This is a genomic window from Streptomyces sp. NPDC030799 (genome assembly GCF_055572255.1).
This window is the reverse complement of the sequence record NZ_JBVIDS010000012.1, coordinates 24,626-136,783: the sequence shown is the minus strand read 5'-3', so window position 1 is coordinate 136,783 and position 112,158 is coordinate 24,626. Positions and strand designations below refer to the sequence as shown.

The 112,158-nt window shown below is 72.0% G+C and carries 104 protein-coding genes; 64 read left to right on the top strand and 40 right to left on the bottom strand.

Annotation, left to right across the window (positions count from 1 at the left end; translation table 11 throughout):
- The first annotated feature begins 191 nt into the window (after positions 1-191).
- The 11 genes from ACZ41I_RS28510 (at position 192) to ACZ41I_RS28460 (ending at position 13,519) form a co-directional block, all read left to right on the top strand.
- On the top strand, positions 192-437 hold the full coding sequence (locus ACZ41I_RS28510; protein ID WP_363213804.1) for a hypothetical protein: 246 nt from the start codon (positions 192-194) through the stop codon (positions 435-437).
- A gap of 536 nt (positions 438-973) precedes the next feature.
- Complete coding sequence (locus ACZ41I_RS28505; protein ID WP_468515486.1) at positions 974-2,146, top strand: eCIS core domain-containing protein; 1,173 nt, start codon at positions 974-976, stop codon at positions 2,144-2,146.
- Between the two features lie 66 nt (positions 2,147-2,212).
- Entirely contained in the window at positions 2,213-3,007 is a 795-nt protein-coding gene (locus ACZ41I_RS28500; protein ID WP_468515420.1) for a TIGR03084 family metal-binding protein, read from the top strand.
- Positions 3,004-4,680 (top strand): acyclic terpene utilization AtuA family protein, encoded by a 1,677-nt coding sequence (locus tag ACZ41I_RS28495; protein ID WP_468515419.1) that lies wholly within the window; start codon positions 3,004-3,006, stop codon positions 4,678-4,680. Before ACZ41I_RS28500 ends, ACZ41I_RS28495 begins: the two co-directional genes overlap by 4 nt.
- Entirely contained in the window at positions 4,677-6,275 is a 1,599-nt protein-coding gene (locus tag ACZ41I_RS28490) for an acyl-CoA carboxylase subunit beta (protein ID WP_363213807.1), read from the top strand. Before ACZ41I_RS28495 ends, ACZ41I_RS28490 begins: the two co-directional genes overlap by 4 nt.
- Before the next feature lie 8 nt (positions 6,276-6,283).
- Complete coding sequence (locus ACZ41I_RS28485) at positions 6,284-8,128, top strand: acetyl/propionyl/methylcrotonyl-CoA carboxylase subunit alpha (protein WP_468515418.1); 1,845 nt, start codon at positions 6,284-6,286, stop codon at positions 8,126-8,128.
- Positions 8,129-8,135: 7 nt separating this feature from the next.
- Positions 8,136-9,296 carry an acyl-CoA dehydrogenase family protein gene (locus tag ACZ41I_RS28480; RefSeq protein WP_468515417.1) on the top strand — a complete coding sequence of 387 codons (1,161 nt, stop codon included), beginning with the start codon at positions 8,136-8,138 and terminating at the stop codon, positions 9,294-9,296.
- A 24-nt stretch (positions 9,297-9,320) separates the two neighbouring features.
- Positions 9,321-10,892 (top strand): 4-coumarate--CoA ligase family protein, encoded by a 1,572-nt coding sequence (locus ACZ41I_RS28475; protein WP_468515416.1) that lies wholly within the window; start codon positions 9,321-9,323, stop codon positions 10,890-10,892.
- Positions 10,889-11,623 (top strand): enoyl-CoA hydratase family protein, encoded by a 735-nt coding sequence (locus ACZ41I_RS28470; protein ID WP_399776213.1) that lies wholly within the window; start codon positions 10,889-10,891, stop codon positions 11,621-11,623. Before ACZ41I_RS28475 ends, ACZ41I_RS28470 begins: the two co-directional genes overlap by 4 nt.
- A 4-nt stretch (positions 11,624-11,627) precedes the next feature.
- Positions 11,628-12,227: a TetR/AcrR family transcriptional regulator gene (locus ACZ41I_RS28465; protein WP_399776211.1), complete on the top strand. Its 600-nt coding sequence runs from the start codon at positions 11,628-11,630 to the stop codon at positions 12,225-12,227.
- 257 nt (positions 12,228-12,484) lie between these two features.
- On the top strand, positions 12,485-13,519 hold the full coding sequence (locus ACZ41I_RS28460; RefSeq protein WP_468320460.1) for an isopenicillin N synthase family dioxygenase: 1,035 nt from the start codon (positions 12,485-12,487) through the stop codon (positions 13,517-13,519).
- 94 nt (positions 13,520-13,613) lie between these two features.
- Here the strand turns inward: ACZ41I_RS28460 and ACZ41I_RS28455 are convergent, their stop codons facing one another.
- Positions 13,614-14,714, bottom strand: coding sequence for a citrate synthase 2 (locus ACZ41I_RS28455; RefSeq protein WP_399776207.1), 1,101 nt, complete (start codon positions 14,712-14,714; stop codon positions 13,614-13,616).
- Between the two features lie 201 nt (positions 14,715-14,915).
- Between ACZ41I_RS28455 and pdxH the strand changes: the two genes are divergently transcribed.
- A complete protein-coding gene (pdxH, locus tag ACZ41I_RS28450; protein WP_363213815.1) occupies positions 14,916-15,602 on the top strand; it encodes a pyridoxamine 5'-phosphate oxidase in 687 nt (228 codons plus the stop codon).
- Between the two features lie 23 nt (positions 15,603-15,625).
- Here the strand turns inward: pdxH and ACZ41I_RS28445 are convergent, their stop codons facing one another.
- A complete protein-coding gene (locus tag ACZ41I_RS28445) occupies positions 15,626-17,014 on the bottom strand; it encodes a PAS domain-containing protein (protein ID WP_468515415.1) in 1,389 nt (462 codons plus the stop codon).
- Between the two features lie 406 nt (positions 17,015-17,420).
- Positions 17,421-18,176, bottom strand: a complete 756-nt coding sequence (locus tag ACZ41I_RS28440) for an SIS domain-containing protein (protein WP_363213817.1) — start codon at positions 18,174-18,176, stop codon at positions 17,421-17,423.
- Positions 18,177-18,461: 285 nt separating this feature from the next.
- Between ACZ41I_RS28440 and ACZ41I_RS28435 the strand changes: the two genes are divergently transcribed.
- Together ACZ41I_RS28435 and ACZ41I_RS28430 are read left to right on the top strand one after the other, a co-directional pair.
- Positions 18,462-19,154 carry a metal-dependent transcriptional regulator gene (locus ACZ41I_RS28435; protein WP_031169316.1) on the top strand — a complete coding sequence of 231 codons (693 nt, stop codon included), beginning with the start codon at positions 18,462-18,464 and terminating at the stop codon, positions 19,152-19,154.
- 315 nt (positions 19,155-19,469) lie between these two features.
- Positions 19,470-20,357, top strand: coding sequence for an alpha/beta fold hydrolase (locus ACZ41I_RS28430; protein WP_468320453.1), 888 nt, complete (start codon positions 19,470-19,472; stop codon positions 20,355-20,357).
- A 93-nt stretch (positions 20,358-20,450) separates the two neighbouring features.
- Here the strand turns inward: ACZ41I_RS28430 and ACZ41I_RS28425 are convergent, their stop codons facing one another.
- The 3 genes from ACZ41I_RS28425 to ACZ41I_RS28415 are packed head-to-tail and all read right to left on the bottom strand — an operon-like array spanning position 20,451 to position 23,526.
- Positions 20,451-22,037, bottom strand: a complete 1,587-nt coding sequence (locus tag ACZ41I_RS28425) for a transporter (protein ID WP_468515414.1) — start codon at positions 22,035-22,037, stop codon at positions 20,451-20,453.
- Positions 22,034-22,810 (bottom strand): ABC transporter ATP-binding protein, encoded by a 777-nt coding sequence (locus ACZ41I_RS28420; RefSeq protein WP_363213820.1) that lies wholly within the window; start codon positions 22,808-22,810, stop codon positions 22,034-22,036. Before ACZ41I_RS28420 ends, ACZ41I_RS28425 begins: the two co-directional genes overlap by 4 nt.
- Positions 22,811-22,860: 50 nt before the next feature.
- Positions 22,861-23,526: a bifunctional DNA primase/polymerase gene (locus ACZ41I_RS28415; RefSeq protein ID WP_399776196.1), complete on the bottom strand. Its 666-nt coding sequence runs from the start codon at positions 23,524-23,526 to the stop codon at positions 22,861-22,863.
- A 265-nt stretch (positions 23,527-23,791) separates the two neighbouring features.
- On the opposite strand from ACZ41I_RS28415, the gene ACZ41I_RS28410 reads away from it, so the two are divergent.
- Positions 23,792-25,177 carry a transcriptional regulator gene (locus ACZ41I_RS28410; RefSeq protein WP_399776194.1) on the top strand — a complete coding sequence of 462 codons (1,386 nt, stop codon included), beginning with the start codon at positions 23,792-23,794 and terminating at the stop codon, positions 25,175-25,177.
- Positions 25,178-25,388: 211 nt separating this feature from the next.
- A complete protein-coding gene (locus tag ACZ41I_RS28405) occupies positions 25,389-27,041 on the top strand; it encodes a hypothetical protein (RefSeq protein WP_468515413.1) in 1,653 nt (550 codons plus the stop codon).
- Positions 27,042-27,105: 64 nt separating this feature from the next.
- Here the strand turns inward: ACZ41I_RS28405 and ACZ41I_RS28400 are convergent, their stop codons facing one another.
- Positions 27,106-28,431 carry an ABC transporter substrate-binding protein gene (locus ACZ41I_RS28400; RefSeq protein ID WP_468515412.1) on the bottom strand — a complete coding sequence of 442 codons (1,326 nt, stop codon included), beginning with the start codon at positions 28,429-28,431 and terminating at the stop codon, positions 27,106-27,108.
- A gap of 117 nt (positions 28,432-28,548) precedes the next feature.
- Here ACZ41I_RS28400 and ACZ41I_RS28395 point away from each other — a divergent pair, with 117 nt between their 5' ends.
- Entirely contained in the window at positions 28,549-29,049 is a 501-nt protein-coding gene (locus ACZ41I_RS28395) for an SCO4402 family protein (protein WP_399776188.1), read from the top strand.
- Positions 29,050-29,159: 110 nt separating this feature from the next.
- On the top strand, positions 29,160-30,041 hold the full coding sequence (gene purU / locus ACZ41I_RS28390) for a formyltetrahydrofolate deformylase (protein WP_363218007.1): 882 nt from the start codon (positions 29,160-29,162) through the stop codon (positions 30,039-30,041).
- 19 nt (positions 30,042-30,060) lie between these two features.
- On the opposite strand, the gene ACZ41I_RS28385 is transcribed toward purU, so the two are convergent.
- Both ACZ41I_RS28385 and ACZ41I_RS28380 read right to left on the bottom strand, forming a co-directional pair.
- Positions 30,061-31,458, bottom strand: a complete 1,398-nt coding sequence (locus ACZ41I_RS28385; RefSeq protein WP_468515411.1) for a zf-HC2 domain-containing protein — start codon at positions 31,456-31,458, stop codon at positions 30,061-30,063.
- On the bottom strand, positions 31,455-32,024 hold the full coding sequence (locus ACZ41I_RS28380) for a sigma-70 family RNA polymerase sigma factor (protein ID WP_363218005.1): 570 nt from the start codon (positions 32,022-32,024) through the stop codon (positions 31,455-31,457). Before ACZ41I_RS28380 ends, ACZ41I_RS28385 begins: the two co-directional genes overlap by 4 nt.
- A 342-nt stretch (positions 32,025-32,366) precedes the next feature.
- Here ACZ41I_RS28380 and ACZ41I_RS28375 point away from each other — a divergent pair, with 342 nt between their 5' ends.
- From ACZ41I_RS28375 to ACZ41I_RS28365, 3 genes are all read left to right on the top strand, one after another.
- Entirely contained in the window at positions 32,367-32,741 is a 375-nt protein-coding gene (locus ACZ41I_RS28375) for an STAS domain-containing protein (protein WP_399776182.1), read from the top strand.
- A 153-nt stretch (positions 32,742-32,894) separates the two neighbouring features.
- Positions 32,895-33,407, top strand: a complete 513-nt coding sequence (locus tag ACZ41I_RS28370) for an EF-hand domain-containing protein (protein WP_399776180.1) — start codon at positions 32,895-32,897, stop codon at positions 33,405-33,407.
- Between the two features lie 98 nt (positions 33,408-33,505).
- Entirely contained in the window at positions 33,506-34,033 is a 528-nt protein-coding gene (locus ACZ41I_RS28365) for a hypothetical protein (protein ID WP_468515410.1), read from the top strand.
- Here ACZ41I_RS28365 and ACZ41I_RS28360 read toward each other — a convergent pair.
- Entirely contained in the window at positions 33,989-35,524 is a 1,536-nt protein-coding gene (locus tag ACZ41I_RS28360) for a class I adenylate-forming enzyme family protein (RefSeq protein WP_468515409.1), read from the bottom strand. The genes ACZ41I_RS28365 and ACZ41I_RS28360 overlap by 45 nt on opposite strands.
- Positions 35,525-35,615: 91 nt before the next feature.
- Here ACZ41I_RS28360 and ACZ41I_RS28355 point away from each other — a divergent pair, with 91 nt between their 5' ends.
- From ACZ41I_RS28355 to ACZ41I_RS28340, 4 genes are all read left to right on the top strand, one after another.
- Positions 35,616-36,812 (top strand): amidohydrolase family protein, encoded by a 1,197-nt coding sequence (locus ACZ41I_RS28355; protein WP_468515408.1) that lies wholly within the window; start codon positions 35,616-35,618, stop codon positions 36,810-36,812.
- Positions 36,812-37,945, top strand: coding sequence for an acyl-CoA dehydrogenase (locus ACZ41I_RS28350; RefSeq protein WP_468515407.1), 1,134 nt, complete (start codon positions 36,812-36,814; stop codon positions 37,943-37,945). Before ACZ41I_RS28355 ends, ACZ41I_RS28350 begins: the two co-directional genes overlap by 1 nt.
- Before the next feature lie 2 nt (positions 37,946-37,947).
- Entirely contained in the window at positions 37,948-38,838 is an 891-nt protein-coding gene (locus tag ACZ41I_RS28345) for an acyl-CoA dehydrogenase family protein (RefSeq protein ID WP_468515406.1), read from the top strand.
- A 535-nt stretch (positions 38,839-39,373) separates the two neighbouring features.
- Positions 39,374-40,051: an ATP-binding protein gene (locus tag ACZ41I_RS28340; protein WP_468515405.1), complete on the top strand. Its 678-nt coding sequence runs from the start codon at positions 39,374-39,376 to the stop codon at positions 40,049-40,051.
- A 254-nt stretch (positions 40,052-40,305) separates the two neighbouring features.
- Here ACZ41I_RS28340 and ACZ41I_RS28335 read toward each other — a convergent pair whose 3' ends face one another.
- On the bottom strand, positions 40,306-41,232 hold the full coding sequence (locus ACZ41I_RS28335) for a cyclase family protein (protein ID WP_468515404.1): 927 nt from the start codon (positions 41,230-41,232) through the stop codon (positions 40,306-40,308).
- 84 nt (positions 41,233-41,316) lie between these two features.
- Here ACZ41I_RS28335 and ACZ41I_RS28330 point away from each other — a divergent pair, with 84 nt between their 5' ends.
- From ACZ41I_RS28330 to ACZ41I_RS28320, 3 genes are all read left to right on the top strand, one after another.
- Entirely contained in the window at positions 41,317-42,228 is a 912-nt protein-coding gene (locus ACZ41I_RS28330) for an SDR family oxidoreductase (protein ID WP_363217996.1), read from the top strand.
- A gap of 113 nt (positions 42,229-42,341) precedes the next feature.
- Entirely contained in the window at positions 42,342-43,490 is a 1,149-nt protein-coding gene (locus tag ACZ41I_RS28325; protein ID WP_468515403.1) for an acyl-CoA dehydrogenase family protein, read from the top strand.
- On the top strand, positions 43,490-44,539 hold the full coding sequence (locus ACZ41I_RS28320; RefSeq protein ID WP_468515402.1) for a Zn-dependent alcohol dehydrogenase: 1,050 nt from the start codon (positions 43,490-43,492) through the stop codon (positions 44,537-44,539). Before ACZ41I_RS28325 ends, ACZ41I_RS28320 begins: the two co-directional genes overlap by 1 nt.
- Here ACZ41I_RS28320 and ACZ41I_RS28315 read toward each other — a convergent pair.
- Entirely contained in the window at positions 44,529-45,524 is a 996-nt protein-coding gene (locus ACZ41I_RS28315) for a GlxA family transcriptional regulator (RefSeq protein ID WP_468515401.1), read from the bottom strand. The two genes, ACZ41I_RS28320 and ACZ41I_RS28315, sit on opposite strands and share 11 nt — an antisense overlap.
- Positions 45,525-45,595: 71 nt before the next feature.
- On the opposite strand from ACZ41I_RS28315, the gene ACZ41I_RS28310 reads away from it, so the two are divergent.
- Positions 45,596-46,900 (top strand): MFS transporter, encoded by a 1,305-nt coding sequence (locus tag ACZ41I_RS28310; RefSeq protein WP_468515400.1) that lies wholly within the window; start codon positions 45,596-45,598, stop codon positions 46,898-46,900.
- Between the two features lie 102 nt (positions 46,901-47,002).
- Positions 47,003-48,181, top strand: coding sequence for a methyltransferase (locus ACZ41I_RS28305; protein WP_468515399.1), 1,179 nt, complete (start codon positions 47,003-47,005; stop codon positions 48,179-48,181).
- Positions 48,182-48,308: 127 nt separating this feature from the next.
- On the opposite strand, the gene ACZ41I_RS28300 is transcribed toward ACZ41I_RS28305, so the two are convergent.
- The 4 genes from ACZ41I_RS28300 to ACZ41I_RS28285 form a co-directional block, all read right to left on the bottom strand.
- Positions 48,309-48,911, bottom strand: coding sequence for a flavin reductase family protein (locus tag ACZ41I_RS28300; RefSeq protein WP_363217991.1), 603 nt, complete (start codon positions 48,909-48,911; stop codon positions 48,309-48,311).
- An 85-nt stretch (positions 48,912-48,996) separates the two neighbouring features.
- Positions 48,997-49,779 (bottom strand): enoyl-CoA hydratase/isomerase family protein, encoded by a 783-nt coding sequence (locus ACZ41I_RS28295; RefSeq protein WP_468515398.1) that lies wholly within the window; start codon positions 49,777-49,779, stop codon positions 48,997-48,999.
- A complete protein-coding gene (locus ACZ41I_RS28290; protein ID WP_468515397.1) occupies positions 49,776-51,995 on the bottom strand; it encodes an acetate--CoA ligase family protein in 2,220 nt (739 codons plus the stop codon). Before ACZ41I_RS28290 ends, ACZ41I_RS28295 begins: the two co-directional genes overlap by 4 nt.
- 96 nt (positions 51,996-52,091) lie before the next feature.
- Positions 52,092-53,288 (bottom strand): flavin-containing monooxygenase, encoded by a 1,197-nt coding sequence (locus tag ACZ41I_RS28285; protein WP_468515396.1) that lies wholly within the window; start codon positions 53,286-53,288, stop codon positions 52,092-52,094.
- A 186-nt stretch (positions 53,289-53,474) separates the two neighbouring features.
- Here ACZ41I_RS28285 and ACZ41I_RS28280 point away from each other — a divergent pair, with 186 nt between their 5' ends.
- Genes ACZ41I_RS28280 through ACZ41I_RS28265 form a run of 4 tightly spaced genes read left to right on the top strand, consistent with a single transcriptional unit; the run spans position 53,475 to position 56,085 of the window.
- Positions 53,475-53,927, top strand: a complete 453-nt coding sequence (locus tag ACZ41I_RS28280) for a DoxX family membrane protein (protein ID WP_468515395.1) — start codon at positions 53,475-53,477, stop codon at positions 53,925-53,927.
- Positions 53,924-54,319 carry a Zn-ribbon domain-containing OB-fold protein gene (locus ACZ41I_RS28275; RefSeq protein ID WP_363217986.1) on the top strand — a complete coding sequence of 132 codons (396 nt, stop codon included), beginning with the start codon at positions 53,924-53,926 and terminating at the stop codon, positions 54,317-54,319. The genes ACZ41I_RS28280 and ACZ41I_RS28275 overlap by 4 nt, the downstream gene beginning before the upstream one ends.
- A 54-nt stretch (positions 54,320-54,373) precedes the next feature.
- Positions 54,374-55,243: a GNAT family N-acetyltransferase gene (locus tag ACZ41I_RS28270; protein WP_468515394.1), complete on the top strand. Its 870-nt coding sequence runs from the start codon at positions 54,374-54,376 to the stop codon at positions 55,241-55,243.
- Positions 55,240-56,085 (top strand): NAD(P)H-binding protein, encoded by an 846-nt coding sequence (locus ACZ41I_RS28265; RefSeq protein ID WP_468515393.1) that lies wholly within the window; start codon positions 55,240-55,242, stop codon positions 56,083-56,085. The genes ACZ41I_RS28270 and ACZ41I_RS28265 overlap by 4 nt, the downstream gene beginning before the upstream one ends.
- Before the next feature lie 40 nt (positions 56,086-56,125).
- Here the strand turns inward: ACZ41I_RS28265 and ACZ41I_RS28260 are convergent, their stop codons facing one another.
- Both ACZ41I_RS28260 and ACZ41I_RS28255 read right to left on the bottom strand, forming a co-directional pair.
- A complete protein-coding gene (locus ACZ41I_RS28260; RefSeq protein ID WP_399776151.1) occupies positions 56,126-56,794 on the bottom strand; it encodes a pyridoxal 5'-phosphate synthase in 669 nt (222 codons plus the stop codon).
- 25 nt (positions 56,795-56,819) lie between these two features.
- Positions 56,820-57,992 (bottom strand): thiolase C-terminal domain-containing protein, encoded by a 1,173-nt coding sequence (locus ACZ41I_RS28255; protein WP_468320409.1) that lies wholly within the window; start codon positions 57,990-57,992, stop codon positions 56,820-56,822.
- A 76-nt stretch (positions 57,993-58,068) separates the two neighbouring features.
- Here ACZ41I_RS28255 and ACZ41I_RS28250 point away from each other — a divergent pair, with 76 nt between their 5' ends.
- Positions 58,069-59,268, top strand: coding sequence for an acyl-CoA dehydrogenase family protein (locus ACZ41I_RS28250; RefSeq protein WP_468515392.1), 1,200 nt, complete (start codon positions 58,069-58,071; stop codon positions 59,266-59,268).
- Positions 59,268-59,747: a nitroreductase family deazaflavin-dependent oxidoreductase gene (locus ACZ41I_RS28245; protein ID WP_468515391.1), complete on the top strand. Its 480-nt coding sequence runs from the start codon at positions 59,268-59,270 to the stop codon at positions 59,745-59,747. Before ACZ41I_RS28250 ends, ACZ41I_RS28245 begins: the two co-directional genes overlap by 1 nt.
- Before the next feature lie 77 nt (positions 59,748-59,824).
- On the opposite strand, the gene ACZ41I_RS28240 is transcribed toward ACZ41I_RS28245, so the two are convergent.
- Complete coding sequence (locus ACZ41I_RS28240) at positions 59,825-60,442, bottom strand: LysE family translocator (protein ID WP_363215184.1); 618 nt, start codon at positions 60,440-60,442, stop codon at positions 59,825-59,827.
- Between the two features lie 82 nt (positions 60,443-60,524).
- On the opposite strand from ACZ41I_RS28240, the gene ACZ41I_RS28235 reads away from it, so the two are divergent.
- A complete protein-coding gene (locus ACZ41I_RS28235) occupies positions 60,525-60,977 on the top strand; it encodes an Lrp/AsnC family transcriptional regulator (protein WP_363215185.1) in 453 nt (150 codons plus the stop codon).
- An 86-nt stretch (positions 60,978-61,063) separates the two neighbouring features.
- On the opposite strand, the gene ACZ41I_RS28230 is transcribed toward ACZ41I_RS28235, so the two are convergent.
- Positions 61,064-61,711 carry a TetR family transcriptional regulator gene (locus ACZ41I_RS28230; RefSeq protein ID WP_399776144.1) on the bottom strand — a complete coding sequence of 216 codons (648 nt, stop codon included), beginning with the start codon at positions 61,709-61,711 and terminating at the stop codon, positions 61,064-61,066.
- A gap of 122 nt (positions 61,712-61,833) precedes the next feature.
- Here ACZ41I_RS28230 and kbpA point away from each other — a divergent pair, with 122 nt between their 5' ends.
- The 3 genes from kbpA to ACZ41I_RS28215 all read left to right on the top strand — a co-directional run bounded on the left by kbpA (position 61,834) and on the right by ACZ41I_RS28215 (position 65,773).
- Positions 61,834-62,586, top strand: a complete 753-nt coding sequence (kbpA, locus tag ACZ41I_RS28225; RefSeq protein ID WP_363215187.1) for an AfsK-binding protein KbpA — start codon at positions 61,834-61,836, stop codon at positions 62,584-62,586.
- Between the two features lie 188 nt (positions 62,587-62,774).
- A complete protein-coding gene (gene afsK / locus ACZ41I_RS28220; RefSeq protein ID WP_468515390.1) occupies positions 62,775-65,135 on the top strand; it encodes a protein serine/threonine kinase AfsK in 2,361 nt (786 codons plus the stop codon).
- A 122-nt stretch (positions 65,136-65,257) separates the two neighbouring features.
- On the top strand, positions 65,258-65,773 hold the full coding sequence (locus ACZ41I_RS28215; protein WP_468515389.1) for a hypothetical protein: 516 nt from the start codon (positions 65,258-65,260) through the stop codon (positions 65,771-65,773).
- Between the two features lie 4 nt (positions 65,774-65,777).
- On the opposite strand, the gene ACZ41I_RS28210 is transcribed toward ACZ41I_RS28215, so the two are convergent.
- From ACZ41I_RS28210 to ACZ41I_RS28200, 3 genes are read right to left on the bottom strand one after another with little or no spacing between them, the layout of a single operon-like run.
- Positions 65,778-66,554 (bottom strand): enoyl-CoA hydratase/isomerase family protein, encoded by a 777-nt coding sequence (locus ACZ41I_RS28210; RefSeq protein WP_468515388.1) that lies wholly within the window; start codon positions 66,552-66,554, stop codon positions 65,778-65,780.
- Positions 66,551-66,961 carry a Zn-ribbon domain-containing OB-fold protein gene (locus ACZ41I_RS28205; protein WP_399776135.1) on the bottom strand — a complete coding sequence of 137 codons (411 nt, stop codon included), beginning with the start codon at positions 66,959-66,961 and terminating at the stop codon, positions 66,551-66,553. Before ACZ41I_RS28205 ends, ACZ41I_RS28210 begins: the two co-directional genes overlap by 4 nt.
- A 6-nt stretch (positions 66,962-66,967) precedes the next feature.
- Positions 66,968-68,122 carry a lipid-transfer protein gene (locus tag ACZ41I_RS28200; protein ID WP_468515387.1) on the bottom strand — a complete coding sequence of 385 codons (1,155 nt, stop codon included), beginning with the start codon at positions 68,120-68,122 and terminating at the stop codon, positions 66,968-66,970.
- An 84-nt stretch (positions 68,123-68,206) separates the two neighbouring features.
- Here ACZ41I_RS28200 and ACZ41I_RS28195 point away from each other — a divergent pair, with 84 nt between their 5' ends.
- Positions 68,207-69,814, top strand: a complete 1,608-nt coding sequence (locus tag ACZ41I_RS28195) for a FadD3 family acyl-CoA ligase (protein ID WP_468515386.1) — start codon at positions 68,207-68,209, stop codon at positions 69,812-69,814.
- Between the two features lie 172 nt (positions 69,815-69,986).
- On the opposite strand, the gene ACZ41I_RS28190 is transcribed toward ACZ41I_RS28195, so the two are convergent.
- Together ACZ41I_RS28190 and afsR are read right to left on the bottom strand one after the other, a co-directional pair.
- Positions 69,987-70,199, bottom strand: a complete 213-nt coding sequence (locus ACZ41I_RS28190) for a hypothetical protein (RefSeq protein ID WP_363215193.1) — start codon at positions 70,197-70,199, stop codon at positions 69,987-69,989.
- 208 nt (positions 70,200-70,407) lie between these two features.
- The gene (gene afsR, locus ACZ41I_RS28185; protein WP_468515385.1) at positions 70,408-73,383 is read right to left on the bottom strand and encodes an SARP-family global regulator AfsR; all 2,976 of its coding nucleotides are present in this window, start codon (positions 73,381-73,383) and stop codon (positions 70,408-70,410) included.
- A 190-nt stretch (positions 73,384-73,573) separates the two neighbouring features.
- On the opposite strand from afsR, the gene ACZ41I_RS28180 reads away from it, so the two are divergent.
- From ACZ41I_RS28180 to ACZ41I_RS28155, 6 genes are all read left to right on the top strand, one after another.
- Positions 73,574-74,797 (top strand): amidohydrolase family protein, encoded by a 1,224-nt coding sequence (locus ACZ41I_RS28180; protein WP_399776126.1) that lies wholly within the window; start codon positions 73,574-73,576, stop codon positions 74,795-74,797.
- Positions 74,794-75,720 carry an LLM class F420-dependent oxidoreductase gene (locus tag ACZ41I_RS28175; RefSeq protein WP_363215196.1) on the top strand — a complete coding sequence of 309 codons (927 nt, stop codon included), beginning with the start codon at positions 74,794-74,796 and terminating at the stop codon, positions 75,718-75,720. The genes ACZ41I_RS28180 and ACZ41I_RS28175 overlap by 4 nt, the downstream gene beginning before the upstream one ends.
- 10 nt (positions 75,721-75,730) lie before the next feature.
- Complete coding sequence (locus ACZ41I_RS28170; protein ID WP_468320392.1) at positions 75,731-76,501, top strand: SDR family NAD(P)-dependent oxidoreductase; 771 nt, start codon at positions 75,731-75,733, stop codon at positions 76,499-76,501.
- A 98-nt stretch (positions 76,502-76,599) separates the two neighbouring features.
- On the top strand, positions 76,600-77,718 hold the full coding sequence (locus ACZ41I_RS28165; protein WP_363215198.1) for an LLM class flavin-dependent oxidoreductase: 1,119 nt from the start codon (positions 76,600-76,602) through the stop codon (positions 77,716-77,718).
- A 117-nt stretch (positions 77,719-77,835) separates the two neighbouring features.
- A complete protein-coding gene (locus ACZ41I_RS28160; RefSeq protein ID WP_399776119.1) occupies positions 77,836-79,566 on the top strand; it encodes an amidohydrolase family protein in 1,731 nt (576 codons plus the stop codon).
- Complete coding sequence (locus ACZ41I_RS28155) at positions 79,563-81,014, top strand: aldehyde dehydrogenase family protein (protein WP_468515384.1); 1,452 nt, start codon at positions 79,563-79,565, stop codon at positions 81,012-81,014. The genes ACZ41I_RS28160 and ACZ41I_RS28155 overlap by 4 nt, the downstream gene beginning before the upstream one ends.
- A gap of 13 nt (positions 81,015-81,027) precedes the next feature.
- Here the strand turns inward: ACZ41I_RS28155 and ACZ41I_RS28150 are convergent, their stop codons facing one another.
- Positions 81,028-81,915 (bottom strand): YwqG family protein, encoded by an 888-nt coding sequence (locus ACZ41I_RS28150; protein ID WP_468515383.1) that lies wholly within the window; start codon positions 81,913-81,915, stop codon positions 81,028-81,030.
- Positions 81,916-81,934: 19 nt separating this feature from the next.
- Positions 81,935-82,330 carry a nitroreductase/quinone reductase family protein gene (locus ACZ41I_RS28145; RefSeq protein ID WP_399776113.1) on the bottom strand — a complete coding sequence of 132 codons (396 nt, stop codon included), beginning with the start codon at positions 82,328-82,330 and terminating at the stop codon, positions 81,935-81,937.
- Between the two features lie 152 nt (positions 82,331-82,482).
- Here ACZ41I_RS28145 and ACZ41I_RS28140 point away from each other — a divergent pair, with 152 nt between their 5' ends.
- The 4 genes from ACZ41I_RS28140 to ACZ41I_RS28125 are packed head-to-tail and all read left to right on the top strand — an operon-like array spanning position 82,483 to position 85,639.
- Positions 82,483-82,977 (top strand): hypothetical protein, encoded by a 495-nt coding sequence (locus tag ACZ41I_RS28140; protein WP_468515382.1) that lies wholly within the window; start codon positions 82,483-82,485, stop codon positions 82,975-82,977.
- A gap of 10 nt (positions 82,978-82,987) precedes the next feature.
- Positions 82,988-84,622 (top strand): peptidoglycan-binding protein, encoded by a 1,635-nt coding sequence (locus ACZ41I_RS28135; protein WP_468515381.1) that lies wholly within the window; start codon positions 82,988-82,990, stop codon positions 84,620-84,622.
- A gap of 25 nt (positions 84,623-84,647) precedes the next feature.
- Positions 84,648-85,220: a protease inhibitor I42 family protein gene (locus ACZ41I_RS28130; RefSeq protein WP_468515380.1), complete on the top strand. Its 573-nt coding sequence runs from the start codon at positions 84,648-84,650 to the stop codon at positions 85,218-85,220.
- A gap of 23 nt (positions 85,221-85,243) precedes the next feature.
- Positions 85,244-85,639 (top strand): hypothetical protein, encoded by a 396-nt coding sequence (locus ACZ41I_RS28125; RefSeq protein ID WP_468515379.1) that lies wholly within the window; start codon positions 85,244-85,246, stop codon positions 85,637-85,639.
- Here the strand turns inward: ACZ41I_RS28125 and ACZ41I_RS28120 are convergent.
- Together ACZ41I_RS28120 and ACZ41I_RS28115 are read right to left on the bottom strand one after the other, a co-directional pair.
- Positions 85,636-86,943, bottom strand: a complete 1,308-nt coding sequence (locus ACZ41I_RS28120; protein WP_468515378.1) for a carotenoid oxygenase family protein — start codon at positions 86,941-86,943, stop codon at positions 85,636-85,638. The two genes, ACZ41I_RS28125 and ACZ41I_RS28120, sit on opposite strands and share 4 nt — an antisense overlap.
- Positions 86,940-87,509, bottom strand: a complete 570-nt coding sequence (locus ACZ41I_RS28115) for a hypothetical protein (RefSeq protein ID WP_399776103.1) — start codon at positions 87,507-87,509, stop codon at positions 86,940-86,942. The genes ACZ41I_RS28120 and ACZ41I_RS28115 overlap by 4 nt, the downstream gene beginning before the upstream one ends.
- A gap of 94 nt (positions 87,510-87,603) precedes the next feature.
- Here ACZ41I_RS28115 and ACZ41I_RS28110 point away from each other — a divergent pair, with 94 nt between their 5' ends.
- Positions 87,604-88,122: a PadR family transcriptional regulator gene (locus tag ACZ41I_RS28110; RefSeq protein WP_363215209.1), complete on the top strand. Its 519-nt coding sequence runs from the start codon at positions 87,604-87,606 to the stop codon at positions 88,120-88,122.
- Here the strand turns inward: ACZ41I_RS28110 and ACZ41I_RS28105 are convergent.
- On the bottom strand, positions 88,109-89,626 hold the full coding sequence (locus ACZ41I_RS28105; protein WP_468515377.1) for a CehA/McbA family metallohydrolase: 1,518 nt from the start codon (positions 89,624-89,626) through the stop codon (positions 88,109-88,111). The genes ACZ41I_RS28110 and ACZ41I_RS28105 overlap by 14 nt on opposite strands.
- Before the next feature lie 153 nt (positions 89,627-89,779).
- On the opposite strand from ACZ41I_RS28105, the gene ACZ41I_RS28100 reads away from it, so the two are divergent.
- The 3 genes from ACZ41I_RS28100 to ACZ41I_RS28090 all read left to right on the top strand — a co-directional run bounded on the left by ACZ41I_RS28100 (position 89,780) and on the right by ACZ41I_RS28090 (position 93,275).
- Positions 89,780-89,989 carry a hypothetical protein gene (locus ACZ41I_RS28100; RefSeq protein WP_399776099.1) on the top strand — a complete coding sequence of 70 codons (210 nt, stop codon included), beginning with the start codon at positions 89,780-89,782 and terminating at the stop codon, positions 89,987-89,989.
- Positions 89,990-90,066: 77 nt separating this feature from the next.
- Positions 90,067-92,652 (top strand): bifunctional FO biosynthesis protein CofGH, encoded by a 2,586-nt coding sequence (locus ACZ41I_RS28095; RefSeq protein ID WP_468515376.1) that lies wholly within the window; start codon positions 90,067-90,069, stop codon positions 92,650-92,652.
- 59 nt (positions 92,653-92,711) lie between these two features.
- Positions 92,712-93,275 carry a hypothetical protein gene (locus ACZ41I_RS28090; RefSeq protein ID WP_399776095.1) on the top strand — a complete coding sequence of 188 codons (564 nt, stop codon included), beginning with the start codon at positions 92,712-92,714 and terminating at the stop codon, positions 93,273-93,275.
- Here the strand turns inward: ACZ41I_RS28090 and ACZ41I_RS28085 are convergent.
- Entirely contained in the window at positions 93,268-93,777 is a 510-nt protein-coding gene (locus ACZ41I_RS28085; RefSeq protein WP_399776093.1) for a DUF2165 domain-containing protein, read from the bottom strand. The two genes, ACZ41I_RS28090 and ACZ41I_RS28085, sit on opposite strands and share 8 nt — an antisense overlap.
- A gap of 87 nt (positions 93,778-93,864) precedes the next feature.
- On the opposite strand from ACZ41I_RS28085, the gene ACZ41I_RS28080 reads away from it, so the two are divergent.
- Positions 93,865-96,366 carry a tetratricopeptide repeat protein gene (locus ACZ41I_RS28080; RefSeq protein ID WP_468515375.1) on the top strand — a complete coding sequence of 834 codons (2,502 nt, stop codon included), beginning with the start codon at positions 93,865-93,867 and terminating at the stop codon, positions 96,364-96,366.
- Here ACZ41I_RS28080 and ACZ41I_RS28075 read toward each other — a convergent pair.
- Positions 96,350-96,535 (bottom strand): DUF397 domain-containing protein, encoded by a 186-nt coding sequence (locus tag ACZ41I_RS28075; RefSeq protein WP_468320364.1) that lies wholly within the window; start codon positions 96,533-96,535, stop codon positions 96,350-96,352. The genes ACZ41I_RS28080 and ACZ41I_RS28075 overlap by 17 nt on opposite strands.
- Entirely contained in the window at positions 96,532-97,344 is an 813-nt protein-coding gene (locus ACZ41I_RS28070) for a helix-turn-helix domain-containing protein (protein ID WP_468320361.1), read from the bottom strand. The genes ACZ41I_RS28075 and ACZ41I_RS28070 overlap by 4 nt, the downstream gene beginning before the upstream one ends.
- A gap of 104 nt (positions 97,345-97,448) precedes the next feature.
- Between ACZ41I_RS28070 and ACZ41I_RS28065 the strand changes: the two genes are divergently transcribed.
- The 4 genes from ACZ41I_RS28065 (at position 97,449) to ACZ41I_RS28050 (ending at position 99,553) form a co-directional block, all read left to right on the top strand.
- Entirely contained in the window at positions 97,449-97,865 is a 417-nt protein-coding gene (locus ACZ41I_RS28065; protein WP_468320703.1) for an ATP-binding protein, read from the top strand.
- 229 nt (positions 97,866-98,094) lie between these two features.
- Entirely contained in the window at positions 98,095-98,874 is a 780-nt protein-coding gene (locus ACZ41I_RS28060) for a helix-turn-helix domain-containing protein (protein WP_468515374.1), read from the top strand.
- A gap of 74 nt (positions 98,875-98,948) precedes the next feature.
- Complete coding sequence (locus ACZ41I_RS28055) at positions 98,949-99,296, top strand: DUF6247 family protein (protein ID WP_468320356.1); 348 nt, start codon at positions 98,949-98,951, stop codon at positions 99,294-99,296.
- Entirely contained in the window at positions 99,293-99,553 is a 261-nt protein-coding gene (locus tag ACZ41I_RS28050; RefSeq protein ID WP_399776082.1) for a hypothetical protein, read from the top strand. The genes ACZ41I_RS28055 and ACZ41I_RS28050 overlap by 4 nt, the downstream gene beginning before the upstream one ends.
- Before the next feature lie 18 nt (positions 99,554-99,571).
- Here the strand turns inward: ACZ41I_RS28050 and ACZ41I_RS28045 are convergent, their stop codons facing one another.
- The gene (locus ACZ41I_RS28045) at positions 99,572-100,027 is read right to left on the bottom strand and encodes an SgcJ/EcaC family oxidoreductase (RefSeq protein ID WP_468515373.1); all 456 of its coding nucleotides are present in this window, start codon (positions 100,025-100,027) and stop codon (positions 99,572-99,574) included.
- 95 nt (positions 100,028-100,122) lie between these two features.
- Here ACZ41I_RS28045 and ACZ41I_RS28040 point away from each other — a divergent pair, with 95 nt between their 5' ends.
- Positions 100,123-100,623 (top strand): MarR family winged helix-turn-helix transcriptional regulator, encoded by a 501-nt coding sequence (locus tag ACZ41I_RS28040; protein WP_468320353.1) that lies wholly within the window; start codon positions 100,123-100,125, stop codon positions 100,621-100,623.
- A gap of 20 nt (positions 100,624-100,643) precedes the next feature.
- On the opposite strand, the gene ACZ41I_RS28035 is transcribed toward ACZ41I_RS28040, so the two are convergent.
- Positions 100,644-101,666: an alpha/beta fold hydrolase gene (locus ACZ41I_RS28035; protein ID WP_468515372.1), complete on the bottom strand. Its 1,023-nt coding sequence runs from the start codon at positions 101,664-101,666 to the stop codon at positions 100,644-100,646.
- A 108-nt stretch (positions 101,667-101,774) separates the two neighbouring features.
- On the opposite strand from ACZ41I_RS28035, the gene ACZ41I_RS28030 reads away from it, so the two are divergent.
- Positions 101,775-102,512, top strand: coding sequence for a TetR/AcrR family transcriptional regulator (locus tag ACZ41I_RS28030; protein ID WP_399776076.1), 738 nt, complete (start codon positions 101,775-101,777; stop codon positions 102,510-102,512).
- A 95-nt stretch (positions 102,513-102,607) separates the two neighbouring features.
- Positions 102,608-103,723, top strand: coding sequence for an ADP-ribosylglycohydrolase family protein (locus ACZ41I_RS28025; protein ID WP_468515371.1), 1,116 nt, complete (start codon positions 102,608-102,610; stop codon positions 103,721-103,723).
- A gap of 31 nt (positions 103,724-103,754) precedes the next feature.
- Here the strand turns inward: ACZ41I_RS28025 and ACZ41I_RS28020 are convergent, their stop codons facing one another.
- The 3 genes from ACZ41I_RS28020 to ACZ41I_RS28010 form a co-directional block, all read right to left on the bottom strand.
- Positions 103,755-104,369 carry a hypothetical protein gene (locus ACZ41I_RS28020; RefSeq protein WP_399776072.1) on the bottom strand — a complete coding sequence of 205 codons (615 nt, stop codon included), beginning with the start codon at positions 104,367-104,369 and terminating at the stop codon, positions 103,755-103,757.
- Between the two features lie 38 nt (positions 104,370-104,407).
- Positions 104,408-105,979 (bottom strand): sodium:solute symporter family protein, encoded by a 1,572-nt coding sequence (locus ACZ41I_RS28015; RefSeq protein ID WP_468515370.1) that lies wholly within the window; start codon positions 105,977-105,979, stop codon positions 104,408-104,410.
- A gap of 127 nt (positions 105,980-106,106) precedes the next feature.
- Positions 106,107-106,895, bottom strand: coding sequence for an SDR family oxidoreductase (locus ACZ41I_RS28010; protein WP_468515369.1), 789 nt, complete (start codon positions 106,893-106,895; stop codon positions 106,107-106,109).
- Between the two features lie 74 nt (positions 106,896-106,969).
- Here ACZ41I_RS28010 and ACZ41I_RS28005 point away from each other — a divergent pair, with 74 nt between their 5' ends.
- Positions 106,970-107,812 (top strand): hypothetical protein, encoded by an 843-nt coding sequence (locus tag ACZ41I_RS28005; RefSeq protein ID WP_363215228.1) that lies wholly within the window; start codon positions 106,970-106,972, stop codon positions 107,810-107,812.
- A 28-nt stretch (positions 107,813-107,840) separates the two neighbouring features.
- Here ACZ41I_RS28005 and ACZ41I_RS28000 read toward each other — a convergent pair whose 3' ends face one another.
- Both ACZ41I_RS28000 and ACZ41I_RS27995 read right to left on the bottom strand, forming a co-directional pair.
- Complete coding sequence (locus ACZ41I_RS28000; protein WP_399776066.1) at positions 107,841-109,745, bottom strand: MFS transporter; 1,905 nt, start codon at positions 109,743-109,745, stop codon at positions 107,841-107,843.
- A gap of 236 nt (positions 109,746-109,981) precedes the next feature.
- Positions 109,982-112,158, bottom strand: a 2,177-nt coding sequence (locus tag ACZ41I_RS27995; protein WP_468515368.1) for a D-alanyl-D-alanine carboxypeptidase, incomplete at its 5' end; no start/stop codon positions are given.

Sequence of the window (112,158 nt, the reverse complement as noted above, 5' to 3'; positions counted from 1 at the left end):
TCGGGTGCAGGCGAGCCGGCAGACGTGCCCGACGAAAGCCTCAACAACGCCGCTGACCAGGTTTTTTGCGTATCGCGGTCGACCGGGTCCGGGGTGTCCCCGGAAGCGGATTGTGATCCGTGCCCGGGGCCGCTCACCCGCTCGGATGCGCTCGACGGGCAACGGGTTGCGAGGGTGTGCATGGTGAGTTCATGAACACTACACCTCAGCTCAAGAAGGCCGTTTCCCGGATTCCGCGAGTCTTCGCGGTCAGTGCCGCCGTGGGCATCGCCTGTGCGGCGGGGGTGGCAACTGCCACATCCGCCGTGGCCGCGACGCCCGCCACGCACGTCGCCACGAAGGCCGCCCCAGCCTACGGCCACGGCGGCGGCGGCGGAGACGGAGAGCACTTCCAGTGCGGCAACGGCCTCCTCGACCTGCTCAACTTCTGCAACTGACGGACACACGGCGGTAGTTCCTGCCCGCCAACCGCACAACCGCACAACCGCACAACTGCACATGCAAGAAGTCCACCCATCCATCCACCCACCCCCAGGGCGGTCGGGAACAGGGGCAGGATCCCTCTTCCCGATCGCCCTGCCGACCACAACCCCACGCCCGCGCCCACGGTTTCGGCCGGGCGCGTCACCATGCTCAGCCGTCCGTGCGTTCCTGCACGACAAGGGGAACAGCTTTCCCTCATCCCCACCCACTTCGCCAACCCGCAGTCCTTCCGGGCCCGTTCGACGCCGAGTCTCCGGCGTCACCGGCCGATGCCGCCCGCCTGAACGGCTGCGCACGCTGCCCTCGCGCGCAGTGGACTCTGCCCCTGCGGACCTGGCGCCCACGGTGGTGCGGCCGGTAGTCAGGTCACGTCGAATCCTGCGTGGGGAGTAGGTCTGTGCGAGCAAAGGACACATCCAGGGAGCCCAAGCGCGAACGGCGGCGGGCGAAGGGAGGCCGGGCCTCCGAAGAGCCCGTGCTCTCCCCGCTCATGGGTCTGCAGGGCACCATCGGCAACGCGGCCGTGGTGCAGAGGCTCCGCGCGGCGGGGCACCACGCCGAGGAGGACGGGGAGCAGCGGGCCGCCGGCCACGAGCACGGTGAGGCCGGGGACCGATCCGCCGTGCAGCGGTCCGCGGTGCACGACGTCCTGCGCGGGCCGGGGCAGCCGCTCGACAACGCCACCCGCACCGACATGGAGGCCCGCCTCGGCGCCGACTTCTCCGACGTACGCATCCACAGCGGAGCCGCGGCGAGAGCCTCCGCCGCCGAGATCGGGGCCCGCGCCTACACCTCGGGCAGCCATGTGGTCATCGGCGCCGGTGGCGGCGACAAGCACACGCTCGCCCATGAGCTGACCCACGTCATCCAGCAGCGCACCGGCCCGGTCGCAGGCACCGACAACGGCGCCGGACTCAAGGTCTCCGACCCCTCCGACCGGTTCGAACGCGAGGCGGAGGCCAACGCGCGCCGGGCCATGTCCGCCGGTCCGCCCGTGCAGCGCGCCGCGCCGCCCGCCCCCGGGGAGCCGTCGCCCGCCCAGCCCGCGGTCCAGCGCGTGGTCGAGTCGGGAAACCGCCCCGCGATCACCCACCAGGACCCGAACGACGACTGGTTCGCCGACAACACCGCCCCGGCCCGCGCGGACGGCCTCGTCCTGAGCGGTCACGGCGGCTGGGAGAGGGTGGACGGCTACTTCCGGGTGCCCAGGGGGACGAGGGTGCACTTCTACACGGTGCACGGGCAGACCGTCCCGGACGATCTCGGCGGAGACGTGGAGCAGGGCAACAACCAGGGCGGCAGCGTGGAGCAGGGCCAACGGGCCGGCGCCGCACGCACGGTGGTGGGCGGCCGGAGCGTGTCCAACTACCGGATCTCCTATCCCGCCGGGCTCACCATCAGGGGCAATCCGGTGGTGGCCACGCCCGTCGCCGGTGGCTACGACGTCGAACTCGACCCGGGAACCCCGGGGGCCACCGTCATCCACGTGGCCACACTCACCGACCAACGGCTCGCCGGACACTCGATCGTGTTCGACGGCGACGTCCTGCTGAGCGACATCCTCCACGAGGACATGGGCGACGTGCACTTCGCGGCCTGCCGCTTCGTGGAGACCGGCCGCCCGGGCACCAGGAACCAGGGGGACGGTCTCTTCAACCCCTAGCGCCCGGCCCCTTATTTTCATGCAAGCGTGCTTGATTGTTTCTGGGGTCGCTGCCATGCTCCCCCCATGGCCGACCCCACGCCCGTCATCGACGACCTGCGCGCGGAGAGCGAGGTACTCGACCGGCTCATTGCCGAGTCGAGCCCCGAACAGTGGGCGCTCCCCACTCCCGCGCCCGGCTGGACCCTCGCCCACCAGATCGCCCACCTGGCCTGGACCGACCGCTCGGCGCTGCTGGCCGTCACCGACCCGGACGCCTTCCAGACGCTGGTCGAGAAGGCGCTCACCGCCCCCGGCTCGTTCGTGGACCAGGGCGCGGAGGACGGCGCCCGGCTGCCGCCCGCCGAGCTGCTGGCGCAGTGGCGGGCGGGCCGTGACGCGCTCGACCGGGCGCTGCGTGCCGCCCCACCCGGGGCCCGATTCCCCTGGTACGGCCCGCCCATGTCGGCCGCCTCTATGGCCACGGCCCGTCTTATGGAGACCTGGGCCCATGGACTGGACATCGCCGATGCGCTGGGTGTGGTCCGCCCACCCACCGATCGGCTCAGGCATGTGGTCCGACTCGGGGTGCGCACACGCGACTTCGCCCACACCGTCCACGGGCTCACTCCACCCACCGACGAGTTCCGCGTGGAACTCACGGCGCCCTCCGGCGAGGTGTGGGCACACGGCCCCGAAGACGCCCCGCAACGCGTCACCGGTCCCGCACTCGACTTCTGCCTCCTCGTCACCCAGCGTGCCCATCGCGCCGACCTTTCCCTGACCGCCGTCGGCCCGGACGCCGACCGCTGGCTGGACATCGCGCAGGCCTTCGCGGGCCCGCCCGGTACCGGCCGCCCGCCGAAGGGGGCACCGGCGTGACGGTGCTGCGCATCGGCAACTTCTCCGGCTTCTACGGCGATCGCGCAGGCGCCCTGCGCGAGATGCTCACCGGCGGCGAGGTGGACGTCCTCACCGGCGACTACCTCGCCGAACTCACCATGCTGATCCTCGCCCGCGACCGGCTGAAGGACCCCTCCGCCGGGTACGCCCGCACCTTCCTGCGCCAGCTGGAGGACTGTCTCGGCCTCGCCCGGGAACGCGGCGTCCGGATCGTCACCAACGCCGGCGGACTCAACCCGGCCGGACTCGCCGACGCGGTGCGGGAGCTGGCCGGCCGGCTCGGCATCCCGGCCGCCGTCGCGCACGTCGAGGGCGACGACCTCACCGCCCGTCACCCCGGCGCCCTCGCCGCCCACGCCTACCTCGGCGGCTTCGGCATCGCCGAGTGCCTGCGGGCCGGCGCGGACATCGTCGTCACCGGGCGCGTGACCGACGCGGCCCTCGTCACCGGGCCCGCCGCCGCCCACTTCGGCTGGCGGCCCGGCGCGTACGACCGGCTCGCGGGCGCCGTCGTCGCCGGGCACGTGCTGGAGTGCGGGACGCAGGCCACCGGCGGGAACTACGCGTTCTTCCGGGAGGCCGACATGCGGCGGCCCGGCTTCCCGCTCGCCGAGATCCACGCCGACGGCAGCAGTGTGGTCACCAAGCACCCCGGCACCGGAGGCCTGGTCGACGTCGGCACGGTCACCGCCCAGCTGCTGTACGAGACCGGGGGCGGCCGGTACGCCGGGCCCGATGTCACCGCCCGGCTGGACACCGTACGGCTGAGCCAGGACGGCCCGGACCGGGTGCGGATCGAGGGCGTGCGCGGGGAGGCGCCGCCGCCGACGCTCAAGGTCGGCCTCAACCGGCTCGGCGGCTTCCGCAACGAGGTCGTCTTCGTCCTCACCGGACTCGACATCGAGGCCAAGGCGGACCTGGTGCGCGAGCAGCTCACCGACGCGCTCGCCAAGGCGTCCCCGGACGAGCTCCGCTGGGAACTGGTCCGCACCGACCGGGCCGACGCCGACACCGAGGAGACCGCGAGCGCCCTGCTGCGGCTCGTCGTACGGGACGCGGACGAACGGGTCGTCGGGCGGGCGCTGAGCGGGGCCGCCGTGGAGCTGGCGCTCGCCAGCTACCCGGGCTTCCATGTGCTGTCCCCACCCGGAAAGGGCGACCCTTATGGGGTCTTCGAGGATGTGTACGTCCCCCATGGCGCCGTCGACCACAGGGCCGTCCTCCATGACGGCCGCCGTATCCCCGTGCCACCGCCCCAGGAGACGCGGGCCCTGGACGACGTACCCCCTCCGCCCCTGCCCGAGCCGCTGCCGGCCGGTCCGGCCCGGCGTGCGCCGCTCGGGCTGGTCGCCGGCGCCCGCAGCGGGGACAAGGGCGGCAACGCCAACGTCGGCGTGTGGGCCCGTAGCGAGGACGCCTGGCGGTGGCTCGCGCACGAGCTGACCGCCGAAAGGTTCCGGCAGCTGATCCCCGAGAGCCGGGGCCTGCCCGTCACCCGGCATGTGCTGCCCCGTCTGCGCGCCGTCAACTTCGTCGTCGAGGGCATCCTCGGCGCGGGCGTCGCCGCCCGGCACCGCTTCGACCCCCAGGCCAAGGCGCTCGGCGAATGGCTGCGCTCCCGCCACCTGGACATCCCGGAGGCCCTGCTGTGACCACCCTGACCTCGGCCCTGGACCCGGGCAGCCACGACCACCGGGCCAATCGCGAGGCCATGCTCGCCAAGCTCGCCGAACTCGACGCCGAGCACGCCAAGGCGCTCGCGGGCGGCGGCGAGAAGTATGTGCAAAGGCACCGCGAGCGCGGCAAGCTGCCGGCCCGCGAACGCATCGAGCTGCTGCTCGACCCCGACACCCCCTTCCTGGAGCTGTCCCCGCTCGCCGCCTGGGGAAGCGACTACACCGTGGGTGCCTCGCTCGTCACCGGCATCGGCGTGGTCGAGGGCGTGGAGTGCCTGATCACCGCCAACGACCCGACCGTACGCGGTGGCGCGAGCAACCCGTGGAGCCTGAAGAAGGCCCTGCGCGCCAACGACATCGCCCTCGCCAACCGGCTGCCCTGCATCAGCCTGGTGGAGTCGGGCGGTGCGGACCTGCCGTCGCAGAAGGAGATCTTCATCCCCGGCGGCGCGATCTTCCGCGACCTCACCCGGCTGTCGGCGGCCGGGATTCCGACGATCGCGGTCGTCTTCGGAAACTCCACCGCCGGGGGCGCCTACATCCCCGGCATGTCCGACCACGTGATCATGGTCAAGGAGCGGGCGAAGGTCTTCCTCGGCGGCCCTCCCTTGGTGAAGATGGCCACCGGCGAGGAGAGCGACGACGAGTCCCTGGGCGGCGCGGAGATGCACGCGCGCGTGTCCGGCCTCGCCGACTACTTCGCCGCCGACGAGCCGGACGCCCTGCGGCAGGCGCGGCGCGTGGTCGCCCGCCTCAACCACCGCAAGGCGTATCCGGACCCCGGCCCCGCCGAGCCGCCCAAGTACGACCCGGAAGAACTCCTCGGCATCGTCCCCGGCGACCTCAAGATCCCCTTCGATCCGCGCGAGGTCATCGCCCGGATCGTCGACGCCTCCGACTTCGACGAGTTCAAGCCGCTGTACGGGACCAGTCTGGTGACCGGCTGGGCGGCCCTGCACGGCTACCCGGTCGGAATCCTCGCCAACGCGCAGGGCGTCCTGTTCAGCGCGGAGTCCCAGAAGGCCGCCCAGTTCATCCAGCTCGCCAACCAGCGCGACATCCCGCTGCTCTTCCTGCACAACACCACCGGCTACATGGTCGGCAAGGAGTACGAGCAGGGCGGGATCGTCAAGCACGGCGCGATGATGATCAACGCGGTCAGCAACAGCAGGGTCCCGCACCTGTCCGTGCTCATGGGGGCGTCGTACGGCGCCGGGCACTACGGCATGTGCGGACGCGCCTACGACCCCCGTTTCCTGTTCGCCTGGCCCAGCGCCAAGTCCGCCGTCATGGGCCCGCAGCAGCTCGCCGGTGTGCTGTCGATCGTCGCCCGGCAGTCGGCGGCGGCGAAGGGGCGACCGTACGACGAGGACGCGGACGCCGCCCTGCGCGCCATGGTGGAGCAGCAGATCGAGTCCGAGTCGCTGCCGATGTTCCTGTCCGGGCGGCTGTACGACGACGGCGTCATCGACCCGCGCGACACCCGCACCGTCCTCGGCCTGTGCCTGTCCGCCGTCCACACCGCCCCCTACGAGGGCGCGCGCGGCGGCTTCGGCGTCTTCCGGATGTGAGGGACCACGTGATTGCCACTCTGCTCGTCGCCAACCGGGGCGAGATCGCCTGCCGGATCTTCCGCACCTGCCGAGAGCGGGGCATCCGGACGGTCGCCGTGCACTCCGACGCCGACGAGAACGCGCTCCACACGCGCGTGGCCGACACGGCGGTACGGCTGCCGGGCGAGGCGCCCGCCGAGACGTATCTGCGCGGCGACCTGGTCGTGAAGGCGGCCCTGGCCGCCGGCGCGGACGCCGTGCACCCCGGCTACGGCTTCCTCTCCGAGAACCCCGATTTCGCCCGCGCCGTCCTCGACGCCGGTCTGACCTGGATCGGCCCGCCCCCGGAGGCGATCGAGGCGATGGCGTCCAAGACCCGCGCGAAGAAGCTGATGGGGCTCGCGCCCCTGACCGAGGTGGGCGAGTCGGATCTGCCGGTACTGGTGAAGGCGGCCGCCGGCGGCGGGGGGCGCGGGATGCGCGTCGTGCGCCGCCTGGAGGAGCTGGACGCCGCACTGGAGGGCGCGCGCGCCGAGGCCGCGAGCGCCTTCGGTGACGGCGAGGTGTTCGTCGAGCCGTACGTCGAGAACGGCCGGCACGTCGAGGTGCAGGTGCTCGCCGACGCGCACGGCACGGTGTGGGCGCTGGGCACCCGCGACTGCTCCCTGCAGCGACGCCACCAGAAGGTGATCGAGGAGGCGCCGGCGACCGGGCTCTCGGCGGAGCTGGAGGACGAGCTGCGCACGCTGGCCGTACGCGCCGCCCGCGCCGTCGCGTACGTCGGCGCGGGCACGGTGGAGTTCCTGGTGGCCGACGGCAAGGCCCACTTCCTGGAGATGAACACCCGCCTCCAGGTCGAACACCCCGTCACGGAAGCGGTGTTCGGTCTCGACCTGGTCGCCGAACAGATCCGCATCGCGGAGGGCCACCCCCTCGCAGCCGACCCGCCACGCGCGCGTGGCCATGCCGTCGAGGCCCGCCTCTACGCCGAGGACCCGGCGAACGGCTGGGCCCCGCAGACCGGCACCCTGCACCGCCTGACGGTCCCCGGCGTCCGCCTCGACACCGGCTACGGCGACGGAGACGACATCGGCGTCCACTACGACCCCATGCTCGCGAAGGCCGTCGCACACGCCCCCACGCGCGCGGAGGCGATCCGCAGACTCGTGGGCGCACTGGAGCGCGCGGTGATCCACGGCCCGGTCACCAACCGGGACCTGCTGGTGCGCTCGCTGCGCCACCGGGAGTTCACGAGCGGCCGCATGGACACCGGCTTCTACGACCGCCACCTCGCCGGACTCACCGAGCCCGCCCCCGACCCGTACGCCCCGCTGGCCGCCGCCCTCGCCGACGCCCACGGCCGCTCCCGCTTCGGCGGCTGGCGCAACGTGCCCTCACAGCCGCAGGTCAAGCGGTACGCGATGGCGGGGCAGGAGCACGAGGTCCGTTACCGGCACACCAGGCAGGGGCCGGCCGCGGACGGGGTGCGGGTCGTGCACACCGCGGACGACCTGGTCGTCCTCGAAGCCGACGGTGTGCGGCGCCGGTTCCAGGTGTCCGCCTACGGCGACGAGGTGTACGTCGACTCCACCCGCCTGACCGCCCTGCCCCGCTTCCCCGACCCCGCCGCCCAGCTCGCCCCGGGCTCCCTCCTGGCCCCCATGCCGGGCACGGTCGTACGCATCGCCGAGGGCCTGACGGAAGGGGCAACGGTTCAGGCCGGTCAAGGCCTCTTCTGGCTGGAGGCGATGAAGATGCAGCACCAGATCTCGACGCCGGTCACAGGAACGCTGACCGCCCTGCACGCCAAGACCGGCCAGCAGGTGGAACCAGGAATGTTGCTCGCCGTGGTGCAGGAAACCTCTTCTTAGGAGCCCCATGTCTCCCGTCATCGAAACCGAAGAGCACCAAGCCCTCCGCGCGGCGGTGGCCGCCCTCGGCAAACGCTACGGCCGTGACTACCTCGTCCAGACCGTCGCCGCGGGAAAGCCCCTGACCGAACTCTGGGCCGACGCCGGAAAGCTCGGCTACCTCGGCGTCAACCTGCCGGAGGCGTACGGCGGCGGAGGCGGCGGCATAACCGAACTCTCCATCGTCCTCGAAGAGCTGGGCGCCGCTGGCTCACCCCTGCTCATGCTGGTGGTCTCGCCGGCCATCTGCGGCACAGTGATCGCCCGCTTCGGCACAGAGGAACAAAAGCGCACGTGGCTCCCCGGACTGGCCGACGGCACCCGCCTCATGGCCTTCGGCATCACCGAACCCGACGCCGGCTCCAACAGCCACCGCATCACCACCACGGCCCGCCGCGACGGCACCGACTGGCTGCTCACCGGCCGCAAGGTCTTCATCTCCGGTGTCGACATGGCAGACGCCGTCCTCATCGTCGGCCGCACCGAAGACGCCCGCACCGGACACCTCAAACCCTGCCTGTTCATCGTCCCGACGGACACCGAGGGCTTCCAGAAACGCCCGATCGACATGGAACTCGGCGCCGCGGAGAAGCAGTTCGAGCTGATCCTGGACGACGTACGGCTCCCGGCGGACGCGCTCGTCGGCGACCAGGACGCCGGCCTGCTGCAGCTGTTCGCCGGGCTGAACCCCGAGCGCATCATGACGGCCGCCTTCGCGATCGGCATGGGCCGGTACGCGCTCGCCGAAGCCGTCGAGTACGCCCGCGACCGCACCGTCTGGAAGACGCCCATCGGCGCCCACCAGGCCATCGCCCACCCCCTGGCGCAGGCGCACATCGACCTGGAACTGGCCCGGCTGATGATGCAGAAGGCGGCCCACCTCTACGACACCGGCGACGACCTCGGCGCGGGCGAGGCGGCCAACATGGCCAAGTACGCGGCCGGGGAGGCCTGCGTGAAGGCCGTCGACCAGGCCGTGCACACCCTCGGCGGCAACGGGCTCACGCGGGAATTCGGGCTCGCCTCATTGATAACGGCCGCGCGCGTGGCTCGTATTGCTCCGGTGAGCCGGGAGATGATTCTCAACTACGTCTCCCACCAGACCCTGGGCCTGCCCAAGTCGTACTGAGGGGCACCCGTGCGAGGAGGAACCGTGTTCCGCAGCGAGTACGCAGACGTTCCGCCCGTAGCGCTTCCCATCCACGACGCCGTCCTGGGGCACGCCGCCGGCTTCGGCGCACGCCCCGCACTCATCGACGGCACGGACGGCACCACCCTCACGTACGAGCAGGTGGACCGGTTCCACCGGCGCATCGCCGCCGCACTCGCCGACGCGGGTGTGCGCAAGGGCGACGTCCTCGCCCTGCACAGCCCCAACACCATCGTCTTCCCGACCGCCTTCTACGCCGCCACGCGCGCGGGTGCCTCCGTCACCACGGTGCACCCGCTCGCCACGCCCGAGGAGTTCGCCAAACAGCTCGGCGACAGCCGCGCCGGCTGGATCGTCACCGTCTCAGCCCTGCTGGAGACGGCCCGCCGCGCCGCCGAACTCGCGGGCGGCGTACGGGAGATCTTCGTCTGCGACAGCACACCCGGACACCGCTCGCTGATCGACATGCTCGCCACCACCGCCCCCGAACCGCACGTCACCATCGACCCGGACGAGGACATCGCCGCGCTGCCGTACTCCTCCGGCACCACCGGCATCCCCAAGGGCGTGATGCTCACCCACCGGCAGATAGCCACCAACCTCGCCCAGCTGGAGCCCGCCGTCCCGACCGGACCGGACGAGCGCATCCTCGCCGTGCTGCCGTTCTTCCACATCTACGGGCTCACCGCCCTGATGAACGCGCCCCTGCGAAAGGGCGCCACGGTCGTCGTCCTGCCCCGCTTCGACCTCGACACCTTCCTCTCCGCGATCGAGAAGCACCGCATCACCGGCCTGTACGTCGCCCCGCCGATCGTCCTCGCCCTCGCCAAGCACCCCGCGGTCACCCGCTACGACCTCTCCTCACTGAAGTACGTCATGAGCGCCGCCGCCCCGCTGGACGCCGCCCTCGCCCGCGCCTGCTCCGAGCGGCTCGGCCTGCCCCCGATCGGCCAGGCCTACGGCATGACGGAACTGTCCCCCGGCACCCACGTCGTCCCCCTCGAACGGCTGCACGACGCCCCCGCCGGCACCGTCGGCAGGCTCATCGCCGGCACCGAGATGCGCATCGTCTCCCTCGACGACCCCGACAAGGACCTCGGCACCGGCGAGGCCGGCGAGGTCCTCATCCGCGGTCCCCAGGTGATGAAGGGCTACCTCGGCCGCCCCGACGCCACCGCCGCGATGATCGACGCCGACGGCTGGCTGCACACCGGAGACGTCGGCCGGGTGGACGGGGACGGCTGGCTGTTCATCGTCGACCGCGTGAAGGAACTCATCAAGTACAAGGGCTTCCAGGTGGCCCCCGCCGAACTGGAGGCCCTGCTGCTCACCCACCCCGGCATCGCCGACGCCGCCGTCATCGGCTCCTGCAACGACGACGGCAACGAAGTCCCGCACGCCTTCGTCGTCCGCCGGGCGGAGGCCGCCGAGGAGCTGACGGAGAACGAGATCATGCTGTACGTCGCCGAACGCGTGGCACCCTACAAACGCATCCGCCAGGTCACCTTCATCGACACCGTCCCCCGCGCCGCCTCCGGCAAGATCCTGCGCCGGGAACTGAGGGAGCTGCCGTGACACCGATCAGCCGCACCCGCGCGCGTGCCGTCGAAACCCTCAGCCTCGACGCCACCGGCACCCGCAACGCCCTGTCCGCGGCCCTCGTCTCCGAACTCGCCGGCGCCCTCACCGACTGCGGCAAGGACCCCGACGTACGCGCCGTCGTCCTCACCCACACCGGCACCACCTTCTGCGCCGGCGCCGACCTGCGCGACCCGCCCCACCCGGACGCCCTGACCGGCCTCCTGCGCCAGATCCTCGACCTGCGCAAACCCGTCGTCGCCCGGGTCACCGGCCATGTCCGCGCGGGCGGCCTCGGCCTCCTGGCCGCCTGCGACATCGCCGCCGCCTCCACGGCGGCCACCTTCGCCTTCACCGAGGTCCGCATCGGCGTGGCCCCCGCGGTGATCTCCCTGCCGGTGATCCCGCGCGCCGACCCGCGCGCTCTGGCCCGCTACTACCTCACCGGCGAACGCTTCGACGCGCGCGAGGCCGTGCGCGTCGGGCTCGTCACGGTCACCGCCGACGACGTCGACGAAGCCCTCGCCCCGGTCCTCGACGGCATGCGCCGCTCCTCCCCCCAGGGCCTGGCCGAGACGAAATCGCTGCTCACGGCTAGGGTGCTGGAGACGTTCGACCGGGACGCGGCGGAACTGACCGCGCTCTCGGCCCGGCTGTTCTCCTCCGCCCAGGCCCGGGAGGGGATGACGGCCTTCCTGGAAAGACGGGATGCGGCATGGGTGGTGTGAGGACATGAGCACGACGGTCGAACGCGACCGCGTACCCAAGCAGGACCGCAGCCGGGCCACCCGGCAGCGGCTCCTGGAGGCCGCCGTGGCCTGCCTGGCCGAACACGGCTGGGCGGGCTCCACCGTCGCTGTCGTCGCCGAACGCGCCGGCGTCTCCCGCGGCGCCGCCCAGCACCACTTCCCGACCCGCGAGGACCTGTTCACGGCCGCCGTCGAGTACGTCGCCGAGGAACGCTCCACCGCCCTGAGGGCCCTCTTCCCGGCCGGCCCCGCCGACCGCCGTGCCGTGGTCTCCGCCCTGGTCGACCTCTACACCGGCCCCCTCTTCCGCGCCGCCCTGCACCTGTGGGTCGCCGCCTGCGACGAGGACCAGCTGCGCCCGCGGGTCACCGAGCTGGAGGCCCGCGTCGGCCGCGAGACCCACCGCATCGCCGTCGACCTCCTCGGCGCCGACGAGACCCGTCCCGGCGTCCGTGAGACCGTCCAGGGCCTGCTCGACATGGCCCGCGGTCTCGGCCTCGCCAACCTCCTCACCGACGACACCGCCCGCCGGGAACGGGTCGTCGCCCAATGGGCCGACCTGCTGGACCAGGCCCTGGGCTGAGCGGGTGCGCGGTGCCGGAGCCGGTGCCGAGCCCGTGAAGTGGGCCACACCCGTATCCGGCAAGGGGCAGTACCCTTGCCGCATGCTTCCGATGCTCGTTCGCCGTCGCCACGTGGACTACGTGCGCGTCACGAGCATGGGCTGTCGCCGTTCGGCCTGATTCAGCCCCTTTCTTCCCCACTTTTTTACGGCATCCTGGGCGCCGCCCCTACCCTCGGCGGCCTGCCCGTGGCCCACACACCCCTGTGGACGCACTCATGACGACGCACACCGCGACGACGACCTCGTCGTACCACCAGCTCCCCGTGATCGACCTGTCGGCCGCCGACCGCGGCCCCCAGGCGCGCGCACTGCTCCACGCCCAACTGCACAGCGCCGCGCACGACGTCGGCTTCTTCCAGCTCGTCGGACACGGCGTGACCCCGGCCGAGACCGACGCGCTGCACACCGCCATGCGCGCCTTCTTCGCCCTCCCCGAGGCCGACCGCCTCGCCCTCGACAACATCAACTCGCCCCATTTCCGCGGCTACACCCGCACCGGCGACGAACGCACCGCCGGCGCCCGCGACTGGCGCGACCAGCTGGACATCGGCGCCGAACGGCCCGCCCGCGTCCCCGCCCCCGGCGAGCCCCCGTACTGGTGGCTGCAGGGCCCCAACCAGTGGCCCGCCGCCCTCCCCGAACTCCGCACGGCGGCCCTCGCCTGGATCGACAGGCTGAGCGGAGTCGCCCACCGCCTCCTGCACGAGCTCCTGACGGCCATCGGCGCCCCGGCCGACTTCTACGACCCGGTCTTCGGCGACCACGCCCACCCGCACCTCAAGCTCGTCCGCTACCCCGGCAGCGCGGGCGACGGCACCGACCAGGGCGTGGGCGCCCACAAGGACTACGGCTTCCTGACCCTGCTCCTGCAGGACACGGTCGGCGGCCTCCAAGTCCAGCGCGAGGACGGCCACTTCCACGACGTCCCGCCCATCGCCGGCGCCTTCGTCGTCAACCTCGGCGAACTCCTGGAGGTCGCCACCAACGGCTACCTCCTCGCCACCAACCACCGCGTGGTCAGCCCGCCCGGAGCGACGGAACGCTTCTCGGTCCCGTTCTTCTACAACCCCCGCCTGGACGCCAGGGTCGAGCCCCTGCCCTTCCCGCACGCGTCGAAGGCCCCGGGCATCACCACGGACCCGACGAACCCCTTGTACGCCGAGTACGGCTACAACGAACTCAAGGGCAAACTCAGGGCCCACCCGCTGGTGGCGGAGAAGCACCATGCGGAGTTGCTGGCGCCTGCGTGAAAAGCGCGCCGAAGAGGCGCTTTTCAGGGGCGCGGGGAACTGCGCGACCAGCCACAACCGGCCGGCAGTCGCCCACGCGCCCCGACCGTCCTTCTCAGTGGGCGATCGCTCCGTACCCCTCGATGTCCTCGGGCCTGCGCGGCCCCGGCCCCACATACCGAGCAGAAGGCCGCACCAGACGACCGGTCCGCTTCTGCTCCAGAATGTGCGCCGACCACCCGGCGGTCCTCGCACACGTGAACATCGACGTGAACATGTGCGCCGGAACTTCGGCGAAGTCCAGCATGATCGCCGCCCAGAACTCCACGTTGGTGGCCAGCACCCGGTCCGGCCGACGGTTGTGCAGCTCCTCCAGCGCGGCCTTCTCCAACGCCTCAGCGATCTCGAACCGAGGAGCACCCAGCTCCCGCGCCGTACGCCGCAGCACCCGCGCCCGCGGATCCTCCGCCCGGTACACCCGGTGCCCGAACCCCATCAGCCGCTCACCCCGGTCCAGGGCCTGCCTGACGTACGCCTCCGCGTCGCCCGTCCGCTCGATCTCCTCGATCATCCCGAGCACCCGCGACGGCGCACCCCCGTGCAGCGGCCCGGACATCGCCCCCACCGCCCCCGACAGCGCCGCAGCGACATCCGCACCCGTCGACGCGATGACCCGCGCCGTGAACGTCGACGCGTTCATGCCGTGCTCCGCGGCGGACGTCCAGTACGCGTCCACGGCCGCGACATGCTTGGGATCCGGCTCACCCCGCCAGCGGATCATGAACCGCTCCACGACCGACTTCGCCTTGTCGATCTCCCGCTGCGGCACCATCGGCAGCGTCTGTCCCCGCGCGGACTGGGCGACGTACGACAGCGCCATGACGGCGGCCCGCGCCAGGTCCTCCCGTGCCTGCCGCTCGTCGATGTCGAGCAGCGGCTTCAGCCCCCACACCGGCGCCAGCATCGCGAGCGCCGACTGCACGTCCACCCGGATGTCCCCGGAGTGCACCGGGATCGGGAACGGCTCGGCGGGCGGCAGACCGGGGTTGAAGGCGCCGTCGACCAGCAGCCCCCACACGTTCCCGAACGAGACGTGCCCGACCAGGTCCTCGATGTCGACGCCCCGGTAGCGCAGGGCGCCGCCCTCCTTGTCCGGCTCGGCGATCTCCGTCTCGAACGCGACGACTCCCTCGAGTCCGGGTACGAAATCGGACATCAGGCGGCTCCTCGTGATGTGGTCGGCGGCGGTCACCCCGGTGATGCCCCGATCGGCCGGTGGTCACCCAAACCGCAAGGGAACCAGCACGATAACCCCCAGTGTCGCCCTTGGGGAGCCCGTACGACACTCAGTGCCAGCGCCGTCCGGTACCGCCGGACGGGACGCACGGCATGTCGGGACGTACGGCAAGATGACCGCGTGACCGACCGCGAACCCCTCCTGGACCCCCTCCTCGACCCCGCCGCCATGCGCAAGCAGTACCGGGCGGAGGGCCTCGCCGAACAGGATCTCGCCACCCACCCCATGGACCAGTTCGCCCGCTGGTTCGAGGACGCCGCCCGGGCGGCCCTGCACGGCACGGTCTACGAACCCAACGCGATGATCGTCTCCACCGCGGACGCGGCCGGCCGCCCCAGCTCGCGCACGGTCCTCATGAAGCAGTTCGACACCGAGGGCTTCGTCTTCTACACCAACTACGACTCCCGCAAGGCCCGCGACCTCGCCGAGAACCCGCACATCTGCCTGCTCTTCCCCTGGCACCCGCTCGCCCGCCAGGTCATCGTCACCGGCACCGCCCACCGCACCGGCCGCGACGAGACCACCGCCTACTTCCGCAGCCGCCCGCACGGCTCCCAGCTGGGCGCCTGGGCCAGCGCCCAGTCCTCGGTCATCGCCTCCCGCGCCGAACTGGACACCGCCTACGCCGACCTGGAAGCCCGCTACCCCGAGGACGAGCAGGTCCCCGTCCCCCCGCACTGGGGCGGCTACCGCATCACCCCGGAAACCATCGAGTTCTGGCAGGGCCGCGAAAACCGCCTCCACGACCGCCTGCGGTACGTCCTTCAGCCCGACGGCCGCTGGAAGGTGGAACGCCTCAGCCCCTGAACGGCACCGGGCCACCCGGAGGCCTACGTGTCCCGCACCGCCTCCGCCAGATCCAGCGCCGCCGCGATACGGACCGCCACATCCTCCGCGTAGGCCGTGTCGGACCGCTCGAAGCGGCTGCGGCCCGCGCCGCGCAGGAACGTCACCACCCCCAGCGTCCGCCCCCGGCTGCGCAGCACCGCGCACAGCGCGTGCACCGCGTCACCCGGCCACTGCCGGGCCAGCGCCCACTCCCGTGCCCGCTCCGCCGGGACCGACCCCGCGTCCGCACGCACGGCCCCGGCCCGCTCCACGCACTGCAGCGCCGGATGACCCGCCTCGTACCGCACGGGCAGCCCGGCCGCACCCGTCAGCAGGCTCGGCCCCGGCGCTCCGGCGGGCGTCGCGGCGAGCCGCACCAGCCGTACCGCCGCCTCCTCGTCCGCCGAACGCGGGGAAGGCGCCGTACGGTCGATCAACGCGTGATCGGCGAAGCCCGCGAGGGCGAAGTCCAGGTGGACGACGGCCGCCTCGGCCGGATCCTCGCACTCGGCGGCGGCACGTGCGGCCCGGTGCAACTGGTTCGTCCGGAACCGCAGCAGAGCCGCCTCCTGCTCGCCCTGCTTTGCCTCCGTGACGTCCTGGAACAGCCAGCCGACACCCAGCGGCACCGGCTCCTCCGCGAGCGGCGAGGCCAGCCGCACGAACCCGTTCCGCCAGCAGCGCCGCTCCTCGCTCTGCGCACCGCGCACGGTCACCCACATCTCGGCGGGCGCGGGCGGCGCGCCCTCGGCCAGCACATGGGTGAGCGCGGCCTCCAGCTCCTCCACGCCCTGCGCGAGCAGCTCGCCGAGCGGCCTGCCCAGCGCGGACGTACGCCCGATCCCGAGGGCACGGGCCGCGTGCGCGTTGACGACGGCCGGGCGCAGATCGGCGTCGATCAGTACGACCCCCCAGGCCGCGTCCTCGAACAGCGCCTCGCTCAGCGCGATCGACCGCTCCAGATCGATCTGCGCATGCACCTCGCTGAACGCGCAGTACACCCCGGCCGGCTTCCCCTCGGGCCCGCGCACGGCGGCGGACTGCGTCCGTACGAGCACCCGCCCGCCGTCCTTGGTGACCAGCGCGAACTCATGCACCTGCCGCCCGGGCGCGTGCATCGCGGACATCAGCCGGGCCTGCACCTCCTCGGCGTCCGCACTGCGCACCGCCCACCCGGCGAACCCGTGCCGCCCGACCGCCTCGGCGGCCGTCCAGCCGAGGATCCGCTCGGCCTCCCGGTTCCAGTGCGTGACGACCCCGTCCGCGTCGAAGGCACACAGTGCCGCGTCCATGCCGTCGAGCAGCGCGGCGAGCAGATCGGAGCCCCCGGACTCACCGGGCTCGTCCGGCCCCAGCTCATCGGTGGTCCCACTCCGCCGGGAAGCACTCACCTGGACCCCCTGGAGGCTGCGTTACGTCCGGCCTTCATTCAACTGGAACGTGACCCAGCCCACATCCTGTTCCCGCAAGATTGAGGGAGTCAATGCGCACCGGAAAAAGGGGTTGAGCGCCTCCCGTCGGCTTCCTAGGGTGTGGGGTACACGAGAAGGGAGGTGGTTCGGCAGATGTATGAATACCGGACGCGTGAGGTGGCTGCGGGCTAGCGGTCCGCCACCACATCCAGTGCGGTGCCGGACCAGCACGTGACAGGCGTGCAGCCGGCCCAATCCCAAGCAGTCCACCCGACCCGCGAGCTCGCCGGTACGTCCGGCCGGCTTCTCCGCCGAGAGGCGGAGGACCCGAGCTCGCGGGTCGTCTGCGTTTCGGGTCGTCTGCGCTTCAGGGGGCGTCCGCGTCTCAGCGCCGGTAGAAGATCCGGTCGCCGTACTCCCGCAGCACGCGGCTGTTCCACTCGTGGCCGCCGTCGACGTTGCCGGAGCGCAGGAGCGGGGGTTCGATGCCGCGGTCGGCGAGGGTGGCGGCGGTGGTCGCCATGACGGCCTGCATCAGGGCGCTGGTGACGACCGTGGAGGCGGGGGCGAAGGGTGCGGGGATGGTGTCGAGGGTGAGTTCCGCGTCGCCCACCGCGATCTTGGAGTCCAGGACGACGTCGCAGTGGTCCTTGAGGAAGGTGCCGGAGCCGTGCCGGGAGGTGGTCCGTGCGGCGTAGGCGACGGAGGTGACGCCGATGACCTTGACGCCGAGCGCGCGGGCGCGGGCGGCCATCTCCACGGGCAGGGCGTTGCGGCCGGAGAGGGAGATGATCACGAGGGCGTCGCCGGAGCGGAGGGGGGAGGTGTCGAGGACGGCGCTCGCCAGTCCGTCGACGCGTTCGAGGGCGGAGCCGAGGGTGGCCGGGGTGACGTCGACGCCGACGACGCCGGGGACGGCGAGCAGGTTCATCAGGGCGAGGCCGCCCGCCCGGTAGACGACGTCCTGGGCGGCCAGCGAGGAGTGGCCGGCGCCGAAGGCGAACAGGCGTCCTCCGGCGGCGACGGTGTCGGCCAGCAGGGTGGCGGCCTCGGTGATCGGCCCGGCCTCCTCCTCGCGGACCCGTTGCAGCAGGGTGATGGCGGCGTCGAAGAACAGGTCGGCAGGCGTGCCGTCGCTCATGCGGTGCCCCTTCGCGGCGTCTGTGTCGCGGATCACCGTGCGGTCTGGACCAGTGCGGTGTCAATACGGCCCGGGTCGCCGGGCACCGGTGTCACTCCGTTGCCCCTGGGGGCGTGGGAAACTGCGCGAGCAGCCGGCGCGGACCCGCACCCGGCAGTGGACCCATACCCCCGCGGCGGCCCCCCGTTTCCCCGGCGGCCCCCGGATGTCAGTGGGATCCGGCAGAATTGGTGCCAGGGCCAGCGCACGCGCCGGGCTGCCGGCAGAGGTAATCGAGGGGCACGTATGTCCGGACTGATCGACACCACGGAGATGTATCTCCGCACCATCCTCGAACTCGAAGAGGAAGGCGTCGTGCCCATGCGCGCCCGCATCGCGGAGCGGCTCGACCAGAGCGGGCCGACGGTGAGCCAGACGGTCGCGCGGATGGAGCGCGACGGCCTGGTGTCCGTGGCCAGCGACCGGCATCTGGAGCTGACCGACGAGGGCAGGAGGCTCGCCACGCGCGTGATGCGCAAGCACCGGCTGGCCGAGTGTCTCCTCGTCGATGTGATCGGCCTGGAGTGGGAGCAGGTGCACGCGGAGGCCTGCCGCTGGGAGCACGTGATGAGCGAGGCCGTCGAGCGGCGCGTGCTGGAGCTGCTGCGGCACCCGACCGAGTCGCCGTACGGCAACCCGATCCCGGGCCTGGAGGAGCTGGGCGAGAAGGACGGCGCCGATCCGTTCCTGGACGAGAGCATGGTCTCGCTGGCCGACCTGGATCCGGGCACGGACGGCAAGACGGTCGTCGTGCGCCGTATCGGCGAGCCGATCCAGACGGACGCGCAGCTGATGTACACGCTGCGGCGCGCGGGTGTGCAGCCCGGTTCCGTGGTGAGCGTGACGGAGTCGGCCGGCGGTGTGCTGGTGGGCAGCGGTGGCGAGGCGGCCGAGCTGGAGGCGGACGTCGCCTCGCACGTGTTCGTCGCCAAGCGCTGAGCAGGGGCAAGGCCCCGGCGCCTGGTGGCGCCGGGGCCTGTCCTCCCCTGTGCTGACCCGGAGCCCCGAGCTCTCAGGGTCATCCCCCTCGGACCGTTTTTCCCCGAGCGGTCCGCCTCCCGCCAGAAAAGATCCCCTGGGCGGCGGCGATCATTCCTTGAGGGGTGTCACTCGAATGAGGGGTGTTGTCCGCAGGGGCAGATCTTTCGAATGGGCATTCGATAGTCTGCGGCGGCAGTACGACAGCGACAGCAGCGAGTACGAGTACGGCAGTACACCGGTACGAGGCAGGCGGAGCTGGGGGGTGCCAGGCCCATGGCGCGGCGCATGGACGTGAGGGGGGCGGGCGGTGTGCGCCTGGCCGCCTGGGAGTTCGCCGACCCGCCCAAGACGGGACTCGACGGGGCGCACGGCGGGCCGGACCCCGAGCCCGGCGGTCCGGGTGTGCTGTTACTTCACGGCCTGATGGGCCGAGCCTCCCACTGGGCCTCGACCGCCCGCTGGCTCGCCGCTCGCCACCGCGCCGTCGCCCTGGACCAGCGCGGCCACGGCCAGAGCGAGAAGCCCCCGCAGGCCGCCTACACCCGCGAGGCCTACGTCGAGGACGCCGAGGCCGCGATCGAGCAGCTCGGCCTCGCCCCCGCGCTTCTCGTCGGCCACGCCATGGGTGCGCTGACCGCCTGGCAGCTCGCGGCGAAGCGACCCGAACTGGTCCGGGGCCTGATCATCTGCGACATGCGGGCCTCCGCGTTGGGGGCCGCCTCGCAGCGGGAGTGGGCGGACTGGTTCAGGGCCTGGCCCGTGCCCTTCGCCACGCTCGCCGATGTACGCAAGTGGTTCGGTGAGGACGATCCCTGGGTGGAGCGGCCGAGCCCGGCCCGCGGCGCCTTCTACTCCGAGGTCATGCACGAGTCCGCGGATGGCTGGCGCCCGGTGTTCGAGCCGGAGCAGATGCTGCGGACCCGGGAGAGCTGGGTGTACGACGCGCACTGGGAGGAGCTCGCTCAGGTGCGGTGCCCGACGCTGGTGGTGCGGGGTGTGGACGGGGAGCTGGGGCGGGCGGAGGCGCAGGAGATGGTGCGGGTGCTTCCGGCGGGGGAGTACGCGGAGGTTTCCGATGCCGGGCATCTTGCGCACTATGAACTGCCGTCGGCCTGGCGGGGAGCTGTGCAGCCGTTCATTGACCGGGTGCTCGGGGAGTGAGCGCCTTCTCGTCCGCCGAGTGGGTGTCTCGTCGGCGGCTGCGGGTTGTATGCGGTTGTTCGCGCAGTTCCCCGCGCCCCTTGGGTGAGTCCCCTACCCCTTGCTGACAGCCGTCAGGATCTCCGGCAGCCGTGCTGCCGTTCTCGGGGCTGCCAGGTGCAGGCCCGCGAGCGTCAGACCGGTGCCGTACGCGGCCCCCGCCGGGAGCAGCAGCCACCCCCACGCCTCCCCGCCCCGGCTCACGTGGAGCCAGATGGTGAGGGTGAGGACGGGGGAGCAGAGCAGGGCCGCTGCGACCATGCCGCCGAAGATGGAGATCCAGGCGAGGCCCGCCTGACCCGGGGCGACATTCTTGTGGCCCTCCTGGGGGATGGAGTACGGGAAGCGCGCCGAGGTCCAGGCGCCGGTCGCGAGCATCGCCCCGAGCAGCGCGAAGGACAGGCCGAGGACCTCCGGCAGCCGCGCCCAGGCGCCCAGCAGCGCTGTGGTCAGCACGGTGACGAGCGCCGCGTACGGCAGGGTGACCAGCAGCAGGGCCAGGGCACGGCCGCGCAGTTCGGCGTGGGCGTCCCGGGGTGAGGAGATGGTCGCGGCCACCATCCAGAACGCGGAGGTGTCCTGCCCGAACTGGTTGTACATCTGGATGCCGAGCATCCCGGCCGCGAAGCACGCGAAGTAGACCGATCCGGTGCCCTGCACGGCGTTGAACACCGGCACGATCAGCCCGATCGCCAGCGCGGTGACCCAGGCGGCCTTGGTCTTCGGATCCCGCCAGAGGTAGCGCAGGCTGCGTTCCATGACCGTGCCCGTGCGGCCCTGCGGCAGCAGCCGGCCGAGTCCGGCGGCCGAGCGGCTGCGGCCCCCGGTGTCGGCCGGCTGCAGCGTGGACGCGTCGGGCGCGGTCATCAGCCGGGTGAGGCTCCGCGCCCACCCGGCGATCAGCACGGCCAGCCCGGCTGCCGTGACGGCGAGTCGGGCGAGCGCGATGCCGTACGCGCCCTCGCTCGCCGCGCGCACCGCCGCCACCGCCGAAGCGGGCGGCACCCAGGACAGCACCTCCGCGACCGGCTGCAGGGGCCGCAGCCCCGCCGAACCCAGCTGCCGTGCCCCGAAATTGACCAGCTGTGCCCCGACCGCGATCACCAGCCCGCTCAGGACGGCCAGATCGCGGCCCTTCCTGCTGCTCAGCAGCCGTGCGTTGGCCGTGGCGACGGTCCGGGCCAGTGCCACGCAGACCAGCAGGGCGAGCGCGACGGCGACGACGGCGCACAGCCAGCCCGCCGCGCCGTGCGCCAGGGACAGCGCGCAGCCCGCGAGGACCAGCAGGGTGAACAGCGGGCCGGTGCCGACCAGGGAGGCCGCAAGCAGCGCCCGGACCAGCGGCCCCGGGCGCAGCGGAAGCAGCACCAGCCGGGTCGGGTCCAGCGTCTCGTCGCCGGTCGGGAAGACCAGCGGCAGCACCGCCCAGCCCAGCGCCAGTACGGCCGTACCCGGTACGGCGACGGCGTCGGCGTGCGCGTGTCCGCGCAGCGTGAGCAGCCCCAGCAGTTGCAGCAGAGCGAACAGGACCGTGACGACCGCCGAGGCGACGAACGCGGCCCGCCGGCCCCCGGACTGCCGCAGCCCGTTCCGCAGCAGCGACAGTTTCAGCCGCACGAGGGTGGAGGTCAGGCTCGTCATCGGGCCGCCCCGCCGCCCAGCCAGTCCAGATCGGACCCGGTGTCCCGGCCGCCGGCCCCGACCAGTTCCAGGAACGCCCCCTGGAGCGTCGGATGCGCGCCGCGCACCTCGGTCAGCGGGCCGGTCGCGCGGATCCGTCCGGCCGCCAGCACGGCCACCCAGTCGCACAGCGACTCGACGAGCTCCATGACGTGGGAGGAGAAGACGACGGTTGCTCCGGAGGCGGTGTAGCGCTCCAGGACGCCCCGGATGGTCTGCGCGGACACCGGGTCGACGCCCTCGAACGGTTCGTCGAGGAAGAGCACGTCGGGATTGTGCAGCAGGGCTGCGGCGAGCCCGATTTTCTTGCGCATGCCGGTCGAGTAGTCGACGACGAGCTTGTGCTGGGCCCCGGCCAGGTCGAGGACGTCCAGCAGCTGGGTGGCCCGCTTGTCGACCTCGCCCCCCGGCAGCCCGCGCAGCCGCCCCGCGTACCCGAGCAACTCCCGCCCCGACAGCCGCTCGAACAGCCTCAGCCCCTCGGGAAGGACGCCGATCCTCGCCTTGACGGCCACGGGGTCCCGCCACACGTCATGACCGACGACTTCGACGGTGCCGCCGTCGGGTCGCAGCAACCCGGTCACCATGGACAAGGTGGTGGTCTTCCCGGCCCCGTTCGGCCCGACCAGCCCGATGAACTTCCCGGCGGGCAGGTCGAGATCGATCCCGCCGACGGCAACCTGCTGCCCGAACTGCTTCCAGAGCCCTCGGACGCGTACTGCGGCTTCGGTCATGCACGAAGGCTAGCGGCGGGGGCATTCCCTCAGGGGCGCGGGGAACTGCGCTACCGGTCCCGGCCGCAGGCGTAGGCCAGCGGCGAGATCAACTCCTCCGCGTCCGGCAACCACCGATTCGCCGGCGTGGGCCGACAAGCCCACTGCACGGCCCCACGGGACCCGAACCGGGTCGGCGGAGCGGCCACGTACGCCCCCTCGCCCAGGGCGACCAGATCCAGGGACGGAAGCGACCACCCCAACTTCCGTACCAGCTCCGGCACCTTCGCCGACGCCCCCGGCAGTACGAAGAAGTTCATCCGCCGGTCGGGAGACAGAGTCACCGGCCCCAGCGTCAACTCCATCCGCTCCATACGGGCGAGAGCCAGAAACCCCGCACTCTCCGGGACGGACAGCGCGTCGAACGTCCGCCCCGTCGGCAGCAGGATCGACGCCGTCGGCTGCTTCTGCCACATCCGGCGGGCGACGGTCGCGCTGCCGGTCGCCTGCGTCGCCCAGTCGGGGCGCGCGGGGTGCGCACCCGGCGCAGGGCAGGAGGCATCGCTGCACGAGCAGCGCTGCTGGCCGGCGACCGCTTCCAGCCAGGTGCCCGGGAACACGTCCCAGTGCCGTTCCTCGGCGTAGCGTACGGCGGTCTCCAGCAGCGACTCCCTGCGTTGCTGCGGAATCTGACCGGCAATCTGAGTGTTCTGGGCGCCCGCGATCGTCTCTTCCACGTCCCTCTCAACTCCCGCGCCCACCTGGAGTTACGGCTGGACCGCGCGCCGGGGTGGAGCATCGATTCCGCAGTCGGGGCGCATGGGTGCACAGCCGGGGGCGCGCAGGAGGAAGCACGGCGGGAGCTGGGTAGCCAGGGAGGGGGTTGGCAGCTGTCGTTACCCCGGCAAACCGCACATGTCGCGCATTGACGGTATGTCAGCTGGGCAGTGATCTTTCCGGAACGGGTCACACCCAGGGGATCGCAACCGCAGGGGGTAGTGCATGGCCGCAAGGCCTCTCGTGGCGAGGCAGCCCAACGAACGGCTGCAGGCGCTCATCCAGGAAGCGGGGTGCTCGAACGCCGGGCTGGCCCGGCGGGTCAACATGTGCGGCGCCGAGCACGGCCTCGACCTGCGCTACGACAAGACGTCCGTGGCCCGCTGGCTGCGCGGTCAGCAGCCGCGGGGCCGGGCCCCGGCGATCATCGCGGAGGCGCTCGGCCGCAAGCTCGGCCGTACGGTCACGATCGACGAGATCGGCATGGCCAATGGCAAGAACCTCGCCTCGGGGGTCGGTCTCCAGTTCTCGCCGACGGTACTGGGGGCCATCGAGCAGGTCTGCGAGCTGTGGCGCAGCGACGTGGGGCGCCGGGACTTCCTGTCCGGCTCCTCCGTCGCCGCCTCCGCGCTGGTCGAGCCCAGCCGCGACTGGCTGATCTCGGCGCCGGACGCCCAGGTGGCCCGGCAGGCCGGCCCACGGGTGGGGCAGGCCGACGTGGCGGCCGTACGGTCCATGACCCAGGCGCTGACCGATCTCGACCACCAGTACGGCAGCGGCCATGTCCGTCCGGTCGTCGTGCACTACCTCAACAGCGTCGTCTCCGGGCTGCTCGCGGGCTCGTACCGGGAGACGGTCGGGCGGGACCTGTTCGCGGCCGTGTCCCGGCTGACCGAACTGGCGGGCTACATGGCGGTGGACACCGGGCAACCGGGGCTGGCCCAGCGGTACTACATCCAGTCGCTGCGGCTCGCGCAGGCCGCGGGGGACCGCGGGTACGGCGGTTACGTCCTGGCCGCGTCCATGAGCCACCTCGCCGCGCAGCTCGGGAACCCGCGGGAGATCTCCCAGCTGGCGCGGGCGGCGCAGGAGGGGGCGCGGGGGCAGGTGACCCCGCGCGTGGAGGCGATGTTCCACGCGGCCGAGGCGCGCGGGCACGCCCTGCTCGGTGACGTACGCGCGGCGCAGGCGTCCATCGGGCGGGCGGTGACGGCGATGGAGCAGGCCGACGACTCCTCCGACGACGACCCGGTGTGGATCCGGCACTTCGACGAGGCGTACCTGGCCGACGAGCTGGCGCACTGCCACCGCGATCTCGGACAGGCCGAGCAGGCGGCCCGGTGCGCCGAGCAGTCGCTGAACGGGCACCCCGAGACCCGGGTCCGCCGGCGTGCCATCGGTCATGTGCTGCTCGCCACGGCCCAGGTGCAGCAGCGTGAGATCGAACAGGCCTGCAGCACGGGCCTGAAGGCGGTGGAGCTCCTGGAGTCGCTGCGTTCCAACCGGGGCGCGGAGTATCTGGAGGATCTGCAGCAGCGCCTGGAACCCTTCCGGGAGGAGGCGGTGGTACGGGAGTTCGGGGCGCGCCTCGATCTCCAGCAGGCGGCGTGAACACCGGCCCCGCGGTTGCGTGAACGCACGGCGAACGGCACCCGGCGGCGCACGGGGTGCCGCACGGTGCGCCATGCACAGCGCACCGCGGGACGGTTGTGTTACCGCTGTCACAGGGAAGAAGATCGCGTCCTGAGCTGCGTGGCACCCGGCTCGGGGGACCCGGTAGCGTGAGCCCGATTCACAAGGTCCCCCATTGGTAGGAGTCCCGGTGACGCAGAGTGGACGGGGCGAGGAGCCCTCGGCGCAGCACGCGCGCGAAGGCATCGTGCTGCCCTCCGACGGAGGCGAGCCCTTGCTGCCCGGCATGACCGGCGCGCCCGCCCCCGCCGCCCCGACCGGCGGTCAGGCCTGGGGCGGCTCCTGGGGGCCCGGGCAGCAGGCGCCCCAGCAGGGCCAGGGCTGGCCCCCCGCGGCGGCCCAGCAGTGGCACGTCCAGGACGCCCCGAACACCCAGCTCCCGGCCGCGAACCCCGGCCCGCTGCCCCCGGAGGGCGCCCCGGCCCCGTCGTACGGCGGCCGGCCGCCGGCGTACGACCACCCCGGCGCCCAGGGCGGCGGCTACGGCGCCCCCGAGCCGTACCAGCAGCACCAGATCCAGCAGCCGAACCAGCCGCACGCGCATCCGCCGGCCGCCGCCGCGCCGCTCCCGCCGGCCGTGCCGGACGCCCATCCGGCCGCCGGTGCCCCGCTGCCCCCGACGGCCGACGGCGCCACCCAGTACATCCCGCCGGTCCAGGCCGCCCCCGCCGACGAGGGCGCGACGCAGTACATACCTCCCGTACCGGCGGCCCCCGCCGAGGGCGCCACCCAGTACCTGCCGCCGGTGCCGGCCGCGGCGGACGACGGCGCGACCCAGTACATCCCGCCGGTCGCCCCCGGCGCGCTGCCGCCCGAGTCGGCCGGCGAGGAGACGCGGTACCTCGGCCGGACCCCCGCGCACCAGGCGCCGGCGCCCGCGCCGTCCGACTCGGAGGCCACCCAGTACATCCCGCCGTACGCCGCACAGGCGCAGGCGCAGGGCGTCGACCGGCAGCCGCCGGCCGAGTTCGACAACCTCTTCCGCGGCGGCCCGGCGGGCGGTGACGGCCCGGCCGGGTCCACCCAGCAGTTGCCGCGCGTCCAGCGGCCGGACGCCCACTCCGGCCCGGCGCAGCCGTCGTACGGCGCGCAGCAGCCCTCGTACGGCGCCCCCCAGCCGTCGTACGACCCCGACTACGACGACGACCGGCCCCGCGGCCGCTCGCGGGTGCCGCTGATCGCCGCCGTCGGTGTCGGCATCGTCGTCATCGGTGTGGGCGCCGGCGTGCTGCTCAGCGGCGGCGGCAAGGACCAGGGCAGTGACGGCAAGACGGTCGCGGCCGCCTCGCCGGCCCCCGGCCAGGACTCCTCCTCGCCCGCCGCCGACCCGGCCCGCCAGCAGGCGGTCGAGCTGGACAAGCTGCTCGCCGACAGCGGCAGCAGCCGCGCCTCGGTGATCAACGCGGTGGCCGACGTCAAGAACTGCGACAACCTCGACCAGGCCGCCTCCGACCTGCGTGCCGCGGCCGGGCAACGGGGCGGGCTGGTCACCCGGCTCGGCAAGCTGAGCGTCGACAAGCTGCCGGCCAGCGGTGAGCTCACGGCCGCGCTGACCAAGGCCTGGCAGGCGTCCGCGGCGGCCGACAACCACTACGCGGCCTGGGCCGGTCAGGCCAAGGGACACAAGGTCTGCCGCAAGGGCCACGCCCGCGTCACGGACGAGACCCGGGCCGGCAACCGGGAGAGCGGCATCGCCAGCGTGCAGAAGGCGAAGGCGGCGGGGCTGTGGAACACGATCGCGCGGAAGTACGGCCTGACCCAGCGCCAGCCCACCCAGCTGTGACCCGGGCGACCCCGGCCGTTACCCCGGCTGCGACCCGGCCCCGGGGCGCGCCGGGGGGGGGGCGTCACTGCACGTCGGCGTTCTCCAGCGTCCTGGTCATGTCGGTGATCCCGGCCCGGCCGCCGATGCCCTTGCGGGCCGCGACCAGTCTGCCGTCCTGCACCACCTGGAGGCTGACGTCGGCGTTGACCAGCCGCGGGAAGCCGACCGCGGCCAGCTTGCCCTCGTAGGGCCAGCGCAGGGTCGGGGTGAGCCCGCCGGTGGAGACCCGCAGGCCGTCGTTGAGGGTGCGCCGTACGCTGTCGGAACTCATCTCGCCGGCGCCGATCTTCTCCAGTACGGCCTTCAGCACGGTGTAGGCGATCCAGGTGGTCTGCACTCCGGCGTCCGCGGGGTCGATGCGGTTGTCACCGAAGGCCTCCTCGTTGATCACCTTCTTCATCGGGTCCCACCGGGCATCGGATGCTGGCGGATACCAGCCGGTGATGTACGCCCCCTCGTACGGCCCCGACGCGCCGCCCGTGGCGTTGATCACGGTCTGGTCGACGCTGCCGAGCACGGTCCCGAGCCGTACCCCGGAGTAGTTCTCGCGGGCCCGCCGGAAGGAGTCCATGAAGGTGTCGGTACGGTCGCCGAGCGCGGGCACCACACAGCCCTTCTTCAGTACGTCCTTGGTGGCGTACCGCAGCGCCTGATCGGCCTGGTCGCCGTATTCGGTGGCGTCCTCGGCGGCGACGCGGTCGCCCGCGTTCGCGTGTCTGCCCTCCTTCAGGCCGGAGTCGAGCAGCGCGGGCAGCTCGTCGCCGGCGATGCTGTCCGGGCGGACCAGGGCGACGTTGCCGCAGGTGTCGGCGAGGGCTCTGCCGAGACCGGCGAGCAGGGCGGGCTGGCCGCCGTTGACCGGGTACGACATCTGGCCGGTGAACTCGTCGTTGGTGACGCCGTAGCCGCCGATGTAGGGGATGCCGGCGCCCTCCAGCGGGGCCAGGTACGAGTCGCCGAACTGGCTGTAGGAGCCGACGACCGCAACGACGTTCTCGTGGGCCGCGCGCCGGGCGCACTTGGCGGCACCCACGCTGTCGTTGTGGTCGTTGCAGGTCAGGACCTGGAGCCTGCGGCCGTTGATGCCGCCGCGCGCATTGATCCACCGGGCGTAGGCGAGGGCCATCGCGGGCATGCCCGGCTTGTTGGTGGCGTCGGTGTCCTGCGGTGCCCAGGTCATGACCTTGATCGGGTCGTCCCCGGCGCCCCCCGTGACGCCAGGGACGACCCCGCATCCGGCGGTGAGCGACGCACACAGGGCCACGGCGCCGGCGGACAGCGCGGTGGCTCTGCCGGGGCGGAAGGTCGAGTGGAGGAACGTACTAGCGGTGCGTCGCCTGCCGGTCATGCACACGCACGATTCCCTCACACCACTAACCCAGGAGTGACCTTGAGTCAACGAAGGGTGACATCCAGGTGAATTACAGGGGGTGGTGAGGCTGGTGTGACCGGGAACGTACGATCGATGACCGTGCAAGGTTCGGAGAACTCTTCCCGTCGCGGCCGTCGCTCCTCCACCATGGGCGGCATGCCCCTAAGCGACATGCCGTGGTGGCGCTGGCGCAGCAATGTGCGCTCGGCGCTGCACATGCTCTCCGACCCGGTGTTCCAGCGCGACGTCTGGCTGGCCGGCGTGGACGGGTACGGCGACGTCACCGACGCCGTCTACCGGCTGGTGGAGGACACCTGGCTGGACAACTGGTCCGCGGAGAAGTACGTCGGCACGATATTCCGGGACTCGCAGGAGGCGGCGCTCGTCGACACCGCCGTGCTGCGGGTGCTGCGGATCATGCACCAGGTCGGGCCGGACGCGCCGGTCGCCGCCTATCTCGACCACCAGGGGTGGCCGGAGGCGGTGCGGGCGGCGCGGGACGCGCACCTGCGCCTCGCGGCGAGTGACGGGGACGATCCCGACGCGCCGCCGAAGAGTCTGGAAGTGCTGCGGATCCTCACGCGGACCGCGTAGGCGGGCCGGGCCTTCCTGTGGCGGCACCCGGCGCCGCAGGCCGTGCCCACCCGTCCCGCCCTGCGGGACGACTGCCCGCGGCGGGCGGGCGGCGTGAGAACCTGTAGGGCATGAACGAGCAGTCCGCGTCCGTCGCCGCACCGGCCGACCAGTACGTCCTCACCCTTTCCTGCCCGGACAAACAGGGCATCGTGCACGCCGTGTCGAGCTATCTGTTCATGACCGGCTGCAACATCGAGGACAGCCAGCAGTTCGGCGACCACGACACGGGTCTGTTCTTCATGCGTGTCCACTTCTCGGCCGAGGCGCCGGTGACGGTGGAGAAGCTGCGGGCGAGTTTCGCGGCGATCGGTGACTCCTTCCACATGGACTGGCAGATCAACCGGGCCGACGCGAGGATGCGGATCCTGCTGATGGTCAGCAAGTTCGGGCACTGCCTGAACGACCTGCTGTTCCGGGCCCGGATCGGTGCGCTGCCGGTGGAGATCGTGGGCGTGGTCTCCAACCACACCGAATTCGAAGAGCTGGTGGGGTCTTACAACATTCCCTTCCACCACATTCCGGTGACGAAGGACACGAAGGCGGAGGCCGAGGCGAAGCTGCTGGGCATCGTGCGCGAGCAGGGTGTCGAACTGGTCGTCCTCGCCCGCTATATGCAGGTCCTCTCGGACGACCTGTGCAAGCAGCTCAGCGGCCGGATCATCAACATCCACCACTCCTTCCTGCCGAGCTTCAAGGGCGCGAAGCCGTATCACCAGGCGCACGCCAGGGGCGTCAAGCTCATCGGGGCGACCGCGCACTACGTGACCGCCGACCTGGACGAGGGGCCGATCATCGAGCAGGAGGTCGAGCGGGTGGGGCATGACGTCACACCGGATCAGCTGGTGGCGATCGGGCGGGACGTGGAGTGCCAGGCGCTGGCGCGTGCCGTGAAGTGGCATGCGGAGCGGAGGATCCTGCTCAACGGGCGCCGTACGGTGGTGTTCGCGTAGCAGCTCCCGGAACCGGCCCCTACATCCGGCTCAGGCTCGCCGCAGCGAACAGTACATCCCTGATCGCATCCCGGTCCCCGACCTGCCCCGCCGCTGCCTCCTCCGGAGGAATGTGGCCCGCGGCCAGCTGACAGAACTCCGTGCCGTCCAGGGCCACATGCGCCACTTCCAGGTCCGCGGAGCCCCGTGCCGCCGGTGAGTCCAGGGGGATCAGCCACTCGCCGCCGCCCGAGCCCTCGATCTCCAGGCGCAGGCTGCGGCCGGGCTCGCCGGCGAGGCCCAGGTGCCGTCCCCGGGCGGGTGAGGCCAGCCCCCGCTGACGGCGTTCCGCCAGCGCGACGGGCAGCATCCGGGCCGCGAGGTCGATCATCCTGTTCAGGTGGCGCGGTGCGGGCGGCTCGTACGGGTAGTCCACCGCCTCCGCGATGTCCTCGGCGTGGATCCAGCACTCGAAGGCCCGGTCCAGCATCGCGTCGTGCAGCGGCAGTTCGAAGTCGTCGTAGGACACGGCGAGTCCGCCCGCGTGGCCGCCGGTGAAGGACACCGTCCGCACCAGGCTGTGGCGCTGCTCGCGCCAGGGCCCTTGCACCGAGCGGGTGGGCGGGAAGCGGGAGGTCCGCCAGTACGCCTCCGTGCGCCCGGCCGGGCCTCTCGCGTGCTGCTCCGCCGCCCCGGCGGCCCCGGCACCGATGATCTCGGCCAGCGGGTCCTCCAGGCCGAGTGCGACGGCGATCAGCCCGTCGACGGACAGCAGGTGCGCGATCACCCCGGCCACGGTCGTACGCCGGTTCCGCGCGGCGTCGGCCGCGAACCACCGCAGCCGCACCGGGGCATGCCACTCCGCGTCCCCGAAGTCCTGCAGCAGGGCGTCCAGGCGGGCGGTCTCGGCGTCGTACGGCGCCGCCCACTCCGGCACGGGTATGCGCGGCGGGCGGCGCTCCAGGCAGCCCTCCAGGACGCGGGTGCGCAGCCCGGGGTCCAGGTCGAGGCTCTCCGGCTGGTGCAGCAGGCCGACCGCCTCGCGCAGCCGGCGGGCCTCGTCGGCGCAGCTGCCGCACGAGCCCAGGTGGTCCTCGACGGCCGCGGTCTCCGCCGCCGAACAGGCGGCCAGCGCCCAGGCGCCGAGGAGCGATTTCAGGACGTCGTGCGACAGGTCGAGCGGCACGGGCGCGAGGTCGGTGAGGTCGGGCAGCGGCAGGGCGCCGTCCTCGACGGAGGCGCGGGGTGTCGGTATGCGTGCGGGCCGGTCCGGCTCGGGCCCGCCGGTGCCGTCCGGGTCCTGTCCCGAGCCGCCGGCGCCGTGTCCGCCGGGGCCGTCGCCGCCCCGGCCGCCGGCGCCGTCGTACCCCTCGCGGGGCTTCTCCTCCTCCTGCCCGCCGTGCTCGTCGGGCGCCTCGAACCCTCCCGCTCCGCTCACACCGCACCTCCGTGTCCCGGCGGTGTCCCGGCGTCATGGGCGGTGGAGAGCAGTTGCAGGCCGAGGCGGAGCCGGCGGCGGGCCTCGTCCTCGGTGACGCCGAGGTCGGTGGCGGTCTGGCGGTAGTCGCGGCGCTGGAAGTAGGCCAGGTCGAGGGCGCGGCGCAGCGGGGCGGGCATGGAGTGGACGATGTAGTCGGCGCGGGCGGCGACCGAGGCGCGGCGCACCTTGCGCTCCAGCTCGGCCAGGGAGCCGCCGCCCTGCGGCAGCGCCGCGGTCTCGCTGTCGCGCAGCCGCTGCACGGCGAGCCGGTGGGTCACCCCGGCCACCCAGGTGCGCAGCGGACCCTTCCCGGGGTCGTAGGTCTCCGGGTGCTCCCACAGGTGCGCGAAGACCTCGCGGGTGAGGGTGTCGGCGGCCTTCTCGTCGCCGAGGACGCGGTGGGCGAGGCCGTGCACGAGCGAGGCGAACCGGTCGTACATCTCGCCCAGGGCGGCTGCCTCGCCGCGGGCGAGCCGCTGCTGCATCCTGCGGTCCCCGCGGGGCGGTACGTCCTTCGTGGCCATGCGGTCCCCTCCCCTCACCCGTGTCCGGCCCGTTCAGCCTGTCGGCACCGTCTTCCCGAATGTAGTCGGCACCTCTGACAGTGCACGCCCCTTTGTGTCAATGTGCGCCCCTCGAAGCGCCGCTGGTGATAGTGCCCTTTTCACACAACCTTCACACGGACTGTGTGCATGCGCGATCGAACAGGATCGGTAGTGACCGAAATAAGCCCCTTATTGATCACGGCCGGTTTGCTGCTCGACGTTTCAGGGAACGGCCGCTGGGCAGCCGCGCGGAAGCAAGCGTAGGAACTGCTTCCGTTTCCGGGCGGTTCCGGGAGTTCCGGCGAGCGGAGGGGCAGGGACGTGGCATTCAACGTGACCGGCGTCGAACAGGGCGAGTGGGCCGTGCTCCGGGTGTCCGGGGAACTGGACCTGATGACCTCGCCGGTTTTGCGCCAACGGGTGCACGACGTCGTCGCCGACGGGCATCACAGCCTCGTCGTGGACCTCTCCGACGTGTTCTTCTGCGACTCCAGCGGGGTCGGTGTCCTCATCGCGGCCCGCAGGCTCATCCGCTCCTGCCAGGGCAGCCTCCGGCTCATCCTGCCCGACCGGGGCGCCGACGACGGCTCGCACGTCAACCGGGTCCTCGGTGCGCTCGGCGTCCGCCGCCTCTTCGACGTCCGCCCCGATCTCGCGTCCGCGACGACCGACGAGGCGGACCCGCTCTCCGCGTGAGAGCCGCTGGAGTCTTCGCGACAAGGCCACACTGTTGTCGCAGAATTCCCCCGGTCTTGGCACAACCGCCGGATTCCCGCCGTCCGGCGGCCGTCCGCGTCATACGCTCCCTCGCAGATGGACCCCACGCAGACGTAAGGCGGCCCCAGAGACATGGTCAGCACCGAGTACGAGCGCAGGATCGCCGCCCGGTTCGCCACCTTCGACCAGGACGGCAACGGCTGGATCGACCGCGAGGACTTCAGTTCGGCGGCCAAGGCGCTGCTCGCCGAGTTCTCCGTCACCGCCCGCTCCGACAAGGGGCAGGCGCTGTACGCCGGCGCGGAGGCGTTCTGGCAGGGCATGGCCGGGATCGCCGACCGCGACGGCGACCAGCGCATCACCCGCGAGGAGTTCGTCACCGGCGCCGTCAAGCGTCTGCGTGACAACCCCGAGCGCTTCGCCGAGATCGCCCGCCCCTTCCTGCACGCGGCCCTGGCCGTCGCGGACACCGACGGGGACGGCCGGGCCACGGTCGCGGACGCCGTGCGCGTGCTGCGGGTGTTCCACGTGCCGGAGGAGACCGCGCAGGCGACGGCCGCGGCACTGGACACCGACGGCGACGGCCTGGTGGGCGAACCGGAGATCGTCCCGGCGTTCGCGCGCTACTTCACCGTTGCCGAGTAGCGCACGGGGCGGCTGGGCCGCATACACCATGAGAACGGACAGCGGCTGAAATATCCGAAAGTACCGGGACATCAACCTCACGCGTGCCACAGTGAGGTGTGACATGGACGAAGTTCGCGCCGTACTTCGGCGTCCTACTCGGCGGATTTGTGTCGTCGTTGGCCCAGTACTGGTTAGGACGCGCGTCGGAGCGGGCCGAGGTGCGACGGAGCATTCGTGAACGCGCCGAGGAGCGCCGCAAGGAACTCGTCACTCACGTCATCGCCTTCCTGGCCGCGGCACAGGAGGCCGAGCGGGTCGCCGTCGACCGCTATCACCACCTGCTGTCCGACGAGCAGTGGCAGGCCCGGGCCAAACAGGTCGTCGACAAGATGTGGGTGACGCAGAAGACGATCCACATGCTGTGTGGATCCGAGATCAACAAGGCGGCACACGGCCTGGCGACCAAAGTCCAGGACGTGATCAGAAAAGGCCCCGAGGACCCGACGGAACCCCAGGACGAGAAGGTCTGGGCATACATCCGCCCCAGCCGCAACGTGTTCCTCGACGTCGTGAGCCACCACTTGAACCTGACGGAGGCCTCAGCACGGCCGGGATTGCTCTCCCGCCTGAGGCGACAGCCCTGAAAACCGCTCCCTCAGCTTGTACTTGAGCACCTTCCGCAGGGTGTCGTTGCGCGGCAGCGCCTCCACCACCTCCAGCCGTTCCGGCAGCTTGTGCACGGACAGGCCTGCCGAGCGCAGGTACGAGACGGTCTCCGGCAAGGTCAATTCGGCGGCGCCCGGCGGCTGTTCGACGACCGCGCAGACCAGTTCGCCCCGTTCCGTGTCCGGCAGGCCGATCACCGCCGCGTCCGCCACCGCCGGGTGCGCGGCGAGGAGGTCCTCGATCTCCCTGGCCGAGATGTTCTCGCCCTTGCGGATGATCACGTCCTTCAGGCGGCCGGTGAGGACCAGATGGCCCGAATCCGTGACGTGGCCCAGGTCGCCGGTGCGCAGGAAGCCCTCGGAGTCGAAGGCGGCGGCCGTCTGGGCGGGGTCCAGGTAGCCCTGGCAGACGGCCTCGCCGCGGAGTCTTATCTCGCCGTCCACGATCCGGATCTCCATGCCCGCCGGGGGGCGGCCCTCGGTCGTCGCCAGGTTCTCGGCACTGTCCTCCGGATCGCCCATGGTGATCATCGGGACCTCGGTCATGCCGTAGCCGTGCGTGAGCTGGACGTTCATTTCGCGGACCACCGCGTGGTGGACCTCGGGCGGCTTGGGTGCGCCGCCGCCGGCCAGCAGGCGCAGGGAGGGGATCAGCTTCTCACCCGGCTGTTTGCGCTGTTCGGCCAGGAACAGGGAGTAGAAGGCCGTGGAGCCGCCGGCCACGGTCACCCCGTGGCGCCGGTACTCCGTCAGCGCCTCCGGCAGCGCGAAGTGCTCGAACATCACCGCCGGGAGGCCGTAGAGCAGGAGCATCACCAGGTAGTCGAGGCCGCCTATGTGGGCGTACGGGAAGGCGATGGAGCCCACGTCGGCCGCGGTGAGCCTCAGCGCATGCGCCAGGCAGGAGCCGCCGGCGATCAGGGAGCGGTCGCTGTGCAGCACGCCCTTGGGGTCGGAGGTGGTGCCCGAGGTCCAGTAGATCCAGCGGACCGAGGTGCCCTCGGCGGGGGGAGCGGGGAGCGTCGACGGATCGCCCTCCGGAAGCTCGTCGTACGCCTCGAAGATCCCCTTCGCGCCCAGCCTGCGGGCCATCCCCGTGTGGTCGTGGCCCCGCCACACGCCCGGGACCGCGAAGAACTCGGCCTTCGACTCGCGCAGCGCGAAGCCGACCTCACGGTCCCGGTAGAAGGGGATGACGGGGGACTGCACGGCGCCCAGGCGGGCCAGCGCGAAGGACAGCAGGGCGGTCTCGATGCGGGTGGGCAGCTGCCAGGCGACCACCGTGCCGGGGCGCACGCCCATGCCGTACAGACCGGCCGCCACCCGCTCGGCACGCGCGCGCAGCTCGCCGAAGGTGAGGGTGCGGTCCTCCTGGAGCAGCGCCGGGCGGCCGGGGGTGAGCGCGGCGCGGCGGACGACCAGGTCCCACAGTGTGCGGGCGCGACCCAGGGAGTGCGGGGTGTCGCTCATGTCTGCCCCCTGACCGGCTTGGCTGACGTACCGTCAGGTGCCATGCTATCTGACGGGTCATCAGATAAATACCGTCCGGCGGAGGGGAACCATGGCCACCGAACTGCCCCGCATCATCAGCGTCGACGACCACGTGATCGAGCCCGCGCACCTCTTCGAGACCTGGCTGCCGCGGAAGTACCGGGACCGCGGACCGAAGCCCCTCACCGCCGGCATCGGCGAACTCGCCTACATCGGTGGCAAGTACCGGATCACGATGGACCCGGACGGCCAGCCGACCGACTGGTGGATCTACGAGGACCTGAAGTTCCCGTACAAGCGCAACATCGCCGCCGTCGGCTTCGACCGGGACGAGATGACGCTGGAGGGGATCACGAGGGAGCAGATGCGGCGCGGGTGCTGGGACCCCAAGGCCCGCCTCGCGGACATGGACCTCAACCACGTCGAGGCCAGCCTCTGCTTCCCGACCTTCCCCCGGTTCTGCGGACAGACCTTCGCCGAGGCGCACGACAAGGAGGTCGCCCTCGCCTGCGTGCGCGCCTACAACGACTGGATGGTCGAGGAGTGGTGCGGGGACAGCGGCGGCCGGCTCGTCCCGCTGTGCCTGATCCCGCTGTGGGACGTGGAGCTGGCCGTCGCCGAGATCCGGCGCAACGCCGGGCGCGGGGTGCGGGCGGTGACCTTCTCCGAGATCCCCACCCACCTCGGGCTGCCGTCCATCCACTCCGGTTACTGGGACCCGTTCTTCGCCGTCTGCCAGGAGACCGGCACGGTCGTCAACATGCACATCGGCAGCAGTTCCCAGATGCCGGCCGCCTCCCCGGACGCCCCGCCCGCCGTCCAGGCCTCGCTCAGCTTCAACAACGCGATGGCCTCGATGATGGACTACCTCTTCAGCGGGGTCCTGGTGAGATTCCCGTCCCTCAAACTCGCCTACTCCGAAGGACAGATGGGCTGGATCCCGTACGCCCTGGAACGCGCCGACGACGTCTGGGAGGAACACCGCGCCTGGGGCGGGGTCAGGGACCTGATCCCGGAGCCGCCGTCGACGTACTACTACCGGCAGGTCTTCTGCTGCTTCTTCCGCGACAGGCACGGAGTCGCCTCGCTGGATGCGGTGGGGCGGGACAACGCCACCTTCGAGACCGACTACCCGCACGTCGACTCGACCTTCCCGCACACCAAGGAGGTCGCCCTCGACCATGTGAAGGGCCTCGACGAGGAGACGGTCTACAAGCTGATGCGGGGCAACGCCATCCGCATGCTGGACCTCGGCCTGGACCGCTAGTGGACCTCTCCTGCACGCCCGAGGAGGAGGAGTTCCGGGCCCGGCTCAGGGAGTGGCTCGCCAAGGTGCTGCCCACCCTCCCCGCCAAGCCGTCCCCCGGCGACTGGCCCGCGCGCAGGGCCTACGACCTCGGCTGGCAGCGGATGCTGTACGACGCCGGGTACGCCCACGTCCACTGGGACGCCTCGCCGACCACCCGGCTGATCTTCCTGGAGGAGACCGAGAAGGCGGGCGCGCCCTATGTGGGCGCGAACTTCGTCGGACTGCTGCACGCCGGCCCGACGATCGCCGCCGAGGGCACCCCCGAGCAGCGGGCGCGCTGGCTGCCGCCGATCCTGCGCGGCGAGGAGGTGTGGTGCCAGGGGTTCAGCGAACCGGGCGCCGGCTCCGACCTCGCCGCGCTGCGCACGCGCGCGTGGCGCGACGGCGACCACTACGTGGTCACCGGGTCCAAGATCTGGACCTCCCACGCCGAGGTCGCCGACTGGTGCGAACTGCTGGTCCGCACCGATCCGGACGCGCCCAGGCACCGGGGCATCACCTGGCTCGCGATGCCCATGGACGCGCCGGGCATCACCGTACGGCCGCTGCGCACGCTCGCCGGGTCGGCGGAGTTCGCCGAGGTGTTCCTCGACGAGGTCCGGGTGCCCGCGGCGGGCAGGGTGGGCGCCGAGAACGACGGATGGCGCGTGACCATGGTGACCCTGTCCTTCGAACGCGGCACGGCCTTCGTCGGAGAGGTCGTCGCCTGCCGCCGGGAACTGCGCGAACTCGCCCGCGCCGCACGGGAGAACGGCCGCTGGGACGACCCCGTGCTGCGCCGCCGGCTGGGCCGGCTGGAGGCGGAGTTCCGGGCGCTGTGGCGGCTGACCCAGTGGAACGTGAGCGAGGCGGAGGCGAGCGGCGGAGTGCCGGGCGCCGGCGGCTCGGTCTTCAAGCTCCGCTACTCCCACGCCCGCCAGGAGCTGTACGACACCGCAGCCGACGTACTCGGCCCGGACAGCCTCGACCTGGACCGCCCCTGGACCCTCGACCGCCTGTCGTCCCTGTCGTACACGATCGCCGCCGGCACCTCACAGATTCAGCGCAACATCGTGGCGGAACGGATCCTCGGTCTGCCGAAGGGAGGATGAGCGTGCGTTTCCAGCTGAGCGAGGACCAGCGCGCGCTGAAGTCCGGCGTACGGGAGGTGCTGGAGCGGCGGTTCGGGCGGGAGGGGTTGCGTGCGGCCGTCGACGCGCCGGGGCGGCTCGACCGGCAGCTGTGGCGGGCGCTCGGGGACGCGGGGTTCTTCGCCCTGCGGCTGCCGGAGGCGGACGGCGGGGTCGGACTGGGCCTGCCGGAGGCGGTGCTGGTCTTCGAGGAAGCGGGCCGTGCCCTTCTGCCCGGCCCGCTCGTGGCCACCCACCTGGCGGCCGGCACCGTCCCGGGAGCAGCCACCGGCGAGACGGTCGTGACGGCGGTGGACGGGGAACTGGTGGAGTGGCTGGAGACGGCGGACGTGGTGCGGGGCGAGACGGCCGGGGCGACTCCGATCCGCTCGGTGGACCCGCTCACGCCCTTGCACCGCACAGCCGCAGGCACCCGTGCCGCCCCCGCCGCGGGCGGTCGTGCCCTCGGGGTGGCCGGCCTCCTCTCCGCCGCCGAGCAACTGGGAACCGCCGTTCGTGTGACCGAGCTCGCCGTCCAACACGCCCTCACCCGCGAGCAGTTCGGCCGTCCCATCGGCGCCTTCCAAGCCGTCAAGCACCTGTGTGCCGACCTCCTGGTGCGCGCCGAAACCGCCCGTGCCGCCGTCTACGCCGCCGCCGTGACCGCCGACCCGGCGGACATCGCCGCCGCCCGCCTGCTCGCCGACGAGGCCGCCGTGCGCGGCGCCCGGGACTGCCTGCAGGTGCACGGCGGCATGGGGTTCACCTGGGAGGCGGATGTCCATCTGCACCTGAAACGGGCCTGGGTACGGGCCCGCCGTGGCGGCGGGAGCACGGAGAGTGAGGAGTTGCTCGCCGCCGGCCTGGCGGCCTGAAGGGCCCGCGGCGCTCTGGACTGCATCGGCGGCGAAGCCTTGGCCCAAGATGTCGCGGATCGTGGCGCGCCGGTGTCACGGAGCGTCGATACCGGGTTGTGTCCTTCGTGGGACTCGTCACGACCCGGAGTCGGGCGTCCGCTCCGGTACCTTGTGTGGGATGCGAGTGGCTGTGAGCACGGGCCGGGCCGGCGATGCCCCTGGGGCGGTGCCGGGTCGCGCGGTGCGCTTCGCTGCTCGCGGGGCGGTTGCGGCTTCGGTCGTCGCCTGTTCGACTCCCCGGGACGAGCGTCGCACAGTATGCCTTACGCGTACTCCTTCGCGCTGGAATATGCCCGAAGCGCTTGTTGGGGTGACTGTACGTCAACCATGCTGTCGCGTAAGGGACTCACGTTCCGTGACCCTTGCTCTGGCCGTTGTTCTGGCCATGCAGAAAATGGCTACGATCGTGGCCCTCGTGATCGTCGCCGCGGCATCTGCCGTGGCGGCCGGTCGGCGTGGGGTCATGTGTCCGCCGGTTCGGATGGTGTGAGCGGTGCAGGTGCTTCAAGTGCAGCTGGAGATCCGGCCCGATCCCACGGAGGTGGGGCGGGCGCGGAGGTGGGCCCGCTCGCGGCTCGCGGGGCTGGGGATAGCGGCCGACGAGCCGCTCGCCGAGACCCTGATCCTGCTCGTCTCGGAGCTGGTGACCAACGCCGTGGTGCACACCGGACACACGGCCGTCCTGCGGCTCTCCCTGCCCGGCACGACGGCCGGGACGACCGATCCCGCCGCGGAGACCGGTTCTTCCGGCACCGCCGGTCCTGCCGTTGCGGCCGATCCCGCCGCCGCCACTTCTGCGGCCGTGACGCATCCTGCCGTGACCACCGATGCCGTCACCGATGCCGCCGGGGCGACCCATTCCGCCGGGGCGATGCATTCCGCCGGAGCGACGGACGTCGTCGAGCCGCCCGCGGTGGCCACCGTGCGCGTCGAGGTGGCCGACAGTTCCTCCCGCGCCCCCGTGCCACGCTGCGCCGGCAGTGACGCCACCGGCGGCCGCGGCCTGGCCCTCGTGGACTGCCTGGCCGATCGCTGGGGCTGGAGCCCGGAAGGCGCCGGCAAGAGCATCTGGTGCGAACTGGACCGCTGTTCGCAGCCGAGGGAGAGCGCAGCGATGGCGTACGGAGGCGGAGTGTCCGCGTACGAGGGTCTCGCCTTCGAGGCGGTGTAGCACCCGGCGCGGTGTGCGCCGGGGATGCATCCGTGCGCGGGCGCCGTGAACAGGGCTTACGTAACAAATCCCCGTACCGGCGTTGACGACCGGTGACCGTCTGATCACGCTTGGGGGCGACGATTCGCCGCGAGGGGACGGCGAGGGCTTGGGACGGCGGTCCTCGTCGAGCGTGGGTCGCACCGGTGGGCGGCGCGTGCGCGCGACCGTGGGGGAAGCGCGCCGCCGGCCGGTCCAGCAGGGCCGCGGGTTTCTCAGAGGACGGCCACGGGTGCCACCGGCGTCCCCGTCGCGCCGACGAACGGCTCGGGCATCGCCGACAGGAGAAACGCATACCGCCCCGCTTCTCCACAGGCTGTGGACAACTCTTCGAGATTCCAGTTCTGGCCCTGGAGCATCCCCATCTCCACCAGATTCAGGGCGTGCACCGGCAGCCAGAGATTCTCCAACTCGGGCGGAAATATCTCAAAAGTGAGGGTGTCGTTCGCGACCGCGGCCACATCGCGCGCGTGGAACCATTCCGGTGTGCGGAGGGACAGCCCCGGTGACGGATGGCCGTACCCGTGCTTGTCCCCGGCCAGATACAGCTGCATCTGCCCGGTGCGGACGAGCACGATGTCCCCGGCCCGGACGCGCACCCCGCCGAACTCCTGTGCCGCCTCCAGATCCTCCGGCGTGACCGCGTGACCCCCTTCCAGCCGCTGCACGCCCCGCGCGCGTGCCACATCCAGCAGCACCCCGCGCGAGACGATGTGCCGCGCCTTGTCGATCCCGCTGAACCCGGCACCGCCGTGCGCGGTGACCGTGTGTGCCGGGCGGCCGTTGTAGAGCTTCCCCGAGTGCGAGACATGAGTGAGGGCGTCCCAGTGGGTGCCCGCCTGCAGGCCCATGGTCACCGCGTCGTCACTGCACGCCACCGTGCCCGGCCCGAACAGCTCCTGGTTGATCTGCACCATCACGTGCAGCGGATTGACGCGGCCCGGGATCACGCCGGTCTGTACCCCGTCCTGCCGGAGCGGGAGCGCGAGGGGGACGCGGCGGCCGGTGCGGATCTCGGCGGCGGCCTGCCGTACGACCTCGTCCGTGATCAGGTTCAGGGTTCCGGCCTCGTCGTCGGGCCCCCAACGCCCCCAGTTGTTCACGCGCTCGGCGATCTCGTGGAACTGCGCGGGCAGCGACATCGGGCCTCCCCGGGGCTTGTCTCCGGCTGTCGGGCGGGTCATAAAATCTAACGGTCCGTCAGAAACAGCGGGAAGGGGCCGGGCGTGGGGAACTTCTTGGCAGGAAAGGCCGTCGCCGTGACGGGCGCCGGACGCGGGATCGGCCGGGCGGTCGCACTGGCGGCCGCCGCCGAGGGGGCGAAGGTCGTCGTCAACGACTACGGCGTCTCCGTGGACGGAGCCTCGCCCACGAGCGAGGTCGCCGAGGCGGTCGTCAAGGAGATCGAGGCGGCGGGCGGCGAGGCGGTCGCGGTCGCCGACGACATCTCCACGATGGCGGGCGGGCAGCGGGTGGTGGACGTCGCGCTGTCGGCGTACGGCCGGCTGGACGGGGTCGTGTGCGTGGCCGGGATCCTGCGCGAGCGCATGCTGTTCAACATGACCGAGGAGGAGTGGGACCCGGTGGTCGCCACTCATCTGAAGGGGACGTTCACGGTGTTCCGTGCGGCGTCCGCGGTGATGCGGAAGCAGCGTTGCGGCACACTGATCGGCTTCACCAGCGGCAACCATCAGGGGTCGGTGTCCCAGGCCAACTACAGTGCGGCGAAGGGCGGGATCATCTCGCTCGTGCGGAGCGCCGCGCTGGGCCTGCACAAGTACGGGGTGACCGCGAACGCGGTGGCGCCGGTGGCTCGTACGCGCATGTCCGCCGGCGTTCCCATGGAGCTGACGGAGATCGGCGAGCCCGAGGACGTGGCCGCGCTCGTGGTGTACCTGCTCTCCGACGGGGCTGCTGCGCAGGGCATCACCGGGCAGGTGTACACCGTCGCGGGGCCGAAGATCGCGGTGTGGGCGCAGCCGCGTGAACTCCGTTCGGTGTACGGGGAGGGGGCCTGGACGCCGGAGCGGATCGCGGAGGTCCTGCCGGGGTCGGTGGGGGTGGATCCGATGCCGATGCTGTCCAGGCTCTCGGCGATGGAAGCGGCGGCGCGGAGTGGTACTCGGCCGAACGCCTGACCCGCTGGGGAGTTGCAGCCGCCGCCCGCTCGGAACGGGCCGCAGCCCACCGGTAACCGACCCGGCCCCCGGCCGACAGCAGCACCGGACACCCGATCGAGAGGCGGTCCACGATGGACTTCGGGTTCAGCCAAGAGGACGAGGACTTCCGCACCGAGGCCCGTGCGTGGCTTGCGCAGAACGCCGACCCGCGAACGGACCGCCGTACCTGGGAACGCACCCTGGGCCGGGCCGGCTGGATCGGCCTCGGCTGGCCGGAGCCGGGATACGGCAACCGGACCGCCGGCCTCACCCAGCAGGTCGTGTGGGCCGAGGAGTACGCACGTTCCCCCGCACCGTCCCGCTGCGGGCACATCGGTGAGAACCTGCTCGCCCCCACCCTCATCGCACACGGCACCGAGGAGCAGAAGTCCCGCTTCCTGCCCCCGATCGCGGCCGGCGAGGAACTGTGGTGCCAGGGTTACAGCGAGCCCGGTGCCGGGTCGGATCTGGCGGGGGTGCGGACGGCGGCCGTGCGGGAGGGCGACCGCTACCGGATCAGCGGGCAGAAGATCTGGACCTCGCTCGCCCACGAGGCCGACTGGTGCTTCGTACTGGCCCGCACCGACCCGGAGTCCAGGCGCCACCACGGTCTCGGCTTCCTGCTCGTCCCCATGGACCAGCCCGGCCGTATCGAGGTCCGCCCCATCCGGCAGATGACCGGCACCAGCGACTTCAACGAGGTCTTCTTCGACGGGGCGTACGCGCGCGTGGAGCACGGCGTCGGGGAAGAGGGGCGCGGGTGGGAGGTGGCCATGAGTCTGCTCGGTTTCGAGCGGGGGGTCGCCATGCTCGCCCAGCAGATCGGGTTCGCCGAGGAGCTGGGCGCCGTCGTCCGTGCGGCGGCGGAGAGCGGGGCGGTGCGCGACCCCGTCGTACGGGCGCGGCTCGTGCGGCAGTGGGCCGAGCTGCGGACCATGCGCCGGCACGCCCTGCGCACCCTCGGCGGTTCGGCCGGCCCCGGCGCGCCCAGCGTCGCCAAACTGCTGTGGGGCAACTGGCACCAGCGGCTGGGTGAACTCGCCGTACAGGTGCGCGGGGCGCGGGCCGCCGCCGGCCCCGCCGACTGGTCACCCTCGGCGCCGTACGAACTCGGCGCCGACCAGCATCTGTTCCTCTTCTCCCGGGCCGACACGATCTACGGCGGCTCGGACCAGGTCCAGCGCACGATCATCGCCGAGCGGGTGCTCGGTCTGCCCAGAGAGCCCAAGGGGGCCGTGTGATGCGTGGTGTGGTGTTCGACGGCAGCCAGGTGCAGGTGGTCGGTGATCTCGCGGTGCGTGAGCCGGGGCCCGGCGAGGTGCTGGTGGCGGTCGCGGCGGCCGGGCTGTGCCACAGCGATCTGTCCGTGGTGGACGGCACCATTCCGTTCCCGGTGCCGGTGGTGCTGGGGCACGAGGGCGCGGGGGTCGTGGAAGCGGTCGGTGCGGGCGTCACCCATGTCGCACCCGGCGACCATGTGGCGCTGTCCACGCTCGCCAACTGCGGCACGTGCCCGGAGTGCGACCGTGGCCGGCCGACGATGTGCCGGCAGGCGATCGGGCGCCCGGGGAAGCCGTTCACCCGGAGGAACTCGCTTGTCCACCAGTTCGCCGCCAGCTCGGCCTTCGCCGAGCGCACGGTCGTCAAGGCCGTACAGGCGGTGCGGATCCCGAAGGACATCCCCCTTCGCTCCGCCGCGCTGATCGGGTGCGGGGTGCTCACGGGCGTGGGGGCGGTGCTGAACCGGGCGCGGGTGGACCACGGGGACAGCGTCGTCGTCATCGGGACGGGCGGCATCGGGCTGAACGTGCTGCAGGGCGCGCGGCTCGCCGGAGCGCTCAGGATCGTCGCCGTGGACGCCGACCCGGCCAAGGCGGAGGCGGCCCGGCGGTTCGGCGCCACCGACTTCCTGACCTCGGCGGAGGGCGTACGGGACATCCTGCCCACGGGCGCCGACCACGCCTTCGAGTGCGTCGGCCGGGTGGAGCTGATCCGGCAGGCGATCGACCTCCTCGACCGGCACGGGCAGGCGGTCCTGCTGGGGGTGCCCCCGGCGACGGCCGAGGCGTCCTTCCTCGTCTCCTCCCTCTACCTGGACAAGTCCGTCCTCGGCTGCCGCTACGGCTCCTCGCGCCCGCAGCGGGACATCGCCCTCTACGCCGAGCTGTACCGTCAAGGACGCCTGCTGCTCGACGAGTTGGTGACGGCCGTCTATCCGGTGGAGGACTTCGCCAAGGCCCGCGCGGACGCGGAGGCCGGGCGGGTGGCCCGCGCGGTGCTCACGTTCTGACGCCGGCCCGGAACGTCCTGCGATAGGCGGTCGGTGTCACCCCGAGCGCCTGCTGCAGGTGCTGGCGCATCGACTGGGCCGTGCCGAAGCCCGCCTCGCGGGCCACCTGGTCGATGGACAGGCCGGTGGTCTCCAGCAGGTGCCGGGCACGCTCGACGCGCTGCTGGGTGAGCCACTGGCCGGGGCTGACCCCGACCTCCTCACGGAACCGGCGGGTGAAGGTGCGGACCGACATGGCCTCCTGCTCGGCCATGTCCCGCAGCTGGATCGGCTCGTGCAGCCGGCCCAGCGCCCAGGCGCGGGCGGCCGTGGTCGTGGCCAGCTGCGGGTCGGGCACCGGGCGCTCGATGTACTGGGCCTGGCCGCCGTCGCGGTGCGGCGGTACGACCGTGCGCCGGGCGACGTCGTTGGCGACCGCCGTACCGAAGTCGCGGCGCACCATGTGCAGGCACAGGTCGATCCCGGCGGCGACCCCGGCCGAGGTCAGCACGTCACCGTCGTCGATGAACAGCACGTCCGCGTCCACCTCGACCTTCGGGAACATCCGCTGGAAGCGCTCGGCGTCGGCCCAGTGCGTGGTCGCCGGGCGGCCGTCCAGGTGCCCGGCGGCGGCGAGGACGTAGACGCCGGTGCAGATGGAGGCGAGCCGGGTGCCGGGGCGGATGCGGGCGAGTGCGGCGGCCAGCTCGTCGGTGAGCCGGCCCTCCTCGAAGACCGGGCCCAGCTCGTACGACGCCGGGACGATGACCGTGTCGGCCCCGGCGAGCGCCTCCGGCCCGTGGGCGACGTGGATGGCGAAGTCGGCGTCCGTCTCGACCGGGCCGGGCGGCCGTACCGAGCAGGTCACGACCTCGTACAGATGCCGGCCCCGCTCGTCCTTCGGGCGGCCGAAGATGCGGTGCGGGATGCCCAGTTCGAAGGGCAGCAGGCCGTCGAGGGCGAGGACGGCGACCCGGTGCGGACGGAACTCCTCGGAACCACTCATGGCCCGATCCTAGCGAATGCTGTCCTCCGGGCCACTCGATGCGCACGCATGGGGGCGGGACGCTCTATGACGTGACTCAGACAAGCCCCGCCGCAGCCCCCGCCCAGGCCCCGCCCGAAAGGCGCCGCCGTGTGCACCGCGCCTGGTTCGTCGCCGCCGTCACCTTCGTCACGATCATCGGCGCGGCCGCCTTCCGTTCCCTGCCCGGCCTGCTCATCGACCCGCTGCACGAGCAGTTCGGCTGGTCGCACGGCACGATCGGCGCGGCCGTCTCCCTCAACCTCGCGCTCTACGGCCTCACCGCGCCCTTCGCCGCCGCGCTGATGGACCGCTTCGGCATCCGCCGGGTGGTCGCCGTCGCGCTGACCGTGATCGCGGCCGGCTCCGGCCTGACCGTGTGGATGACGGCGGCCTGGCAGCTGTGGCTGTGCTGGGGCCTGCTGGTCGGCCTCGGCAGCGGCTCGATGGCCCTCGCCTTCGCCGCCACGGTCACCAACCGCTGGTTCACCGAGCGGCGCGGCCTGGTCAGCGGCATCCTCACCGCAGCGTCCGCCTCCGGCCAGCTGATCTTCCTGCCGGTGCTGTCCTGGCTGACCGAGCACCACGGCTGGCGCCCTGCCGCGATCACGGTCGCTCTCGCCGCCCTGGCCGTCGTCCCGTTCGTCTGGCTCCTGCTCCACGATCACCCGGCGGATGTGGGCATGTCCCCGTACGGCGCGCAGGAGTTCGTACCGAAGCCGCCCCCGGTGACGGGCGCCGCCCGCCGCACCCTGAAGATCCTTTCCACCTCCGTCCGCACGGGCACCTTCTGGCTGCTCGCCGGCACCTTCGCGATCTGCGGCGCCTCCACCAACGGCCTGATCCAGACCCACTTCGTGCCCGCCGAGCACGACCACGGCATGCCCGTCACGACGGCGGCCTCGCTGCTCGCGGTCATCGGCGTGTTCGACGTGGCCGGCACCATCGCCTCCGGCTGGTTCACCGACCGCTTCGAACCGCGCCGCCTGCTGGCGGTGTACTACGCCCTGCGCGGCATCTCCCTCGTCTTCCTCCCGATGCTGCTGGGCCCCGCCGTCCACCCCCCGATGCTCTTCTTCATCGTCTTCTACGGACTGGACTGGGTGGCCACCGTCCCGCCGACGCTGGCCCTGTGCCGGGAGCAGTACGGCGAGGACAGCGCCATCGTCTTCGGCTGGGTGCTCGCCTCCCACCAGGTCGGCGCGGCCCTCGTCGCCTACCTCGGCGGCTTCGCCCGGGACGTCTTCGGCTCCTACGACCTCGTCTGGTACGCCTCCGGCACGCTGTGCGCGGCGGCGGCCCTGATGTCCCTGGTGATCCGCCGCAGCCCGGCCGGGCTCGCACCGGCGATATCCTGAACCCACCTGTGAAGAAGGGGAAGTTGATGACACTCGGCATGGTCCTCGGTGACGCGTTCCTCGTGCCCGCCCACGTAGGAACACCCTCCCGAGGAGCATGCCGTGTCCCTGGTCCGCTGGACCGAGAACGCCCCCCTGTCCGCCCGCTGGCACTCTGAGAGCGGCTTCCCGCCGCCCCGCCGGCTGATCGTCGCCGACGACCGCCTCCGCGCCGCCACCGCCCATCGCCTGACGGCCGAGGGCACCGCCCTGCTCTGGCGGGGCGACTACCACGGCGCACGCCGGCTGCTGTCCGCACTGTCCCGCCGCATCGACCGCAAGGCTCCACAACCGACCCCCTCGCCGGCCGAGACCTTCCGCCTCCAGCGCCGCTTCCGCGCCCACCGGGCCCGACTGCTGGGCCGCTTCCTGGTCCTCCTCGAACCGGACCACAGCCTCGCCCTGCGCCGCGCCCCGGACGTCCGCCGCGCCTGCACCGAGGCCTACGGCCCACCGTCCGGTCCGACCCTCGTCCCGCTCCGTGAACTCCTGGGCGTCCTCGGTGCCCACCAGTGGCGCGAGAAGGGCGTCCCCGTACCGGCCCTCGGCGACGACGCCCGCATCCACCCGTACTACGGCGTCTTCGCTCCCGTACGGGGCGAGTACGTCGACCTGGTGGCGGAGACCCCGCTGCCCACAGTCGGCCCAGGATGCGGCACCGCCTTCGATCTCGGCACCGGCACCGGTGTGCTGGCCGCCGTGCTCGCCCGGCGCGGGGTGCGCCGCGTCATCGCGACGGACCTCAGCTCCCGGGCCCGCGCCTGCGCCCGGGACAATCTCGCGCGCCTCGGCCTCGCGGACCGGGTCACGGTCACCGGCCCGGAGCTGTACCCGCCCGGCCGGGCCGCGCTGGTCGTCTGCAACCCGCCCTGGCTCCCGGCCCGCCCCGCCTCCACGCTCGACCAGGGCGTGTACGACCCCGGCGGCGCCATGCTGCACGCCTTCCTCACCGGTCTGCCCACGCATCTGGAACCCGGCGGCGAGGGCTGGCTGATCCTCTCCGACCTGGCCGAACACCTGGGCCTGCGCACCCGCGCCGAACTGCTCGGAGCGATCGAGGAGGCGGGCCTGAAGGTACTGGCCCGCACGGACACCCGCCCTCGTCACCCGCGCGCGACGGACCCGGGCGACCCCCTGCACGCGGCCCGCGCGGCCGAGGTGACGTCGCTGTGGCGGCTGGCCGTGCGCCGACCCTCGGGCCGGACCGGCGGTGGGCGAGCCGAGGTGCTGATTCACCCCTGAGCCAGAGGGCGCGGGAGATCACGGCTCTCGATCTGGACGACCGGCTGGTCACCGTCGAGGACTGGCATGCGGCGCTCTGGCTGGACGACGCCGAAACGATCGCTCTCTGAGGACGGGCGCCCACTCCTCACGTCTGGGGGGCAAGCCGGGTGAACCGCCCCCGGTGGAAGAGCAGCGGGTCGCCCGGTTCCTCCGTGGTGCCGAGGGCGTCCACCCGGCCCACGACGATCAGGTGGTCGCCCCCGGTGTGCACGGCGTGGACGGTGCAGTCGATCCAGGCGGCGGCACCGGTCAGGCGCGGGGAGCCGGAGACGGGGGCCGTGTCGTGGGCGACCCCGGCGAACTTGTCCGCGCCGCTCACCGCGAAGGTCCGGCACAGTTCGGTCTGGCCGGCGCTGAGGACGTTGACGCAGAAGGCGCCCGCGCGGGCGATGCGGGGCCAGGTCGTGGACGTACGGCCGACCATGAAGCAGACCAGGGGCGGTTCGAGGGAGAGGGAGGTGAAGGACTGGCAGGCGAAGCCGGCGGGGGAGCCCGAGCCGTCGGCGTCCGGTGCCGTGATCACGGTGACCCCGCTCGCGAAGCTTCCCAGTACCCGGCGGAACTCCACCGGCGGTACCGGCGCCCGCTCGTCCTCCCGTACGCACCGCAACTCGGGCCGCGGCAGGGCGTCCACGGTCCCGGGCCCCAGATACCGGACGGCGAAGGCCGCCGCTCCTGCGTGTCCCATCACCCCGCCATTGAAGCTGACGGATCGTCAGGTAACAAGGTCCGGTGCGTGATCGGTTCGTGGGAGGACCAGAGGGAATCGGTCCTCAGCGCCCCCGGAACTCCGCCCCCCGGCGCTCCGTGAACGCCCGCAGTCCCTCCAGGGCGTCCTCGGTCGCCATGTTGAGCTCCTGGGCCCAGGCCTCCGCCGCGAAGGCGGTGGCGCGGTCCGCCTCCAGGGAGGTGTTCACCAGGTGCTTGGTCAGGGCCAGGGCACGGGTGGGGCCGGAGGCCAGGCGCGCAGCCCACGCGCGGGCCGTCTTCTCCAGGTCGGCGTCGGGGACGACCCGGTTGACCAGGCCCAGGCGTGCCGCGTCCGCCGCCGGCACCGCGTCGCCGAAGAACATCAGCTCCTTCGCCCGGTGCGGGCCCAGCAGGCGGGGGAGCAGGTAGGCGCCGCCCGCGTCCGGGACGAGACCCCGTCGTACGAACACCTCGATGAAACGGGCCGACTCGGCGGCCAGGACCAGATCACAGGCGAACGCCAGGTGCGCGCCGAGGCCCGCCGCCGTGCCGTTCACCGCGGCGATCACCGGCTTCTCGCAGTCCAGGACGGCCGCGATCAGGCGTTGGGCACCCCGGCGCAGGACCCGGGCCACATCACCCGGGAGCCGGTCGCCACCGGCTCCGCCCCGCAGGTCCGCGCCCGCGCAGAAGCCGCGGCCCGTGCCGGTCAGGACCACCGCCCGGACGTCCGGGTCGGCCGAGGCCTCCGCGAGCACGTCGATCAGCCGGTCCCGGAGCGCGGGGGTGAGGGCGTTGAGGGTCTCCGGGCGGTTCAGCGTCACGTACGACACCTGGTCGACGTGCTCGGTGTGCAGCTCGCTCATCGGCACACCACCAGCGCGTCCAGCGCCACCGCGCCCTGCCCCCGGGGCAGCACCATCAGCGGGTTGATGTCCAACTCCGCCAGGTGCTCACCGAGTTCGAGCGCCATGCGCTGCACCCGCAGGATCACCTCCACCAGCGCGTCCCGGTCGGCCGGCGGGCGGCCCCGGACGCCGTCCAGCAGGGCCCGGCCGCGCAGTTCGGTGAGCATGGCGCGGGCCTGGTCCTCGCCGAACGGGGGGACGCGTACGGAGGCGTCGTGCAGGACCTCCACCAGCACCCCGCCCAGTCCGGCCGTCACGGTGGGGCCGAACAGGTCGTCGTGCGTCACCCCGACGACCATCTCCACGCCCTGCTCGACCATCTGGCACACCAGGACCCCGTCCAGCGAGACGCCCTCGTAGCGGGCGATGTCGGTCAGCTCGCGGTAGGCGTCCCGGACCTGGCTGGCGGACGTCAGCCCGATCTTCACCAGGCCCAGTTCCGTCTTGTGGGCGATCTGGGCGCCGGACGCCTTCATCACCACCGGGTAGCCGACCTGGGCCGCGGCGCGTACGGCGGCCGCCGCGCTGGTCACCAGCTGTTCGCGAGGCACCCGGATGCCGTAGGCGCGCAGGAGTTGTTTGGCCGCGTGTTCGCTCAGCTGCTGGCCCGGTCGCATCAGCGCCTCCGCCTTGCGGTAGGACGGCGAGGGGGTGCGCGGGGCCTCGTCGAAGGGCGAGCGGTACTCGCTCACGAAAGCGTGGTGGTCCAGCCAGGCGCGGACCGCGGTGAGGCAGTTGCCCACCGTGCGGAACGTGGCCACCCGCGACGAGCCGAGCAGCACCTCGCGGTACGCCGCCTCCGTGCCGACCGGCGACCCCCACACCACGCACACCAGCTTGTCCGTCTGCTCCGCCGCCTCGACCAGGTCCGTGACGAGTCTGTCGCTCAGCGGTGGGAACGGGCCGGTGATCGGGCAGATCAGCGCCCCGATCGACGGGTCGGCGAGGAGCGCGTCGATGATCTTCCGGCCGCGGTGGTCGCCGACCGGGTGCCCGCCGTTGTCCACCGGGTTGGCCACGTTCAGGTACTCCGGTATCCACTGGTGCAGCTCGGCCTGCTTGGCCTCGGACAGCCGGGGGAGGCGGAGCCCGGCCGCGGTGGCGAGGTCGGCGGCGTGGGCGCCGGTGCCGCCGGAGATCGAGTACACCGCGATCCCGTCCGCCAGCGGGGCCCTGGCCCGCGCCAGCAGGGCGGCGGTGTCCTGGAGTTCGTCGAGTCCGTCGACCCGTACGACCCCGAACTGGCGCATCGCCGCGTCCACCACGTCGTCGGCGCCCGTGAGCTTGCCGGTGTGCGAGGCGGCCGTACGCGCGCCGGTCTCCGTGCGGCCCACCTTCACCGCGACCACCGGTACCCTGCGGCGGGCGGCGCGGTCGGCGGCCAGCAGGAAGGCCCGGCCGTCCTTGAGGCCCTCCACGTAACAGGCGATGGCGCCGACCTCGGGCTGCTCGGCGAACCAGGAGAGGAAATCGGCGGTCTCCAGGTCGGCCTCGTTGCCGGTGGGCGCCCAGTGGGACAGCCGGATGCCGAGCTCCTGCAGGGCGAAGACGGGGCGGCCCTGGTGCCCGGACTGGGTGATGAGTGCGATCGCCGGGCCGGTCAGGTCGTCCCGGAAGCGCTCGAAGGCGTTGAGGTTGGTGTTGGGACCGAGCAGACGCAGGCCCGAGCGGCCCACGGCGTCCGCGAGCCGCTGCTGCGCCTCGGCGCCCGCCTCGCCGGTCTCGGCGAACCCGGAGGCGAAGGCGACCGCGAACTTCACCTTGGCCTCGGCCAGTTCCCCGATCACCGGCAGCGGGTCGGCCACCAGCAGCACCGCCAGGTCGATCTGGCCGGGCAGTTCGGCGACGGAGGCGGCGCAGGGGACGCCGAAGACGGACGGGCGGGTCGGATGCACCGGATACATGCGCGCGCCCACGCGCTCGGCCCAGGCCAGCAGCTGCCGGGTGATCCCGGTGTTCGGCCGTCCCTCCGCGTCCGAGGCGCCGATCACGGCGACCGACTCGGGCCGGAAGAAGCGGGTCAGATCGGGTACGTCCGCGTACAGCGGGCGTCCGCTGACGTCGAGATCGTCGACCCGGTCGTGGACGGCGGGGCCGGGCCGCTGCTCGCCGCACGCGAGGACCCGGGCCCGGCGGGAGTCGGTGGTGAGGGTGCCGTGGGTTGATCCAAGCATCGGTCCGCCCCGCTCCTGTGAGACAGCACAAATAAACTGACGCTCTGTCAGATTACAAAGGTGGTGCTCCGTCAGGAACGGGTCGGACCCGCAAAGTTACCGCCGGTTGCGCAGCTGCCCGGCCACTGCCTTCGCGATCTTCCCGGCGTCCAGCGCCATCTCCCGGAACATGCCGCTGATCGGGTTGGTGAAGCCGGTGAAGTACAGGCCGGGCGCCTGCGCGGGCGTACGGCCACCGTGCACCACCGGCTTCCCCCGGCCGTCCAGCACCCCGAGATGCCCCACCAGCCCCTCCAGCGCCCGGGTGTACCCGGTCGCCGCGATCACGGCGTCCGGCTCGATGCGGCTGCCGTCGGCGAGGACGACCTTTCCGGGGTTCCCGCCCTCGAAGGACTCGACGGCGGCCACGATCTCCACCTTGCCCTTGCGTACGGCGTCGATCAGGCCGACGTCCTGGACCGGAACGGCACCCTGCATGACCCTGCTGTACATCCCGGTGTCCGGGCGCGGCAGCCCGTGGGCCGACAGGTCCGGCACGCCGAGCCGGGCCGCCGGCCTGGCGAGCCGGTCCACCAGCCGTACCGGCAGCCGTCGTACCAGCACGCCCGAGTACTGCGCAGGCCAGCCGAGGGTCGAGCGGCGCACGATGTGCGGGACGGTGCGGACCGCCAGCCGCACCCGCGCCGCCCCGCCCTCCACCAGGTCCACGGCGATCTCGGCGCCGGTGTTGCCGACGCCGACGACCAGGACGTCCCGGCCGGCGTACGGCTCGGCGTTGCGGTAGGCGCCGGCGTGCAGGAACTGCCCGCCGTACTCCGTCAGGCCGGGCCAGTCGGGGATGCGCGGGGTGTGGTTGTAGCCGGTGGCGACGACCACCGCGCTGCCGGTCAGCTCGCGCCCGCCGGAGGCGTGCAGCAGCCAGCCGGTGTCGTCCCCGGTCCGCTCGATGCGGAAGACCTCCACACCGGTGACGATCTCCAGCTCGTGGTGCTCGGCGTACTTCTCCAGGTAGCGCACCACGTTGTCGCGGGACACCCAGCGCCCGAACTTCCGGGGGATCGTCAGGCCCGGCAGGGCGGACAGCCGTCGGGTGGTGTGCAGGCGCAGGCGGTCGTAGTGGCCGCGCCAGGAGGCACCCACCTGGTCGGCCTTCTCCAGGACCACGGCCCGTATGCCCCGGGCCCGCAGTGCGTGGGCGGCGGCCAGACCGCCCGGACCGGCACCTATGACGTAGACCGGGCGGTCGGCGGGGGTGGCGGAGAGTGGTACGGAAACGGAACGGGAGTCGGCCATGCTCGGAGCGTAATCACCCACCTGGTTGATGGGTCTCGGTCAAGACCGGAATTGGTTGCGGATTGATCACGGGTGTAGGAGAAGTGGGTGGGGCCGGTGACGTAGAACACCTGGTTGTGGCTGTACGGCGATCGGTCCTGTTGCACGGGTGGGCTTGACCAGGCATCTGACGTACCGTCAGATGCCATGGACTCGATATGGCTCGACGGCGCTCAGTGGCTGGCGGTGCTGCGGATCGGTCTCGGTCTGTGGTGGCTGGAGAGCTGGCGGCACAAGGACAAGAAGGCCTGGTTCGAGCGGGGCAGCGGCATCGCGTGGGCGGCGGAGATCGCGGAGAAACACCGCTGGGCGCCGGTGCGGTCGGGCTTCGAGACGGTGGTGAAGCCGCATCCGAAGCTGATGGCGTACCTCGTCGCGTACGCCGAACTGTCCCTCGGGCTCGGCCTGATCCTCGGTTTCCTGACCCCGGTGGCCCTGATCGGCGGGCTGCTGCTGAACGCGCTCTACTTCGTCCTGATGATCCACGACTGGGCGGAACAGGGCCAGAACTCGATGATGGCGCTGATCTCCCTGGTCGGCTGGTTCGGCATGTCGTGGGAGGCGTGGTCGCTGGACGCGTGGCTGGGGTGGTGGCGGTGAGTGCGGTGCGCCACGACCTCCCCGAGCCCGACGCCTTCACGCGCCCCTACTGGGAGGCGGCCGGGGAGGGCCGGCTGCTGATCCGCCGCTGCGGGGCCTGCGGCCGGGCCCACCACTACCCCCGCGAGTTCTGCCCGCACTGCTGGAGCGAGGAGGTGACCTGGGAGGAGGCGAGCGGCCGGGCCGCGCTCTACACCTGGTCCACGGTCCACCGCAACGACCTGCCGCCCTTCCGCGACCGCACGCCGTACGTGGCCGCCGTGGTCGATCTGGCGGAGGGCCCGCGGATGATGACGCAGGTGGTTGACTGCGCGGGGCAGGACCTGCGGGCCGGGCTGCCGCTGCGCGTGACGTTCGCGGAGGGGAAGCCGGTGTTCCGCCCCGAGGGCTGAGCTCCAGGGGAAAACCGGTGTCCCGCCCGGAGGTTCGCGCCGATCATGGGCCGTATGCGCCCTGACGACTGGTACCTCACCGAAGACCTGGACGAGTTCCTCGCCCGCGCCGGCGACTTCCTGCGTTCCCGTCCCGCCCTGCACACGGTCCCGCTGACGGTGGCGGACGCGCTGCGCCGCCGCGGGCTGCACCTCTACGGCCCCCAGGCCCCCCTCTTCGGCCTGCTGGAAGCCGACGACGGCACGGTACGGGCCACCCTGGTCCACACCCCGCCGTTCCACGTCCACGTCACCGCGCTCACCCCGCAGGAGGCCGACACCCTGGCGGCCCGGTACACGGAGCTGGACCGCCCGCTCCCCGGAGTGTCCGGGCCGCAGGAGACGGCGGAGGCCTTCGCGGCGGCCTGGCAGCGGCACACCGGTACGGCGGTCGCCGTCGACAAACGGCAACGGCTCTACCGGCTGGACGAGTTGACCGCACCGGAGCCCCGGCCGCAGGGGCGGGCGCGGATCGCCGGGCCGGCCGACCGGGAGCTGCTGGTCCGCTGGTTCAAGGAGTTCCAGGAGATCACCGGCGGCGTCGGCCAGGACGCGGGCAACTGGGCCGACGCCCGTATCTCCTACGGCGGCGTCACCCTCTGGGAGGCGGCCGACGGAACCCCGCTCGCCATGGCCGGCGCCACCCCCGAAACGGCCGGCCAGGTCCGCATCGCCCCCGTCTACACCCCCGCGGACCTGCGTGGCCGCGGCTATGCGGGCGCGGTCACGGCCGAGGTGAGCCGGGCCGCGCGGGAGGCGGGCGTGGCGGAGATCCTCCTCTTCACCGACCTCGACAACCCGACGAGCAACGGGCTGTACCAGCGGATCGGGTACCGGCCGGTGGCGGATTTCACGGTGTGGGGGTTCGGGGGCGCAGAGCGATGATCCTGGTGACCGGCGCGAGCGGCAGGGTCGGAAGGGCTCTCCTCACGTGCCTTCGGGCCCAGGGGGCGGCCGTGCGGGCGGCGTACCGCGATCCGCGGACCACGGCCCGGGCGATCGAGGCGGGCGGTCGGGCGGTGACGCTGGACCTGGGCAGACCCGACACGCTCGGCCCGGCACTCGACGGTGTCGGGACGGTGTTTCTGCTCGGTGCGACGGGCCCCGCCCAGACCACGCACGAACTCAACATGGTCGAAGCCGCCCGTGCGGCGGGTGCCCGGGTGGTCAAGCTGTCCGTCTGGCGGGCCGACGAGGAACTCTCCCCGATCGCCCGGCTGCACCGGCCCGTCGAACAGGCGCTGGCCGCGTCCGGACTGCCCTGGACCATCCTGCGGCCCAACTTCTATCTGCAGAACTTCCTGGGCGAGCCGTCCATCCGTGAGGCCGGGGAGTTCTCGCTGCCGCTGATCACTGCACCCATCAGCTTCGTCGACACCGGCGACGTCGCCCGGGCCGCCGCGCGGGTCCTCACCACAGGGGGCCACGACGGCCGCGTCTACGACCTCACCGGACCGCAGGCCCTGACCTACGCCGAGGCCGCCGAGGAGTTCTCCGCCGTGCTCGGCAGGCCGGTGCGCCATGTGGGTCTGTCCGACGACCGGGCGCGCGCGGCCCTGCTCGGCCGTGGCCTGCCGGAGTTCCACGTCGATGCCCTCATGGGCGTCGCCCGTGCCTACCGTGACGGCGGCGCCGGGACCGTGACGTCGACCGTCGCCGATCTCACCGGCTCGCAAGCCCTCGGGTTCGCCGAGTTCGTCCGCCGAAACCGCCGCTTCTTCGAGTGACGACGGTTCGTCCGGCGGGAGCGCCGTCAGCGGGAGGACCTCACGGCCACAGCAGCGCCCTGCTCCAGCCGAACTCCGTGCTGCGGTACTCCAGGCGTACGTGGCGCCGGTCGGGGTCGCCCTGGAAGAACTCCACCGTCTCGGGGTGCAGCCGGTACAGCGTCCAGGTCGGGGACGGTTCGGCCGGGTTCTCGCGGGCCCGCTCCCAAGCCGTCTGCGACGCCCGCCGCAGCTCCTCCAGCGAGGACAGCTCCTCGCTCTGCCGGCCGGTGAGCGCCGCGGCCAGCGCCCCCGTCGAGCGGGCGTGCAGATCCGCCTGGCTCTCCCGGGCCGGCGCCGCCGTCACCGGCCCGCGCACCCGCACCTGGCGGCCCAGCACCGGCCAGTAGAAGGCCAGCGCCGCGTACGGGTGGGTGCCGAGGGCCCGGCCCTTGCGGCTGGAGCGGTGTGTGGCGAAGGACCAGCCGTCCGGGTCGGCGCCGTGCAGCATCACGATCCGTACGTCCGGCTTCCCCTCCCCGTCCACCGTGGCCAGCGACATCGTGTGCGGCTCCGGCTGCCCCGCCGCCACCGCGTCCGCGAACCAGCTCGTGAACAGCGCCAGCGGGGTCGGCGGGGCGGTGTCCGGGTCGAAGGGGCGCAGCTCGGTCGCCCCGGGGGCCCAGACCCGCAGTGAGCGGAGCAGTGCCTCCAGATCGTGTTGTTCCATGGGGCGAGTATCGCCCGGTGCCCGCTCAGTCCCGGCCCAGCACCACCGTCCCCGACGAGCAGAACCACCCCCCGGTCCCGGAGGCGACCCCGAGCCGCGGCAACGCGCCGTCCGCCGCCCGGACTTGACGCTCCCCGCCCTCGCCGCGCAGCTGCCGTACCGCCTCCACCAGCAGGAACAGCCCGCGCATGCCGGGGTGCTGGGCGGACAGCCCACCCCCGTCGGTGTTGACCGGCAGCTCTCCGCCCCGCACCAGCAGCCGGCCCTTCTCCACGAACGCCCCGCCCTCGCCCTTCGCGCAGAAACCCAGGTCCTCCAGGGTCACCAGGGTCATGTAGGTGAAGGCGTCATAGATCTCCGCGAAGTCGATCTCGGCGGGGCGCACCCCGGCCCGCTCGAAGGCGAGGGGGCCGCTCACCGCCGCCGGGGACACCGTGAAGTCGGGCCACTCGGACATCGCCGCGTGCGAGACGTGCTCGCCGGTGCCGAGGATCCAGACCGGTGCCGTACGGCAGTCCCGCACGTACTCCTCGGCCGCCAGCAGCACTGCCGCGCCGCCGTCCGAGCGCAGGCAGCAGTGCAGCTTGGTGAAGGGGTCGGCGATCATCGGGCCGGAGAGGACGTCGTCGACCGTGATCGGGTCGCGGAACATCGCCTCCGGGTTCAGGGCCGCGTTGGCCCGGGCCTGGACCGCCACCTCGGCCAGCTGCTCGACGGTCGTGCCGTGCTCGATCATGTGGCGGCGGGCGGCCATCGCGTACTTGGCGATCAGGGTGTGGCCGTAGGGAACCTCGAACTGCAGCGGGCCGCGGGCGCCGAAGGAGAGGTCGCCCGTTCTGCGGCCCGCCCTGATGTCCGCCCGTGCCGTCGAGCCGTAGACGAGGAGGACGGCGTTCGCGTGGCCCGCCGCTATCGCGTCCGCCGCGTGCGCCGCCATGACCTCCCAGGTCGAGCCGCCGACCGAGGTGGAGTCCACCCAGGTGGGGCGCAGGCCCAGATACTCGGCCACCTCCACGGGGGCCAGGGTGCCGAGCCCGGCGGAGGCGACTCCGTCCACCACCTCACGGCCGAGGCCCGCGTCGGCCAGGGCGCGCCGGGCCGCCTGCGCGTGCAGTGTGTAGGGGGTGGCGTCGGTCACGCGTCCGCAGTCGGAGAGCGAGACGCCCACCACGGCGACTTTCCGGCTTCCCGGAGTCATCAGAGCCCACCTTCCCCTGTGCTTGTCGATCCCGGACTCCTAATATGACGGCCCGTCAGATCTGGAGGGAAGAGCCATGGACACGCGCCTCACCGCCGAGCAGGACGAGATCCGCCGCACCCTGCGCGAGCTGTTGCACAAGCGGTGCGGCCCGGCGGAGCTGCGGACCGCCGTCGACAGCCCGTCCGGCCACGACCCCCTCCTGTGGTCCGCCCTCGCCGGCCGGCTCGGCCTGCCGGGGCTCGCGCTGCCCGAGCGGTACGGCGGTGTCGGCTGCTCGGTCACCGAACTGGCCCTCGCCTGCGAGGAGACCGGCCGCTCCCTCGCCCCCTCCCCGCTGCTCGCCACCTCCGTCCTCACCGCCCCGCTGATCCTCGCGCTGGGGACACCGGCCCAGCGCGCCGGACTGCTGCCGCGCCTGGCCGCCGGCACCCGCACCGCCGCCCTCGCCGTCCCCGGCCCCGCCCTCACCACGGCCCTCGCCCTGACCGGCGACAACGGCAGCTTCTGCGCCGGCGGCGGACGGGCCGGCGGGGTCCAGGCCCGGCGCGCCGACGGCGACTGGCGGCTGTACGGGCAGGCCGACCAGGTACTGGACGGGCACAGCGCGGGGCTGCTGCTCGTCGCCGCGCACACCGGGGGTTTCGCCCGGTCCCGGACCCTGCTGTTCCTGGTGCCGGGGGACGCGCCCGGTGTCGTACGGACCCGGCAGACCGCGCTCGACGCCACCCGGCCGCAGGGACGTGTGCAACTGCGGGATGTGCGGGCGGAATTGCTCGGCGAGGAGGATGTGGACGTACTGCCCGCCCTCGCCGCGCTCGGGGAGTCGGCCGCGGCCGTGCTCGCCTGCGAGGCCGTCGGGGCGGCCGACCGGGTGCTGGAGCGGACCGTGGAGTACGTCGGACAGCGCGAGCAGTTCGGGCGGCCCGTCGGGTCCTTCCAGGCGGTGAAGCACCGGCTGGCGGATGTGTATGTGGCGGTGCAGGCGGCTCGGTCGGCGGCGTACTGCTCCGCGTGGGATGCCGGGTCGTGGTCCTGCGCTCAGGGGGAACGATCCGGTGGGCTCGCGCTCGCTCAGGCCCTGGAGGCGCTGCATCTTGCGGCCGCCGAGGGGATCCAGCTGCACGGCGGGATCGGGTTCACCTGGGAGCACGACGCGCAGCTGTACTTCAAGCGGGCGGCCGGGGACGAGCTGCTGTTCGGGCCCGTGCACCGGCTGCGGGACCGGGCGGCCGAGGTCGCCGGTCTCTTCGCGGGCGGCGAGGTGGCGGTCTGATGGCCGGGCTCGGCGTGCGGTTCGTACAGCGGATGTCGTCCACCCGGGCCTTCGCGAGGGTCGCCCCGCATGTGGTGCCGGCGCTCGACCGGGCCGTGCACCGGCTCACCCGGGGCCGGATCCTGCTCAGCGCCCAGCTGCTGCCCGGGGTGATCCTCACCTCCACCGGCGCCCGCAGCGGACAGCTCCGCAGGACTCCGCTGGCCTGTATGCCGGAGGAGGACGGCAGGAGCTGGCTGCTCGTCGGCTCCAACTTCGGGCGGCCGGGGCATCCCGCCTGGAGCCACAACCTGCTCGCCCACCCGGAGGCATCGATCAGCTGGAAGGGGCAGGACATTCCCGTCACCGCCCGGCTGCTCACGGGGGAGGAGCGGGCCGCGGCCTGGCAGGCGCTGCTGACGTTCTGGCCGCCGTACGCCACCTACCAGGCCCGGGTGGACCGGGAGATCCGGCTGTTCCGGATCGCTGCGGCTCCCTGAGGGGCGCGGGGAACTGCGCGACCGGCCCCGACGATGCCGCAGCCGCCGGACGGCAGGTCGGGGCACCCCGTGCGGAGCTAAAGCGTCGCCAACCGCTCCACCAGCAAAAACGCCCCGATCCCCAGCATCGCCGCTCCCGACGTCCGCGTCACCGCCCGCGCTGCGGCCGGCCTCGCGGAAAGCAGCGCACGCGCCAACGCGCCGACCGTGAGGTAGACCACCGCGCAGCACGCCATGTGGAGCAGGCCCAGCGCCGCCGTCTGGGCGGCCACGGGCAGGTGGGGGCCGCGGAGGGTGAGGAACTGGGGGAGGACGGAGAGGTAGAGCAGCAGGCCCTTGGGGTTCAGTCCGCTGATCGTGGCGCCCCTGAGGAAGAGCCTGTCCTCGGCCGGTGAGGCGTCGTCCGCGCCCGGTACGGCCGGCCGGCGCAGGACGTCCCAGCCCAGCCACAGCAGATAACCGGCGCCCGCCACCGTCAGGGCCGTCAGCAGTCGGGGCGAGCCCGCCACCAGGACCGCGAGGCCCGCCGTCGCCAGGGCCGTGTGCAGGGCATAGCCGCTGACCAGGCCGGCCACCGCGCGCGACACGGGGCGGCCGCGCAGGGCGGTCGCGATGACGTACGCCCAGTCGGCGCCCGGTACACACACCAGCAGCAGGTCCACGGCGAGGTAGGAGAAGAGCAGTCCCGAGTCCATGGTGGGGACATTAGGCGTGAATGGCTCGAAAGTGTTCCCGAAATTTGCCCGCTGTCTCGTACATTGAGGGAAGATTTGTCCCATGGACGACGTGGACCGGAAAATCCTTGCCGAGCTGCAGCAGGACGGGCGGCTGACCGTGACCGAGCTGGCCGCACGGGTGCGGCTCAGTGTCTCGCCCTGCCATCGGCGACTGCGTGAGCTGGAGCGCTCCGGTGCCATCCAGGGGTACCGGGCGGTGGTGGACGCGGCGGCGCTCGGGCTGACCTTCGAGGCGCTGGTGTTCGTGTCCATGCGGCAGGAGGACCGGGACACGGTCGCCGAGTTCGAGCGGGCGGTCGGCGAACTGGATCACGTGCTGGACGCCCAGCGGCTGTTCGGCGAGCCCGACTACCTGCTCCGGGTCGCCACCGCCGACCTCGCGGCCTTCCAGCGGCTGTACGACGAGCGGCTCGCGACCCTGCCCGGAGTGCAGCGGCTGACCTCGACGCTGGTGATGAAACACGTCGTACGGGACCGGCCGCTGCCCGCATAGCGGAGCAGGCGGTGGCCCACCGCGCGTGATCGCGGGTGAACCACCGCCTGCCAAGACAGGACTTGGGCCCGGAAAGAGACGGTTTCCTACTTGCTCGGCTTCTTTCCTGTCACACCCAGATGGACCAACAGGGCGAGATTCGGCTTGAGTTCGGCCTGCTTCACACCCCAGGACGAGAATCCCTTCTGGTGCGCCGCCACCGCCGCGAGCATCGCGACCAGCGAACCGGCCACCGCCGCCGGGTTCACGTCCTTGTCGACCCTGCCCTTGGACTGCAGCTCGGCGATGGAGTCGGACAGGGAGTTGTTCACCGAGTTCAGGATCTTCATACGGAGCTTGTAGAACCGTTTGTCCCCCTCGGCCGCGCCGAGGTCGACCACGCGCAGGATCGCGTCGTTCTTGCGCCAGAACTCCAGGAAGCCGTCCACGAGTTCCTGCGCGGTCTGCCATCCCGACTTCCCGGCCCAGGACCGGCCTTCGAGCAGTTCGGTCAATCCCGCGCCCTCAGCCGCCATTTGCTCGGCGATCTCCAGGACGGCGCCCTCGACGTCCGGGAAGTACTGATAGAAGGTCGCGGGCGAAGTGCCCGCCTTCCGGGCGACATCGATGACCTTGACGTCCCGGTAGGGGGAGGAGCTGAGCATCTCGCTGAGGCAGTCGAGCAGCTTCTGCCGGGTCGCCTGCCCACGCCGGCCGGCCACGCGGCCGTCGACGGTACGCACTTGTCCTGTCATGCCGTCAGCTTACCGAGGGGTGATCGGAGCGCGATTCGGCCGAGTGCAAATGGGGTGCACGGGTCCTCTGGGGGTGGTGTGCCTGGTCTGCGCGGTGCGCGCGGCCCGGTTACTTTGACGGCATGGCCGAAAACAGGGCATCCGGGAATGAAGCGGCGGAAGAGGCGGGAGAGGTGTACGGGGAGGGCGTTCCCTGCTGGGTGGACGCCCAGCTCGCCGACGTCGAGGCCGGCAAGCGGTTCTACGGTGAGCTCTTCGGGTGGTCCTTCGAGGACGCCTACGGCTCCTCGGTGTGGGCCCGGCTGGAGGGGGAGCCCGTCGCCTCGCTGGCCCCCAAGATCGACGGCCGTATGCCCACCGTCTGGACGGTCTCCTTCGCCACCCCGGACGCCGGGGCCCTCGGCCGGCGGATCACCGAGGCCGGTGGGCAGGTGGTCATGGCCCCGTTCCCGGTGGGCGACCTCGGGGTCGCCGCCCTCGCCGCCGACCCCGAGGGCGCGGTGTTCGGGCTGTGGCAGCCGGGCCGCCACCGCGGCTTCGGCCGGCGGCACGAGCCCGGCACCTTCGTCTGGGCCGAGCTGTACACCCGGGACACCGCCGCCGCCAACGCCTTCTACGGCGGCCTCTTCCACGAGGCCCTCTTCGGTGCGGGTGCCGAGCCCGACTTCGGGCGCGCCCATGTCACCGAGGTCTTCCCGGCCGAGATGCCCCCGCACTTCCTCACCCACTTCCGGGTCGCGGACCTCGACGACGCGCTCGGGGCCGTACAGCGGCTCGGCGGCCGGGTGCAGGCGCCACCCTTCGAGACGTCGTACGGAAGCGTGGCCGTCGTCACCGACAATCAGGGGGCGTCGTTCGCACTGCTGCAGCGCTGATCCGTCCGATTGGTTGGACTTTGGATGGGTTTGCGGGGAGACACCCCTCTTCTCACCGGGTTCGCAACCAGCGGCCCGGCCAGGAAGAATCGGGGTGCGTGCCGCCACGGCGGTGCGGTGGTGAGACGCTGCACTTCGGTCGCGTACATATATGGATGGCGCGGCTCGTACGGGGAGGTGGCAGGCAAGTGGTGGATCAGCTGACGCAGCACGATCCGCGGCGGATCGGGCCGTTCGAGGTGCTGGGCCGGCTGGGCGCCGGCGGCATGGGGCTGGTCTATCTCGCGCGCTCGGCGTCCGGCCGGCGCGTGGCGATCAAGACGGTGCGCACCGAGCTGGCCGAGGACCAGCTGTTCCGGGTCCGCTTCACCCGCGAGGTGGAGGCGGCCCGTGCGGTCTCCGGCTTCTACACGGCCGCCGTGGTCGACGCCGACCCGCGCGCCGCCGTGCCCTGGCTCGCGACCGCGTACGTCCCCGCGCCCTCCCTGGAGGAGATAGTGAACGACTGCGGGCCGCTCCCGGCCCAGGCCGTGCGCTGGCTCGCCGCGGGCGTGGCGGAAGCCCTCCAGTCCATCCACGGCGCGGGGCTCGTCCACCGCGACCTGAAGCCGTCGAACGTGCTCGTGGTCGAGGACGGCCCCCGGGTGATCGACTTCGGTATCGCCTCCGGCGTCTCGAACACGCGCCTGACCATGACGAACGTCGCCGTCGGCACCCCCGCCTACATGTCCCCGGAGCAGGCCAAGGACTCCCGCAGCGTCACCGGCGCCAGCGATGTCTTCTCGCTCGGCTCCACCCTCGTCTTCGCGGCCACCGGCCACCCGCCCTTCCACGGCGCCAACCCGGTCGAGACGGTCTTCATGCTGCTGCGCGAGGGCCCCGACCTCACCGGTCTGCCCGACGAGCTGCGCCCGCTGATCGAGGCCTGTATGCAGATGGAGGCCCCCGCCCGGCCCACCCCGGCCGACCTCCAGGCCCAGCTGGCTCCCCATCTCTTCGGTTCCGGCTCCGACGACAGCGGCACCGCCTCGGCCTGGCTGCCCGACAAGGCGGTCGCCCTCATCGAGGCCCGGGGCCGTGGCGGCCGACCCGCCGTCAAGCCCGCCCCGGCGCCGACCGGCGGCCCCCGGAGCGGCGGCCGCTCGGCCGTGCCCCCGCCGCCCCCGTACGACCCGCCCGTGCCCGCCGTCGCTTCCGCCGTCGTGCCCGACACCGGCCCGGTCCGGCTGGCCGGCGCCCAGGTGCCGATCGGGCCGGGCCCGCGCGTCGCCGACGCCCGCGCCGCGGCCGTCAAGGCGCCCCCGCCGGAGGCCGGGCTGGTCGCCAGCTGGTCCCGCCCGCGCACCGGCGTCGCCGGCACGGACCCTGCCGTAGGCTCCGCCGTACCGCCCGTCCCGCCCCAGCCCCCGGAGACGGCGAGCGGCTGGCGGCCCTGGCGGTTCCGCATGTCCAACGAGGTCTGGGGGACCCCCGCCGTCGACGGCGACCTGGTCTATGTCACCTCCTTCGAGGTGCACGCCCTGGACGTGGGCACCGGCCGCCGCCGCTTCAAGACGAGGGACGTCGCCTGGTCGATGGCGGTGGCGGACGGCCGTATCCACGCCTCCGACGGCCCGACCCTGTTCGCCCTGGACGCCCGCGAGGGCACCGACCTGTGGCGGCTGTCCACGGACGCCTGGGTGTACTCCCTCAAGGCCGACCGCGGCACGGTCGTCACCGGCACCCGGGGCGGCGGTGTCCAGGCCTGGGAGGCCGCGAACGGGCAGAAGCTGTGGGAGATCGCCGGCTGCCAGACCGACTTCGAGTCCCCCGAGGCCGGCCCGCTGGTCCACGACGGCACGGTCTACGTCTGGCAGGACGCCCGGCTGCGCGCCCTGGAGGCCCGCACCGGCGAGGAGCGCTGGTCGTACCCGGTCGGCGACGCCGCCTCCTGCGGCGGCGTACCGGTCCGCCTCGCCCCGGCGCCGGACGGCTACGTCTACGTCTCGGCCGGCACCCGTGTGCTCGCCGTCGAGGCGGCGAGCGGCATGGTCCGCTGGCACTTCGAGGCGCCCGCGGTCTTCCTGTCCCCGCCCGCCTTCACCCCCGGCCCGGCGGTGACCGGCGGCGGCGTGTACCTCGCGGACTACCTCGGCACGGTCTACGCCCTCGACGCCACCGACGGCCGCGACCGCTGGCGCATCGCCACCGAGGCCCGCGCCTCCGTCGAACCGGTGCTCGTGGCGGCCGGCCACGTCCATGTCGGCAGCGGCAAGGGCCTGTACACCCTGGACGCGGTCACCGGCACGCCCAAGTGGCGCTTCCAGGCGGGCGGCGACGTGGTGGGTGCCCCCGCGGTGGCCGAGGGCCGCATCCACTTCGGTTCCACGGATCATCTTCTGTACACGTTGAAGGCCGACGACGGCCGGCTCCGATGGAAGCTCGCCACCGGCGGTGAGATCACCGGCTCCCCGGTGGTCAAGGACGGGGTGGTGTACGCGTGCAGCAAGGACCGGTGCGTGTACGCGCTGGACGCGGAGAAGGGGACGGGAACGGCGCGGACCGCGTGAGTGCGTGACGGCCGTCGCACCGGTTACACGGAAGGGCTCCGGACGGCGGCCGTCTCAGGACTGACGCTACCCCGGGTAAGGGACCCCTGCCACGGTGATCGATCCGCCATTAGGGTGATCGCATGAACTCACGGGGGCGCACACTCAAGTTCACGGCCGTGGTCATGTTCGTGATCCTGGCCCTGACGGGCTTCTCGACAGGGAAGCACCGCAGCAGCCGTCACTACGGGAGCAGCCACAGCAGCAGTGGGGGCGGGTGCAGCAGCTCGCACCAGGACCACGACGACACGTACGACAACTCGGACGACAACTCGGACGACGACAGCCTCGGCAGCGACAACAGCGGCAGCACCAGTGGCGGCGACTACCTCCAGGACGCCACGGTGAAGCTGATCAGCTGCGCGAACAGGAAGAAACCGTACGTGACGGTCGAGGTCACCAACCCGAACGACACCAGCGCCACCTTCTCGGTGACGGTCTTCTACAAGGACAAGCGCTCCAAGTTCATCGACTTCGACGACGTGGACGTCACCGTCCCCGCCAACGGCAAGCAGACCACCAAGATCCCGTTCAACAAGGCCTACTTCGCCCGTCTCGACCACTGCGAGCCCCAGCGGAACGCCACCGTCGAGAGGTGACGGCTCACCGCGTCCGGAACCCGCCCCGCCCCCGCCCCGCGAACAGCTCCGCCTGCCGCTCGGCCGGCAGATTGCCCAGCGCGACGAGATGCGGCGCCTGCGCGTAGGCCTGCGCACGGCCCGCCTCCTTCGCCGCCCACAGGGCCCGCACCGTCCCCTGTACTCCCTCCGACGGATACCCGGCGATGACGGTGGCACAGCGCACGGCCGCCTCCAACGCCCCTCCGGGCTCGGTGAGTTCGGACACGAGCCCGACGGCATGGGCGCGCTCGGCGGAGATCCGCTCGGCCGTCCCCATGAGCATCATCCGCGCGACCTCCCCGTAGGGCATCCGCTGGGCCATGAGCACGGACTCGTACGCGCTGACCATGCCGTACGTCGTGTGCGGATCGAAGAAGGCGGCCGTGGTGTCCGCGACGAGGAACTCGCTCTCGCCCAGCAGATAGAAGGCCCCACCGCAGGCCATCCCCCGCACCGCGGCCACCACCGGCTTCCACAGGTCGTTCGCCTTCGGCCCGACGCCGAGCAGCGGATCGTCCTGCATGTACGGCGACGAGGGCTGCGGCACGACGACGTCCCGGTCGATCCCGGTGCAGAAGGCCCGCTCGCCGGCCCCGGTGAGCACGACGGCCCGCACGGAGTCGTCGAACCGCAAGGCGCGCCAGGTCCCGGCGAGCTCGCGCACCATCTCCATGTCGATGGCATTGAGCTTGTGCGGCCGGTTCAGGGTGACGACGGCGACGCCGGTGTCCTTGTCGGCGTCGACCCGTACGGTGCTCACGCGAGCACCCACTGCGGCAGCCCGCCGTCCCCGAAGACGACGTGCACCCGCGCGCCGACCCTCAGTCCTCGTGGGTCACAGGAATTGAGGGGCGCGCCGGCATGGGTGACGACGTTCCCCACCAGCCGGATGCGCGGGGCGTCCTCCAGCTCCACGACGGCCACGTTGTACGGCGCCTGTTCCGCGTAGTCGGGGAGAAGGGGCGGATGGGGCACGACGTACGACCAGATCCGCCCGCGTCCGCCGGTGAGCCGCCACTCGTGCGAGAAGGACCGGCAGTGCGGGCAGCAAGGACGGGGCGGGAAGCGGGGCTCACCGCAGTCGCCGCAGGCCTGGACGCGCAGTTCGCCGCGGGCCGCGTACTCCCAGAAGGGGGCGCCGTCGGTGTCGGTGACGGGAGTCAGCACGCCGGATCAACTCCTCAGCAGCAGAGCGGAGGTCGGAACGCCTTCCCCCGCGGTGACCAGACAGGTGGCGGCCCCCGGAACCTGCGCGGTACTGGTTCCGCGCAGCTGCTTCACCCCTTCATTGATGAGGTTGAAGCCGTGCACATAGGCCTCGGAGAGCCCGCCCCCGCCGGTGTTGAGGGGCAGCCGCCCCCCGATCTCCAGGGTGCCGCCCTCGGTGAACGCCCCGCCCTCCCCTCTCCCGCAGAAGCCGTACCCCTCCAGGGAGAGCGGGACGAGGGCGGTGAACGCGTCGTAGATCTGCGCCACGTCCACGTCGTCCGGGGTGAAGTCGGCGTACTTCCACAGATGCCGGGCCGCGGTCCAGGCGGGGCCGGTGAGGGGGTCGTCGTTCCAGTAGTTGACCATGCCGTGGTGCTGGGCGGGCAGCCCCTGGGCGGCGGAGTGGACATAGACGGGTGCCTGGCGGCAGTCCCGGGCCCGCTCCCGCCCGACGACCACACACGCGAGGGCCCCGTCCGTCTCCAGGCAGTTGTCGAAGAGGCACAGCGGCTCGCTGATCCACCGGGAGGTCATGTACATCTCGCGGGTCAGCGGCCGTTCGTACATCACGGCGGCCGGGTTCTGATTGGCCCGGTTCCGGCAGGCGAGGGCGATGTTGAAGAGGTGATCGCGGGTGGCGCCGTACTCGTGCATGTAGCGCCGGGTGAGCATGGCTATCTCGTCCGCCGGCCGGAGGAGGCCGAAGGGGCGGGTCCACTGGGCCGGAGTGGGCAGCTGGACCGTGGTGCTGGTCCAGGGCCGGGGTCCGCTGCCGCGCTTGCGCGACCGCCACGCCACGCCGACGGTGGCCTGCCCGGAGGCGATGGCGGCGGCGAGATGCGCGACGGTGGCACAGGACCCGCCACCGCCGTACCCCACCTTGCTGAAGAAGGTCAGGTCCCCGAATCCCACGGCCTTCGCCAGCTCCACCTCGTCGGTCTCCTCCATCGTGTAGGAGGCGAGCGCGTCGACCTCGCCGGGCGTCAGCCCCGCGTCGTCGAGCGCGGCGAGCACGGCCCGGCAGGCGAGCGTCTTCTCGTCCTCGGGAAGGTGCTTGGCGAAGGCGGTCTGCCCGATCCCGACGATGGCGGTGGCGTCCTTCAGGCCTGGTCCTGCCATGGGTGTGGCCCCCTTCCACTGGCTGACAGTCCGTCAGGTTACCGCTAATCTGACGGTCAGTCAGCTAGTCGGGTGGAGGGCGTTATGCGTGACTGGGGCACCATCCCGGAGCTGGTGCGGTGGTCGGCCGAGCGGTACGCGGGCACGGAGGCGGTGGTCGAGGGCCGTACGAGGATCACGTACGCGCAACTGGGCGCCCGGGTGGAGCGGGCGGCGGCGGCCTGCCTGGCGAGCGGGGTGGAGCCGGGCGACCGGGTCGCGGTCTGGGCCCCCAACTCCCTGGACTGGATCACGGCGGCCCTCGGCGCGGTGACGGCGGGCGCGGTCCTGGTACCGCTCAACACCCGCTTCAAGGGCGCGGAGGCCACGGACGTACTGCGCCGCAGCGGGGCGAGGCTGCTGTTCGTCACCGGCACCTTTCTGGGGACGTCGTACGTGGCGAGCCTGCGGAGGGCGGCGGGCGAGGGGGCGCCGGGGGCGGGGCTCGGCGTGGGCCCGCTGCCCGGGCTGCCGGAACTGCAGGAGGTGGTGGTCCTCTCGGAGGACGCGCCACCGGAATTCCGCACGTGGAAGGACTTCCTGGCGGCGGGCGAAGGGGTGGCCGGGGCGGAAGTGGATTCACGACGGCGGCAGTTGGACGGCTCGGCACTGTCGGACATCATCTACACGTCGGGTACGACGGGCCGCCCCAAGGGCGCGATGATCACGCACAACCAGACGCTGCGGGCGTACGAGATCTGGGCGGACCTGGCAGGCCTGCGCGAGGACGACCGCTACCTGATCATCAACCCCTTCTTCCACACCTTCGGCTACAAGGCCGGGGTGATCGCCTGCCTGATGCGCGGGGCGACGATGATCCCGCAGCCGGTGTTCAACGTGGAGACGGCACTGGCGAACATCGCGGCCGAGCGGGTGTCGGTGTTGCCGGGCCCGCCGACTCTCCACCAGTCCTTGCTGGACCACCCGTCCCGGGACGCTCACGACCTGTCGGCGCTGAGGCTGGTGGTGACGGGCGCGGCGGTGGTGCCGCTCCGGCTGGTGGAGCGCCTGCACGGCGAACTGGGCGTCGACACGGTCCTCACCGCGTACGGTCTCTCCGAGGCGAGCGGCATCGTCACGATGTGCCGGCGCGGCGACGACCCGTCGGTGATCGCGTCCACCTCCGGCCGAGCGATCCCCGGCACGGAGGTGCGGCTGGCCGACGCGACCGGCGAGCCGGTACCGCCCGGTGAGGCGGGCGAGGTCCTGGTCCGGGGCTTCAACGTCATGCGGGGCTACTACGGCGACCCGGCGGCCACGGCCGAGGTGATCTCCCCGGACGGCTGGCTGCACACGGGCGACGTGGGCGTCCTGGACGAGCGGGGCAACCTGCGCATCACCGACCGCATCAAGGACATGTTCATCGTCGGCGGCTTCAACGCCTACCCGGCGGAGATAGAGCAGCTTCTGGGCCTCCATCCGGACGTGGCCGACGTGGCGGTGATCGGCGTGCCCGACGCCCGGCTGGGCGAGGTCGCCAAGGCGTACGTGGTGCGCAGACCCGGCTCGACCCTGACCTGCGACGACCTGATCGCCTGGTCCCGCCGCGAGATGGCGAACTACAAGGTGCCGAGGTCGGTGGAGTTCATGGGCGAACTCCCACGGAACGCGAGCGGGAAGGTGGTGAAGGGGGTTTTGCGGGGGAGGGGGTGAGGGGGAGGGGCGTTCGGTGGGCGGGGCGGGGAGGTTGCCGTGGGGCCGCCCACTCGCTTCTCCCCCGTGCCGACGGTTCGCGGCATCGGGCCCAGGCCTGCCCCCGGACACACCTCGGCCGCGACGGCTCCCCCTCGGCGCCGTCGCGGCCGGTCCCCCTGTGGGCGGTGGCTCAGCTGGGGTCGGACGTGATGTGGACGTTGTCCGTGGTCACCGGAGCGTCGGTGATGTGGACGTTGTCCGTCGTGACCGTACCCGTGCCCTTGGCCGGAGCGTCGGTGATGTGGACGTTGTCCGTGCTCACCGTGCCCGTGCCCTTGGCGGGGGCGTCGGTGATGTGGACGTTGTCCGGGGTGACGGTCTCGTCCTTCGTGGTGTCGCTCATGGTGCTTCCTCCCCATTGGCGCTGTACTCGACTGGCGTGCCCGTCCGGCCGTTCCCCCGATGGACGGCCGGACGGGTCTTGGATCGCCCAACCCTAGATCGTTGGCGTAGGCGACCTCACGGTCGGTCCGTCTGCCCCCCGACGCGACGGATCGACAGGACCGAGACTGCCGTGGGGCGATAAACGAACGATGAACGTGCGGTCCGAGTCAGGCCGCGGCGGCCGGCGTGAGCAGCCCACGGACGGTGTCGGCCTCCGGGGACTGCAATGACTCATAGATGGAAAGGGCCTCCTGCCAGCACACGTGGGCCCGCCCGGACTGACCGATGCCGGCGAGTGCCCGGCCGAGGACGGTGAGGACGTTCCCGCGTCGCCATTCCCCACCGATCCCGCGGAGCACGGTCAGAGCGGCTTCGGCGTTGGCCGAGGCCTGGGCGGGCCGGCCGGCCGCGAGATCGAGTTCGGCGAGCCGGAAGAGCGTCATTCCCTCCCACAGCCGCTGACGGCTCTCCCTGAACACCGCGAGTGCCTCGTGCAGCCTCTCGCCGGCCTCGGCGGGCAAGCCGTTCTGTGTGAGAGCCATGCCAAGGGCGTAGCGCCCGTTGGCGCTCTTCACCGCGTGGCCCAGGGTCTCGTACATGTCGACGCCCTGCTGCGCCAGTTCCACGGCGCTCTGCGGACGGCCCGTCACCACGTGGATGCGGGACAGGTTGCACAGCACGCTTGCCTCCCCGGCGCGGTCGCCGCAGTCCCGGAAGTCCGCGAGCGCCTGCTTGAGGTGCTTCTCCGCGTCGGCGTACCGGCGCTGGTAGAAGGCCAGGGCACCCCGGATGTTGGCCGCCCAGCAGCGGGCCAGCGGGTCACTGGAGGACTCGCCCAGGCGCAAGGACTCCCGGGCCGACTCGTCCGCCTCCGCGAAGCGCCCCGAAAGCTGGTGGGCGTTGGCCAGGACCACCGCGGCCCGCACCTCCGCCTGCCGGTCCGCGCAGGTTCGTGCCGCGTCGAGCATGGCGAGGGCGGCGGCGTCGTACTCCCGTGAGTTGGCACCGGACTCGGTCAGGTCGACGGCGACCCACAGCAGGTCGATGGCGCGCAGCAGCGTCCCCGGCCCCGCGAACTGCCGCACACACGCGAGCAGGGACACGGCCTCCGCGTACAGCCAGTCCTGGGCCCGGTGGCGGTCCTCGAACCTCAGCCCCGGATACTCGGTCGGCTGCAGATGGTCCACGACCCGGTCCCCGGGCCGCTCCATCGCATACACCTGTGCCGCCGTAGCCAGATAGAAGTCCAGCAAACGCGACATCGCAGCCTCCCGCTCGCTCGGCGGCTGCTCGTCCCGCTCCGCGCACGCACGCGCGTAGAGCCGGACCAGGTCGTGGAAGCGGTAGCGGCCGGGGGCTGCCGACTCCAGCAGGGAGGTGTCCACCAGGGACTCCAGGAGGTCCTCCGTCTCCTCCACGGGGAGGTCCAGGACCGCCGCCGCGGCGGCCAGGGAGATGTCGGGGCCGTCGGCCAGGCCCAGCAGGCGGAACGCGCGGGCCTGGGCCGGTTCGAGCTGGCCGTAGCCCAGCTCGAAGGTGGCCTTGACCGCCAGGTCGCCGGCCTGGAGTTCGTCCAGGCGGCGGCGTTCGTCCGCGAGCTTCGCCGCCAGGACCGAGACCGTCCAGGTGCGGCGGGCTGCCAGGCGGGAGGCTGCGATGCGGATCGCCAGCGGGAGGAAGCCGCACGCCGCCACCACGTCCAGGGCGGACTCGCGTTCCGCCGCCACCCGCTCCTCGCCCACGATCCTCGTGAACAGGGCCAGTGCCTCGTCCGGGGACATCACGTCCAGGTCGACCAGGTGCGCCCCGGCCAGGTCGAGCATGCGGACCCGGGACGTCACCAGGGCCGCGCAGCCCTCCGTGCCGGGCAGCAGCGGGCGTACCTGTGCCGCGTCCTTCGCGTTGTCCAGCAGGACCAGGACCCGGCGGCCGTCCAGGACGGAGCGGTAGAGGGCCGCGCGTTCCTCCAGGCTGTCCGGGATCGCCGAGTCCGATGTGCCCAGCGCGCGCAGGAAGGAGCCCAGTACCGTCTCCGGTTCGGCGGGACGGGGGCCCGCGCCCTGCAAATCCACGTACAGCTGGCCGTCCGGGAAGGTGCCCCGCGCCCGGTGGGCCACGTGCACCGCCAGGGTCGTCTTGCCGACGCCGCCGATGCCGGCCAGGGCCGAGACCGCCATCACCCGGCCCGTCGTCCCCGATGCCTCCGACGCCGACGACAGCACCTCGCTGAGTTCGTCGACGAAGGCCGCGCGGCCGGTGAAGTCGGGGACGGAGGCGGGAAGCTGGGCGGGGCGGACGGGGACCACCGCGGGTTCTGCCGCGGGGGACGACGGCTCAGCCAGGGCCGGGTCCGCCTGGAGGATGCGCTGCTGCAGTTCCCGCAGGCCGGGGCGCGGGTCCACGCCCAGTTCCTCGGCCAGCAGGCGGCGGGTGTCGGCGTAGACCGCCAGGGCCTCCGCCTGCCGGCCGCTGCGGTACAGGGCCAGCATCAGGAGCTCGCGCAGGCGTTCACGCAGGGGGTGCGCCGCCGTCAGTGCCGTCAGTTCGGAGACCGCCTCCGCGTGGCAGCCCTGCTCCAGGTCCATGTCCAGGCGGGACTCCAGCAGGCCGAGGCGCCATTCCTCCAGGCGGACCCGCTGGGTCTCGGCGTACGGGCCGGGGACGCCGGCCAGGGCCTCGCCGTCCCAGAGGGACAGGGCCCGGTTCAGCAGGTCCCGGGCCCGGCACAGGTCGCCGGCGGCCCGTGCCTTCTCCGCCTCCGCCGCCAGGTCCTGCGCGACCGCCAGGTCGAGGGCGCCCTCGCCCGGCGAACGCACCGCGTATCCGCCGGACTCGCTGACCAGGACTCCGGGGTCCAGGATCTTCCGCAACCTCGACGCGTACGTACGCACCGCCGCAAGCGCCTGCGACGGGGGCTCGGTGCCCCACACCGCGTCGATCAGCTCCGGCGCCGTCGCCGTACGGCCCTCGCGCAGCAGCAGGGCGGCCAGCAGGGCGCGCTGCTGGGGGGAGCCCGTGCTGAGCTGTTCCTCGCCGCGCCAGGCCCGCACCGGACCGAGCACGCCGAACCGCAGCGCCGCCTGCTCCGTGACGGTCACGGAGCCGGGACGCCGCTGTTCAGGCACTCGCGGCCCACCATCCATGCGCTCGTCCCCCTCGACATCTCGAACAACCCCGTCAGTTTGCCTTGTTCGGGGCGGTTCCGTCAGCCGGGGGAGACGCCGTTCGTGGGGTGGCGCGGCTCAGTCCACAAAGCCCTCACACGCTCTTCGCAGTCCCGGGGTGCGGACACAGTAGCTGACGGACCGTCAGATCGGCGCTACGGTGAGGCTCATGGAGACCACACAGTTCCCGCTGATCATCTCCGTCGACGACCACACCGTGGAGCCCGCCGGTGTGTGGCAGGACCGGTTGCCGAGGAAGTACCGGGACGTCGGGCCCCGGATCGTGCGCGCTCCGCTGAAGGAGATGACCTTCCTCGGCGGGCGCTTCAAGCCCGTCATGGGCGAACCCGGCAGCACCGAGGGGCCCCTCGGAGACTGGTGGGTCTATGAAGATCTGCGGCGGCCCCTCACCCGCCTCGACACCGCCGTCGGGTGCGACCGGGACGAGGTCAGACTGGAGGTCATCACGTACGAGCAGATGCGGGCCGGGTCGTACGACGTGCCCGCCCGGCTCGCCGACATGGACGTCAACCACGTCCAGTCCGCCCTCTGCTTCCCCACCTTCCCCCGCTTCTGCGGGCAGACCTTCACGGAAGCGCGGGACAAGGAGCTCGCGCTGCTCTGCGTCCGTGCCTACAACGACTGGATGGTGGAGGAGTGGTGCGGGCCGGACGCGCACGGCCGGCTCCTACCGCTCACCCTCATTCCCCTCTGGGACGCCGGGCTGGCCGCCCAGGAGGTCCGGCGGAACGCGGCGCGGGGGGTGCGGGCCGTCGCGTTCTCCGAGATACCCCCGCACCTCGGCCTGCCGTCCGTCCACACCGACGACTGGGACCCGTTCCTCGCCGCCTGCGACGAGACCGGCACGGTCGTCGCCATGCACATCGGCTCCAGCAGCCGTATGCCCTCCACCTCGGCCGACGCACCGCCCGCCGTGGGCTCCACCATCACCTTCGCCAACTGCTGCTTCTCGATGGTGGACTGGTTGATGAGCGGCAAGTTCGAGCGGTTCCCGCAGCTCAAGGTCATGTACGCCGAGGGGCAGATCGGGTGGATCCCGTACATCCTTGAGCGCGCGGACGTGGTGTGGGAGGAGAACCGGGGGTGGGGCGGCGTCGCCGACAAGGTCCGCCGGCCGCCGTCCGAACTGTTCGCCGGGCATGTCTACGGCTGCTTCTTCGACGACGCCTTCGGGCTCAGGAACCTGGACGCCATCGGAGTCGGCAACGTCCTGTACGAGACCGACTACCCGCACTCCGACTCCACCTGGCCGAAGTCCCGCGAGGTCGGCGAGGCCCAGATGGGGCATCTGGCGGCGGACGTGGTCGAGCGGATCGTACGGGGGAACGCCATCGAGCTGCTGGGCCTCACCCCGCAGGGCCTGTGGCGGTGAGCGCCCCGGCGTACGGCATCCAGCTGCCCGTTCAGGCGCAGAGCACCCTGTTCGCGGAAGGCTGGGAGGCCGGGGCCGGTCCGAAGGACCTGGTGGCCGTCGCGCGGGCGGTGGACAGCGCCGGGTTCGACTACCTCGCCTGCTGCGATCACGTGGGCGTCCCGCGCCGGCTCGCCCCCGCCATGAGCACGGTCTGGTACGACCCCGTCGCCACTCTCGCCCACCTCGCCGCCGTGACCGAGCGCGTCCGGCTGCTCAGCCATGTGGCCGTCGTGGGGCTGCGGCACCCGCTGCTCACCGCCAAGCAGTACGCCACCCTCGACCACCTCTCCGGCGGCCGGCTGATCCTCGGGGTGGGGGCGGGGCATGTGCGGGAGGAGTTCGAGGCGCTCGGGGTGGACTTCGAGCGGCGCGGGGCCGTGCTGGACGAGGTGATCGACGCGCTGCGGGCCGCCCTGGGAGCGGAGGAGTTCCCCGAGCACCACGGGAAGACCTACGACTTCGCCGGGCTCGGCCAGCGGCCCCGGCCCGCGCAGCCATACGTCCCCCTCTGGGTCGGCGGCTCCTCGCCCGCCGCCGTACGCCGGGCCGCGCTGAAGGGGGACGGCTGGCTGCCCCAGGGGGATCCGCGGGAGCGGCTGCCCGCGCAGATCGAGCGGATACGGCAGCTGCGCGCGGACCACGGCATCGAGGGGCCGTTCACCGTCGGCGCCATCGCCGAGCCGCTGTACGTCGGGCGGCCCGGCTGGGAGGTCGGGCGGCGGACCCTCGCCGGGGCGCCGGAGGAGATCGCCGAGTCGCTGCGGGCGTATCCGGCGATGGGCGTGGACCGGATCCAGGTGCGGTTCCGCAGCCGGAGCCGCGCCGAACTCATCGAGCAGATCGGGCTGTTCGGGGCGGAGGTCGCACCCCGGCTCACATGAGGAGGATGCCATGGGCAAGCTGGACGGGCGGGTCGTCATCATCACCGGGGCGGCGCGCGGACAGGGCGAGCAGGAGGCGCGGCTCTTCCGGGCGGAGGGCGCGCGGGTGGTCGTCGCCGATGTGCTGGACGACCGGGGGAAGGCCCTGGCCGAGGAGACAGGCGCGTTGTACGTCCATCTCGACGTGGGCGACGAGGACGGGTGGCGGGAGGCCGTCGGGGTCGTCAAAGAGGCGTACGGGCGGATCGACGGGCTGGTGAACAACGCGGGCATCCTGCGGTTCAACGCCCTGGTGGACACCCCGCTGGACGAGTTCATGCAGGTCGTGCAGGTCAACCAGGTCGGCTGTTTCCTGGGGATGAAGGCGGTGGCGCCGGAGATGGCCGACGGGGGCACGATCGTGAACACCGCGTCGTACACGGCCCTGACCGGTATGGCGGCCGTCGGGACCTACGCCGCCACGAAGCATGCCGTGCTGGGGCTGACCCGGGTGGCCGCGCTGGAGCTGGCGGCCCGGAGGATCCGGGTCAACGCCATCTGTCCGGGCGCCATCGACACCCCGATGTCCAATCCGGCCCGGCTGGACCCGGACGCCGATCCGGCGGAGATGAGCCGGGCGCTGGACGAGCTGTACCGCAAGCTCGTACCGCTCGGGCGGGTCGGGCAGCCGGAGGAGGTGGCGCGGCTGGCGCTCTTCCTCACCTCGGAGGACTCGTCGTACATCACCGGGCAGCCGTTCGTGATCGACGGTGGATGGCTGGCGGGGGTGTCCGTCATCTGACTCACCGTCAGCTATTGACGGCCCTCGCCCTCGGTGCGACAGTCGGCCAACAGGTTCGATCTGACGGAGCGTCAGAAAACTGGGGAAGGTGAACCGCCTTGGAATTCGGGCTCTTTGTACAGGGATACGTGGGCAAGCGCGCCGAGACCGACCCGCTGGCCGAGCACAAGGCGCTGATGGAGGAGACCGAGTACGTCATCCAGGCGGACAAGTCCGGCTTCAAGTACGCGTGGGCCTCCGAGCACCACTTCCTGGAGGAGTACTCGCACCTGTCGGCCAACGACGTGTTCCTGGGGTACCTGGCCCACGCGACCGAGCGGATCCACCTCGGGTCCGGGATCTTCAACCCCCTGGCCCAGGTCAACCACCCCGTGAAGGTCGCCGAGAAGGTCGCCATGCTGGACCACCTCAGCGAGGGGCGCTTCGAGTTCGGCAGCGGGCGGGGCGCCGGCAGCCACGAGATCCTGGGGTTCATACCGGGTGTGACCGATATGAACCACACCAAGGAGATCTGGGAGGAGACCATCGCCGAGTTCCCGAAGATGTGGCTCCAGGACGAGTACCCCGGCTTCCAGGGCAAGCACTGGCAGCTGCCGCCGCGCAAGGTCCTGCCGAAGCCGTACGGGAAGTCCCACCCGGCCATGTGGTACGCGGCCGGATCACCGCCGTCGTACGCCATGGCCGCGAAGAAGGGGCTCGGCGTGCTCGGCTTCAGCATCCAGAAGGTCTCCGACATGGAATGGGTGCTGGAGCAGTACAAGACGGCGATCGTGAACGCGGAACCCGTCGGGGACTTCGTGAACGACAACGTGATGGTGACGACCACCGCGATCTGTGCGCCCACCCACGCCGAGGCGATCGACATCGCCGTGCACGGGGGGCTGCACTATCTGCCCTCGCTGGTGTTCCGGTACCACGACACCTTCCCGAGGCCCGAGGGCTTCCCCGTGTGGCCGGAGACGCTGCCCCCGTACACGCCGGAGTTCGTGGAACTGCTGGTCGAGGAGGAGCTGCTGATCTGCGGGGATCCGGACGAGGTGCTGCGGCAGTGCAAGCGGTGGGAGCAGGCGGGCGCCGATCAGCTGAGCTTCGGGCTGCCGGTGGGGGTGCCGAAGGAGGAGACGCTGCAGACGATCCGGCTGATCGGGGAGCAAGTGATTCCCAAGATCGACACGGATCCCGTGCACCGGACGTCCCGGTTCCGGGCTGCCTCGTGATCGCCGTTGCGGGGTGCGGGTGCGATGTGGCCGGTCGCGCCCACGCGGCGGAGCCGCATATCCGCACAGCCCCGCGCCCCTGGGGCATTGCAGCTACCCAGTGGAAAAGGAGGCCCCATGCTTGATCACGTCATCAAGGGTGCCACCGTGGTGGATGGCACCGGAGCGCCCCGCTACACCGCCGACGTCGGCATCCGGGGCGGCCGTATCGCCGTCATCGGCGATGTCGGCGAAGACGCCCGCACCACCGAGGACGCCTCCGGGCTCGTCCTCACCCCCGGATTCGTCGACCCCCACACCCACTACGACGCCCAGCTCTTCTGGGACCCGTACGCCACGCCCTCCCTCAATCACGGGGTGACGACGGTCGCCGCCGGGAACTGCGGGTTCACCCTCGCGCCGCTCAATCCGTCCCGCCCCGAGGACGCCGACTACACCCGGCGGATGATGTCCAAGGTGGAGGGGATGTCCCTGCTGGCGCTGGAGGAGGGGGCGCCCTGGAGCTGGCATTCCTTCGGGGAGTATCTGGACGCCCTGGAGGGGCGGATCGCCGTCAACGCCGGCTTCATGGTCGGGCACTGTGCCCTGCGGCGGTATGTGATGGGGCCCGAGGCGGTCGGGGGGCAGCCCTCCGAGGAGCAGCTCGGCGCGATGGTGGGGCTGCTGCGCGAGGCCATGGACGCCGGGGCCTGGGGCCTGTCCACCACGCAGTCCAGTACGCACTCCGACGGGGACGGGCAGCCCGTCGCCTCCCGGCATGCGAGGCCCGAGGAGCTGCTGGCGCTCTCCCGCGCCGTCGGTGAGCACGAGGGCACGCAGATCGAGGCGATCGTCGCCGGGTGCCTGGACCAGTTCAGCGACGACGAGATCGATCTGCTCGTGGAGATGAGCGCGGCGGCCGGACGGCCGTTGAACTGGAACGTGCTCACCGTCGACGCGGCCGTACCCGAACGGGTGCCACGGCAGCTCGGCGCCAGTGAGCGGGCCCGGAAGGCCGGCGGGCGGGTGGTGGCGCTCACCATGCCGATCCTCACGCCGATGAACATGTCCCTGGGCACGTTCTGCGCGCTCAACCTGATCCCGGGCTGGGGGCCGGTCCTCGGGCTGCCGGTGCCGGAGCGGATCGCCAGGCTGCGGGACCCCGCCGTCCGGGAGGAGATGCTGCGGCGGGCCCGGTCGAAGGAGGCGGGTGTCTTCCGGCGGCTGGCGGACTTCGGCCGGTACGTCATCGGGGACACCTACAGCGCGGCCAACCGCGGCCTGACCGGCCGGGTCGTCGGGGACATCGCCGAGGAGCGGGGGCTGGACCCCTTCGCCTGCCTGGTGGAGATCTGCGCGCACGACGAGCTGCGTACGGTGCTGTGGCCGATGCCCGCCGACAACGACCCGGCCTCCTGGGCGCTGCGCGCCGAGACCTGGCAGCACGAGGACGTGCTGCTCGGCGGCTCCGACGCGGGGGCGCACCTGGACCGGATGTGCGGGGCGCCGTACACCACCCGGTTCCTCGGGGACTGTCTGCGCGGCCGGAGGCTGGTCGGGCTGGAGCACGCGGTGAAGATGCTGACCGACGACCCGGCGCGGCTGTTCGGGCTGCGCGAGCGGGGGCGGGTCCGGGAGGGCTGGCACGCGGATCTCGTCCTGTTCGATCCCGAGCGGATCGACGCCGGACCGGCCCGGCTGGTGCACGACCTGCCCGGTGACAGTCCCCGCCTGGACTCCACGGCGATCGGGGTGCGGGCCGTGTGGGTCAACGGGGTCGAGGCGATCCGGGACGACGTGGTGACGGGGGCCGTACCGGGGAAGGTGCTGCGGTCGGGGGCCGACACCCGGACGGTGAGTACGCGGTGACCGACGGGCAGCCGTTGTTCGTCGGCGGGGAGTGGGTCGAACCCGACGGCGGGTACTACCCGGTGACCGACCCGGCCACCGAGGAGAGGGTCGGCTGGGCGCCGGAGGCCTCGCCGGAGCAGGCGCGGGCGGCCTGCGCGGCGGCCCGGGAGGCGTTCGGGGCGTGGTCGCGGACCCGGCCGGAGGAACGGGCGAAGGTACTGGCGCGGGCGGCGGGTCTCATCCGGGGCCGGCTGGAGCCGTACGCCGAGCTGGCCCGGGCCGAGACCGGCGCGACCACGGGGACCGCCCGGGCGATGCAGGTCGGGGTGGCCGCCGCCCGCTTCCGCCGGTACGCGAGCGTGGAGCCCGCCGAGTGGGCCATAGCACCGCAGATCAACGACGCCGGTCCGATGGGGAGGGCCGGGGTGACGGGGGCCCTGGCGGTACGGCAGCCCGTCGGGGTCGTCAGCTGCATCACCTCCTACAACAACCCCTGGGCCAACCCGGCCGGCAAGATCGCGCCCGCCCTGGCCATGGGCAACACGGTGGTCGTCAAGCCCGCGCCGCAGGATCCGCTGTCCGTGTACCGGATGGCCGAGGCGCTCCAGGAGGCCGGGGCGCCGCCGGGCGTGGTGAACGTGGTCTCCGGGCGGGAGGTGGCCGTGGGCGAGGCGGCGGTCGGGTCCGACGCCGTCGACATGGTCAGTTTCACCGGGTCCACGGCCGTCGGCCGGCGTATCGCCGAGGTGTGCGGGCGGGACATGAAACGGCAGCTGATGGAGCTGGGCGGCAAGGGAGCGGCGGTCGTGTTCGACGACGCCGACCTCGGCTCGGCCGTCGCCGGCATCGGCACCACCTTCTCCTTCTACAGCGGGCAGATCTGCACGGCACCGACGCGGGTGCTGGCCCAGCGCGGGGTGTACGAGCGGCTGGTCGAGCAACTCGCCGGATACGCACGCCGGTTGAAGGTCGGGGACCCGCGTGGGCCGGACACGGTCGTCGGGCCGGTGATCTCGGCGGAGCACCGGGCGCGGGTCGAGTCGTACGTCGAACTCGGCCGGAAGGAGGGCGCGTCCGTGGTCGCGGGCGGTGAACGGCCTCCGCTCGACCGCGGCTTCTACGTGGCGCCCACTCTGCTCGCCGACTGCACCAACGACATGCGGGTGGCCCGGGAGGAGATCTTCGGGCCGGTCGTCGTGGTCGTGCCCTTCGACGACGAGGACGAAGGTGTGGCCCTGGCCAACGACTCCGACTACGGCCTCATCGACTACGTCTGGTCCGGTGATGTGGCCCGCGCCTTCCGGGTGGCCCGGCAGCTGCGGGCCGGCGGCGTCGGCATCAACACCGTGGGCCGCAACATGGAGGCCCCGTTCGGCGGTTTCAAGAAGAGCGGCGTCGGTCGCGACGTGGGCTCCTACGCCCTGCACGCGTACAGCGAGGTGCAGGCGATCGTGTGGCCGGGGTGAGGGGGCGGCACCCTCACTGGGTGAAGAACGACGCCGGGTGGCGGGGGTCGGCCGAGCACACGAACAGTCCTGCGTGGCTCCCGCGGCCGACGGTCATGCCGACCGGCTCCCGGGATGCGTCACCGGCCTCGTCACCCGTCTTCAGATGGCGTTCCTCCAGCGGCCGGAAGCGGTCCGGTGCGCTGTCCGGGGCCCAGCTGCCGAGGTAGTACTCGTATGTGTCGCACTGCAGGAACAGCTCCAGCGGCGCCCGGCACTCGCCGCACTCCAGGGCGGCCGGCAGGCCGGTCGTGCACCAGTCCAGGAAGCCGCCGAGCTTGTAGCCGGGGACGGTGGTGAGGTCGTCGGTCAGGCCGCGGTCCGCCAGCCAGGCCTCGAAGCGCTCGCCGAGGCCGGCCGGGAGTTCCTCCTCACCGGGGTAGTCCGTGACCCGCTCGGGGTGCAGGACGCATGCGCGCGGGATCATGTCGTCGTACTCCCCGTGTTCCCCGGGATCCGGCTGCTCGGCCGGCGGGTCGGTGACCTCGGCGGCCCGGCGCCAGAAGAGCCGGCAGGCCTGGCCCCAGCCGTCCGGGTGCGGCTGGTCGTGCCAGTCGGGGCACCACAGGAGCTGGACGAGGTCCGTGCCGTCGGGGAAGCGGATCTCCGGGAAGTCGGCCGCGGTGAACTGGGCGACCACGGCCATCGGGAGCGTGTACGCCCTGCCGTTCACGTCCTTGTGGCCGGCGCACTCCGGCCACGGTTCGGCGGCCGGCCACAGCACCGGACCGCCGATGTGGCTGTCACGCGGGCCGGGTGTGCCGCGGCGCGGATGCAGGCGGACGGCCGGGCGGGCGTGCGGCACCAACTCCGGGAAGTCCCGGGCGGGTTCGACGGCGGAGGGGGTGGTGGTGAGCTTCACCCGCGCAGTGTGGCCTCCGTCAGTCCAGCAGGTCCACCCGCACTGTCAGCAGGTCCGTGCCGAAGGCCCGTACCGCCGCGCTGTTGAAGCGGGGCAGGGAGCGCAGGCGGGCCACCGGGTCGTCGTCGGGCAGGAGGTGCGCGGTGCCGTGGTGCCAGCGGCCGGCGATGCGGACGCGCACCCTGGGGTCCGCCTGGATGTTGCGCACGTACTGCGACTTGGGGCCGAACTCGGAGACCAGCCAGAAGGATTCCCCGACCCGGCGCCCGCCGACCGGCGTCTGCCGGGGCAGGCCCGAGGTGCGGCCGGTGGTCTCCAGGAGGGTCTGGAACGGCAGCCGCCGGTTCAGCGGGTTGGCGACGTACCGCTGGAAGCGGGTCACGAGCCGGTGTTTGAGATCGCTGCGGCCTGCCATGTCTCTCGCTCTCCTGCTCCGCCGGGCGCGCAGGGCGCCCCGCGTGGATGCTGTGTCGGCCTCGTGCGCGGCCTGTGATGTGTGGAAGGTCGTACTCCGTACGCGTGTTAGCCTCCCCCGCGGACATGAGCCGGCGCAAACGGGGGAGCGTGATGGGCGCGTCTTCGGACGGTTACACGGTCAGGTCCGGCATCTCCGGCCAGGCGAACGAACTGGACGGCGCCGGCGACGACGCGGGACACATACACAAGGCGATCGTCACCGACGCGTGTTACACGCAGGACGCCCTGGGCGGTGCCGAGTCGGCGGCGGCGTTCAACGCGTTCGCCGCGGCCTGGCTGGAGGACGCGGCCACGCTGGAGTCGGCACTGCACGAACTCGCGGACAAAGTGCGCCTCGCCAAGAGTGCGTACGGCGGCTCCGACCACGCCGTGGCGACGCGCGCCGCGGCCGTGTCCACCGACGGGGCGGGCATCGGGAGCGGAATCACCACCATGCCGACTCCTGTGGGGAACGCGTACGTCACCACCATGCCGACGCCTGCCACCGGCCCGAATCCCGCCACCATGCCGACGCCCGCCGGAGCCGGCGTGGTCACCACGATGCCCGTGCACGCCGACCGCCCGTCGGCCCTGACGACGTACTGAGGCCGGGCCGATGGGACTTTTCGACCTGAACCCGCTGGGCGCCCTGGAGACCCCGGCCGGCCGCCGCTCGTGGCTGGCCGGCCTGTGCACGAGCATCCCCAAGGCCGCGGACAAGAACGACCTGCTGGACCAGATCGACGACGCGCTCCTCGTCTGCGCACCGGTCGGCGACACGGCCACGCTCGAATCGCTCGGCAAGCGCTACCGCGACCAGGTCCACCACGCCGGCGATGTGCACGGCCGGGTGAACAAGGTGGCCCACAAGGGTCTGCCGGAGGTCTGGGTCGGTGACACCAGCGTCCTCGCCTCCGACGGCGTGGCCGCCGCCGCCCGCGCCGCGACCAGGATGTCCGAGGCGTTCCAGGGCGGCGCCAAGGCGCTGCACGCGCTGGCCGACGCGCTCGGCACCGCGAAGAAACAGGACGCCGACGGCCGCGCCAAGTTGCAGCAGGCCAAGCAGAAGCTCGGCCCGCCCGACAGCTTCTTCGACGTCGGCAGGATGATCGAGACCGACGAGGAGAAGGCCGAGAAGAAGGCGGTCCTCGCCGCGGGCCGCACCCTCGCCGCCGACGGGGTCGAGCTGATGCACAGGGCCGCCGTCGCCGCGGACGACGCCGTGCGCGCCGCGGCCCGCGACCTGAACAAGTGGGCGGCCGAGGCGCGCGCCGGGAAGATGCACACCGGCCGGCTGTCCGCGGTGGACCGGCTGATGCTCGCCGACACCAGCGGCAAGGCCGGCGCGGCCGACTACAACGAGATCCTCACCGCGAACGACCTGGAGCGTTCCGGCCGGGCCATGGACCGGCTCTCGCCGGCCGACCGGGCCCGGATGGACCGGCTCCTCGCGGGCGCGAAGTCCCCGCAGGAGAAGGCGTACCTGATGAAGGCCCTCGCCGCGGGTCACGGCGTCGATGACATCCAGACGTTCGACGGCAAGATCCACGGCAAGGACCCGGCCTGGCTGCAGCGGCACCTGTCGCCGATCGTCACCGGGGCGGACAGCCTCAAGGACGAGGGGACGGACCCCGTCAGCGGCGCCAACCTCAACACCGAACTGCAGGGCTTCGACGGCCAGGAGTGGGCCCAGGGCGGCGACGGACAGGAGGGCACCTGTGTCGCCTCCACCACGGTCACCGCGCGCGCCATGGTCGATCCCGTCTACGCCCTCTCGCTCACCGGCGGCCCCGGCGGGCAGGAGGACGACCCGGCGGCCTTCCGGCAGCGCCTCATAGCCGAACAGCACCGGATGCACATGGAGGGCCATGGCGGTGCCAACTGGAACGGCATGGACCTGCAGGGCCAGGAGCAGATCTCCAACAAGGAGATCAGCCCGGAGACCGGAAGCTCCTACGAACTGCACGAGGTACGGGACGCGGACTCCCGCCGCACCCTCCTGCCGGACATCGAGAAGGCGGTGGCGGACGGCAAGCCGGTGCCCTTCGACGCCGAGGGGTACGAAGCGGACGGCACACGGCACGGGCACTCCATGATGATCGTCGGCCAGGAGGGCGACAAGCTGGAGATCTACAACCCGTGGGGGAAGACCACCTGGGTCAGCGAGGACGACTTCGTCAACGGCGGCATGGCGAAGGCCAGCGACAACCGGCTGCCGAACGCGTACGCCGTGCACCTGCCGCAGAACTGAGAGACCGAGGAACCGGACACCGGCCATGACTTCACGCGCACCACTCCTCGGCCCGGCCGTACTCGTCGGCCTGCTCGCCCTCACCGGCTGCGGGAAGGAGAGCGGGACCGGCGGCACCGGCACCGGCACGCCCCACGTGACGGCGACATCCGGCACACCGGCCACGACCGGCACGGCCGACGGTGCCGCGTACGGCATCGATCACCGGACCGTCACCGTGGAGCCGGGCAGACGGTTCTCCCTCACCGTCCCGTCGGCCGCGACCCTGGGCGAGCACTGGTACCTCGCCGGCCCCCATCCGGACGCGGCCGTGCTGAAGTACCGCGGGGTGCGGGAGTCCGGCGACGGCAGCGACCTCGTCGGCAGCACCGGCGGTACCCAGTCCTTCGACTTCACCGCCCGGGCGAAGGGCAGGACCACGGTACGGCTGCTGCACTGCCCCCTGAACACGTGCACCGGCCCCGGCCCCCACGACCGGTCCACCCTGGGCCCCACCCCCGGCGGTACGGCGTCCCCGTCCCCGTACCCCACCCTGACCGCCGTCCCGCACGCCCACGTCGGCGCCGGCTTCTACGTCTTCACGATCACGGTCCGCTGACCCGGACCGGAACCGAGGCCCCCATGCCCCCTGCGCCCGACTCCCGCACCGACGACGAGGTCCTGGCCGCCACCGACGTCGCCCTGCTGCTGCGCTACGGCCTGACCCAGGAGGCCTTCCGCACGACCCTGTTCGGGGACGGTGCCATCGCCGCGGCGGTCACCCTCGACCGCCTCGGCGTGCTGCCGCGCTCGCTGGTGTTCGTCGCCGCGATCGTCCGCTCCGGCGGCCTGGCCTACGCGGCCGCCCTGCCCGAGCCGCTGCCGTCCGCGGAGCCCGCCGGGCTGCTGCGCGAGTGGCTGACCGGCGCCGCGCAGACCGCGACCACCCCGCAGGCCGAGGAGCGGTCCGCCCGCTGGCTGGAGGCGGTGGCCGAGATCATCGCTCTGCGCCGCACCGCCCGCCGGGGCAGCGCCTAAGCGTCCGCCAGCCAGTTGCCGTGGAAGCCGAACGGCACCCGGGCCGGCAGGCCGATCGTGGCGACCGGAGGGGCCGTGAGGTCGTCGGCGTCCAGGACGACCAGGTCGCTGCGGTCGGTGGCGGCGTCGTGGACGTAGGTGACGAGCCGGCCGGGCCCGCCCGGTGTGTCGTCGGCGGGGGCGAAGGCGGCCTCCCCGGGGGTGCGGCCGGGACCGAAGTCGTGTGCCGTCACGGCCCCGGAGGACAGGTCGTAGCGGACCAGTGAGGTGCCGCTCGTCATGTGCCCGTGTCCGGCGGCGAGGCCGGTCAGCCGGTCGTCGACGCGCGGGAACTCGCCCGGCCGGTCGTCGCACTGCTCCTCACGCACCGTGCCGGCCGCCGGGTCGACGGTCCACTTCCACAGCACGGCCTGCTGCGGCCGCGTACCGCCGTCCGGGTCGCGCCGCCACATCTCCGGGTAGCGCATCACGTGCAGCACGACGGTGCCGTCCGGGGCGTCGTGGGCGTTGAGGACGTGGAAGACGTAGCAGGGGTCGACGGGGAACCAGCGGACCTCGCCGTGCGGGTCGGCGCGGCGCAGCAGGCCGAGCCGGGCGCCGTACCCGTCGTCCCAGCGGTACGGCATAGTGCCGCCGCTCAGGGCCAGTTCGACGTCGAAGACGACCGGCAGGTCCATGAAGACGACGTGTCCGGCGGTGAGCGCGAAGTCGTGCAGCATGGTCGGCCCGGGCACCTCGATCGGCCTGCTGAGGGTCAACTCCCCGGTCGCGTCGGCACGGTGGTAGGTGAGGTGGGTGGGCTCCAGCATGCCGTAGCCGAAGAAGTGCAGTTCGCCGGTGGCCGGGCAGGTCTTCGGGTGGGCGGTCATCGCGGTGGTGAGGCGGCCGTCGAAGTCGTACGGGCCCTTGGTGTCCAGGTCGCAGGTCAGCTCGTAGGGCAGGGCGGTCTCGACCAGGGCGAGGGTGCGCCCCGCGTGCCGCACCACATGGGTGTTGGCGGGGCCGGCGGTGAGGTCGCGCCGGCCCTGCTGGTCGTAGGTCCGCGCCCCGTCGGTGAGGCGGCTGGTGCGGACCCAGCGGTTGCGGTAGGAGACGGCCCGTCCGCCCTCCAGGCGCACTCCGTGGATCATGCCGTCGCCGAAGAACCAGTGGCCGGAGGCGGCGTCGGCCGGGTTCGGGCCGTTGCGCAGGTACCAGCCGGTCAGCTCGGGCGGGATGGTGCCGGTCACCGGCAGGTCGTGGGCGGTGAGTTCCTCGGTGACCGGGGCGTAGTTGCCGGAGAGGTGCTTCGGGGCGGTGTTCACCGGGCCACCTGACCGGCGGCCTGGGCCTTCGCCTGGGCGTGGGCGACGTAGCGGACGGTGAAGACCATCGGGACGGCGAAGCCGGCGATCTGGACGAGGGTCGCGGGCGTGGAGTGGGCGTGTCCGGAGTGGTCCAGCAGGGCGAGGACGACCGCGGTCACGGCGAACGCGGCGGTCCAGACGGCGGTGATGACCGTGTTGATCCGGATGAACGGCTTCAGTGTCCACAGCTCGCGCGGCGTGGTGCGCTTGGCGATGCCCAGGGTGAAGGGCCGGCCGGCGGCCAGCGACACCCCGGCGATCACGGCGAGGGTGCCGGAGGAGAGGGCGGCGGAGTAGTCGTGGACGCCCGAGTGCGGGTCGGCGAAGGCGATGGCCGCGAGCGCCGCGAAGAAGACCGCCGAGCCGCATTCGATGACGAGGGCGTCGAAACCGGTGCCTTGCTGCTTCTGCTGGGCGATGAGCGCCACGGACACCAGCAGGGCGGCCAGGGCGCCCCACTGCCAGCTCCCCGAAGGGATGACGGCGAAGACTATCCACGGCAGGAAGGTGCGCAGGTACGACATTGGTTCCCCCGGTACGTTTGGGTTTCGGTCTCGACATGTCAAAAGTAGAAGGTCAGCACTCGACATGTCAACAGTGGAAGGTAAAGTGGGGGACATGAGCCTCAGACACGCACTGCTCGGCCTGCTCTCGGAGCGCTCCGCCAGCGGCTACGACCTGCTGAAGACCTTCGAGACCTCGCTGGCCAACGTCTGGCCGGCGACGCAGAGCCAGATCTACACCGAGCTCACCAGACTGGCGGGGGCCGGGCTGATCACGGTGGCCGCCGAGGGCCCGCGCGGCCGCAAGGAGTACGCGATCACGGACGAGGGCATGGCGGAGCTGCGCCACTGGCTGACGGAGGTCGCACCCCAGCGCAACACCCGCAGCGACATCCTGCTGCGCGTCTTCTTCCTCGGCGTGCTGCGGCCCGAGCAGGCGCGCGCCTATCTGACCGACCTGATCGAGATGTCCCGGGAGGGGCACGAGCGGTTGCGGCAGCTCGTCGACTCCGTCGACTGGGACGACGACAACCTCTCGGTCTACGGCCGCATCGCGCTGGAGTACGGCCTGCGCTTCAACGCGATGCGGCGGGAGTGGGCCGAATGGGCGGCCGGGCAGATCAGGCAACCGTGAGGAAGACCGGGTTGGTGAGGGCGGCCAACGCCCCCGGCAGCGGCCCGAGGGCCGCCTCGTGCCGCAGCTCGGCGCGCACGTACGCCGCGCAGGCGGGGGTCGTACGCCACTCGACCGTGCCCGTGCCCGACACCGGCAGCGGATCGCTGGTGAACAGCACACCCTGGTCGGTGACGAAGCGCACCGAGCAGCGCGGGGCGCCCGCGACCTCCAGCCGGACGGTCACGGGGGTGTCGGCGGCCAGCGCCAGCCGTTCGCCGATGCCCGCCTGCCGCCCGCGCCCGCCCGTCACCGTGAAGGCGAGGGTCACGTTCTTCGACTCGGCCACGTACGAGCGTCCCGCGCGGATCCCTTCCTGGATCGCCTCCCGGGTCAGGTCGTCGGCGAGGACGACCGTCTGGGGCATGCCGACCGTGTCGGGGTCGCGGTGGGCGTCGCTGTTGCCCATCGCCGGCAGCCAGGCCCGCCCGTGCCGCACGGAGGCGACGAGCTGGTTGTCCCAGTCGGCCAGCGTCACCTCGTCGTCCGGGGTGTAGGAGCCGTTCCACACCTCGACGGCGTCCGCCTCGCCGAAGCCGAACTTCCAGCCGCAGCCGACGCAGGTGGCGTGCGGGTGGGCGGGGACGACCAGGCCGCCGGCGCGGCGGATCTCCCGCGCGAAGCGGGCCCAGCGGTTGTCCCGGGCCCGGTAGCGCCAGTCCACGAACGTGCCGGGATCGGTGCCGAGTGCCACCACATGGCCGTTCCGGGTGGTGACCTCCTCGCCGAGCATGACCAGCAGGTCGTCGCCGGCCTGGTCCGCCCAGTGGGCGTGCGAGGAGTTCGTGTTGTGGTCCGAGGAGTTGATGAAGTCCAGGCCCGCCGCGCGCGCGAGAGCCGCGATCTCGGCCGGGGTGCGGCGGCCGTCGGAGTGCCAGGAGTGCAGATGGCAGTCCCCCCGGTACCAGGCCCGGCCCCGCCCCTTCGCCCGGGAGGGCGGATACACCGGCCGCGGGGTCCGGCCCGCCTCGCCGTAGGTCAGCGTGATCGTCAGCTCGTACGTCAGGCCCTGCGGCGCCACCGTGTAGGGGCCCAGCGCGACGTACCAGGTGCCCTCCCGTACCGGGCCGGGGAGGTAGCCCGGTGTCGCGTCGTCGGCGCGGACGTAGAACTCCGTGCGCGCGCCGCCCGACCAGCCCCGGAATCCCCGGCCGCCCAGCTCGGTGCCGCGCTCGTCGAAGAGGCCGATGTCGAGTGCGTTGCCCTGGGTGCCGGCCGGGACCGAGGGCTTGTCGTAGGTGTAGGAGACCTTGACCTCCTGTACACCGGCGGGGACTTCGACCGGTACGTACACGAAGTCGGGGGAGCCGGGTGGCAGGGTGCCGTGCACCGTCCGGGTCTCCTCGCGCTGACCGTCCGCCGCTGCGAAGCTCACGCCTCCCAACGTAAGGGCAGCGGCGGCGCCCGTCACGAACAGTGCGCGTCTGCCGATGCCGTGAGCCTGATCGTGCGTGTCTTCACCCATGGTGGTCACTCTCCCGTCCGAGCGTGAACTCACGTGAAAGAGGAGCCGATTGGCACTCCACAATGTGTCATGTGCGCGACGTTCAGGGCCACGGTGCATCACCCAGGGGGGTGCCGACCGTGGTGAGCGCCCGGCCAGGAAGACTCTGCTGTCATGAGAAGAATCGTCTGGCTCGCGTGGATGGCAGTGCACTTCAACGAATACGGCTACAGCCAGGGGCCGCTGCGCGCCACGGTCGGCACGGTCGTCGTCCTGCTCGCCGCCGTACTGGTCGGCTACGCGCTGAACCGCCACCGGCCCGCCGCCCTGACCGCCGCCGGCCTCACCGTCGCCGCCGGCATCGGATGGCTGGCCTGCCACTGAGAGGCGTTCCCCGGCGAGCGGGAACAGGGCCGGGCGGGTCCTCTCCGGCCTGATCAAGCCGAACGTATGCTCAAAGAATGACGACTTCCGCGACCCCCGGACCCGGCCCGACCGAGAACTCCATGCGTCGCGCCCTCAAACGCGCCCGGGACGGCGTCGCCCTCGACGTCTCCGAGACGGCGGTGCTGCTCCAGGCCCGCGGTGAGGACCTGACCGATCTCGCCGCGTCCGCCGCCCGGGTGCGGGACGCGGGTCTCGAACAGGCGGGACGTCCCGGCGTCATCACGTACTCGAAGAGCGTCTTCATCCCCCTCACCCGGCTGTGCCGGGACAAGTGCCACTACTGCACCTTCGTCACCGTCCCCGGCAAGCTGCGCCGGGCCGGTCACGGGATGTTCATGTCCCCGGACGAGGTGCTGGACGTCGCCCGCAAGGGTGCCGCCCTCGGCTGCAAGGAAGCCCTGATCACCCTGGGCGACAAGCCCGAGGACCGCTGGCCGGAAGCGCGCGAGTGGCTGGACGCGCACGGCTACGACGACACGATCGCCTACGTCCGTGCCGTCTCCATCCGGATCCTGGAGGAGACGGGGCTGCTGCCCCACCTCAACCCGGGCGTCATGACCTGGACGGACTTCCAGCGCCTCAAGCCCGTGGCCCCCTCCATGGGCATGATGCTGGAGACGACCGCGACCCGGCTGTGGTCCGAGCCCGGCGGCCCCCACCACGGCTCTCCGGACAAGGAACCGGCGGTACGGCTGCGGGTGTTGGAGGACGCGGGCCGCTCCTCGGTGCCCTTCACCTCCGGACTCCTCATCGGCATCGGTGAGACGTACGAGGAGAGGGCCGAGTCCCTCTTCGCGCTCCGCAAGGTCTCCCGGGCCTACCACGGCATCCAGGAGCTGATCATCCAGAACTTCCGCGCCAAGCCGGACACGGCGATGCGCGGCATGCCGGATGCCGAACTGGACGACCTGGTCGCCACGGTGGCCGTGGCCCGGCACATCATGGGCCCGTCCGCCTGTCTCCAGGCACCGCCGAACCTGGTCGACTCCGAGTACGAACGCCTGATCGGCGCCGGTATCGACGACTGGGGCGGGGTGTCGCCCCTGACCATCGACCATGTCAACCCCGAGCGCCCCTGGCCGCAGATCGAGGAGCTGGCCGCGAAGTCGGCCGCAGCAGGCTTCGAACTGCGCGAACGCCTCTGCGTCTACCCGGAGTTCGTGCGCCGCGGCGAACCCTGGCTGGACCCGCGGCTGCGCCCGCACGTGAGCGCGCTGGCCGACCCGGAGACGGGCCTCGCCCTCCCGGACGCGCCGGTCCAGGGCCGCCCGTGGCAGGAGCCGGAGGAGTCCTTCGTACCGACCGGCCGAACGGACCTGCACCGCACGATCGACACCGAGGGCCGCACCGCCGACCGGCGTGACGACTTCGACGAGGTGTACGGCGACTGGGAGGCGCTGCGCGAGGCCGCCGCGCCCGGTATGGCGCCGGAGCGCATCGACACGGACGTGCGGCAGGCGCTGCGCACCGCGGCCGGCGACCCGACGAAGCTGACCGACGCCGAGGCGCTGGCCCTGCTGCACGCGGACGGCCCGGCGCTGGACGCGCTGTGCCAGGTGGCCGACGACGTGCGCCGGGCGGCGGTCGGCGACGACGTGACGTACATCGTCACCCGCAACATCAACTTCACCAACGTCTGCTACACGGGGTGCCGCTTCTGTGCCTTCGCGCAGCGCAGGACGGACGCGGACGCGTACAGCCTCTCCCTCGAACAGGTCGCGGACCGCGCCCAGCAGGCCTGGGACGTGGGTGCGGTCGAGGTCTGCATGCAGGGCGGCATCCACCCCGACCTGCCCGGCACGGCGTACTTCGACATCGCGAAGGCGGTGAAGTCCCGCGTCCCCGGGATGCACGTGCACGCCTTCTCGCCGATGGAGGTGGTGAACGGCGCGACCCGCACCGGCCTGTCCGTGCGCGAGTGGCTCACGGCGGCCAAGGAGTCCGGCCTGGACACCATCCCGGGTACGGCGGCGGAGATCCTGGACGACGAGGTCCGCTGGGTGCTGACCAAGGGCAAGCTGCCGACGTCCACCTGGATCGAGGTGATCACGACCGCGCACGAGCTGGGCATCCGCTCCTCCTCGACGATGATGTACGGCCATGTCGACCAGCCGCGCCACTGGCTCGGCCACCTGCGCACGCTGGCCCGCATCCAGCGCGAGACGGGCGGCTTCACCGAGTTCGTGACGCTCCCGTTCATCCACACCAACGCCCCGGTGTACCTGGCGGGTATCGCCAGGCCGGGCCCGACGACGCGGGACAACAGGGCGGTGACGGCGATGGCCCGCCTCCTCCTGCACCCCTGGATCCCCAATATCCAGACGAGTTGGGTCAAATTGGGCACGGAGGGCGCGGCGGAGATGCTCCGCTCCGGCGCGAACGACCTGGGCGGCACCCTCATGGAGGAAACGATCTCCCGCATGGCGGGCTCGTCGTACGGCTCGTACAAGTCGGTCCGCGACCTGGTCGCCGTGGCCGAGGCGGCCGGCCGTCCGGCCAAGCCGCGCACCACGCTCTACGGCGAGGTGCCCCGGGAACGGCAGCGGGCGGCGGAGGCCTCCGACGGCCACCTGCCGGAACTGCTGCCGGTCCTGGACTGAGTACGATGATCCGACCCCCGACCTGACGAGGGGCCCCGTAGCGGAGGAGATGCGTACCCGTGGCTGCCCGACTGCCCTCGTGGGCCTGGGTCACCGGTCTGACGGCAGGCGCGACCGCGGTCGTCGTCGCGCTCGCCGTACAGGCGGACCACGGGCCGCATCCCACGGCCGCCGTGGCCGAGCCGAGCCCGTCCGCGTCGGCGAGCGCGCACGGCTCCGCCGCGCCGCACGCCACGCCCCCGCCCGCGCTGCCGGACGGGTCGGGCGAGGGCCGCCGGATCGTGTACTCGCTCGGCGAGAAGCGGGTGTGGCTGGTCGACGCGACGGGCAAGGCGACCCGGACGTTCACGGTGTGGCCGGGCACGGTGAACCCGCAGCCCGGCCGCTACTCGATCATCAAGCGCACCCAGTCCATCAAGGGCTCGGACGGCGTGGAGATCGAGCACGTCATGTACGTCACGATCGTGTCCGGCGTGAACATAGCCTTCTCCAACGCCCTGGACGGCTCCTCGCCGCCCCCGGCGGACGGCAAGAAGCTGGGCGGGATCCGTATGCACAAGGCGGACGGAGCCGCGCTGTGGTCCTTCGGCGACCAGGGCACCGCGGTGGCGGTCGTCAAATAGCGTCTTCCCGGCGGGCGGGCAGCTGGTTGACGATCAGGGCGACTCCGGCGAGCAGGAAGACGCGGGTCGCCGCGTCCAGCCCGTTCCAGGTCTTGGACTGCCACATCGAGAACCACTCACCGCCGATCGCGATGAACCCGGCGCCGAACAGCAGCAACAGCATCAGCAGCCCGTAGGTGGAGACACGCCGCGCGAGGTCGTCGTCCTTCCGCCGGGCCCAGAGGTACGTGCCCCAGACCAGGACCAGGGCGGCCACCGTCTCCCACACGATGATCAGGACGTACGCGGTGTCCTGAAGGGCTGTGCTGGTGATCGCCCGCCACATCAGGTCCTCGTCCTTGAAGGTCGTGTCCATCGCCAGCACATGCCGGACGAACTGCTGGTTCGTCCCGAAGTCGGTGATGTTCCCGAGGGCGACGAGGGCGATGTAGAGGGCGAGTATGCCGGTGAGCACACCGGCGGCGAGCGTGAGGCCGGTGCGACGCGTGGGGGTGGTGGTCATGGCTGAATTCTCCCCTGCCCAGGGCCCGGATATCGCGTGGGCATTGCGCCAGAATGAAGAGTCCGGCTTCGGGGGAAAGGCGTACGCATGGCGCAGGCACGGCCGTCGATGCAGGAGCTGATCGGACGGCGCAGACGGGCCGGGTTCGTCGGACGCAGTGATGAACGGGCGGCCTTCCGCGCCAACTTGGACGTACCCCCCGAGGACGAACGCCACCGCTTCCTTTTTCATGTGCACGGCAACGCGGGTGTCGGAAAGACGTTCCTGGTCCGGGAGCTGGAACAGATCGCGCGGGAGCGGGGCGCGCTGACGGCGTACGTCGACGAGGGCGCGGGGAGCGTGCCGGAGGCGATGGCGTCGATCAGTCGTGAGTTCCGCCGACAGGGCCGGGAGTTCAAGAAGCTCGAAAAGGCGTTGGTCATGTACCGGGAACGGCGGCACGAGGCCGAGGTGGTGATGGCCGGGCTGGAGCCGGAGCCGGAGAGCCCGTCGGCGGTGACGGCGACGGCGGTACGGGCGGGGCTGGCCGGCCTGAGCATGGTGCCGGGAGCGGGACCCTTCGTGGGCGCGGTCGACCCGGCTCAACTGTCACGGTACGCCGAGAGGTTGCGGCGGGGTCTCAGCGCCCGCTTCGGCAATCAGGACGACGTGCAGCTGGTGCTGTCACCCGAGCGTGAGCTGACACCCGGACTGCTCGACGAGTTGGCCCCGGTGGCGGCCTCGGTGCCGTGGATCGTCCTGTTCTTCGACACGTACGAAAGGATCGGGCCGTTCGTCGACAGCTGGCTGCACGAGCTGATGACGACGGACCGGCACGGGGCGCTGCCCGCCAACGTGGTCGTGGTCACGGCCGGCCAAGGCCCTTTCGACACGGCTCGCTGGGGCGGCTTCGCCGACTTCGTGACGCACGTGCCGCTCGGGCCGTTCACGGAGGCGGAGGCCCGGGGACTGCTGGCCGACCGGGGCGTGCGGGACGAGCAGGTGGTCGCGGAGGTCCTGCGGCTGACGGGCGGGCTGCCGGTGCTCGTCTCCACCCTCGCGGAGGCCAGACCCGCCGATCCCGGCGACGTGGGGGATCCGAGTGCGGACGCCGTGGAGCGGTTCCTGAAGTGGGAGCGGGATCCGGTGCGCCGGGGGGTGGCCCTGGCCTGCGCGGTGCCCCGGCGGCTCGACGCGGACGTGTTCCGGGCCGTGGTGGACTGCGAGGAGGCGGAACTTGACGCGCTGTACGGCTGGTTGAGCGGCCTGCCGTTCGTCGACGGGCGCGGCGGCGGACTCCGGTACCACGACGTCGTACGGGCGCCGATGCTGCGGCTGCAGCGGGCACGGTCGCCCCGGGGATGGGGGGAGCTGCAGCGGCGGCTGGCGGGAGCGTTCGGGCAGTGGCGGGGTCAACTCGAAGGGGCGCGGGACACCGAGGAGCTGTGGGCGGACGAGGAGTGGCGGGAGCTGCGGCTGGCCGAGTGCTATCACCGGCTGTGCGCGGGGGACCGGGAGGCGTTGCCGGGGGCGCTGCGGGAGTTCGTCCATGCCTGCGCCGCCGGTGACGCCACGGCCCAGCGGTGGGCGCGGGCCCTCGCGGACGCGGGCGAGGATGCCGACTCGGGGTCCGTGGCTCGCTGGGGCGGCGAGCTGACGGAGGCCCTGGGGAACGGCGGAGTGGCCGCCGCACTCGGGCTGCTGCTGCACCGGGCGGCGCTCGACGAGCCGGACCGGGCGCTCGCCCATGCGGTACGGGGCGCCGCGCTGCGGCGCGGCGGGGCGTACGACGAGGCCCTGACCGCATTCGCGAGTGCCATCGCTCTGGATTCCGGGCTGGCGCGGGCCTACCGCGGCCGGGCCCTGGCCCACGGCGAGCTGGGGGACTACCGGTCTGCACTCGCGGACATGGAACGGGCCGTGGCGCTCGCACCGGACGACCCGTGGAGTCACGCGGTGCGCGGCGAGTACCACCGCATGCTGCGCGACCACGACGAGGCGATCCGGCACCTGGACGAGGCGATCCGGCTCGACCCGGCCGGCGACTTCGCCTGGGCCTCCCGAGGCGCCACCCGCCTCGCCCGGGGGGAACTCGACAGCGCCCTCGAAGATCTGAACCAGGCCCTGGAACTCAACCCGGACTACGCCTGGGCGCTCGCCCGCCGGGCCCGCGTATGGCGCGCCCGCGCCGAGCCCGCCCGTCAGCTCGCCGACCTCGACCGTGCCCTCGCCCTCCAGCCGGACTGGGCCTGGGGCCGCTGCGAACGAGGTGACGCCCTCCGCGTGGCCGGGCGCGACGAGGAAGCCCTCGCCGACTACGACCGCGCGCTCGCCCTCGACCCCGAGTACGCGTCGGCGTACGCGAGCCGGGGCGTGTCGCTGGCCAACCTCGGCCGCCACCGGGAGGGTCTGGCCGACCTGGACCGCGCGGTCCGGCTGAGGCCGGAGTACCCCTGGGCGGAGTGCCGACGGGGGATCATCCTGCTCGAACTGGGGTCCCCCGATGCGGCGCTGGCCGCCCTGGACAGAGCGAAGTCCTTGTCACCGCACGACGAGTGGATCCTGGAGTGGCACGGCAGGGCGCTGGCCGCCGTCAGCGATCAGCAGTGAAGGCCAGGAACTCCGTCCAGGCGGCGTCCCTGAAGGTGAGTCGGGCGCCTTCCTTGTTCTTGGAGTCGCGGATGTGGATGGTGGCGGGGGTTATGGCTACTTCGACGCAGTCAGGGCCGTCAGCGCTGCTGTAGCTGCTCTTGAACCACGTCAGCGTGGAGGTGGTCATGCTTCGTCTCCCAGCACTTTCTCGATGAACGCCATCGACTCCCGGGGCGGGAGAGCCTGTGCTCGGATCATTCCATAGCGCATGTCGAGGATCTGTACTTCCCGGGGGTCGCTGATCACTCTGCTGTGCAACTGGACTTCCAAGTGTCCCAGTGTCTTGCCGTTCCGGAGTTTCAGCAGTCGGATGGGTCCGCTCAGCCCGGCGTGATCCTGCCGGTCCGTAGGCATCACCTGGATCTCGACATGCGGCAACTTGCCCACGTCCAAGAGGTGTTCCAGCTGCCGACGTAGAACGCCCTTGCCCCCGACGGGCCTTCGCAGGGTCACCTCCTCCTGAACGAACGTGATCAGCGGGCGCGGCACCCTGGCGAAGACTGACTTCCGTGCCATGCGCGCTGCGACGAGCCGCTCGATCTCGTCCTCCGTGTACGACGGACGCCGCAGCGTGTACACCGCCTGGGCGTACTCAGCCGTCTGCAACAAGCCATGGATGTGAGAGCTGACGTAAGCCCCCATCTCGACGGCCTCGTCCTCCAGCTTGGCCAGGTCCCGGACGTTCTTCGGATACCGAGCCTTCTCCACGTCCTCCTTCATCGCGGACAACTTCCCGTCCGCATGCAGTACTTCATCGGCCTTGTCGAGAAAGTCCGGCTTGGGGAGCCGGCGCCCACGCTCCACCGAGGACACCATCTCCTCGCTGTACCCGATCGCGGTCCCCAGCTCGGCCTGCCGCATCCCGACGGACTCCCGCCACACCTTGATCTGCCGCCCGACCGCCTTGAGTACGGCCTCGGCCTCCTCGTCCTCCACCCTCGCCCCTCCTGACGTACGAGCCGTACGGCCACGCCAATGACCCGGACAGTCACGCTGCGTACCGTGGTCGTCGCTGTTCAGAGTAGGGAGGGACGGCCACGCTGGGTGACGTGAATGAGAAAACCTGCCTCAGGATCCAGCTGTCCGCCACTCGAAGGGGTGCCCGTCTCGCCCGTCTCCTCACCGAGCGCCAACTGGACGAGTGGGGCGTGCCGTTCGAGGGGGCGGCGCACATCGTCGCGGAGCTGGCGTCCAACGCCGTACTGCACGGGCGGGTGCGGGGGCGGGACTTCCGGCTGGGGTTGGCGCTCCGTGACGACGGCACCCTCCGTATCGAGGTGACCGACCCCCGGGGCGACCGGGTCCCGTGTCTCCACGACCCGGTGGCCGAGGGGTCGGAGACCGGCCGGGGCCTGCGGATCGTCGCGGCGTACGCCGACCGCTGGGGCGTGGAAGAGGCGCCGGCGAACGCGAAGACCGTATGGGCCGAACTCGTACCGGGTCGCGGCGGTCCATGACCCGGTGGGTCCCGACCCCAAAGACCAAAGAACCGGGGAAAGAACCGAACCCACCCCCACCGCCCCCGTCGCTCACTCGCCGGAGTGAATATGCCCAACGCAAGTGGCGCGGCCGGGCAGTTGTGGTGCAGCGTCAGGGACGACAACACGTCCACACATGCATCGGCCCCCGCCGGGACTGCCATCCCAGTGCGAGGGCCTGATCACCAAGGAAGAAGAGACCTTCCCGATGACTGACAAGCAGCGTAACGCGCCCGCGCGCCCGAAGGCCCGGCATTCGTCCGGAGTCACCCACGTGAACGAACCCCACCACGACAACTTCACCGTGGTCGGCAATCACCTGGCCCAGCACCCCGAGCTGTCCCTGGTGGCCATCGGCCTGGCACTGCACATCCAGTCGTTGCCGGAGGGCACACCGATCGGCATCAAGGCTCTGGCAGCGAAGTTCCCCGAGGGTGAGATCCGGATCGCGGCGGCCCTGCGCGAGCTGGAGGAACACGGATACCTCGCGCGCCCCAGGGAGCGTCTTCAATCGGGGCAAGTGACGACCCGGACGATCTCGTACAACAAGCCGAGGGCCGCGCTGGCAGCCGCGGCCCCGGTTGCCCCCGAGCCCGCCGCCGCTCCGAAGGCTCCCGCACCACCCGGCAGGGCCACCGAACTGCTCGCCGGGCTCCGGGCCCATGACTCCCGCCTGCTCCTGACCGAACGGGACGTCCAGCGCCTGGCGCCGGCCGTCTCCGAGTGGCTGGAGCGAGGAGTGCCACCCACCGCCGTGGTGCGCACCCTGACGACCGGCCTGCCCCAGGACCCGATCAAGCACCCGGCGGCCTTCCTGCAGCACCGCCTCACCGCCCAACTGCCGCCGCACCTCCCGGCCGCGCCACCCCGCCCGGAGCCGCACCGCCCATCTCCGCTCCAGACCTGCGACGGCTGCGAACGGGCCTTCCGCGCCCCTGGGCCGGGCCGGTGCCGCGACTGCCGTATGCCGTCCGCGGCCGTGGCATGAGCGCCACGTCACCGGCGTACCGCCGACTCCACCGGTACCGTACGAGGACCGAGCCACTCGCACCGGAGGTCACCGTGAGCGCCCAGACCGACGGCCCGTACGGACCGCTGATCCCCATGCCCGAGCTGACGCCGGACGCGTTGCGGGCGGCGGTCGCGCGCATCGCACCAAGTCGGATTCCGGCGCTGACGCAGCACCTCTTCGAGGCCACGACCAACGCCCAGCAGACCCAGAGCCTCGCGCCGCTGCGTGCCTTCGTGCATTCCTGGGCCGTGTTCGTCGCCATCGAACGACATCCGGAACGGGCTGCTCGCCTGCGCGAACTGGAGCACATCGTGGATGCCGGGGAGCAGGATCCTGCGGCGGCCATCGCGGAGATCCGCGCGATCCGCGAGACGGCCGAGTCGGAGGCCGGCCTGTGACGGACTGGGCTTGGGACTACAACCCGAGCGCCGACTACGTCACGGGACAGCTGCCGCCGGGAGTCGTCGCGGAGGTGGAGCGGCTCGCGACGGAACTGGCCGCCCTGGGCCACGACGCCGTCAAGGTGGGCCGGCCCTTCGATCGCGAGGGTGGACTGCGCGAGTTCGACATTCTAGGCGGTCGCGGTTTCATCAGCTTCCTCGCCGTACCCCGCCACGAGTGCGTCTACGTCTGCAACGTCACCTGGTACGGCTGAACGTGCTGTGACGTCCGCTCACCTCTCGGCCGCCGGGACCAGCTCCGGGTTGAACCTGTAGGAGATCGATTCCATCAGTGGCTTGCGCTTGGTGTTGTGGAAGGCCGCGATGCGCCATGTGCCGTCGTGCTGCCGGATCAGTGTGTACGTCTGGATCTTGGTGAGCTTGCGCGGTCGTTTGGTCTTGTAGGTGTCGCCACGCCCGTTGACCACCGCCACGTCCGGGCCGTGGAAGCGGATGTCGAGGACCTCGTCGGCGAGCTTGGTGCCCTTGAGGAAGCTCGTGAACAGGGCGCGGTGGCTGTCCACGATGTCCCGGCGGCCCTGGTAGAAGGTGCCGACGTAGGTGATGTAGGTGGCGTCCTCGGTGAACAGCTCGCCGTAGGCGTCGGCGTCCTGGCGCTCCCAGGCGGCGACGAGTTCGTCCAGTACGGCGGTGACGGCGGTGACGTCGGGGGCGGTGGGGTTCGGCATGGTGGAGTTCTCCCCTGCTCGTTAGACTGCGTGCAGATTCTGAACGTAAGCAGTATCTGCATCCGTGCAGATAAATGTAGGAGAGGAGCCGGGTGATGGCAACCCCCTTGGGCGGCGGCGACGAGCATGTGATCTTCCGTCAGTACCTCGATGCCGTAGGCCTCCAGGGGCTGGCCAGTGCCGAAGCCGCCGGCCTGCACACCTCGGAGTGGTACGCGCTCAGCCTGATCGCGGTGGAGGGCGGTCTCACCTCGGGTGAACTGGCCACCAGGACCGGCCTGACCACCGGTGCCACCACGCGCCTGATCGACCGCCTGGAGCGGGCCGGGTACGCGCGTCGCACCTCGGACCCGAGGGACCGCCGGCGGGTGATCGTGGAACCGGTCCCGGACGCGCTCGCCCGGGTCGAGGAGGTCGTGGGCCCCGCCCGCCGTCACATCGCCGAGGTCCTGTCCCGCTACAGCCCCGAGCAGCGGGCGTTGCTCTTCGACTACTTCGAGCACGCCGCACCCGCGTTCCGCGCGGCCACCGAGGAGATCCGCAAGGCGGTCGCGCCGAGGCGCAGAAGGGCGGCCCGGACCCAGGACGGCGGCTGACCCCCGCGCTCCCCGTTGCTTCAGCGCACCGCCTCCCCCGTCACCGCCGGCCGGACCTTGGTCAGCAGGAGGTTCAGGAACTGGCCGGGGTGGCGGAACGACGCGAAGTGGCCGGCCTCGGTGATGAGGGCGAAGTCCTTCACCGGGGCCGTGAGCGCCTCGTAGAAGCGGCGGGCCGGTTCCGGCGGAGTGAGGACGTCGCTGTCGCCCTGGAAGAGGAAGACGGGGAGGCGGAACGCGGTGCCCTCGGTGTACTCGTCGACCGTCGTCGCCTGGGGGCCCAGCGGCTCCGAGAAGGTCTGGGCCTTGAGGTAGGTGCGCAGGTCGCGCAGGGTGTGGAGCGGGGAGAACCAGAGGGAGCGGATCACGACCGTCTTCATCGTGTCGTAGGTGAGCGGGTCGGTCGTCACCATCGTCTTCGCGTACGTGGCCCACGCGTGGGCCGACCAGGCGGAGCGGTCCGGGCCCATCGCCTCGATCGTCGCCCGCTGCTTCTTCTTGCCCGCCTTCTCCAGGCGGCCCAGCAGCGCCTCGTAGGCGGTGGTGTCACGGCCGCCCCCGATGATGTTCTGGTCGGTGCCGACGTACGCCGCGTACAGCTCGGGGTGGTTGCGGGCCAGACGGAGACCGGTCACCGTGCCGAAGCTGTTGGCGAGGAGGATCACCTTCTCCACGCCCAGGCGGGTGCGGATGTGGTGCGTGACCTCCAGGGCGTCCTGGTACAGGCGGTCGAGGGTCAGCTCGCCCTGGCCCTCGGGGCCGCCCGCCGCGAAGGTCCGTCCTGCGCCGCGCATGTCCCAGCGGACGATCGTGAAGTGCCGCTCCCAGGCGCGGGTGCGCGGGACGAAGATCAGGTTGGAGGCGCCGGGGCCGCCGTGGATCTCCAGGATCACGGGGTTCGTCCGGTCCTCGCCGCGGACGGAGATCCACTGGTCGATGCCGCCGATGCGGACGTACGAGGACTCGTCGATGCCGTTCGGCGTGGTGATCGCCAGCTTCTTGGCGAGAGCGCGGCGCCTGAGGGCGCGGTAGGTCAGCAGCATGGTGTTCCACCTAAACTGTTTATGCCATCAGCTGTTCTCTGCGTTTACGGTATATACAGTTGTCTGGCGGAGTCAACAGACTTCGCAGTGGCGATCGGGAGGGACGTCTTGGGCGGGCGGAAGAACGAGCAGGCACAGGACCGCGACCGGCGGACGGCCTTCGCGCTGCTGTGGGGCGAACAGGAACAGCCCACGCGCGGGCCGAAGCCGACGCTGTCCCCGCAGCGCATCGCCGCGGCGGCCGTCGAGCTGGCCGATGCCCAGGGGCTGGACGCGGTCTCGATGAGCAAGGTCGCCGCCGAGTTCGGGGTCTCGGCGATGGCGCTCTACCGGTATGTGCCCGGCAAGGCGGAACTGGTCGACCTCATGATCGAGTCGATGCTCGCCGAGGTCCCCGACCTGTCCGCGGCGGAGGGCGACTGGCGGGCCGGGACACGGCTGTGGGCCCGCCGGTGCCTGGAGGTCTACCGGGCCCATCCCTGGGCGCTCGCCGCCACCGCGATGCGCCGCCAGGTCATGGGCCCCCACCAGCTCGGCTGGCTGGACGCGGCGCACGCGGCCCTGGAGCCCACCGGCCTGCCGGCCGCCCAGCGGCACCAGGTCTTCGTCCTGGTCGTCGGTCTGGTGCGCAGCATTGCCCAGCAGGCGGCCGACTTCGACGCGGACCAGGACCGCGAGTGGAACCGCCTCACCGGCGAGGTCCTCGAACGCCACGCGGACCGGTTCCCGGCACTGACCCGGGCCATCGCCGACGGCGCTTTCGACCCGACCGGCACCGACCCGCTCGATTTCGGACTCGACCGGATCCTCGACGGAGTCGAAGCGCTCGTGGCTGGGCGGGAATGACCCGCGGCGGGTGATTTGCCCCCGTGAACGGACCGTTCCCCGTCGATTACAGTGCCTAGCGTCGTACGGACGGACGGTGCCATGAGGAGGTCTGCGTGGGTGCGACATCCGGCACCGTCTGGGGCCGAGCCGAACAGCAGGACTTCCGCAGTCGGGTGCGCGGCGCCCTGCTCGGGGTCGCCGTGGGCGATGCGCTGGGCGGCCCCGCCGATCCGCTGTCCCTGGAGGAGATCCGGGCCGCCTACGGCCCCGAGGGCCTGCTCGACCTGGTCTTCGGACACGGCCGGCGCGGTACGGTCACCCACCACACCCAGCTCACGCTGTTCACCGTGGACGGCTTGATACGCGCCCAGGTGCGCCGGGACACCGGCGCCTGGCATCCGCCGACCGATCTGCACCGGGCGTACCTCCGCTGGGCGGCCACCCAGCGGGACTGGGGGCCCGACGAGCGGCGCAAGGACGACGGCTGGCTCGCGCGCGAGGAGTGGCTGTACGCCCGGCGGGAGCCGACCCGGGCGCTGCTCATCGGCTTCGGCGACGAGATCATGGGCACGCTGGAGTCACCGAAGAACACCGGTGAGCTGGGTCCGGAGGCGGTGGCACGGTCGGCGCCGTTCGGGCTGCTGGTCGGCTGGGAGCCGCAGCTGGTCGCGCAGCTGGCGGTGGAGTGCGCGGCCCAGAGCCACGGGCATCCCATCGCCTATCTCTCGGCGGGCGCGTACGCCGTGATCGTGCATGCGCTGGCCCGGGGCGAGAGCCTGGACGGTGCCGTGCAGCGGGCCCTGGCCCTGCTTGCCGCCCGACCGGGTCACCAGCCCGTCTCGGACGCGCTGCAGCATGCGCTGGGTGCGGTGCGGCAGGGGATTCCCGGTCCCACGCGGGTGGAGGAACTGGCCGGCGACGGTACGGCGGACGGGCTGCTGGCGGCGTCCGTGTACTGCGCGCTGGTGGGGGAGGACGTGCGGCACGGCCTGTGTCTGGCGGTCAACCAGAGCGGGCCGTCGGCGGCGGCGGGCGCGCTGACCGGCGGTCTGCTCGGCGCCCTGCACGGTGAGACGGCCCTCCCGCCGGGATGGCTGGCGGAGCTGGAGGGCCGTCCCACGATGCTGGAACTCGCCGACGACTTCGCGATGGAGATGACCCAGGGCCCCGCGCTGCACGGGCCCGCGGGGTCGTCGCCGGGGTGGCTGGCCCGGTACCCACGCGCCTGAGCCGGGCCCGGACGCGCGGTCAGGGGTGGTCCTAAGCCCGGGTGCAGGTGTGCTCCGTGGTGCTGCCGTTCTCGTCCACGTGCCTGATGTGCAGGACCTTGTTGGCGTACATCACCTCCAGCCGCTGACCGGAAGCGGCGCTGGACGTCCCGGGCGGCTGCCAGGGGAGGACCTGGTTCACAAAGGTGCCGACCGACGCGGGGACGTTGGAGGCGGCGGCGCTCTGTCCGCCGGAGCTGTCACCGCCCATGTCCTCGGGGACGCTCATCACCAGGCGGCCGCCCTGGAGCGCCCATGTGCCCTTGACCGACTTCCCGCTGCCGTTCATCGACCACGTGCCGTCGGCGATGTTCATGGAGTAGGAGAAGGGGGCCCCGGAGGAGGGCTTCGAGGTGACCTTCCAGGAGCCACGGACGAACGCCGCGAACGCCTTTCCGGTCACCCCGGGCGTCGGTGACGACCCGCCCGTGCCGGCCGTGCCCTTGCCGTCCCCCGTCCTCTGGCTCTTCCCAGGCCGCTTCCCCTTGCCCTCGTCGTTCCCCTTGCACGCCGCCAGCAGCGATGCGCCGACGCCGACGGTGAGACAGCGCAGGGCGGTACGGCGGCCCACCAGCCGGGAGGCGGCCCGCCATGCTTCGATGCTCATCGGTTCCCCGTTCCTGTCGATCAATGTCAACCGGCAGGTTACAGAGGATGGTTGGGTGTACCCACCACGTCGTCCCCGGCACTCGCGGGCACCGGAACCGCGGCCACCGCATCCCCGTCCGCATTCACCTTCTCGATGATCGCCAGGCGTTCCGGTGTGTCCTCCGGTTTCACATGGCCGATCACGATGTACAGGACGAGGGACACCGCCAGCGGCACCGAGACCTGGTACTGCAGCGGCACCCCGCCGGAGACGTTCCAGCTGATGGGGTAGTTCACCAGCCAGAACGCCAGCAGGCCCGCCGCCCAGCTGGTCAGCGCCGCCGTGGGGCCGGAGCGGCGGAACGGGCGGAGCAGGCCGAGCATCATCGGGATCGCGATCGGCCCCATCAGACCGGCCACCCACTTGATGACGACCGTGATGATGTCCTTGAACGCGGGGGAGTTGACCTGCGTCGCCACCGCCATGGACAGGGCCAGGAAGACGACTGTCGTGACACGGGCGGCGATCAGCCCCGACCGCTGTCCCCACGCCCGCGCGCGAGCGGACAGCACCGGTGCCACGTCCCGCGTGAACACCGCCGCGATCGCGTTCGCGTCGGAGGAGCACATGGCCATCGTGTGGGAGAAGAAACCGACGACGACCAGGCCCAACAGCCCGTGCGGAAGGAGCTGTCGGGTCATCAGGCCGTAGGAGTCGGAGCCGTCCGGCTTCTGGGCGTGGACGAGGAGCGGGGACATCCACATGGGGAAGAACAGGACGACCGGCCAGACCAGCCACAGGATCGCCGAGAGGCGGGCTCCGCGCTCGGCCGCGTACGCGCTGCCGGTCGCCATGTAGCGCTGCGCCTGGTTGAGCATGCCGCCGTTGTACTCGAAGAGCTTGATGAACAGGAAGGCGAGGAGGAAGACCGTGCCGTAGGGGCCGACCAGCGGCTTGCCGTGGCCGTGCAGGGCCGGCTGGTTCCAGGCGTCGAGGAAGCCGATGTGCTTGTCGCTCAGCTTCAGGACGACGGCGACGAACATCGAGACGCCGGCCAGCAACTGGATGACGAACTGGCCGAGTTCGGTCAGCGCGTCCGCCCACAGACCGCCGATCGTGCAGTACACGGCCGTGATCGCACCGGTGATGAGGATGCCCTGGTTCAGCGTGACACCCGTGAACACGGACAACAGGGTCGCGATGGCCGCCCACTTCGCGCCCACGTCCACGATCTTCAGCAGCATGCCGGACCAGGCGAGCGCCTGCTGGGTGGGCAGGTTGTAGCTGTTCCTCAGGTACTCCAGCGGGGAGGCCACATGGAGCCGGGAGCGCAGCCGGTTGATGCGCGGTGCGAACAGCTTCGACCCGATGGCGATGCCGAGTGCGATGGGGAAGGACCAGGTGACGAAGGAGGTGACGCCGTAGGTGTAGGCGATACCCGCGTACCCGGTGAACATGACCGCGCTGTAGCCCGACATGTGGTGCGAGATGCCGGACAGCCACCAGGGCATCTTCCCGCCGGCCGTGAAGAAGTCGGAGACGTCGTCCACGCGCTGGTGCGACCAGACGCCGATCGCGACCATCACACCGAAGTAGCCGATGAGTACGGCCCAGTCGAGACTGTTCATGTGCTCGATCGTGGGTGTGGCTGCATGAACGCGACAAGCAAGTATAAGGTCAAGTCACGGCAAAATCGTTCGGCTTGATGACTCATGTTCATGAACATGAACGCTCACGTGTGGCGTGCCGGCTGTCTCAGCGCATCAGCTCTCCCGCGTTGACCAGCAGGGACTGTCCGGTGATGGCCCGCGACCGGTCCGACGACAGGAACACCGCCGCGTCCGCCACGTCCCCGTCCGTCGCCAGGTCCGGCAGGGCCATCCGCTCCGTCAGGCGGCCCAGGACCTCCGCCTCCGGCACTCCTTCCGTCTGTGCGGTGAAGGTGACGTACGCCTGCACCGGCGGTCCCCACATCCAGCCCGGCAGTACGGTGTTGACCCGGATCCGGTGCGGTCCGAGTTCCCGTGCGAGTGAGTACATCGCGCTGGTCAGCGCCCCCTTCGAGGCGGCGTACGCGGCCTGCTGCACCTGGGAGGGAGCGGCGAGTGCCGACTGGGTCCCGATGAAGACCACCGAGCCGCCCCCGCCCGCCTTCAGCGCCGGCAGGCAGGCGCGTGTCATGCGCAGGGTGCCGAGGAGGTTCACGTCGATGACCGACTGCCAGGTCGCGAAGTCCGCGTCCTCCAGTCCGCCGAAGTGGGAATCCATGGCGGCCACGTGCACCACCGCGTCGATGCCGCCGAACCGCGCCCGCGCCAGCTCCGCCAGCGCGGCGCACTGGTCCTCGACGGTGATGTCCGTCGGCCGGTACGCCGTACGCCTGCCGTCCGGGTCGATCCCGGCCGCGCTCTTGGCGAGGTTCGCCTCGGTGCGCGCCCCGAGCACCGCGTTCCCGCCGTCCCGCACGACGGCCGCGGCGACCTGATGGCCGAGCCCGACGCCGACTCCCGAGACGACCACGGTCTTGCCTGCGAGCAGGGACATCGGTGCCTCCCGCGGTATGGCGGTTTATCTGACGGGGCGTCAGAGTATGGCGCACCGCAGGAAAGGGGAAGCGCATGAGCGAGGACACCCGCAGCGAGCTGTACGGCGAGCTGGCCGCCGTCGGCCCGTACGGCGTCCACCCGGGCCACGCCCTGATCACCATGGTCGAACCGCACCCCGGCCACGAATACGCCTACAACCGCTGGTACGAGGACGACCACTACTACGCCGGCGCGATGGCCATGCCCTGGATGTACGCGGGCCGCCGCTGGGTCGCCACCCGGGACCTGCAGCTCCTGCGCCATCCCGAGAAGTCGGCGGTCGCCCGGCCCGTCACCACCGGCTGCTACCTCTCCACCTACTGGATCACCGACGGGCGCTACGACGACCACATGAAGTGGACCGTCGGCATCAACAGGCGCCTCAACCGGGACGCCCGGGTCTACCACGACCGCACCCACGTCTTCACGGCCTTCCAGGACCACGAGACGACGGTGTACCGGGACGGCGCGGCGGGCCCCAGGGACTTCCACGCCCTGGACCACCCCTACGCCGGGCTGGTGCTGGAGGTGATCGACAGCGAGTCGGCCGGGCAGCGGGCCGAGCTGCTGCAGTGGCTGCGCGTCCGGCACCTGCCCGAGCGGCTGTCCGGCTCCCCGGCCGCGATGGTGACCGTGTTCCGGCCCACCCCGCTGCCCGGCGACCGCATGACCTACGTCCGGCAGGTCGAGGGCGTGGACACCCGGCTGACCCTGCTGTGGTTCCTGGAGCAGGACCCGCGGGAGTGCTGGGAGGGCCGCTTCACGGATCTGGACGAGCAGGTGGCCGGGTCGGGGCTGGGGAGGCTGGAGCTGATCGCGCCGTTCATCCCCACGATCCCGGGCACGGACCGCTACGTCACGGAACTGCGCGGCTGACAGTTCCGGACGAGCGGGTGGGGGGAGATCATTTCAGCGCGTCGGGGCACGGAGTACCGCGAGGCAACTGGTACGGCGCCGCCAGCCTGTACGTCCCCGCCCGCGGAGCGAGCAGCACCGTCCACTTGTCGCCCTTGGCGTCCTCCGGCGTCTCCGTCAGACACCCGTTGACGTTGACGTACGTCTTCGCCTTCGTCTCCTGCGGCGCCTTCAGGCTCTTGCCGTGCTCGTCGACGATGCTCAGCCACGGCGAGTACGGGATCCTGATCAGGATCCGCCCGGCCTTGCGCACCTGCAGCGTCATCTCGCCCTGCCCGGCCCGGTCCACCACCGCGTCGGGCTCGGCGAGCGGCGTCGGATCGGTCACCTGGAACAGCTGCCAGTTGGCGTCGCCCCAGACCTGCTTCAGATACGGCATCCCGCGCCGGAGCAGCTCCACCTCACGCTCGCCGCCGTCGCCGTCCGGGTCGTCCTTGGGCAGGACGACGAAGTGGACGGCCCAGCGCTGCAGCCACTCGTGATAGTTCGCCGAGTTCAGTGTGTCGTCGTAGAAGAGCGGGTTGCGCTCCATGTCGGCCTGCCGGTTCCAGCCGCGCGCCAGGTTGACGTACGGCGCGAGCGCGGACGCCTCCCGGTGCGAGCGGGCCGGGACGACCTCGACGCGGCCCTTCTCGGCGCCGGCCTTCTGCAGCTGGTGGACGAGCGGGGCGAGCTCCCGGGCCCAGGACGCGGCCGGGGTCGTGTGCATGATGTCGTCGACCGTCTTGAAGCCGATCCAGCCGAGGAAGCCGAGGAGTGCCAGCACGGTCGTGTACCACCTGCGCGACTTGCGCACCGTGAACGGCAGCGCGGCGATGAGCGTCGCTCCCGCGAACAGCATCGGCAGCCGCGAGATGTTCGAGCCGATCTGCGAGCTGATCAGCCACACCAGGACCACGCCGACGCTGTAGACGGCGGCGGTCAGCCGGACGGTCACCCACTCCTTCGGCACCAGGAACAGACACAGCAGGCCGTAGAGCAGGGGCAGTATCACCGACCAGATGGTCATCGGCTGGGTGCCCGAGAACGGGAAGAGGAAGTAGGAGGCGGCGACCACCGCCGTCGGGGCGAGCCCCAGCGCCCAGGCGCCCGGCCGCCGCTTCTGCAGGAACAGTGCGGCCGCGACCAGGCCCACGAACAGCCCCGAGACGGGCGAGGCCATGGTGGAGAGACCGGCCAGGGGGGCGGCCACCGCCGCCTTCGCCCAGCGTTTGTACCGCCAGCGGTACGGCCAGCAGAAGACGGCCGCCACGGCGCCGAGCGCGAACATCGTGCCGAGCGCGAAGGTCACCCGGCCCGAGATCGCGTTGCACAGCAGCGCGAAGATCCCGGCGAGCGAGGCCCACAGCGGGTTCTTCACCGCCCGGCTGCGGATCATGACCAGGGTCAGCAGGCCCGCCGAGACCGTCCCGGCGATCATCATCGTCGTACGGACGCCCAGGACGGCCATCAGATACGGCGACACCACGCTGTACGACACCGGGTGCATGCCGCCGTACCAGGCGAGGTTGTACGCCGAGTCCGGGTGCCGGCCGACGAACTCCGCCCAGGCGTCCTGGGCCGCGAGATCACCGCCGCTGTTCGCGAAGGTGAAGAACCAGATGATGTGCAGGACACCCGCGAGGGCCGTCATGGACAGCACGGGGTGGCGCAGCATCCGCTGCCGGAGGGGTTCGGCGGCGGCGAGGAGCCCCGCGAGCCGGCTCGGGCGGGCGCCGGGACGATCACGGTCGGCAGGGCCGGCCGAGCGGTCGGTGCGATCGCCGGGCAGGCCGGGGCGACCGTCCGGGAGGTCGGTGCGACGCTCCCGGTCAGCTGTGGACAGGCGTATTCGCGGGCCGGATCCCGAGCCCGGATCGGCGTCGTCGGCGCGTGTCGGCTCCGCTGTGGCCACCTGAAGGCACTCCCCGTGTCCCGTCTTTTGTTCGCGGCCGTGGTCCGTGGTCTTCCGGCCGCTTCTGTTCTCGGCCCGGTCTCCTGGTGTTACCGGCCGCTTTCCGTTCAGTTCGCGGTCGTGTCCCGTGACCGGCGACCTGCCCCGATTCGTGACGCTAGCACGCAGCCCGCCGCGGGGCCCCCGGGTGGGGGCGCCGCAGGCGGGCTGCAGGCGGCGGGCGGGACGCGGTGCGATCAGCCCAGGCGGGTCAGCTTGGCACCGAAACCGGGCTCGGCCAGGTCCTTCTGCAGGGCCACCGGGATCTTGACGGCACCGGCCGAACCGTCACCCACGGTGAGTGCGCCCACCCGGGTGCCGGCCTTCGCGCTGTGCGGCACCTTGCCGGAGGTGAAGGACAGCTTCACCTTCAGGCCCGCCCAGCCGACGGCCGGGACGTCCTTCGTGAGCACGACCGGGGTCTGGCCGCCGAGCTGGTCGTCCACGTAACCGACCACGGCGCCCTTCTTCAGGATCGTCGAGGAGGTCAGCGCGTCCTGGGCCGCGAGCAGCGCGGTCTTGCTGACCGCGTTGACCGTGTCGAGGATCGACGTCCCCCGGTGCTGGCCGAGGATCGCGCCGACGATCGTCACCGTCTGCCCGCCGACCGTCTTGCGGGACGCGAAGAGCAGGTTGCCGCCGGCCGCCGTGGTGCTGCCCGTCTTGATGCCGATCGCACCCATCTGGAACGGCAGCTTGTTCCAGTTGGGCCAGTTGTGCCCGGTGGGGTCGGTCCAGCTGGCCGCGCTGGTGATGGCGACCAGGGCCGGGTTCTTCACGACCAGGCGGCCGAGCTTCACCTGGTCCTCCGCCGTGGAGACGGTGGTCTCCTTCAGACCCGACGGGTCGGTGTACGTCGTGTTGGTCATCCCCAGCTCCTTGGCGGTGGCGTTCATCTTCTTGACGAACGCCGCCTCCGAGCCCGCGTCCCAGCGCGCCAGGAGCCGGGCGATGTTGTTCGCGGAGGGGATCATGACGGCCGACAGGGCCTGCTTCTCGGTGAGGCGGTCACCGGCGTGGAGGGTGTTGACGGTGGACTCGCCGCTCTTGCTGTAGCCGCCCTCCTTCTCCGCCCGGGGGTCCACCGTGATCCTCGGGCCCTCCTGGCCCGGCTTCAGCGGGTGGTCCCGGAGGATGATGTACGAGGTCATGGTCTTGGCGACCGAGCCGATGGCCACGGGGGTCTGCTTGCCGAAGTGCCCCATCGTGCCGATGCCGGCGACGTCGATCCAGCCCTGGCCCTCACCCGGCCAGGGCAGGGTCGTGGTGCCGCCGTCGAAGGTGTAGGTGTCCTTGCCGGTGAGCGCGAGGGTGGGGGACGGCAGCGGGCGGAGGGTCTGTACGACCGCGAAGACGATCGCCAGGAGCAGGACCAGGGGGGTCCAGATCTTGACCCGGCGCACGATCGTGCGGACCGGGGTCTCCGGGGGCGGCGGAGTGTTCGTCAGCTCCGCCAGGAGGTCCAGCGGGGGCTTCGGCGGGAGCGGCTGCTGGGTGGTGCGCTCGGGGCCGACGTGGGGGACGGAGGTGGTGGCGTCCGGCTTGCCGGCGGGCTGGGACGCGGGCTTGGCGGCGGGCTCGGTGGCGGGCTTCGTCGCCGGGGCCATGTCGTTCTTGAGCGCGACGAACTTGCTGGTGCGCTCGGGGTCGGACGCCGGGGTGCCCTTCGGCGCGGTCGGCCTGGCGCCGAGCTTGAGCATGGTCGTCGGCTGGTCGACCTGCGGGGCCGGCCTGGGCGATATCGCCTTGAAGAGGGTGGTGGGCTGGTCGACGGCATGGGTGCCCTCGGCGCCCTCCGCCTCGGCTTCGCCTTCGGCGTCGGTGCCGTTCCCACCCGCACCGCCCGTGCGGGTCTCGTCGTCGGCTGCGGGTGGCCCCTGCGGGGTGTCCTCGCCGTCGGCGTCCTCGGGAGCGTCCTCGGCCCCCTCCGCCTCGGCTTCGCCTTCGGCCTCGGTCTCGGCGTCCTCCGCCTCGGTCTTCCCGTCAGCCTCTGCGCCGCCGTCCGCACCGGCCGTGGAGTCCGGCTTGGCCTTTGCGTCCGCGGCGGGCGCGGGGGTGGTCTCGGGCTTGGGCTTCACGTCCGTGCCGCCCTCTGCGGCTGTCTCGGGCTTGGGCTTTGCGTCCGCGTCCGGCGCGGGGGTCGTCTCGGGCTTGGGCTTCGCGTCCGCGGCGGGCGCGGGGGCAGCCTCCGGCTTGGGCTTCGCGTCCGCCTCGGCCACTGGAGCCGTCCCGGGCTTGGCCTTTGCTCCCGTGTCGGCCGCGGAGTCCGGCTTGGCTTTTGCGTCCGCGTCCGGCGCGGGGGTCGTCTCGGGCTTGGGCTTCGCGTCCGCGGCGGGCGCGGGGGCAGCCTCCGGCTTGGGCTTCGCGTCCGCCT

Bases quoted from the DNA above. Each gene is read 5' to 3' on its own strand.
- ACZ41I_RS28280 (WP_468515395.1), top strand. From the start codon at position 53,475: ATGGACTCGATATGGCTCGACGGCGCTCAGTGGCTGGCGGTGCTGCGG.
- ACZ41I_RS28425 (WP_468515414.1), bottom strand. From the start codon at position 22,037: ATGACGAGCCTGACCTCCACCCTCGTGCGGCTGAAACTGTCGCTGCTG.
- ACZ41I_RS28355 (WP_468515408.1), top strand. From the start codon at position 35,616: ATGGCCACCGAACTGCCCCGCATCATCAGCGTCGACGACCACGTGATC.
- ACZ41I_RS28135 (WP_468515381.1), top strand. From the start codon at position 82,988: ATGGGACTTTTCGACCTGAACCCGCTGGGCGCCCTGGAGACCCCGGCC.
- ACZ41I_RS28320 (WP_468515402.1), top strand. From the start codon at position 43,490: ATGCGTGGTGTGGTGTTCGACGGCAGCCAGGTGCAGGTGGTCGGTGAT.
- ACZ41I_RS28190 (WP_363215193.1), bottom strand. From the start codon at position 70,199: ATGAGCGACACCACGAAGGACGAGACCGTCACCCCGGACAACGTCCAC.
- ACZ41I_RS28145 (WP_399776113.1), bottom strand. From the start codon at position 82,330: ATGGCAGGCCGCAGCGATCTCAAACACCGGCTCGTGACCCGCTTCCAG.
- kbpA (WP_363215187.1), top strand. From the start codon at position 61,834: ATGGCCGAAAACAGGGCATCCGGGAATGAAGCGGCGGAAGAGGCGGGA.
- ACZ41I_RS28440 (WP_363213817.1), bottom strand. From the start codon at position 18,176: ATGAGCGACGGCACGCCTGCCGACCTGTTCTTCGACGCCGCCATCACC.
- ACZ41I_RS28380 (WP_363218005.1), bottom strand. From the start codon at position 32,024: ATGGCCACGAAGGACGTACCGCCCCGCGGGGACCGCAGGATGCAGCAG.
- ACZ41I_RS28395 (WP_399776188.1), top strand. From the start codon at position 28,549: ATGACCGTGCAAGGTTCGGAGAACTCTTCCCGTCGCGGCCGTCGCTCC.
- ACZ41I_RS28435 (WP_031169316.1), top strand. From the start codon at position 18,462: ATGTCCGGACTGATCGACACCACGGAGATGTATCTCCGCACCATCCTC.
- ACZ41I_RS28335 (WP_468515404.1), bottom strand. From the start codon at position 41,232: ATGTCGCTGCCCGCGCAGTTCCACGAGATCGCCGAGCGCGTGAACAAC.
- ACZ41I_RS28510 (WP_363213804.1), top strand. From the start codon at position 192: ATGAACACTACACCTCAGCTCAAGAAGGCCGTTTCCCGGATTCCGCGA.
- ACZ41I_RS28100 (WP_399776099.1), top strand. From the start codon at position 89,780: ATGAGAAGAATCGTCTGGCTCGCGTGGATGGCAGTGCACTTCAACGAA.
- ACZ41I_RS28505 (WP_468515486.1), top strand. From the start codon at position 974: ATGGGTCTGCAGGGCACCATCGGCAACGCGGCCGTGGTGCAGAGGCTC.
- ACZ41I_RS28125 (WP_468515379.1), top strand. From the start codon at position 85,244: ATGCCCCCTGCGCCCGACTCCCGCACCGACGACGAGGTCCTGGCCGCC.
- ACZ41I_RS28400 (WP_468515412.1), bottom strand. From the start codon at position 28,431: ATGACCGGCAGGCGACGCACCGCTAGTACGTTCCTCCACTCGACCTTC.
- ACZ41I_RS28430 (WP_468320453.1), top strand. From the start codon at position 19,470: ATGGCGCGGCGCATGGACGTGAGGGGGGCGGGCGGTGTGCGCCTGGCC.
- ACZ41I_RS28240 (WP_363215184.1), bottom strand. From the start codon at position 60,442: ATGGACTCGGGACTGCTCTTCTCCTACCTCGCCGTGGACCTGCTGCTG.
- ACZ41I_RS28480 (WP_468515417.1), top strand. From the start codon at position 8,136: ATGTCTCCCGTCATCGAAACCGAAGAGCACCAAGCCCTCCGCGCGGCG.
- ACZ41I_RS28015 (WP_468515370.1), bottom strand. From the start codon at position 105,979: ATGAACAGTCTCGACTGGGCCGTACTCATCGGCTACTTCGGTGTGATG.
- ACZ41I_RS28005 (WP_363215228.1), top strand. From the start codon at position 106,970: ATGAGCGAGGACACCCGCAGCGAGCTGTACGGCGAGCTGGCCGCCGTC.
- purU (WP_363218007.1), top strand. From the start codon at position 29,160: ATGAACGAGCAGTCCGCGTCCGTCGCCGCACCGGCCGACCAGTACGTC.
- ACZ41I_RS28110 (WP_363215209.1), top strand. From the start codon at position 87,604: ATGAGCCTCAGACACGCACTGCTCGGCCTGCTCTCGGAGCGCTCCGCC.
- ACZ41I_RS28105 (WP_468515377.1), bottom strand. From the start codon at position 89,626: ATGGGTGAAGACACGCACGATCAGGCTCACGGCATCGGCAGACGCGCA.
- ACZ41I_RS28410 (WP_399776194.1), top strand. From the start codon at position 23,792: ATGGCCGCAAGGCCTCTCGTGGCGAGGCAGCCCAACGAACGGCTGCAG.
- ACZ41I_RS28290 (WP_468515397.1), bottom strand. From the start codon at position 51,995: ATGCTTGGATCAACCCACGGCACCCTCACCACCGACTCCCGCCGGGCC.
- ACZ41I_RS28040 (WP_468320353.1), top strand. From the start codon at position 100,123: ATGGCAACCCCCTTGGGCGGCGGCGACGAGCATGTGATCTTCCGTCAG.
- ACZ41I_RS28140 (WP_468515382.1), top strand. From the start codon at position 82,483: ATGGGCGCGTCTTCGGACGGTTACACGGTCAGGTCCGGCATCTCCGGC.
- ACZ41I_RS28195 (WP_468515386.1), top strand. From the start codon at position 68,207: ATGCGTGACTGGGGCACCATCCCGGAGCTGGTGCGGTGGTCGGCCGAG.
- afsR (WP_468515385.1), bottom strand. From the start codon at position 73,383: ATGGATGGTGGGCCGCGAGTGCCTGAACAGCGGCGTCCCGGCTCCGTG.
- ACZ41I_RS28180 (WP_399776126.1), top strand. From the start codon at position 73,574: ATGGAGACCACACAGTTCCCGCTGATCATCTCCGTCGACGACCACACC.
- ACZ41I_RS28060 (WP_468515374.1), top strand. From the start codon at position 98,095: ATGACTGACAAGCAGCGTAACGCGCCCGCGCGCCCGAAGGCCCGGCAT.
- ACZ41I_RS28230 (WP_399776144.1), bottom strand. From the start codon at position 61,711: ATGACAGGACAAGTGCGTACCGTCGACGGCCGCGTGGCCGGCCGGCGT.
- ACZ41I_RS28010 (WP_468515369.1), bottom strand. From the start codon at position 106,895: ATGTCCCTGCTCGCAGGCAAGACCGTGGTCGTCTCGGGAGTCGGCGTC.
- ACZ41I_RS28295 (WP_468515398.1), bottom strand. From the start codon at position 49,779: ATGAGCGAGCTGCACACCGAGCACGTCGACCAGGTGTCGTACGTGACG.
- ACZ41I_RS28300 (WP_363217991.1), bottom strand. From the start codon at position 48,911: ATGGGACACGCAGGAGCGGCGGCCTTCGCCGTCCGGTATCTGGGGCCC.
- ACZ41I_RS28020 (WP_399776072.1), bottom strand. From the start codon at position 104,369: ATGAGCATCGAAGCATGGCGGGCCGCCTCCCGGCTGGTGGGCCGCCGT.
- ACZ41I_RS28255 (WP_468320409.1), bottom strand. From the start codon at position 57,992: ATGACTCCGGGAAGCCGGAAAGTCGCCGTGGTGGGCGTCTCGCTCTCC.
- ACZ41I_RS28235 (WP_363215185.1), top strand. From the start codon at position 60,525: ATGGACGACGTGGACCGGAAAATCCTTGCCGAGCTGCAGCAGGACGGG.
- ACZ41I_RS28250 (WP_468515392.1), top strand. From the start codon at position 58,069: ATGGACACGCGCCTCACCGCCGAGCAGGACGAGATCCGCCGCACCCTG.
- ACZ41I_RS28115 (WP_399776103.1), bottom strand. From the start codon at position 87,509: ATGTCGTACCTGCGCACCTTCCTGCCGTGGATAGTCTTCGCCGTCATC.
- ACZ41I_RS28285 (WP_468515396.1), bottom strand. From the start codon at position 53,288: ATGGCCGACTCCCGTTCCGTTTCCGTACCACTCTCCGCCACCCCCGCC.
- ACZ41I_RS28260 (WP_399776151.1), bottom strand. From the start codon at position 56,794: ATGGAACAACACGATCTGGAGGCACTGCTCCGCTCACTGCGGGTCTGG.
- ACZ41I_RS28035 (WP_468515372.1), bottom strand. From the start codon at position 101,666: ATGCTGCTGACCTACCGCGCCCTCAGGCGCCGCGCTCTCGCCAAGAAG.
- ACZ41I_RS28265 (WP_468515393.1), top strand. From the start codon at position 55,240: ATGATCCTGGTGACCGGCGCGAGCGGCAGGGTCGGAAGGGCTCTCCTC.
- ACZ41I_RS28500 (WP_468515420.1), top strand. From the start codon at position 2,213: ATGGCCGACCCCACGCCCGTCATCGACGACCTGCGCGCGGAGAGCGAG.
- ACZ41I_RS28315 (WP_468515401.1), bottom strand. From the start codon at position 45,524: ATGAGTGGTTCCGAGGAGTTCCGTCCGCACCGGGTCGCCGTCCTCGCC.
- ACZ41I_RS28215 (WP_468515389.1), top strand. From the start codon at position 65,258: ATGAACTCACGGGGGCGCACACTCAAGTTCACGGCCGTGGTCATGTTC.
- ACZ41I_RS28325 (WP_468515403.1), top strand. From the start codon at position 42,342: ATGGACTTCGGGTTCAGCCAAGAGGACGAGGACTTCCGCACCGAGGCC.
- ACZ41I_RS28080 (WP_468515375.1), top strand. From the start codon at position 93,865: ATGGCGCAGGCACGGCCGTCGATGCAGGAGCTGATCGGACGGCGCAGA.
- ACZ41I_RS28460 (WP_468320460.1), top strand. From the start codon at position 12,485: ATGACGACGCACACCGCGACGACGACCTCGTCGTACCACCAGCTCCCC.
- ACZ41I_RS28465 (WP_399776211.1), top strand. From the start codon at position 11,628: ATGAGCACGACGGTCGAACGCGACCGCGTACCCAAGCAGGACCGCAGC.
- ACZ41I_RS28455 (WP_399776207.1), bottom strand. From the start codon at position 14,714: ATGTCCGATTTCGTACCCGGACTCGAGGGAGTCGTCGCGTTCGAGACG.
- ACZ41I_RS28170 (WP_468320392.1), top strand. From the start codon at position 75,731: ATGGGCAAGCTGGACGGGCGGGTCGTCATCATCACCGGGGCGGCGCGC.
- ACZ41I_RS28420 (WP_363213820.1), bottom strand. From the start codon at position 22,810: ATGACCGAAGCCGCAGTACGCGTCCGAGGGCTCTGGAAGCAGTTCGGG.
- ACZ41I_RS28075 (WP_468320364.1), bottom strand. From the start codon at position 96,535: ATGACCACCTCCACGCTGACGTGGTTCAAGAGCAGCTACAGCAGCGCT.
- ACZ41I_RS28085 (WP_399776093.1), bottom strand. From the start codon at position 93,777: ATGACCACCACCCCCACGCGTCGCACCGGCCTCACGCTCGCCGCCGGT.
- ACZ41I_RS28245 (WP_468515391.1), top strand. From the start codon at position 59,268: ATGGCCGGGCTCGGCGTGCGGTTCGTACAGCGGATGTCGTCCACCCGG.
- ACZ41I_RS28130 (WP_468515380.1), top strand. From the start codon at position 84,648: ATGACTTCACGCGCACCACTCCTCGGCCCGGCCGTACTCGTCGGCCTG.
- ACZ41I_RS28200 (WP_468515387.1), bottom strand. From the start codon at position 68,122: ATGGCAGGACCAGGCCTGAAGGACGCCACCGCCATCGTCGGGATCGGG.
- ACZ41I_RS28160 (WP_399776119.1), top strand. From the start codon at position 77,836: ATGCTTGATCACGTCATCAAGGGTGCCACCGTGGTGGATGGCACCGGA.
- ACZ41I_RS28270 (WP_468515394.1), top strand. From the start codon at position 54,374: ATGCGCCCTGACGACTGGTACCTCACCGAAGACCTGGACGAGTTCCTC.
- ACZ41I_RS28360 (WP_468515409.1), bottom strand. From the start codon at position 35,524: ATGAGCGACACCCCGCACTCCCTGGGTCGCGCCCGCACACTGTGGGAC.
- ACZ41I_RS28045 (WP_468515373.1), bottom strand. From the start codon at position 100,027: ATGCCGAACCCCACCGCCCCCGACGTCACCGCCGTCACCGCCGTACTG.
- ACZ41I_RS28095 (WP_468515376.1), top strand. From the start codon at position 90,067: ATGACGACTTCCGCGACCCCCGGACCCGGCCCGACCGAGAACTCCATG.
- ACZ41I_RS28370 (WP_399776180.1), top strand. From the start codon at position 32,895: ATGGTCAGCACCGAGTACGAGCGCAGGATCGCCGCCCGGTTCGCCACC.